This is a genomic window from Streptomyces sp. McG3, from assembly GCF_018619185.1.
Lineage (GTDB): Bacteria > Actinomycetota > Actinomycetes > Streptomycetales > Streptomycetaceae > Streptomyces.
In genome coordinates this window covers 1-115,343 of sequence record NZ_JAAXYC010000001.1, presented here as the reverse complement: position 1 = coordinate 115,343, position 115,343 = coordinate 1, and the positions used below count along the sequence as shown (strand labels likewise).

Sequence of the window (115,343 nt, the reverse complement as noted above, 5' to 3'; positions counted from 1 at the left end):
CCGGCCCCGGCAGTGCGGCGCCCGGGCCGACAGGTTGCCCGGCGGACACCGCGACCACCTCCGAAAAGACACTGGCCAAGCCTCCGCGTGGCGCGGACCCGGCGGTCCGGGCGGCAGGAATGGCGGAAGTCGGGTTACCGTTCGAGTGGCCGTTGCGGGCTTTTGCCGTTTGACACGGGGGCGGGTTGTACCGTCACACTCCGCAGCGACAGCACCGCGGGCAGCGTCATGACGCTGCCCGGATGCCCATCGAGTGTCGACCGGAGAGAAGAGCGAAGTTGTCCCCGACCAGCGAGACCGCACAGGGCGGCCGCCGACTCGTCATCGTCGAGTCGCCTGCCAAGGCGAAGACGATCAAGGGCTATCTCGGCCCCGGATACGTCGTCGAGGCGAGCGTCGGGCACATCCGCGACCTCCCGAACGGCGCGGCCGAGGTCCCGGACGAGTACACCGGCGAGGTACGCCGCCTCGGGGTGGACGTCGAACACGACTTCCAGCCCATCTATGTCGTCAACGCCGACAAGAAGGCCCAGGTCAGGAAGCTCAAGCAGCTGCTGGCCGAGTCCGACGAACTCTTCCTCGCCACCGATGAGGACCGCGAGGGCGAAGCCATCGCGTGGCACCTCCAGGAAGTGCTCAGGCCCAAGGTCCCGGTCCACCGGATGGTCTTCCACGAGATCACCAAGGACGCGATCCGGGCCGCCGTCGCCAACCCGCGCGAGCTCAACCAGCGCATGGTCGACGCCCAGGAGACCCGCCGCATCCTCGACCGCCTCTACGGCTACGAGGTCTCGCCGGTCCTGTGGAAGAAGGTCATGCCGAAGCTCTCGGCGGGCCGCGTCCAGTCCGTCGCCACCCGGCTCGTCGTCGAGCGGGAGCGCGAGCGCATCGCCTTCCGCTCCGCCGAGTACTGGGACCTGACCGGGAAGTTCGCCACCGGCCGCACCGGTGACGCCTCCGACCCCTCGACCCTCACCGCCCGCCTCAGCGCGGTCGACGGCCGCCGGATCGCCCAGGGCCGCGACTTCGGCCCCGACGGGCAGCTGAAGGCCGGCTCCGCCCAGACCCTGCACCTGGACGAGACGAACGCCCGCGCCCTGGCCGCCGCGCTCGCCGACTCCTCCTTCGCGGTCCGGTCCGTCGAGTCGAAGCCGTACCGCCGCTCCCCGTACGCCCCCTTCCGGACCACGACCCTCCAGCAGGAGGCGAGCCGCAAGCTGGGCTTCGGGGCCAAGGCGACCATGCAGGTGGCGCAGAAGCTGTACGAGAACGGCTTCATCACCTATATGCGTACGGACTCCACGACCCTCTCGGACACCGCGATCTCCGCGGCCCGGGCCCAGGTCACGCAGTTGTACGGGGCGAACTACCTCCCCGAGAAGCCGCGTACGTACGCCGGGAAGGTCAAGAACGCGCAGGAGGCGCACGAGGCGATCCGCCCTTCCGGCGACCGCTTCCGCACCCCCGCCGAGACCGGCCTCACCGGCGACCAGTTCCGGCTCTACGAGCTGATCTGGAAGCGGACCGTCGCCTCCCAGATGAAGGACGCGGTCGGCAACTCCGTCACCGTCAAGATCGGCGGCCGGGCGAGCGACGGCCGGGACGCCGAGTTCTCCGCCTCCGGCAAGACGATCACCTTCCACGGCTTCATGAAGGCCTACGTCGAGGGCGCCGACGACCCGAACGCCGAGCTGGACGACCGTGAGCGCCGGCTGCCGCAGGTGGCCGAGGGCGACGCGCTGTCCGCCGAGGAGGTCACGGTCGACGGGCACGCCACCAAGCCCCCGGCCCGCTACACCGAGGCCTCGCTGGTCAAGGAGCTGGAAGAGCGCGAGATCGGCCGCCCGTCGACGTACGCCTCGATCATCGGGACCATCCTCGACCGCGGCTACGTCTTCAAGAAGGGCACGGCACTCGTCCCGTCCTTCCTGTCCTTCGCCGTGGTCAACCTGCTGGAGAAGCACTTCGGCCGGCTCGTCGACTACGACTTCACCGCCCGCATGGAGGACGACCTCGACCGCATCTCGCGGGGCGAGGCCCAGTCCGTGCCGTGGCTCAAGCGCTTCTACTTCGGCGCCCAGCCCGGTGACGACACCGCCCAGGTCGGCGCGGCCTCCGACGCGGGCAACGGCGACGGCGACCACCTCGGCGGCCTGAAGGCACTGGTCACCGACCTCGGTGCGATCGACGCCCGGGAGATCTCCTCCTTCCCGGTCGGCAACGACATCAAGCTCCGCGTCGGCCGCTACGGCCCGTACATCGAGCGGGGCGAGAAGGACGCCGAGGGCCACCAGCGGGCCGACGTGCCCGAGGACCTGGCACCCGACGAGCTGACCGTCGAGCTCGCCGAGGAGCTGCTGGCGAAGCCCAGCGGCGACTTCGAGCTGGGCGCCGACCCGGTCAGCGGCAACCAGATCATCGCCAAGGACGGCCGCTACGGCCCGTACGTCACCGAGGTGCTGCCCGAGGGGACGCCGAAGACCGGCAAGAACGCGGTGAAGCCGCGGACCGCCTCCCTCTTCAAGTCCATGTCCCTGGACACGGTCACCCTCGCCGACGCCCTCAAGCTGATGTCGCTGCCGCGCGTCGTCGGTGAGGACGCCGAGGGCGTCGAGATCACCGCGCAGAACGGCCGCTACGGCCCGTATCTGAAGAAGGGCACCGACTCCCGGTCGTTGACCTCCGAGGACCAGCTCTTCGACATCACCCTCGAAGAGGCCCTCGCGATCTACGCCCAGCCCAAGCAGCGCGGCAGGGCCGCGGCCAAGCCGCCGCTCAAGGAGCTGGGCACCGACCCGGTCAGCGGTGCGCCGGTCGTGGTGAAGGACGGCCGCTTCGGCGCGTACGTCACCGACGGCGAGACCAACGCGACGCTGCGGACCGACGACAGCGTCGAGGACATCACGCCGGAGCGCGGCTACGAGCTGCTCGCCGAGAAGCGCGCCAAGGGGCCGGCGAAGAAGAAGACGGCCAAGAAGGCCCCGGCGAAGAAGGCGACGGCCAAGAAGACGGCCGCGAAGAAGACGACGGCCACCAAGACCACGGCCGCCAAGAAGACCGCGGCGAAGAAGACGACGACGGCCAAGAAGGCGACGACCGCCAAGACGGCAGCCAAGAAGACGACGGCGACAGCGAAGAAGACGGCTTCGGCCTCCTCCTCCGCCGCCCCGTCGGACGACTGACCCCGCCGTCGCGCGGATCGCACCCAGCCGCCCGGTATCTCGATCCCTGTGATCGAGGTGCCGGGCGGTGGCGCGTAGGCGTGCGGGGCTGCGGTGCGAAGGCGTGCGCGGCGGTGGTGCGCAAAGGGGGCCGGGCGGCGCTGCGCAAGGGGGCTCGCGCAGCATGGCCGGAAGCTGTCTGCGTCCATATGTTCGGACGGGCCGACGGTCACCGCACCGCTGCCGATAGGCTGGGCGGATGACGCGAGCCGAGCAGCCAACGGTCGTGAGCCCCACCTCCGACACACTTGCCGCAGACTCACGCGAGCGCGCCGTACGGGCCCTGTTGCGTATTCCCCCGCTGAAGCGGTTGTGGAGCGCCCAGCTCGTCGGCGGTATCGGCGATGCACTCGCCCTTCTCGTGCTGGTGCTGCTGTCGCTGCAAGCGGCGGTCCTTGAGGGCTCATTCGGCACCGGATACCGCGGGACGGCCTTCGCCGTCGCCGCCGTCTTCGGTGCCCGGATCCTTTCCACCCTGTTCTTCGGAGCCGTACTCCTGGGGCCCTTGACGTCCCTCACGGGGCCCGGCGGAAAGCTGGACCGGCGATGGCTGATGATCGGGGTGGACGGGCTGCGCCTGGCGCTCCTGGTCGTCGCCCCGCTGTGGATCGACTGGACGCCCGACAAGGCGCTCATGATGATCCTCATCACCGTCTTCGTGACCGGCGCCGGTGAGCGCCTGTGGGCCGTGGCCAAGGACAGTGCCGCCCCGGCGCTGCTGCCGGCCCCGCCCCTCGAAGGCGCTGCCGTACGCCCCCTGCCCGACCACCTCGACGCCCTGCGCCGCCTCTCGCTGCGTACGAACTTCCTCGCCGTGCCCGCCGCCGCGCTGGTCCTGCTGGCCGCCACGCTGGTCGGCAACCTCCTCGGCTCGGGCCTGGAGTGGTTCTCCTTCCACCAGGCGGCCCTGGGGTCCTACGTCGCGGCCGGGCTCTTCTCGGCCTCCATCTCCACCCTGTACTTCCTTCAGTTCCCGGCCACGCAGACGCCCCGGCCGCGCTCCCCGCTGGAGGGCCTGCGCCGCCCCGCCACCGGCAACGGCCCCGACAAGGGCCGCACCGGCGCGGTCCCCCTGCTGGTCGCGGTCTGCGCGGCCCTCGCCGGAGCCGTCGCCGCGGCCGCCGCCGTCTCCGTACTGCACGCCTACGACCTGGGCGGCGGGCCCGCGACGTTCGCGCTGCTGGTCCTCGGACTGACCGGTGGCACCGCCCTCGGCATCCGCACCGCGCGCCATGTGCTGCCCACCCTGTCGCGCCGCCGTCTGCTGGCGCTGGCCGTCATGGTCACCGGCCTCGCGCTCCTCGCGCTCGGCCTGGTGCCGGACACCGCGACCGGGATCGCCATCGCCCTGCTCGCCGGTTACGCCGCCGGGGTCGCCGCGAACACCGGGCACACCCTGATCGACCAGGAGACCGAGGCGTTCCGGCAGGCCCGGACCACCGAGCACCTCCAGGCCGTCGTCCGGGTGCTCGTCGCGCTCGGCGCGGTCGCGGGCCCCCTGCTGGCCGCCGCGATCGGGCAGCACCGCCTGGTCGCCGGTGACTTCGTCTTCGCCCACGGCGGGGCCGCGTTCACCCTGATGCTCCTCGGCGCGCTGCTGCTGCCCGTCGCCGCGCTCGTCCTCGCCAGGACGGACGACCGGGCGGGTGTGCCGCTGCGCCGGGACCTGCGCGAGGCGCTGCGTGGCGGCGACCCGGCGGTCGCGCCGGCCGCCACCGGCTTCTTCCTCGTCCTGGAGGGCGGCGACGGAGCGGGCAAGTCCACTCAGGTCGAGGCGCTCGCCGACTGGATCCGGTCCAAGGGCCACGAGGTCGTCGTGACCCGCGAGCCAGGTGCGACCCCGGTCGGCAAGCGGCTGCGGTCGATCCTGCTCGACGTGTCCTCCGCCGGCCTGTCCAACCGGGCCGAGGCCCTGCTGTACGCCGCCGACCGCGCCGAGCACGTCGACTCCGTCGTCCGCCCGGCGCTGGAGCGCGGCGCGATCGTCATCTCCGACCGTTACATCGACTCGTCCGTCGCCTACCAGGGTGCGGGCCGGGATCTGGCCCCGACCGAGATCGCCCGGATCTCGCGGTGGGCGACGAGCGGCCTCGTACCGCATCTGACGGTGCTGCTGGACGTCGACCCGGCGACCGCGCGGGAGCGGTTCACCGAGGCGCCGGACCGGCTGGAGTCGGAGCCGGCCGAATTCCACGAGCGGGTGCGGTCCGGGTTCCTGACCCTGGCCGCCGCCGACCCGACGCGCTATCTGGTGGTGGACGCCGGCCAGGAGCCGGAGTCGATCACCACGGTCGTACGTCACCGGCTCGACCAGCTCCTGCCGCTCTCCGAGGCCGAGATCGAGGCCATCGAGGAGGCCCGCCGCCAGGCCATCGAGGAGGCCCGGCGCAAGGCGGAGGAAGAGGCCGCCCGCAAGGCCGAGGAGGAGCGCCTGGAGAAGGAGCGCCAGGAGCAGCTCGCCCGGCTGCGCGCCGAGGAGGAGGAGCGCAAGCAGCGCGAGCTGGAGGAGGCCCGCCGCCGCGAGGCCGAGCGCCAGGCGGAGGAGGCCCGGCAACGTGCCGAGGAGGCCCGCCGCCGCGCCGAGGAGGACCGGCTCCGGCTGGAGGCCGAGGAGCGGGTCCGCGAGGCCGAGCAGGAGCGTCTGCGCAAGCAGGCCGAGGAGGAGGCCCGGCTCCGCAAGGAGGCCGAGGCGCAGCGGCTGGAGAAGCAGCGCAAGGCCGAAGAGGCCCTGATGCGGGCCGAGGAGGCCCGCCGCCGGGCCGAGACCGAGGCCGCCGCCCGTACGGAGGCGGCGCGCGCCGAGGCCGAGCGGGCGGAGGCCCGGCGGGCGGAGGAGGCGCGGGCGTCCCGTGACTCCGGTGACTCCCATGACTCCCGTACGGAGACCTCCTCGCGGTCGGAGGGCCCGTCCGTTCCGGAGAACGAGCTCACGGTGCCCACACCGATCGTGAACCCGAACGAGATCACGCAGCCGGTCCCGGCGGTCCGGACGGAGGACGACCGTCCTTCCGGATCCGGTACGGGCACGGGTGCGCGTTCGGGCTCCGCCCGCGGGGAGGACGAGACGGCGATGCTGCCGCGCGTCACGGACCAGCGGCCGGCCGACCGGCGGCAGACCCGGGACGCGGACGAGACGGCCGTGCTGCCGCCGGTCTCCGCCGACCGGCCCTCCGACCGGGTGCCCCAGGGCTTCTTCCGGGACGAGAGTCAGGCGGCCCCGCCCGCGGAGAGCGAGAACGAGCGCACCCGGGAGCTGCCGCAGGTCGAGGACCCGAACGCCGGAGAGACGCCCGACCGGCAGCGGGGCCGCCGCAAGCGCCCCCGCCCGGACTGGGCGGAGGAGACTCCGCTGGACGATCTGCCGACCCTGGCGGACGAGCTGCTCGGGGGCCAGGAGGACGACGGCCCTGCGGGCCGGGGACGCCGCCCGCGCGGCTGACGCCCCCGCCGCACCTCCGACGGTGAAGTCCCGGCCCGTCCGCCCCTTCGGGGGCGGGCGGGCCGGACTGTCGGTGGCGTCCCCCACAATGGAGAGCGACGAGACGGACAGCGCACACCAGGCACCCTCCCGCGGAACGACGCTGAACCCTCGACGCCACCGCCGCACCACAGCACGGCACGACACCACCGGAAGGGCGGTGACCCATGAGCGTATGGGACGACCTGGTCGGACAGATCCGCGTGCGGGAACAGCTCGCCGCCGCAGCCAAGGACGCCGACGCTCTGGTCACCGCCGTGTCCGACGGCAAGCCGCTGGACCAGGGCTCGAAGATGACGCACGCCTGGCTGTTCACCGGACCGCCCGGCTCCGGCCGGTCCACGGCTGCACGGGCCTTCGCCGCCGCGCTCCAGTGCACGAGCCCGGACCGGGCGCTGGGCGGCGCCCCCGGCTGCGGTTTCTGCGACGGCTGCCACACCAGCCTGATCGGTACGCACGCCGACGTCCAGGTCATCCGTACGGATCTCCTCTCCATCGGGGTGAAGGAGACCCGCGACCTGGTCCGGCGCGCTCAGCTCTCCCCGGCGGTCGGCCGGTGGCAGGTCATCGTGATGGAGGACGCCGACCGCCTCACCGAGGGCGCGGGAAACGTCCTGCTGAAGGCCGTCGAGGAGCCCGCGCCGCGCACGGTCTGGATGCTGTGCGCGCCCTCGCTCGAAGACGTCCTGCCCACGATCCGTTCCCGCTGCCGGCACCTCACCCTGAGCACCCCGCCGGTGGAGGCGGTGGCCGACGTCCTGATCCGCCGCGACGGCGTCGACCCCGAGCGGGCGCACTCCGCGGCGCGCGCCACCCAGGGGCACATCGGCCGGGCCCGCCGTCTCGCGACGGACGAGCGGGCGCGGGCGCGGCGGGCGGCGGTGCTGAAGGTCCCGCTGCGGGTCGCCGACGTCGGGGGGTGCCTCAAGGCGGCCCAGGAGCTGATCGACACGGCCACCGACGACGCCAAGCAGATGGCGGAGGAGGTCGACGTCAAGGAGACCGAGGACCTCAAGGCGGCGCTCGGCGGGGTGCCCGGGGGCCGGATGCCGCGCGGTACGGCGGGGGCGATGAAGGAGCTGGAGGACAAGCAGAAGCGCCGCAAGACGCGTACGCAGCGGGACAGCCTCGATCTGGCGCTGACCGAGCTCACCGGGTTCTACCGCGATGTGCTGGCGCTCCAGCTCGGTTCGAAGCTGGCGATCGCCAATGTCGATGTGCAGGACTCCCTCGACCGGATCGTGGAGTCCTCGACGCCCGCGCAGACCCTGCGCCGGATCGAGTCGGTGATCGCCTGCCGCGAGGCGATGGACCGCAACGTGGCGCCGCTGCTCGCGGTGGAGGCGATGACGATGGCGCTGCGGGCGGGCTGAAGGCCTCCACTACTTCCACGACGCGTTCCTGTTCACCCGAATGAGCAGGGAATCGGACGACTCGTCACCCGGCGGATACGCTCCCTGAATGGATACCAGGCGGCTGCTCCGCACCTTCGCCATCGGGATCGGCACTGCCGGCCTCCTCATCTCCGGCTGCAGCGGCAGCGGCTCGTCGCCGAGCGCTTCGGCCACCGGCACCGCGGCCCCCGAGGGGCTGTCGTCGTACTACGCGCAGAAGCTGAGCTGGCGCGACTGCGGGGTGGAGGGGTTCGAGTGCGCGACGATGAAGGCGCCGAAGGACTACGACAAGCCGGATGACGGCGACATCGACCTCGCCGTCTCGCGCAAGAAGGCCACCGGACCGGGCAAGCGGATCGGCTCCCTCCTGGTGAATCCGGGTGGCCCCGGCGGCTCCGCGATCGGCTATCTCCAGGGGTACGCGGCACTCGGCTATCCGGCCCAGGTGAGGGCCCGCTACGACATGGTGGCGATCGACCCGCGCGGCGTGGCCCGCAGCGAACCCGTCGAGTGCCTCACGGGACCGGAGATGGACGCCTACACCCAGGTCGACCAGACGCCCGACGACGAGGCGGAGGTCAAGAAGCTGAGCGCGTCCTTCGAGAAGTTCGCGGCGGGCTGCGAGAAGCGGAGCGGCGAGATCCTCCCGTACGTCTCCACCGTCGACACGGCCCGCGACATGGACGTCCTGCGGGCCCTGCTCGGCGACGAGAAGCTGAATTACGTCGGAGCGTCGTACGGGACCTTCCTCGGCGCCACCTACGCGGACCTCTTCCCCGAGCGGGCCGGCCGCCTCGTCCTGGACGGGGCGATGGACCCCTCCCTGAAGGCGATCGACATGAACCGCGACCAGACGGCGGGCTTCGAGGGGGCCTTCCAGTCCTTCGCCGCCGACTGCGTCGAGCAGCCTGACTGCCCGCTCGGCACCACGTCCACCGCCGACGCGGCGACCGCGCTGAAGCAGCTCTTCAAGGACCTGGACGCCAAGCCGGTCCCGACCGGCGACGACCGCAAGCTGGGTGAGTCCCTGGCCACCACCGGGGTGATCGCCGCCATGTACGACGAGGCGGCCTGGCCGCAGCTCCGCGAGGCGCTGGCGGGCGCGCAGCGTAGCGACGGTTCCGGCCTGCTGTCCTTGGCCGACAGCTACTACGAGCGCGAGCCGAACGGGAAGTACGCGAACCTGATGTTCGCCAACGCCGCCGTGAACTGCCTCGACCTGCCGCCCGCCTTCGACGGCCCCGACGCGGTCGAGAAGGCGGTCCCGGACTTCGAGAAGGCCTCCCCGGTCTTCGGGCGCGGCTTCGCCTGGGCCTCCCTGAACTGCGCCTACTGGCCCACCGATGCCACGGGCACCCCGCACCGCACCGAGGCGAAGGGCGCCGACCCGATCGTCGTCGTCGGCACCACCCGCGACCCGGCCACCCCGTACAAGTGGTCCGAGGCCCTCGCCGAGCAGCTCTCCTCCGGCACCCTGCTCACCTACGAGGGCGACGGCCACACCGCGTACGGCCGGGGCAGCGACTGCATCGACACGGCGATCAACACGTACCTCCTGGAGGGCACCCCGCCCGCCGACGGCAGGAAGTGCACCTGACCCCCTGCCCCTCCGACCTGCCCTGACCAGCGCAAACACCGCCGGGGGTGCCGTGTGCGGAGCACCCCCGGAAACTGTGTAGACTTGGCCCCGCTGCTGATCGCACCATAGTGCGACAGGGCACGCCGCCTTAGCTCAGTTGGCCAGAGCAACGCACTCGTAATGCGTAGGTCTCGGGTTCGAATCCCGAAGGCGGCTCAGTCAAACCCCAGGTCACATAGCCCGTGACCTGGGGTTTTCTGTTGCTCGGGGCATGGTGGGTCACACGGCCGGGTTGCCGTGACGTTGCCTGCGTGAGCGGTGCGTGAGCGGTCGGCCCAGCAGGGGCCGGCAACAGCACGCCGACGGTAGGCAAACAGCGCAACCCGCTGAGCAGCGCTGCATCACGCTTTCGATTCGCCTGCCGCACCGCTGAGAGTCTTCGGCCGCACGCTTCACGTTCGAGGTGGCTGCCTGTGGTGAGAAATCCTAGGGCGACGAGTCCCGCCGAGCGTTAAGGGGCAACGAGCTCACGCAAGGCCGCAGCAGCCTAGAGTGGCGAAGCTGGACAGACGAAACGTCGAGGGGTGAAGGCGCATTGGCGCGTTGCGTTTGCGGGCAGCAGGTTGGTGCGAATGACACTTTTTGTCGGGCCTGCGGTGTGCGCACATCTATGGTCGGCTCGCTGTGCGGAACGCTTGCTCGGCGGGCCGAGCTGACCTTCGAAGCTCTGGCTGCCGAACACCGTAGGGGCTGGCCGTCGAGCGAAGTGACGCACACCGAGGAAAACCTGCGGGCCATCGATCGGGCCCATGGTGACCGGGTGGCGATCCGTCCGTTCACGAGCGACGAGGAGCGCTCGAATGGGGCGGACTGGGAGTGGTGGTTTCATTCTGGGGCAGTGGGGTTCGGCATGCGAGTCCAAGCGAAGCGTGCTAATCGGAATGGCGGATACGACCTGCGGTATCGACCCGACGGCGACAGGTATCAGAATGATCTTCTGATCGAAGACGCCATGAAGGCGGGCTGCATCCCCGCCTACGTCTTCTACAACCACCTCAACTGGCCACAGATACGACCAGGCAAGCCGTGGTTGGGCTGCGATCACGGCCCCTTCACCGAGGGGCAGCTGGGATGCACCATAGCGTCGGCCTTGGTTGTCAAGCAGACCCTTCGCGGAGCGCGCGTTAGCTCGCGATATGTGAAGCATCGCAGTCGTCCTTGGAACCGCATCCTTTGTGATGGGAGCGAATCCAGTGCGCCAAGCTTGGAAATTGCTTACGGGAGGGTGCTGAGTCTGCACCAGGCAGCTCTTGTGGAGCTTGAGGGGCAGGTGGAACTTTCTGAAGCTCCTTCAGCAGTAGCTAGGCTTCCGATCCGGTCTGCCATCTCAAAGGAGTCGGGCCGGGTTGATCGTCGTCAGCGAGACGGCGAAGATGACCGGAGGCGGGCCGATCATGAGACGACTCGTGGGGCAGCGCCGCTTAGTTCAACTGAACGTGGCCTTCGCCGACAACTCCGGGAAATGTCGGACCGTCCAGTGGGACGGCTTCCGCAGCGCGTGCGAGCCATGATCCGTGGTGCTGAGGGGGAACCGGCCGATAGGCGAGTTGCAGGTGCGGTGCTAGTGAACCTTGGCTCCGCTGAGCCCTGATGAGGTCTGTCCGGGGGCATGGCCCGCAGGCCATGCTGGAGTCGGCTCTCGCTACAGAGAACCTTCTTTCTTGGACTTCTTCACCTTGCCCTTTTTCTTTCGCCTGGCCTGATCCTTCGTCTTGGCCTTCGTGGCCGCCTTCTCGGCCTTGCGCGCGGCCTTCTCGGCCTCGGCCTTGCGCTGGAGGGGGACGAGCTTCGCGGTGGCCTCGGCGGCACTCTTGCCGACGTGGGGGAGGACGCTCTGGTAGATGTCCCGCGTGATGCGGGTGTCGTTGTGGGCGGCTCGCAGGACTACGACCATGCGACTGTCCGCGACTGCACTATCGGCCGGTGTGGCTGAGCCCGCACGGTCGGCGGTTCTGGCGGAACAGAAGCACCGTCCACGTCTGTGAGGGAGGGGGCGTTCCTTGGCCCGGAGGTCCTGCAACCAGGCCAGATCCAGTAGGTTGTGGAGCCTTGGTGCTCTCCCGCAGTTCCCCGCCGGAACTCGGAGCGGTCTACGCGGACAAGATCCCATCGAGGTAGTCCTGTACCGGCTCGAACAGCCCGTACGGCACGTACTCCGGGATCTCGCCATGGGATACCCAGGCAAGCTCGGCAAGCTCCTCGGTATCGGCGACGTGAGCTCTGCCGCCCAGGATCTGGCAGGCGGTGTAGGACATGAGGCGGCCTGTCTTGGGGTGAACGCGCTCGCCGAGCAGCTTGACCGCCTCGACGGTCAGCCCTGCCTCCTCCTTGGTTTCCCGTACGGCGGCGGCCTCACGTTCCTCGCCGGGCTCGACCTCCCCGGCGGGGAACTGCCAGGAGAGCTGCCCCTCGCTCACCCGGCGGCGGACCATGAGCACGCGGCCCTCGTGAACGACGATGGCGGCGGCGATGCCCGGCCGCTCGTCCGTGGCCTGCTGCGTCACGACTGCTCCTCCAAGAGGCCCAGGATGGGTGGGAAGACCGTATCGGTGGACTTGAAACGGTCCTGCGTTGTCAGACCGTTCGTCTCGGGGCTTCCGCCGAAGGCGCGCACGCCAAGGACCCGCCCCGGCCACGGGCTCTCGCTGCGGGGGACAGCGGGCGCCAGCGTGACCGGGGCGGGGGCTCAACTACGGCGGAAGAGCCTGCTCTCGCCCCGATGCTTGCCCGTTCTCCTGCCGGAGGTCGACTGCCCCACCTCGGCGGATTCGCTCGGCCGGGTGGAGCCGGCCGAGCGGCTCTCGTTGAAGAAGGATTGCCAGACCCGTTCCTGCAGCTCGCCGATGCAGGCGCCGCACGCGTACATCGGGGCCTGGGCCCCGGCGACTCTGGCGGGGCCGATCCACAGGACGCGCGTCCACCGCTGTCCGCAGTAGAGCCAGCAGGATCCGTCGACCCACTCGTTGCCGTCGTCGGTGGCCGCCGGTGAGGGCAGTCCTCCTCGGGCGAACTCGGCGATCCCGGGGATCACCCTGTGCTGTAGGGCGACTTCCGTCAGCATCGCTCGTCTCCCTCCGCGATCAACGGTCCTGGGCCGTGGGAGAAGCGTCCTTCTGCTTCTCGGCTTCGGAGAACAGGAGCGTGGGCTCGGCGAGGATGTCGCGGCCGGCCTCGCTCTTGTAGATCTCGTCGACGCTGCCGAACCGGGCCTCGGAGTAGTCGAGGTCCAGCAGCGCGGCGGCCTGGCGTACCGATGCCTCGTCGGGTCCTTCGATCTCCAGGAAGGTGGGGAGGTCGGGCCAGGTGTCGAAGTCGAAGGCGACCTCGCCCAGGCGCCATTCCTCGCGGTAGTTCTCCTGGTACCGGACCTCGGTGAGGCCGACCCGGCGCAGGATGTCGGCCATGGCGTGCAGGTCGGTGACCTCGGTCTCGATCTCCTTGGTGCCGTCGATCGTCGTTGCGTCGGTGACCTGCTTGAGCGTGAGCGTCGAGCGGGTGCCCTCGTCCCGCAGACGGATCCAGGCTCCACCGTCGAGGGAGTCGTTCTCGAAGATCTTGCGGGTGAGGAGCGTGCGGGGGAATGCCTGGACGGCATTGAGGGCGCTCAGTTTGTTCTGGAGGTCGGCGACGTCGACGGCCAGGAACTTCGCCTCGTATTCGTGTTTCATGGGGCCTTCTCTCAGAATTGGTCGGTGAGGGTGAATGTCCGGGCCGCGAGCAGGAGGCCCATGCGGTGGGTGTGGTCGTGCAACTGGCCGACGTGGGCGCGTTCCGTGAACTCGGTGGTCCGCAGGGTGAGCAGGACCTCCCAGTCGCCGATGAAGTGGGGGTGAAGGCGTTCCGGGGAGGTGTAGTGCTCGATCATGTGGTGGCGTCTTTCGACGGGCATCATGAACTCCGCGCCGAACACGCCGCCTGGGCGGACCAGGCGCTGCATGCGGTCGACGAACTCGCCGAGCGGGCGGTGGTGGTTGGCACTGTAATGCCACGAGCAACTCGTCCAGACCGCGTCGCACTGCAGGCCCAGGGGCTCGCCGTCCAGGAAGTCGTCCTCAACGACCTCTACGCGTTCGTGGAGTTCTTCGAGCTTCAGTCGATCGATCAGTCCCAACGCGTGGGCCTGGCTGTCACCCGGGAGGTGGACGTCGCCCCCGTGGAGGGCGACCGCGTCGCGTTCGATGGCGACGACGCGGTAGCCGGCGGCGGCGAGGGGCAGGACGAACTTGCCGTCGCTCGCGCCGACCACGGCGACGGTGGCGTCAGGGGCGACACGTTCCCGCAGCGTGGCGAGGAACTGCGGGAAGAACGTGAGGGTGTGCTCCCACAGTGGATGCATCTCATAATTCGGTGATGACGCGCGAGTATACCTTTACGCGGAATGACGGCAGTCAGGTCATCATTCAGGACCATGGATACGGCCACTACTACGGCGAATGCGGGGTCGGAGACCAGGGGTCCCATTTCAACGTCCGCCCATCAGAGAACCCCCGAACTGGTAAGGTCCCCGGTACGGCGCAGCACTACGAATACTAGCCAGAAGGCAGGGAAGCGGGTCGGTATGCAGTGGACTGCACTTCTGAACAACCCGGAAGGCGTTAACGCCACCTATCAGAGGGATCCGCCGGATCTTCGGGGGGTTCGCATACATGAAGTGTCCCTCCAGGTCGAAGGGCCGACACTGAAACTTCGATTCGACCTTCCCGCATACCCTGATAACCCACCAAAAAAGTGGCTGGCACAGAAATACAACACCGTACAGGTCGAGCTCTCTTTCGGTGGCCTCAAGTCAATCTCGCTGAGCGGATTCGGGAGCGAGATTTCTGCTGACGTAGCCCTCACGGGAGAGGGTGGGGTTAACGTCACGGCCACCTCCCCAGCATTCCATCTTCAAGCTAACGCCACGACCGTGTTCGTGTCGAAATTGAGTGCTTACGCCAATGAACTGTAATTCTCGCCACAAGGTGATTGGGTGCTCAGTAGCCACCGGCCTGTTCATGCCATTCGAGGCTCCCACGTTCTTCGGCGACAGCTGCGGTGGAACCTGGGGTGATCTAGGGTGTGTCCCTCTCCCGTGAGTATCTGATGGCCTTGCCGCCCACGGTGTACCTGCAGACGGCGAACAAGGTCCTCTCAATGGGGAGGAGCACCGGCTACGGTCTGGCGAAGCGGGGTGAGTATCCGTGCAAGGTGTTGAAGCTCGGCAACGCCTACCGGGTAGTGACCGCCGGCCCACAGCGTCTGGTGGCAATCGAAGACATACCTGGGGAGTCGGTGCCCACTGCACTACCGCTGGACCGAGGGAAGGGGGCTGGCGGCCTTGAAGGAACGACAAGACGTTGCTGTTGTCGTTGAGGGTGCTGTTCCCGCAGGATTCGTAGAAGCGCAGACACCTCGCTGACTTGTAGGTTTACGACAGCCAGTACGGCTGACGAAGCGAAGGCACCATCGCCTAGAGCCGCCGCACTCGTGGCAGCCGCCCGATGGCCTGGGGTCGGCCTCGCCGGTGGACGACCGATGGACAGACGCCTTCGGACGGTGCAACAGGGAGTGGTAGAAATGAATCTGTCGTACGTACCCTGAGCAGCTGAAAAGCAACTGCGCGGAACAGTTCAGCAGTGGGCAGCACAAACCTTCTCGGTCTCGTCATGCGTAGGTCTCGGGTTCGAATCCCGAAGGCGGCTCCGTCCGAAGCCCAGCTCAGACATCTCTGAGCTGGGCTTCCGTGTTTTCCGGGAGGGGATTCCCGTCGAGGCGGTCGGGTGGTGCGGGACGGCGGCGGGTCCCGGCGGTGCCCGGGGTGGCAGGTTGCTGCCAGCGGTGAGGTCAACATCTCAGGCGGTCGTCGCTCCGCGGGGGCTCCCTGTCCGATAGCGGACAGGGAGGGCGGGATCGCTGTCGACGGGAGGCGGCACGTTTCTAGGCTCCGGTGGGGAATGCCGACGGCCGAGAGAGCCGTGTACCGGAGGGAAGCTGATGACCGCGCTGGCGGCGAGGATGCGGGGGCGGTCGATCATCAGTCGGCTGGTCGTCGGTGAGAGCGCCTTGGAACGACGGGTGCTCCGGGGGCTGGAACAGGTGGAGAACCGTCTGCTGAGGTGCGCGGGGGAGGCGGAGGATCCGCGGCTGGCCGAAGTCGCCGGGCATCTGATCGCGGCGGGGGGCAAGCGGCTGAGGCCGCTGCTCACGCTGCTCGGCGCGGAGTTCGGCGACGTCAGGGGTGAGGGGGTCATCGAGGCGGCTGTGGTGGCCGAGTTGATCCATACGGCTTCGCTGCACCACGACGACGTGATGGACGAGGCGCTGCTTCGCCACGGTGTCAGCAGCGTCAACGCCCGCTGGGGCAACACCGTTGCCGTCAGGTCGGGCAACTGGCTCCTGGCCAAGGCCGCCCGGATGTCGTCCTCTCTGGCGTCCGAGGCGATCCCGCTCCAGGCCGAGGCGTCCGAGCGGCTGGTCCGGGGGCAGTTGCGGGAGCTGGTCGGGCCGGACGGTGCGGAGCAGCGGCTGTCCCACTACTTCGAGGTGATCTCCGACAAGTCGGCGTCGCTGATCTCCCTCTCGCTGCGGCTCGGCGCGGTCCAGGCGGGCGCGCCCGCAGCGGTGGGCGAGGCGCTCGCGGTGTACGGCGAGCATCTCGGTGTCGCCTTCCAGATATCGGACGACCTGCTCGACATCACCTCGTCCTCGGCGGACCTCGGCAAGGAGCAGGGCAAGGACCTCGCGGTCGGCGTGGCCGGCCTGCCCGTTCTGCTGGTGCTCGACGACGCGTGGCCCGGTGACGAGGAACTCCGCTCGCTGCTGACCGGGCCTCGGACGATGCGGGGGCAACAGCACGAGCGGGCACTCGTGTTGCTCCAGCGATCCGGCTGCATGGCCCGGGCCCGGGGAATCATGGACGAGCGGCTCGCCGCCGCGCGTGCGTCGCTGGGGCCGCTGCCGCCGGGTCCGGCGCGGAAGGCCCTGGAGTCCCTGTGCGACTTCGTGGCCACCAGGACGGCGTAGCGGCGCTCGCGGTCAGAGGCGCGCGCGGTCGCGAGCGCGCTCCACCGCCTGCTTGAGCGAGGTCTGGGCGGCGCCCCGGTAGGGGGCGAGCCGGGGGACGTGCCCGGACCTGGTCGTCTCCGCGCCCAGGAACAGGAGATCGTCGGCGAGCCCCACCGTGCGGAACGCGGCGCGCAGATAGGGCTCCTGGAAGTCGTCGGCACGGTCCGCCGCGCCGGGGCGGAGGCTTCCGCCGCGCGCTGTCGCCACCACGGTCCGCAGACCGGACAGCGGTCCCTTTCCGGTTCGCGGGCCGACGAGCAGCGGCGGGATGGCGATCCGGTCGAACCAGGCCTTGAAGGCGGAGGGAACGGAGAGGTTGTACATGGGCAGGCTGATCAACAGGGTGTCGCACACGATGAGTTCGTCGATCAGTTCCCAGCTGTGGCCCCAGCTGTCGAGCTCCTCGGGGGTGCGGGCCGCCCTGCGCGCCTCCTCCAGCTCCACCGTGCCCGCCGATTCGAGCCGGGAGACCACCTCGACCTGGGCCGCGTCGACATGGCGGACGGGCCTGGCCGCCAGGTCCCGGTGCAGGACCCGGCCTCCCGGGTGGGCCCGGTGCCAGGCCGCGGCGAATTCGGCCGAGATCTGCCGGGAGACCGACTCGGGGCGGGGGCTACAGTCGACGCGGAGCAATGTGGACACGCCGGGCTACCTCTCATCGAAGGGTCGGGAGTGCGGGAATAGCTCCATTCAACCGGTCAACTCGGTCTCAGGCCGCGCCACCTGGAGTAACCATTGGTGACGTTCGGCATTAGGGGAATCGACGGTACGCATCGTGCTTGACGTACGGAAGCTGGTTCTGCTGCGCGAGGTGCAGGCGCGCGGATCCATCGCGGCGGCGGCCGAGTCCCTCAACTACACGCGGTCGGCGGTGTCCCAGCAGCTGTCCGCGCTGGAGGCGGAGACCGGGACCGAACTGCTCGACCGGCGCAGCAACCGGGCCGGTCTGACCTCGGCCGGGCGGCTGCTGGTGGACCACACGGAGCACATACTCGCCGGCCTGGAGACGGCGGAGTCCGACCTGCTCGCCGCGACCGGCCGGGTCCGCGGAGAGCTACGGGTCGGCGTGCCGTTCCACGAGGGCCCCGCCCTGCTGATACCCGCGCTGACCCGGGTGCGTGATCTTCACCCCGCTCTCAGGATCACCTTGCAGGGGCTTCCGGTGGGCGGCTGCCGGGAGGCGGTCCGGCTCGGGCAGGTTGATCTGGCGCTCGCGATGGGCTACGACGAGGTGCCCGAGCCGCCGATGCCGGGGCTGTACGAGGAGCCGGTGGCCGCCGACCGGGTCCGGCTGGCCGTCGGGCCGGGGGGAGCCGCCGACGAGTCGGCGAGCCGCCCGCCGGACCGGCTCGCCGCGTACGCCGACCGGGCCTGGGCCCTCGACCCGGACTCGGGGCTCGGCCGGCTCACCGTGCATGCCTGTGCCTCGGCGGGCTTCGTCCCCGACATCGTGGCCCGGACCTCCGATCTCCAGGCCACCCTCGGCCTCGTCTCCCTGGGCTGGGGAGTCTCCCTCGTACCGGATCTGGTGCCCGACCGGCCCGGCTACCCGGTCCGCCGGATCATCCTCGACGGTCCCGGGCTGATGCGCCGTGTCTCCCTCGTCGTCCGCGGCGGGGCCGTGTCCAACCCCGCGGTCTCGGCCGTCCTCGGGGAGGTGCGCCGGCAGTCGGACGCGTCGCTCCGGCTGCCGTGACGCGGTGGCGGGGACGGGGCGGGCGGTCAGGTCTCGATGAGCCGATGGAACAGGACGGTGTCGAAGATGTCCTCCATGACCGTGGCCTTCCCGTCGCGCAGCGTCCAGGAGTGGACGAACTCCAGCTCCTCCGTGTGACCCCGCAAGGACGTCACCTGACGTACGCCGAACACCACGATCCGGTCGCCCGCCACTACGAACTCCCTTGGTTCCAGGCGCATTCCCCCAAGAACGGCGGGCACTCGGGCGAGGAAGCTGCGGACGCCGGCATGCCCGTGCCGGGCACCGCCCAGCTGGTACTCGGACATGCCGGCCGGATGGATCCACTGGACGTCCGGCGCCAGGATCGCCAGGAGGACGTCGGCGTCCTGTCGGCGGAAGGCGCGGTAGGCCTCCTGGACCAGCTCCAGGTTGGGCGGCGTTCCGGTGGGCGCCGGGGACTCCTGGACGACCCGGGCGGGCGGCGGGGTCACGGACTCGTCGGTCATGGGCATGGGACTCTCCTCAACGGTGGACTGGGCTCGGGGGCGTCGTGCCGATCACGGCCGGGTCCGCCTCGGGGACGTACATGGGGAAGTGGGCGGCGAGGGTGCGGCTGATGCCGTCCTGCCAGGAGACCGTGCACGGGCCGGTCAGCGCGCGGCGGCGCGTGGGGTCGAAGCGGTAGGTCTCACGCGTCACCTCGGACGGCGCCAACGTGACCGGTACGCCGGTCAGTTCGCTCATGTGGCGCACGCAGTCGGTGATGCCCACCGACTCGTCGCCGCCCCAGTTGACCAGCGTCACCGGGGAGGACGCGGCGTCCCACAGGGCCGGGACCTGGGCCACGAGGTCGTCGGTGTACAGCGGTGAGAACCAGTTCTGTCCCTCCATCGGGACGGGGATGGGCTCTCCGGCGAGCATCCGCTGGAAGTACAGCATCGGTACGCCGCCGTATCCGCCGGGTCCGTAGGCGATGTTGAGGCGGGCGATCGTGGTGGGCAGGCCGAGCACCTGGCTGAAGGCGCGCACCGCGCCCTCGGTCGCGATCTTCCCCACGGGGTAGGCGGGCAGCCAGCCGGCGACCCCGTCGACCGGGTCGTCCTCGCCGTAGAGGTGGTCGAGCGACTGCCGCGCGTACAGGGCGCCGGTGGAGACGTACAGGAACGAGTCGGCGGCGGCGCAGTGCGTCATGAGCCGGCCGGTCGCGACGGCATTGGCCTCGATGGTGGCGTTGAAGTCGCCGTCGTCCCCGCGGCGTACGGCGGAGTGGAAGACGTGGGTGAAGTCGTCGGGAACGGCGGCGAGCGCGTCCGGCGCGGGGTCCTCCAGGTCCCAGTGCCGGGTGGTGATCGACTTCCGGTTGAGCTCCCGCTCGATCCCCGGAGTGCCGAACCTGCCGAGGCACCACACGTCGTTGTGTTCGGCGAGTGCCTCCGCCACGGGCCGGGCGACCTGTCCGGTGCCGCCCGTGACCAGGATCTTCTTGCCCTTCAGCATCAGCTCTCCGTCTCGGTGGTGGTGGAAGTGGTGGAAGTGGACGCCGCGGTGGACGTGGTGGCTGCGCCGGCCCGGCGCGTGCCGTGGGCCCGCTGCCGTGCCGTTGCGTCGGCGTCCTCCAGGGCGCGGTCGAGCTCCCGGCGCAGAATGGCCTGGAAGGACGCCACGTGCTGGGGGCTCATCAGCGTGTAGTGCTCGCCGGGAACCTCGATGTAGCGGTTGGGCCCGGTGGTGTGCTCGTCCCAGCGGCGCAGCTCGTTGTTGAGCCAGTCCTCCTTGGTGCCGCGCAGGGGGATGGCGTGGAAGACGCTCATCGAGGGCACCGTGCCGGTCGGCCGGTAGGAGCGGCCGAGGTCGGTCAGCGAGTTGGCGACGTGGGCCCAGCCCGCGAACTTGTCAGCGGTCAGGTCCAGTTCGGCGAGTCGTCCGGGCCGGGAGAGGTCCAGCAGCCGGGCGACCTGGTCCTCGAAGGGCAGCCCGCGAAGCAGTCCGGGCAGCTCCCGGGACTGCTTGCGGTCGATCAGGGCGAGGAAGAACGCCAGGTTGACGGCCGTCTCGGTGAAGTCCAGTTCCTTCATGCGGTACTCGATGTTCGGCGGCAGGTTGAAACTGCCGACGAAGTCCACGCGTTCGCCCCGGGAGCGCAGCACCTTGGCGATCTCGAAGGCCACCGCGCCGCCGTAGGAGTATCCGGCGACGGCGTAGGGGCCGTGGGGCTGCTTGGCCCGGATGGCGTCGACGTAGCAGTCGACCATCTGCTCGAAGGTGGCGAAGGGCTTGTCCCCGTCGTCGAACCCTCGGGCGCGCAGCGCGTGGAAGGGCCGGTCGCCCACGAAGTACTTGGCCAGGTTGACGAAGACGAGGACCTCGCCGACCCCGGGGTGCACGCAGAACAGCGGGGTCTTGGCGCCGCTGGTCTGCATCGGCACGATCGGGTCGTACGGGGGCGCTTCGGCGGCGGTCCGTTCGGTGAGCCGTGCGGCGAGGGCCCGGGCGGTGGGGGCCCTCAGCACCGTGATGATCTCCAGGCCGGAGACGCCGAGGTGCCGGCCGACCTTGCTGCGCAGGCGGAGAATGTCCAGGGAGGTGCCGCCGAGGTCGAAGAAGTTGGCGGTCGCGCTGACCGATCCTGGCGCCACGCCGAGTATCTCCGCGTAGATGTCGCAGAGGATCCGCTCGGTGTCGTTCGCGGGCGCCGTGTAGCCGCCGAGCATGCGCAGGGTGAGGTCGGCGACGGCGCGGGCCGGTCCGGCGTACGCGCCCGCCTCCAGGCGTTCGCGCATCAGGGACCGCTGGATCTTGCCGAGGCTGGTCTTGGGGAAGGCTTCCTTGGGCAGGGGCAGGACGAGGAAGGGGCGGAATCCCCAGTGCATCACGGCGCTGCTGCGTACGGCGGTGAGCACCTGGTGGAGGGCCGTGTCGTCGCCTTCGGGGACCTCCGGGTGCAGGGCGATCACCAGCTGTTCGGTGTCGGCGCCCGCGGGACGGGTCGGGAAGGCCGCCACGTAGGAGCCCGCCACGCCGGTCAGCTGCTCGACGGACGTCTCGATCTCGTGGCTGTAGTAGTTGACCCCGTTGACGATGATGCTGTCCTTGCTGCGGCCCACCAGGGAGAGCCGCCCCTCGACGATCCGGCCGAGGTCGCCGCTGCGGAACCAGCCGTCGGCGGTGAACGCCTCAGCGGTGGCACGGGGGTTGTTGTGGTAACCGCGGGTGATCATGGGGCCGCTGAGCTGCAGTTCGCCCGTCTCGCCGTCCCGCAGCTCGTGATCCTGGTCGTCGGCCACGCGCATGGCCAGACCGGGCACCGGGGTGCCGAGGGAGGCGAACTCGCTGTCCTGGTCCACGCCGGGGAAGGCCCGGTGGGAGTAGACGCTGCCGGCGCAGGTCTCGGTCATGCCGAAGGCCGGCCACAGGGCGTCGGGGGCGAGCCCGTACGGGGCGAACGCGTCGAGGAAGGCCTCGCCGGTGGCGCGGACGACGGCCTCGCCGCCGCTGACGATGTGCCGCAGCCGGGTCAGGTCGAGTTGTTCGCCGCTGGAGCGCAGCTCCTCGACCGCCGAATTGAGCATACCCAGGAGGAAGTTGGGCGTGAAGGTCATCGTCACGCCGTGTTCGGAGGCGATGCGCAGGAACTGCATCGGGTCCTCCAGGACGGCCTGGGGCTCCACGTGCAACTGGCTGCTTCCCTGGGACAGGGGGAGAAGGTGGCACTCCAGGAGCGCGGCCACATGGTCGAACGAGATCCAGTTCAGGGTGGTGTCCGCCGGGGTGAGCCGGTGGTAGTGGTTCTTCCCCGCCATGGAGGCCAGCAGGTTGGCGTGGCTGAGCGCGACCGCCTTGGGGTTCCCTGTCGAGCCCGAGGTCAGGACGAGCAGTGCGGTGTCCTCGGGCGACGCGGTGTACGCGGTGGCGGGCTCCGCGGCGTGCAGCTCGTCCGTCAGGGCGACCATGAGGCCGTCGACCGGCGGGAGTTCGGCGGCCAGGGGTCCGTCGGTGACGACCAGGGGCCGGTCGAGCAGGGCGTCGACCTGGCTCAGCCGGGCCGCCCAGCGTTCCGGGTCGCCGCGCAGGGGAGCCATGGGGCACGGCACGAATCCGCCGAGCACCGCCGCCCAGAACACGGTCAGGAACTCCTTGGGCTGTTCCAGGATCAGGAGGACCTTGTCCTGGGGGCGCAGTCCTCGGGCGCGCAGTCCGGAGAGCATCCGCAGGGCGTCGTCGAGGAGTTCCGGGTGGCTCTGCTCCCGTACTCCGGCGGACGTGCCGGGGAGGTGATAGCGGAGGCCGGAGGTGGAGTGGTGCCGTGCGGCATGCACGAGAAGGCCGGCGATGCTCTGGTGCGGTGAGGTGTTCACGCTTGTCTCCCTTGCCTGATGGCGTGACGGGCCTGATGGCACTGCGCAGGGCGGAGCTGAGGACGGGTGTGCCGCGACAGGGGAGTGCGCACGGCTGCTGATCACGTGCGGTGCGACGGCGGATGCGAGCCCTGGAAGCCGAGAAATACCGCAGGTATTCATCGGTTATTTATGGAGGGGAATCGCCGTGAGTCGAATAGGGTGCTGCTGGCCCGTTTCGGGCGGTATCGGGGCCGGCGTTCGCGTCGAGCGGAGGGGATAGTTCTCGCCGACGGCTGGTGCGTGACGGCAGGGGAGGCGACGGGGGTGCCTGGGAGTGGCTGATTCTGCGTGGTCGCCCCGGCCGTTCGGGGTGGAGCGTACTGGCTTGAAATGTGTGGCTCTGTCAGTACCTCGGATGGCTGAGGTCGGCTTTCGATGTGCCTGCTGGTGCCGGTGTGAAGGGTGTTGTCGATCTGCGATGTGTGCACGGCGTGGGCATGCCGAAGAATCTAGGCGGATACCCGTCCGGAGTGCGGGACGTATGGCCGCTAGCGGACAGGGATACTACGTAACGTGAATGTTACTTCACAGTAATGCAGCCAAAAAGGAATATGAGCCGCCGCTTCCGGTGATTCGGTGCAGTTTGCTGACAAGAGTCCAGAGGCTGTTTCTGCAAGCCTGTTCCTGTGTTGTGGATGACTGTTCCATATTCAATAATGCCTTAAAGGGTGTAGGGGGCTGTTGACTGGATGTGATTGCTCGAACTACTGTCTGGAGCAATCTGGTCGGGCTTCCTGTCGACACATAGTTGATAGGCCGACAAATGGCTTAGTCACCAAAGTTCCCGCGGGGGCGTACCTGTGAAGCCCGTGGCCGGCGGAAGTCTCGCCGGAGAGCGGGAGCCTGGTGCGCTACAGGGGGGCTTTCAGATGTCGGACGCGTTGCTTGAACACAGAAGTGGCGAGAGAGCGGCGACAGCCGATCACTCCGCCAGTCTGGAACAGACGCTGTTGCAGGTCAGCGCCTTGATCGATTCAACGGTCCTGCTGCACAGGCAGCGTTCGATGTCCCCCCAGCCGGTGGCCCGCACGGGCGGTGTCCCCATCGGCGACGCGCTGGAGGCGCTCATCGGCCGGACCCGCCACACGGTGTGCGTCGCCCTGACGGAGACCGGCGAGTTCGCCGACGCCGTGGTGAGTTCGCTGAGCAGGATCCCGGCCCGGACGGCCGTGCGGATCCTGTGCACCGCGGAGGCGACGGACTCCTCCCTGGCGCGGCTCAACCAGTTGGCCGACCGTCGGGTCGAGGTCCAGGTCTCGGAGAGCGAACTGCGCGAGACCCTGTTGGTCGACGGGGTGGCCGCGCTGGTGCGCGGCGTCGAGGGGACCAGGGGGCAGACCGCCATCGTCAACGACCCCGCCGCGGTGCGTGCTCTCGAACTGCTCTTCGCGGGCGCGTGGTCCCGGGGCCGCAGGCTCGCCGATCACCTCCAGCTGAGCCCCCGCCTCCGCACCGACCTGGCCCATCGCATCCTGGAGCGGCTGCGCGCGGGCAACACGGACGAGACCGCGGCCCGTGAACTCCAGGTGTCGTTGCGCACCTACCGGCGCTACGTGGCCGAGATCATGCGCGAACTCGACGCGCACTCACGCTTCCAGGCCGGAGTGCGGGCCGTGGAGGTCGGACTCCTCACGGAGTAGCGCATGCCGCCGCGTCGCGGAACCGTGCGAGGGGAAAACGGTCCCGGGCGGACATCGCGCCCAGGGATCTTGATGGCTGAATCAAGGTAGGTGGATACGACGTGCCCATCGGGGGAGACGATGAGCTGGAGAGCGCTCTACTCCAGGTACGGGCGCTGATCGAGTCGACGGTCGCGCTGCACCGGGACCGCAATCTCCAGGAGAGCCTGATCACCGGTCTCGACAACGACTACGACGTCGTGCTCGACCAGGCGCAGCAGCTCATCGGGAGCGCGTCCCGGAGCATCGACATCGTGCACGCGCGCAAGCTCGGCTCCGACGAGCGGTCCGAGCGCACGGAGCGGGAGCTCATCTACGAGGCCCGGGAGGGGGTGCAGGTGCGGCTCCTGTCCAGCCCGGCCATGCTCGACGAGGGCTATGTGCGGGAGCAGTTGACCAGGGAGAACCCGGTGGCCATCCGGGTCGCCCGGGTTCCTCCGCTCCAGGCGCTGATCGTGGACGAGTGCGCCGCCCTGGTGGTGGCCGACTCGGCGGTCGGCCGGCGGGCGTCGGTGATCCGGGTCCCGGAGGTGCTCAACACACTGCAGAGCCTCTTCGAGAACGTGTGGATGCGGGCCGTTCCCGCCGGGGAGCGCACCGTGTTCGGGGACCGGTACCGGGCCTCGCTCGCCCGGCAGATACTCGGCGCGCTCCAGGCCGGCGTCACGGACGAGGTGGCGGCCCGCGAGCTGACCATCTCCGTGCGCACCTACCGCCGGCATGTCGCGGAGATCATGGCCCTGCTCGGGGCGCAGTCCCGGTTCCAGGCGGGGGTGCGCGCCGCCGAGCTGGGATTGCTGCCACCGGCTGCCGGATCGGGCCCGGAGCGTGGCGGCCCGTTGGCACCTTCCTGAAAGGTCCGTTGCCGCCCGCGCCGTACCGCCGTTTCATGAGGTGTCAGGAACGGGACTCCCCGAGGGGGCCCGTTCCCCGGCGGCTGGTACCCCCCCCGTTGGCCGTCGGCGCACGAGGCCGGTCATCCCCCTGTGGGATGGCCGGCCCTGCGTGCCCTTCGAAGAGCGTCGTGCGGAAGGCGGGTTCATGAATCAGGTACCGGTCGGGCTGGTGTTTCCCGGTCAGGGGACACAGAAGCAGGCAATGGGAGCGCCCTGGCGGGACACTCCGTCGTGGGCGATCGCTGAGGAGGTCTCCGCCGTCACGGGGGAGGATCTTCCCGAACTGCTGCTGCACACCTCCGACGAGCATCTCCGGCGTACGGATCTCGCTCAGCTGACCGTCTTCACCGTCGCGTTGATGGCCCATGCCGAAGCGGTCCGCGACGGCGTACTCGACGGTCCGGTCGCCGGCTGCGCCGGACACAGCCTCGGTGAGTACGCGGCCCTCGTCGCGTCCGGGGTCCTGACCGTCGGCCGGGCCGCTGCCCTGGTCGCGGTCAGGGGGCGGGCCATGCGGGAGGCCGCCGGGGCCCGCGAGGGCACCATGGGCGTCGTGGTGGCGGCCCCGCTGGGCGAGGTGGAGGCCCTGGCGGGCGAGATGCGCGCCTCGGGCGCCGACGTGTGGGTGGCCAACGTCAACGCCCCCGGTCAGACGGTGGTCTCGGGTTCGCCCGACGCGATCGGGGAGGTCGCGGACCGGGCGCCGTCGATCGGGGGCAAGATGCTCCGCCTCGCGGTCGGCGGGGCCTTCCACAGCCCGTACATGGCCCCCGCCGCGGAGGCGCTCGGCCGGTCCCTGCGGGACACCGTCCTCGCCCCGGCCGCGGTGCCGGTGGTGACCAACGTCGACGCCGAGGCGCACACGGGCGAAGCCGACTGGTCGGCCCTCTGCATCCGGCAGCTCACCTCCCCGGTGCTGTGGGAGCGGAGCGTACGGACCCTCACCGGTCCGCTCGGCTGCCGCCGGCTCGTCGAGCTGGGGCCGGGACGGACGCTCGCCGGGCTGATCCGCCGGATCGACCCGGGCGTGGAGACCGTCTCGGTGAACAAACCCCTGGTCGCCCCCGCACGGTCGGCGGGCGAACGATGAGCGTGGCGACCCGGCAGCCGAAGCGGGTCAGCGGCATCGGGGTGCTCGACAAGGCCTCGGCACTCCTCGACGTGGTGGAGAAGGGCCCGGTGTCGCTGGCGGAGCTGGTGTCGGGCAGCGGCTTCGCCCGTCCGACCGTCCACCGCATCGCCCTGGGGCTGGAGAGCCTCGGACTGCTGGCCCGCGACTTCAGGGGGCGGTTCGTCCTCGGTCCGAGGCTCGGCAACATGGTGGTGGAGGTGCAGCGCGACCGGCTGGTCAAGGCGGCGTCCCCGGTGCTCTCGGAGCTGCGGGACCTGACGGGGCTGGACGCGCGGCTGTTCCGGCGCAGCGGGGCCATGCAGGTCTGCGTCGGCGCCCGGACCGAGACGGGCGGGGACGCGGAGGATCTGCCGGTCGGTACCGCGCGGTCGCTCCGGGCGGGCCCGGTCGCCCAGGTCCTGCTGGCCTGGGAGGAGCCCGGGGAGCTGTACGAAGGGCTGCGCAGCGCCCGGTTCACCGCCGCGCAGCTCTCGCTCGTACGCCGTCGCGGGTGGGTGCACGGCCCCGACGCGACGGTGCCGGGGGCCGTTTCGATCGCGGTGCCGGTGCGGGCCATGGGCAAGCGGGTGGTGGCCGCACTCGCCCTGACCGGAACGCATCCCCGGATGCCCGCCACCCCCAGCCGGCTGCTGCTCGGTGCCGTCATCGACGCGGCGGGCGAACTCGGCGACGTACTCGTGGATTCCCGGCCCGTCCGGACGCGCGCGGCGGCCTCTCACCGTGGTTGAGCGCTGTCCCGCGGTTCCCGGCGGGCGCGCGACGACAGCTGCGGCACCTCGCCGCGTTGTCGGAACATCCCCGTACATCCGGTACGCGGACGCCCGCCGCCTTGCGATGCAACGCATCCGACGCCGCGCGCTGATCCACCGGGAATCGCGGGACAGCTCTTAGCCCTTTACCGGCCGGGCGCGTCCGCAGCGGGTTCCGGTCACTCGCAGCCGCGCTGCCAATTCCACCCGATAAAGGTGTTCTTCAGCTTCACGTCGAAGGTGCAGTCGGCGGTCGCGTCGGCCTGGAGTTTCACGGATGAGCTATGGGTGTTCGCGTAGGTGTTGCCGGACGGGTCGAAGATTCCCTTGTAGGTGAAGTCGGCGGTGGACTCGTGGTTGACGACGGAACAGTCGGTCGCGCAGTCCTGGTTCCCGGATGCGGATTTCAGCGACCAGCCGGCGTTCCACGGCTCGCGGTTCCACTCCTGGGTCGTGCCGGTGGCGGCCGTGGTGATCCGGCCGGCCGCGGTGTTCCAGTCGGCGGTCGTGTACAGGCCGGTCATACGGATGTTGCAGCAGTCGAACATCTCGTTCCAGCTGCGGATCTGCCGGGTGGCCAGGGGCGCCGCGGCGCTCCGTGCCGACGGCTGCGCGGTGCTCGGCGCCGGGACGTACCGGACCGGACCCAGCTCGGGCTCGCACTCCGCGCCGATGGTCACCGTCTGCCGCACGGACATCCCGGCCGGGGGCACCGGGAGCGAACCCGACAGGTCGAGGGGACCGCACGACCGCTCGGCGCCCTGCCCGACGGCGGGCGCGGCGGGCGCCGCGACAGCCGCCGTGGCGAGGGCCGGGACGAGACCGACGGCGGCGATCGTGACGAAAGCGAGGTGCTTGTATCGCATTTTTCCGGGTCTCATTCCTTCTCGACAAGTTCTTTGATTCAGGAGAGTAACTTCCTTTCTTTGGTGCAGGGCCGGCCGCGCAGATGTTGGCAGGAAGGTGAACAGCACTGGAATTCGGCGGTCTCTTCTGCATATCGGCACTTTCCTGTCACGTCTATTGGGCGAAGCCGGTCGCGCTGCGAGAGTCGACAGCGACCGTCGCGGTCCCGGGCCACAGGAGGAATCGGGTATGACGATGCATGACCGGGTGGGCGAACTGGCCCAGATCCGTCACGAGGTACTCGCAGGCGTCGACACGGCCACGCGGGCCCAGCACGCCAAGGGGAAGCTGACGGTGCGCGAGCGCCTCGCGCTCCTCTTCGACGAGGGCTCCTTCACGGAGACCGAGCAGTTGCGCAGGCACCGGGCCACCGGCTTCGGCCTGGAGGCGAAGAGGCCGCACACCGACGGCGTGGTGACCGGCTGGGGCACGGTCGAGGGGCGCACGGTCTTCGCCTTCGCCCATGACTTCCGGATCTTCGGAGGGGCGCTCGGCGAGGCCCACGCCGCCAAGATCCACAAGCTGATGGACCTGGCGATCGCCGCCGGAGCCCCGCTGGTCTCCCTCAACGACGGGGCCGGGGCCCGCATTCAGGAGGGCGTCTCCGCCCTGGCCGGCTACGGCGGGATCTTCCAGCGCAACACCCGTGCCTCGGGTGTGATCCCGCAGATCAGCGTGATGCTCGGACCCTGCGCCGGCGGCGCCGCCTACAGCCCGGCGCTCACCGACTTCGTCTTCATGGTCCGGGACACCTCGCAGATGTTCATCACCGGACCCGACGTGGTGCGGGCCGTCACCGGTGAGGAGATCACCCAGAACGGGCTCGGCGGGGCCGACGTCCACGCGGAGACCTCGGGTGTGGCGCACTTCGCCTACGACGACGAGGAGACCTGCCTCGCCGAGGTCCGCTACCTGCTGTCCCTGCTGCCCTCCAACAACCGGGCGTTGCCGCCCGCCGTGCGCCCGGAGGACCCGGCCGGCCGGCGGTGCGAACGACTGCTGGAACTGGTGCCGCTGGACGGCAGCCGTCCGTACGACATGCGGGAGGTGATCTCCGAACTCGTCGACGAGGGCGAGTACATGGAGGTGCACGAGCGCTGGGCCACCAACGTCATCACGGCCCTGACCCGGCTGGACGGCCACGTGGTCGGGATCGTCGCCAACCAGCCGCAGTCCTTCGCGGGTGTGCTGGACATCCACGCCTCGGAGAAGGCCGCACGGTTCGTCCAGCTGTGCGACGCCTTCAACATCCCGCTGGTCACCCTGGTCGACGTGCCCGGTTTCCTGCCCGGCGTCGACCAGGAGCACCGGGGCATCATCCGGCACGGGGCCAAGCTGCTGTACGCGTACTGCAACGCCACCGTTCCCCGGGTGCAGGTGATCCTGCGCAAGGCGTACGGCGGCGCGTACATCGTGATGGACTCCCTCTCCATCGGAGCGGACCTCTCGCTGGCCTGGCCGGCCAACGAGATCGCCGTGATGGGTGCGGAAGGCGCGGCCAACGTGGTCTTCCGGCGGCGGATCCAGGCGGCGGACGACCCCGAGGCGACGCGCCTGCAACTGGTCAAGGAGTACAAGTCCGAACTGATGCATCCGTATTACGCGGCGGAGCGCGGGCTCGTCGACGATGTGATCGACCCCGCCGACACCCGGTCCGCCCTGGTCCGCGCCCTGGCCATGCTGCGCTCGAAACACGCCGCGCTTCCCTCGCGCAAGCACGGAAACCCCCCGGTGTAGAGGAGTAAGCCATGCCGATCTCCCCGTTCGACGGGCCACTTGGTGACGGACTGCTCAAGGTCATCAGCGGCTCCCCCTCCCCGGAGGAGCTCGCCGCCGTCGTCGCGCTGCTCACCGTTCTGGCCGGCGAGGGCGGGGCCGCGGCCCCGCCGGACGACGGTCGCGGCGCGGTGCCCGTCCGGGCCGGCTGGGCACGCCGGGAAGACGGCCCGCCCTGCTCCTGGGCTGCGGCGGAGCCCGCGGCTGGCAGCTAGCTGCCAGCCGCGTTGCGGGCCCTTCGGCGCCCTGTTAACCAGTACAAAAGCGGAGTGAACGGGTCATGCAGAGGCCGTCCGCGATATCGGGAGGCAGCTCGTGCTTCAGGTGGTGTTCCGGATCCTGGGGCCATTGGACGTCAGCGCCGGAGGGCGGACGATCGTCCTCACCGGCGCCCGTCAGCGCACGATCATGTCCATGTTGCTTCTCGCGCCCGACCGGGTGGTCTCGGTGGACAAGCTCGCCGACGCCGTCTGGCACGGGGCCCCGCCGCCGACCGCGCGCAACCAGATCGCGATCTGCGTCTCGGCCCTGCGCAAGACGCTCAAGGCGGCGGCCGGGGTGGACGACATGCTGGTCACCAGCCACCCCGGCTACATGGTGGTCACCGGCGAACACCGCATCGACGCGGTGGAGTTCGAGGAACGGGCGGCGCTGGGCAGGGAGGCCGCCCGCAGCGGCCGGACCGAGGAGGCCTGCGCCCACTTCGACGAGGCCTTCGCCATGTGGCGCGGCCCGGCCCTGGAGGGGATCCCGGCCGAGCGGGTCGAGGCCGAGGCGTCCCGGCTGACCGAGATGCGGCTCGACGCGTACGAGGAGTACATGGGGCTGCGCCTGGAACTGGGCCAGCACCGGGAGGTGCTCGGCGAGCTGGCGCCCTTCGTGCGCGAGCACCCGCTGCGGGAGCAGGCCACGGCGCACCTGATGCTGGCCCAGTACCGCTCGGGGCGCCGGGCCGAGGCGATGGAGACCTATCGCGAGGGCCGCCAGATCCTGGCCGACGAGCTGGGCATCGACCCCGGGCCCGCACTCCGGCAACTGCACGACCAGATCCTGGCCGACTCCCCGCTCCTCAGCCTGCCCGTCGAGCCGGTGCTGCCGGTCCCCCCGGTGGCGGTGCCGGCCCATCTGCCCCTCAACGTGCTCTCGTTCACCGGGCGGAGCAGTGAACTGGCCTCCCTGGACCGCCTGCTGGATCATGTGGGCGGATCGGCGCTGTCCGTCGGATCGATCACCGGCATCGGGGGCGTGGGCAAGACGGCGCTCGCCATCCGCTGGGCGCACCAGGCCGTCGGCCGCTTCCCGGACGGCCAGCTCTTCGCCGACATGCGCGGATACGACGAGGAGGCACCCCGGCGCGCCGGGGCGGTGCTCGACCGGTTCCTGCGCGCGCTCGGAGTGCCCGGATCCGACATCCCCGGGGACCCGAACGAGCGGACCACGCTCTTCCGTAGCGTCCTGGACGGCCGCCGCGTCCTGATCGTGCTCGACAACGCGCGCTCCTTCCGGCAGATACAGCCCCTGCTGCCCGGTTCCGGTCTCTCCTGCGTGCTGGTCACCAGCCGCGACCCCATGGGCGGAGCCCTGGCCGGCGACTACGCCTTCGTCCCCCTGCACCTCGGCGCACTGGGACACGAGGAGTCGATCGCGCTGCTCTCCAAGGTCGCCGCGGACGGCCGGCTCGCCGCCGACCCGGTGGCCGCGGCCCGCCTCGCGGCCCTGTGCGACCGGCTGCCGCTCGCCCTGCGCATCGCGGCCGCCCGGCTCGCCGCCAAACCCCACTGGTCGGTCCGCACCCTGGTCGAGCGGCTGGAGGACCAGCACCGCAGGCTCGACGAACTCAGTCCGGACGAACGGGGTGTGCGGGCGGGCCTGCGGCTGAGCTACCGCGATCTGCCGGCCGCCACCGCGCGGATGTTCCGGCTGCTCGGCTCCCTGAACGTGCCCGACTTCGCCTCCTGGGCCGGGGCCGCCCTCCTCGACATCGACCCGATCGACGCGGAGGACCTCATCGAGGAGCTCGTCGACGCCCAGATGCTGGTGCCGCTCCCCTTCACGACCGGCAGGGTGCGCTACCGCTTCCAGGATCTCCCGAGGCTGTTCGCCCGGGAACTGGCCCTCGCCGAGGACACGGAGGAGGAGCGGCGCGCGGCCCTGCGCCGCGCGGCGGGCGCGTGGCTCGGTCTCGCGTCGGAGGCCCATCGCCGGGTGTACGGGGGCGACTACACGATCATCCACGGGACGGCCCGCCCGTGGCCGTTGTCGGCGCGGCTGACGGAGAGCCTGCTGGAGGACCCGATGGAGTGGTTCGAGAGCGAGCGTGCCTCCGTCATCGCCCTGGTCGACCAGACCGCCCGGGAGGGCGAGGCCGGCTACGCCTGGGACCTGGCGATCACCAGTGTCACTCTCCTGCAGAACCGCAACTACCTGGAGGACTGGCGCTTCTGCGGCGAGCGCGCGCTGGACGCCGTACGGGAGTCGGGCGACCGGCTCGGCGAGGCCGTGATGCTGCAGTCCCTCGGCACGCTCGGGATCATCCGGTGGGAGTTCGACGAGGCCGCCGCCTTCCTCGACCAGGCGTGGAAGCTGTTCGAGGAGTTGGATGAGGCGCAGCGGGAGAACGGCGAGAAGGGGCGGGCCCTGGTGCTCCGCAACCAGGCGCTGTGCGCCCGCCACCGCGGGGACCTGGACGTCGCACGGGACCTGGGCCGGCGCTCGCTGGTGATCTTCCGCAGGGTCGGCGACCGGTACGCGGAGACCCATGTCCTCGGCCTGCTGGCCCAGATCGAGCTGGAGCGGGGGCGGCCGAGGGCGGGCCTGCTGCTGTCGGCCGAGGCGGTCGCCCGCAGCCGGGGGCTGGGGAGCGTACGCGGAGAGGCGCAGAGCACCGTCCGCTTCGCCGAGGCGCTGATCCACCAGGGTGAGGGCGTCCGGGCGGAGGAGGCGTGCCGGCGTGCGCTGGAACTCGTCCGCGGCAGCGGCGACCGGCGCGGTGAGGCCCACGCGCTGCGGACCCTGGGCGAGGCGCTGTGGTGCCAGGACAGGTACGAGGAGGCCGAGGCGGTGCTCGCGCTGGCCCTGTCGGCCGCGGTCAAGGTCCCGGACCGGTATCTGGAGGCGAGGGCCGGGATGGCCCTGGGCTGTGTGCGCGCCCTGCTCGGCGACCGGGACGGGGCCGCTGTCTGCTTCCGGGCGGCGGGCGACCATTTCGCCGGGGTCGGCGCACCGTACTGGCGGGAACGGACGACCCTGCTGCTGGCCGCGCTCGGCCGGCGCGAGCAGATCGCCTCGCCGGGGCTCATCGAACTCGTACGGCCGTGAGGGGCCCCGCCCGCCGGGGCGTCACGTCCAGGGGTCGTCGCCCTGCACGGAGGTCCACGGGTCGTCCGCGGCCGCCCCGGTGACCACCCGGTCCGCCGGCGGGGCCGTGAACGCTGCGGATCCGATGGCAGCCACGAGCAGTACCGCGCCCGTGGCGACGACTGTCCTGGCCGAGGTGAAGACGAAGTGCTGCACGGCACTCTCCTGAAGTGGGTCTGGCGTGGTCCGGCCCGTGAGGCTTGCCACGCGGTATGCCGAGAAAGCTACGACGGCCGCTTTTTCCGGCGGTTTCGTCTCGCTTTCGCGGCCGCGAAATCCTTCCGACATCGCTGGAGAAGTCCCGTTCCGTAGCGTTTCGCGGCGGGTGGCCCAGCGTCCGGAGCGGGTCCGCGCAGCGAGGAGAGACCATGCACTTCACCCTGCTCGGCTCCGTGTCGGCCGAGACCGGGGCGCGCGTGGTGGCCCTCGACGGCAACAAGCAGCGCACCGTGTTCGCCGCCCTGCTGCTGGCCCACGGCAAGGTCGTGACCGACGAACGGCTCATCAGGTTCGTGTGGGGCTGGGACCCGCCCGCGAGCAGCGTCAACCAGCTCTACACCTACGTCTCGCGGCTGCGCACCCGGATGGGGGCCGGGGTCCGGCTGGAGCGCAGCGGCCCCGGATACCGCCTGGACATCGGCGACTCCACGGTCGACTGGGGGACCTTCCGGAGTCTGGCCGGCGCGGGCGACGCGGACCTGCGGGCCGGCCGGTACGCGGAGGCCGAACGCGGACTGGCGGCGGCCCTCGCCCTCTGGCGGGGGCCCGCCCTCACGGGAGTCACCGAGCAGTTGGCCGGGGCGGAGGCGCCCCGGATGGAAGAGGCCCGGCTCTGCGCCGTGGAGCACCAGACGGAGGCGGCGCTCGCCCTGGGCCGGCACACCGAGACCGTGCCCGGCCTCACCCGACAGGTGGCGCGCCATCCTCTGCGGGAGGGCATGCGCGGCCAGTTGATGACCGCGCTGTACCGGTGCGGCCGGCAGGCGGAGGCGCTCGCGCTGTACGAGGCGGGACGCCGCGTCCTCGCCGAGGAGCTGGGCATCGACCCGGGCCCGGCCCTGCGCGGACTGTACGAGGAGATCCTCCGGGGCGCCCTGCCCACGCCGCCGGCCCCCGAGCGGGTGCGGAGCGCGCCGGCCGGTCCCGTGCGGGACGCCGGTCCGGCGCCGGACGGCGGCCGGGCCGCCGGCCTCGTGCCGTCGCTCCTGCCTGCCGCCCCCGGCGACTTCACCGGCCGGGCCGCGGAGCTGGAGGCCGTGCTCGCCGCACTGCGCGAACAGCGGGACGTCGTGGTCACCGGCGCGCCGGGCACGGGCAAGTCGGCCCTGGCGCTGTACGCCGCCGAGCACTGCCGCGACGCCTTCCCGGACGGTCGGCTCTACGCCGACCTGCGCTCCGGGAGCGGTGCGCGCCGGCCCCGGGAGGTCCTCGGCTGGTTCCTGCGCGCGCTGGGCGCGGATCCGGACCGGCTGCCCGGGACGCTCGACGAGCGGGTCCAGCTCTACCGCACGCTCCTGACCGGACGGCGGGCGCTGGTGGTCCTCGACAACGTGACCGACGACGCCCAGGTCCGGCCGCTGCTCCCGGGCGGGGGGCCGAGCCGCACCGTGGTCACCGGCGTCCGCGCCCCGCTGGCCTCGCTGGAGGGGACCCGGGTGGTGCAGCTCGGTCCGCTCGGCCCGGCCGACGCCGTGCGTCTGCTCACCGCGATCGTGGGCCCCGCCCGGATCGCGGAGGACCCCGAAGCCGTCGTCCGCATCGCCGAGTTCTGCGACCGTCTCCCGCTGGCCCTGCGGATCGCCGCCGCCAGACTCGTCGCCCGGCCGCAGTGGTCCACCACCCGGCTCGCCGGGCGCCTGGCGTACGGGCACCGGCGCCTCGGCGAGCTGCGGCTCGGCAGCCTGGACGTCACGGCGGGGCTGCGCCATGTCGTGGACGGCCTGCCGGTCCGGCTGGCCGAGGCGTTCGTCCGCCTGGCCGCGGGCGGACCGCCGCAGCTCACCGCACCCGACGCGGCGGCCCTCCTCGGCACGGGGTGCGAGGAGGCGGAGGAAGTCCTGGAGCAGCTGACCGACGCCCGGCTGGTGGAGGGCTGGAGCGCCGGGGGCGACCGCTGGCCGTGCTACCGCTTCCCGAGCCTGGTCCGGCTCTTCGCCCAGGAGCTGCGCGGGGCGGGACTCGCCGTCGCCTGACGCCGGTTCGCCCGCCCCTTCGGGGCCCGTCCCCAGGAGGGGGACGGGCCCCGAAGGCGTTGTCCGGCCCCGGTCAGCCACAGCCGCCGGCGTGCCCCTCGTCGAGGGTGTGTATCTCGGCGGGTCTGTTGAACTCGTGCCCCTGGGCGACGAGTTCGTTGAGGGAGTCCACATACTGGGCGAGCAGCTGGGCCCACGGAGCGGGAGCGGCGTACAGCAGTCCCTCGGTGTTCCTCGACGCCTCTTCCTCGATGTCCTCCAGCACTTCCAGCGGGTGCTGCACCTGGACAGGGGAGTTGGGACCTTCACGCATGGTGCCTCCTCTGTTCGCGGAACGGGCCTCTCCGAGGCCCCGCGGTCACAGAGTCGGGCGGTCTTCCGGAGGAATCTGTGCGTGTTTCTCTCACCTCCCGAAGAGGGTTCCTCATGGCGCGGTACAGAAATCCGCAAGGCCGCCCGGGTGGAGCGGCGACCGCCGCCCTTGCATGAAGCTGCCACATCCCCGAGTCCTCGCAGCAGTTGCGCCTAGGGTGGCCCGCGACCTACCGAGGGAGCGGTTTCATGGCAGTACTGGCCGACGGCGTCTTCAACGACCTGCCCCTCGTCCTCCTCCTCGCCCTGACCGCCGTGGTCCTGCTCGGCCTGCTCGCCTTCGGCGTCTCCACGGCCTCGCGGCGGCTCCTGGGCATCAGGGTCGGCCCCTTGCGCGCGTTCGGCGCGGGCCTGGTGGGGGTCGGGGCCCTCGCGGTGTACGGCCGGCTGATGCGGAACAGCGAGAAGGACCTGGGCGCGCTCTCCACCATGCAGATCCCGCTGGCGCTGTTCGCCGCGATGGCCGCTCTGGTGGTTCTGGAGGTGTTCCTGCCGCACGGCAGCTGGGCCCGGCCACTGCACCTGGTGCGCGGCCTCGGGGACCGGATGCGGCGGGCCCGCCGCTACTCCCGGATCAGCCGGATCTTCGTGAAGCACGGTCTGGGCCGGGTGCTGCGCGGTCGGAGCGCCTGGCACCGGGCGATGCAGCCCGGACCGTACGGAGAGCAGTGCGCGGCCTCGGCGCGGATGGCGCTGGAGGAGTGCGGGGGCGCGTTCGTCAAGCTCGGCCAGGTGCTCTCCACCCGGCGGGATCTGCTGCCCGCGCACTTCATCGACGAGCTGAGCCGGCTGCAGAGCGATGTGCCCCCGGCGCCCTGGCCCGAGGTCGAGGCGGTGCTGCGCAAGCAGTTGGGGAAGCCGGTCTCCGAGGTCTTCGACTGGATCGAGCACAAGCCCCTGGCGGCCGCCTCCATCGCCCAGGTCCACCGGGCCCGGCTGAGCGGCGGCCCCACGGTCGTCGTCAAGATCCAGCGGCCCGGCATCCGGGAGGCCGTCGAGCGGGACCTGGACATCGTGCTCTCCATCAGCCGCGGTCTGCAGAGCCGGCTGCGCTCGGCGCAGGTGCTCGGCCTGCGCGAACTGGGCGACGGGTTCGCCGAGTCCGTACGGGAGGAGCTCGACTTCCGGATCGAGGCGCGCAACTCGTCCACCGTGGCCAAGGTGACCGGCGGCTACGAGGCGGACGCGCCGGTGCGCATCCCCCGGGTGCACTACGCGTTCACCACGGACCGGGTCCTGGTGCAGGAGTGGATGGAGGGCGTCACCTTCGACCGGGCGGGGGCGGCCGCCGACAGGGCCGGTCTCGACCGGGAGACGCTGGCCCGCACGGCGATCGGCTCGATGCTCCACCAGATCCTCCGGGTGGGCGTCTTCCACGCCGACCCGCACCCCGGGAACATACTGCTGCTGGACGACGGGCGCATCGGGCTCATCGACTTCGGTTCGGTCGGACGCATCGACCCGTCGGTGCAGATCTCCATCCAGGAACTGCTGGTGGCGGTGGGCCGAGGTGACCCCGCCGGGCTCCACGACGCGGTGATCAGTCTGCTCGGCACCCGTGCCACGACGCACGAGGAGCTGATACCGGACCAGTTGCTGCTGGAGCGCGAGCTGGGGCGCTTCATGGCACGTCACCTGGGGGCCGCGGCCCAGCCCGACACGGAGATGTTCACCGCGCTGTTCCGCATGTTCGCGCGGTTCGGCCTCGCGGTGCCGCCCGAGGTGGCGGCGGTGTTCCGGGCGCTCGCCACGATCGAGGGGACCCTCACCCGCCTCGCCCCGGGGTTCAACATCCTCGACGAGGCACGGGGGTTCGCCCTCGGGCTGCTGGCCGACCGGATCGGTTACGGGAAGCCGAAGGGGGAGGGCGGGAAGAGCGCCCCGGGCGGGGTCTTCGCCACCGTGGCGCAGGCGGCCACCCAGGAGCTGCTGTCGGTGCTCCCGATGTTGCGGCGGCTGCCGCGGCGGGCCGAGCGCATCAGCGCCTCACTGGAGGAGGGGCGGCTCGGGATCCGGGTCCGGGTGCTCGCGGACGAACGGGAGCGCCGGTTCGTCTCCGGGCTGATCCACCAGGTGATGGTGACCCTGATGGCGGCCTGCACCGGTCTGATGGGGGTGCTGCTGATGGTGTTCGGCACCGGCAGGGGACCGAGGGTGTCGAGCCAGTTGGAGCTGTACCCGCTCATCGGCTACCACGTGCTCGCGGTCAGCGCGATCCTCACGCTCAGGGCGCTCTACACGGCGATGCGCCGGACACCGTGACCCGGCGCCCGGCACTCCCGCCGGGTCAGGGGCGCAGCAGGACCGGCAGCGCCTCCAACGGGCGCACCACCACGTTCTGCTGGTAGCGCAGCAGGGACGGGTCGACCGCGAGCCGGGCCGCCGGGAAGCGCTCGAAGAGCCGGCGGGCGGAGACCTCCGTGATGACCTTCGCCAGGTGGGCGCCGGAGCAGTAGTGGATGCCGAAGCCGAAGCTGAGGTGGGCGGGCTTGACCCGGTCGAGGTCGAGCCGGTCGGGGTGGCCGGGGAACTGGCCGGTGTCCCGGTTGGTCGACATGACGCAGACGACGACGACCTCGCCGGCCGGGATGGTCACGCCGCCCACGTCGACCGGCTCGGTGGTGACGCGTTGCAGGGCGTTGCTGATGGGGCTCACGTAGCGGATCAGCTCGTCCATCGACTTGCCCCAGCGGCCGGAGTCGGCCAGCAGCCGGGTCCGCTCCCGGGGGTGCGTGAGCAGGGCGGCGATCACCCCGCCGACCAGGCTCGCGGTGGTGTCGTTGCCGCCGGTCATCAGGGCGAAGCCGGTGGAGAGGATCTCGGTGCTGGTGAGGCGGTTCTCCGGGGCGGCGTGGATCAGCGCGGAGAGCAGGTCCTCGCCCGGCTCGCGTTCCTTGCGGGCGATCAGGTCGGCCATGTAGGCCGACAGCTCCTGGACGTTGCGGTCCAGGACCCCGGAGCTGTCCGTGGGGGAGTGCGTGCGCAACGCGGTCGACCAGCGCAGGAAGTCCGGCCAGGCGTCGGCGGGTACGCCCATCAGCTCGGCGATGGTGATGACGGGCAGCGGGTCGGCGTACCCGGCGATCAGCTCCGCCTCGGGGTCTGAGCCGAGCCGGTCCAGGAGGTCGTCGGCGATCCGCTCCACCTTCGGCCGCAGGGCCTCGGCCCGGCGCGGGGTGAACGCGAAACTGATCGCCCGGCGCAGCGGGGTGTGCCGGGGCGGCTCCAGGTTGGCGAGGTGGTTCGCCTCCTCGGGCGGGGGCGTCAGCGCGCGCCCCGTGCGCTCGGACATCAGGCGGTAGTGCACATGGATGTCACGGCTGAGGCGGGGGTCGGCGAGGGCCGCCTTCGCCTCCTCATACCGGGTCACCACCCAGGCCCGTCCGCCGTCCGGGAACGACAGCTCGCGCACCGGGCCCTCGCTCCGCACGTGTTCGAGCACGGGATAGGGGTTCTGGGTGAACTCGTTGGTGAGCATCCAGTACTTGGAAAGGGTCTGTGTGCCGGTCATGCCCGTCCTCCGTGCCGTGACGCCGGGAGCGCTTCATCCGGTCGGCACGTTAGGCGGGCTCTGCCGTTCGGCACATGCCTGGTTTCAAGAGTTCGATCTGTGCTCGGATCGCCGCATCGCGGCAAGGATCATCTATGCCGTTCGGGAGATGTGGCCGTATCCAGGCGACTCCTAGGCTCCTTGGCAACCGCCGGACACGGTGCACAGTGCTCCGGTCATGGACTGTCCGAATCAACCCGTGTGGGGAGTGTGAGTCATGACCGTGACCATTCCGACGATGACCAAGCGTCAGACCGTGGCGCGAGCTGTCGGTGTGACGAAGCTGTACGGCAAGGGAGAGGCACAGGTCGCCGCACTGCGCGGAGTGGACGTCGACTTCGCCGCCGGTGAGTTCACCGCCATCATGGGGCCCTCCGGTTCCGGCAAGTCCACGCTCATGCACACGCTGGCGGGTCTGGACACGCTGACGGAGGGCGAGGTCTTCATCGGCGACGCCCGGGTCAGCGACATGTCCGACAAGGAGCTGACGCTGCTGCGCCGCACCCGGATCGGCTTCATCTTCCAGCAGTTCAACCTGCTCCCGACGCTGACGGCCGAGGAGAACATCCTGCTGCCGCTGTCGATCGCGGGGCGCAAGCCGTCCAAGGACTGGTTCGACCGGGTGGTCGACACGGTGGGCCTCGCCGACCGGCTGGGGCACCGCCCCACCGAGCTCTCCGGCGGGCAGCAGCAGCGCGTCGCCTGCGCCCGGGCCCTGGTCTCCCAGCCCGAGGTCATCTTCGCCGACGAGCCGACCGGCAACCTGGACTCCGTGTCCGGCACCGAGGTGCTCGAATTCCTCCGGGACTCGGTGCGGTCGCTCGGCCAGACGGTGGTCATGGTGACGCACGACCCGCGCGCCGCGTCGTACTCGGACCGGGTCATCTTCCTGGCCGACGGCCGCGTCGTGACCGAGCTGAGCGAGCCGACCGCGGACGCGGTCATCGACACGATGCGCTCGCTCGACGGCAGGACCGGGGCCGCGTGATGCTGACCTTCACTCTCAAGAGCCTGCTGTCCCGGAAGCTGCGGCTGGTCCTGTCGGGCCTCGCGGTCGTCCTGGCGGTCATGTTCGTATCCGGTTCCATGGTCATCAAGGACACCCTGAACCGCTCCATCGACGCCCAGTTCACCGGCGCCTACGCCGACATCGACCTGCACGCGGCGCTGAAGCCCGCGGTGGAGGCCGAGGGCGAGACCGCGGTGGTTCCCCCGGTGGACGCCGCGGCGGTCCAGCGGGCCTCCCAGGTCGACGGCGTCGCCGAGGCGCGCGGGCTGGTGCTCGCCGAGGGCGCGCGGGCCATCGGCAAGGACGGCAAGGTGGTGCCCGGTACGGGCGGCCCCCGCTACGGCGAGAGCTGGCGCGGTGAGAGCGGGCTGATCAAGCTCCGCTCGGGCCAGGGACCGCGCGCGGCCGACGAGGTGGCCGTCAACGCCGGCCTCGCCGAGAAGGCCGGGCTCAAGGTCGGCGACCGGGTCGGCGTGCTGACGAACGAGCCCCGCCGGACGTTCGTGGTGGCCGGAGTCTTCGGCTACTCCGGCGACCGGGACTCCATCGGTGGCGAGCAGACGGTGGCCTTCACCGATCCGGTCGCGCAGCGGCTCATGCTGGGCCGGGCCGACAGCTTCTCCGGCATCAAGGTCACGCTCGCGGACGGCGCCGCCGCCGGCACCGTACAGGCGGCGCTCGGCAAGCAGCTCGGCGGCGGCTACGACGTGCTGACCGGCAAGGAGCTGGCCAAGAAGGCCTCCGACAAGTCCCGCGGCATGCTGGACATGATGGGCATGCTGCTCCTCGGCTTCGCCGGTGTCGCGGTGTTCGTCGGCATCTTCCTGATCGTCAACACCTTCTCGATCATCATCGCCCAGCGGATGCGCGAACTGGCCCTGCTGCGGGCCCTGGGCGCCAGCCGCAAGCAGATGATCAACTCCGTGCTCGTGGAGTCGTTCGTGGTCGGCCTCGTCTCGTCGGTCCTGGGACTGGCCGCCGGGGTCGGCATCGGGGCCCTGGGGGCCGACATGATGGCCTCGTCCACCGACGGGCTTCAGGTCGCCGGGCTGGGCGTGCCCACCGGAGCGGTGGTCACCTCGTTCGCCGTGGGCATCCTCGTGACGATGCTGTCCGCGCTCTTCCCCGCCGTACGGGCCTCCAAGGTCGCCCCCATCGCGGTGATCCGCGCCGCCGCCGCACCGCAGGGCAGGCACCGGGGACAGACCTGGACCGGTGGGATCATGCTCGGCCTCGGCGCCCTTCTCCTGGCCCTCGGGCTCTTCGGGTCCGGCGGAGCCTCGTTGATCATCCCGGGCGTGCTGCTGGCCTTCGTCGGCGTCTCCCTGCTCACCCCGCTGTTCAGCAAGCCGTCGGTCCAGGTGCTCGGCGCGGTGTTCGCCCGCTCTACGCCGGGATCGCTCGGCCGCAGCAACTCGGCCCGCAACCCGCGCCGTACGGCCATCACCGCTTCGGCGATGATGATCGGCGTGGCGCTGGTCACGGCCATCAGCACCGTGGCCGTCTCGGCCGAGAACAGCGTCGCCGGCGACATCAAGCGGGACCTCAAGGCCGAACTGGTGGCCATGGGCGAAGCGGGTTCGGCGTCCTCCGCCTCGATCGCTCCGGAGGCCCTGGCCGGGATCGCCCAGGTGCCCGGGGTGCGGAACGTCGCCGCCGCCACCATGGACACGGCGAAGATCGGCAAGGAGAACCAGGCGGTCGCCTCCTGGCAGGACTGGGCGAAGGCCCGCGAGGTGCTCGGCCTGAAGCGGGTGGACGGGAGCATCGAGACCCTGCCCGCCGGGGCCGTGATCGTGAACGAGAGCACGGCGAAGAGCCGGGGGGCGAAGGTCGGCGACCGGATCGAGGTCCAGCTCCAGCGCGGTGACTCCCACACCTACCGGGTGGCCGGGGTCTTCGCGGACTCGACCCTGTCGAACGGGATGGTCGTGCCCTGGGCGGACGCCGAGGCGGGCTTCCGTTCCAAGCAGCCCTCGCAGGCGTACTTCCAGCTGGCCGGCGGGGCGGACGAGAGCCAGGTCCGGTCGCAGATCGAGAACCGGCTCAAGGGCAGCCCCGAAGTCACCGTGCAGACCCGCGCCGATGTGATCGAGATGTTCAGCGGCGGGTTCGCCATGATGCTCACCATCGTGCAGGCGCTGCTCGGGGTGGCCATGCTCATCGCGGTCCTCGGCATCGTGAACACGCTGGCCCTGTCGGTCCTGGAGCGGACCCGGGAGATGGGGACGCTGCGGGCGATCGGCCTCAGCCGCGGCCAGACCATGCGCATGATCATGACCGAGTCGGTGGTGATCTCGCTCTTCGGCGCGGTGCTCGGTGTTGTCGTGGGCGGGGCGCTCGGCCTCGCGGTGGCTCGCGGCATGGAAGACCAGGGCGTCAACCAACTGTCGCTGCCCTGGGGGCAGATGCTCGCCTACGTGGTGGGCGCGGCCGTGGTCGGGGTCATCGCCTCGATCGCCCCGGCCCGGCGCGGCGCTCGACTGAACGTCCTCGCGGCCATCAGCCACGGCTGACGGACGCACCCCTGCTCCGAAGGCGTCCTCCGATCCCCCGGGAGGGCGCCTTCGGTCTGCGCCGGGGTCCGGCCCGGACTTTGCCCGTGCAGCTTCCTGCACCCTCCATTGCCCTCGTCCCCCGGTGGGCTGAAAGTGGACAGCAATTCCAGTGGATTCGGCGGTCGAACACCGGACTCGCTGGCAATCGCTTGTGCTCCATCGAGAGACAGGGGGAACTGATGCATGAGCGTGAGTTCCGGGCGTTTGTGTTCGTGGCCGAGATCGGGCGTATGGATCAGGCGGCGAAGGCACTCGGATATTCGCAGCCGGCTATCAGCTATCAGATCAAGTGTCTGGAACAGATGATGGGCGCCAAACTCTTCACCCGCGACTCCACCGGGGCGCGGCTCACCCGGGAGGGACGCATGATCCTGCCGTCCGCCCGCGCCGTGCTCGCTCTGATCGACAGCATGAAAGGGGTCTGCGCGCCGGTGTGACCCGAGCGGCTCCGGACCCGGCTCCAGACGGTCCGGAGCCGGGCCGCCCCGCCGGCGGGCTCAGGCCCACCGGGCCCGGGTCCCCGTCCGGATCACGCCGGGATAGCGGGCCCGGTGCGCGCACCTGCGGCGGCGTCGTCGGTCGCCGGACGAAAGGCCCTATTCCTCCAGGCCGTTGCCCCAGATCCAGGCGGCGATGCCGACCCGATTGCGGACGTCCAGCTTGCGCTGGACGTTGGCGACATGCGTCTTGGCCGTACCGGCCGAGATGAAGAGCTCGGCCCCGATCTCCGCGTTGGTCATCCCCTTGGCGACCAGCCGGGCGATCTCCGTCTCCCGGCCCGTCAGCGCGTCCAGCGGCTCGGCCGACTTGGGCCGGCCGGCGTCCCGGTGGTGCTGCAGCAGGCTGACGGTGAGCGAGGGGCTGATCAGCGTGTCGCCCGCCATCGCGGCGCGCACCGCCTCCACCAGCAGCGTCGGCCCCGAGCGCTTCAGCAGGAAGCCGCAGGCGCCGTTGCGCAGCGCGGTGTGGACGTACTCGTCGAGTCCGAAGGTCGTCACCACCACCACCCGCATCGGGTTCTCGGCCTCGGGCCCGGCGAGCCGCCGGGTGACCTCCAGACCGTCCAGGCGCGGCATGCGGATGTCGGCGAGCACGACGTCCGGGTTGAGTTTCGCGGCGAGTTCGACGGCCTGGAGACCGTCGGACGCCTCGCCGACCACCTCCATGTCGGGCTGGGAATCCAGGATGAGGCGGAATCCGACGCGTACGGATTCCTGGTCGTCGGCGAGGAGTATGCGAATGGTCACGATCGGTACCGTAGTTCGAGTTCGCCCCGTTCAGCCACCGGAACCGTATGCAAATTGTTTCTGCGGACTACGGCCGGGATCGAGCCGCTGGAAGCATCGGGCCGGTAGGAACTTCAGCGCCGCTGGGCGGTGCTTTCCCCCCTTTCCTTTGGAGCGGTGACTGGGCATGGCTCACACCAGGAGAATCAGAGCGCTGGCGGCGGCCGGGGCGACGGCACTGTCGTTCACGCTGCTCGGCGCGGGGTTCCCGGCCTCGGCCGGGACCGCGGCGAGGGGTGACGCGACCCGCGTGCCGCTGCTGCCCGCCCCGGCCGGCGCCGGTGACCGGCCGGCCTGGCCCGCCGGGACGTTCGGCACGACGGCCCCGGTCAAGGGCGCCGCGCGGGCGGCGGCGACCGGACCGGCCGACGGGGCGGTGCTGAGCGGCGTCCGGCCGGAGCTGGTCGCCGACCGCCGTGCGGGCAGGGCCCGTTACGAGTTCGTGGTGGCGACCGGCGACACCCCCCGCACCGGTCAGGTCACCTCCTCGGGCTGGGTCTCCTCGCCCCGCTGGCAGGTTCCTGCAGGAGTCCTGAAGGACGGCGGCCGGTACACCTGGACCGTGCGGACCAAGGACTCCTCCGGCCGGGTCGGTGAGGACGCCGCCGCCCGGGGCTTCACGGTGAACCAACGGCTCGGGGCGCAGCCGGAGGGCGGCCCGGCCCCCACGGACGCACTCGGTCCGGTCACGGTGAACCTGGCCACCGGCAACGCGACCGCCTCCGTCGACACGGCCCAGGCGTCCACCGGCGCCGGCCCCCTGGGCGCGACCTTCACGTACAACTCCCAGGCCGTGGCCGCGTCGTCGGGCCTCACCGGCTCGTACTACGCGGGCGACTCGGCTGCCGGGATCGGCGCGGACGAGAAGCCCGGAGCCGTACGCGCCGACGCCCGCGTCGACTTCCGCTGGGGCGGCGGGAGCGCCCTGCCCGACACGGAGCCGGACGCCGCGTTCCGGGTCGCGTGGACCGGCCGGCTCACCGTGCCCGCCGACGGGACGTACCGGCTCGGCGGCGCCTACGACGGGGGTCTCAGGATCCTGGTCGACGGCAAGCCGCTCCTCGACGACTGGAAGGGCGCCGACGCCTCGGGCGACCGCCCGGCCTACGGCCGTCCGGTGAGGCTGGAGTCCGGCCGCTCGTACGCCGTCCAGGTCGAGCATCGACGCCCGGCGAACGGCCGGCAGGTCGGGCTGTGGGCCTCCCGGGCCGGGCGCAGCGCGCCCGTACCCGCGTCCTGGCTGCGGACGGACGCCGAGGTGCTTCCGCCGGGCTGGACCGTCACCCCCGCGGCCGCCGGACAGGGCGGCGACGCCCCGGCGGGCGCTCCGGGCGCTTCGCGTGCTCCGGGCACCCCGGGCTCTTCGGGTGCTCCGGGCGCTCAGGTTTCGCCTCGGGCCGTCACGGCCCCCGGGGCCGCCGGCGCGACCGCGCCGGACGCGCCGCGGCAGGGCCCGGCCGCCGGGGCCGGACGCGGGAACGCCGAAGCGTCCGCGGGACCGGCCGCGGGCATCGAGGCCGCCGAGGACGCCGGGATCACGTTCCGCTACGCGGGCAGCGACGACTGCGCGGACGCCGCCGCACCGGCCGGCTTTGTGTGCGCGGTCCATGTGCCCGGCGCCGGCACCACCCAACTGCACTATCGCAACGGTAAGTTGAGCCGCTTCGTCAACCCCGGCACCGAGACCACCGACTTCGGTTACACATCCGGCGATCTGCTCGCGGCCGTACGGCCGCCGCTGGTCATGGACTGGATCGCGGCGGGCGCGGGACGCGACACCGAGGCCGCCCGGTACCGGATCGACTACCGGCCGGGATCGGCCGCGGCGAGCCGGGTGACCGGGCCGGCCCCGGACGGGACGGCGGCCACGGGCGACGCGCGGCCACGACGCGACTACACCTACACCCGGGGCGCCACGGAGGTCGGCGTCGCGGGGGTGCGGACCCCGCAGGGCTGGGCCCGCAGGGTCACCCACGACACCGCGGGCCGCACGACGACGGACACCGACGGCACCCGGCGCACCACCCGGTCCACCTGGACCGCCGCCGACCAGCCGGAGTCGACGACGGATCCGGCGGGCCGGCTGACCACGACCGTCCACGACGCCTCCGGCATGCCCGTCGGCGAGTACGGCCCGGGACCGCGCGCGTGCTTCGGCCCGGACCTGCGGCCCGTCTCGCCCGCCCCGAAGGGCTGCGAGGCCGTCCCCGCCACCACGACGACCCTCGGCCCCGAGGGCCTGACGACCGTACGGGCGGACTCCCGCGGAGTGCCGCCCCTGGTCGCACTGACCCGGCTCAACGAGATGGGCCTCCCCACCGCGCTGGTCACCGACCCCGACGGCCTCGCCCTGACCACGGGATACGAGTTCGACGAAGCCTTCCGTCCGGTCGCGGAGATCCTCGCCAACGGCACCCGCAAGACCTACGGCTACTACGGGCCGGCGGAGAGCGCGGACAACCCCTGCACCGCCGGGAACGACCCGGTCGCCCAGCGCGGTCTGCCCCGCTCCATCACCCTGCCCACCGCGGCCGACGGGACCGCGCGGGTCGAGAAGTTCGTCTACAGCGCACGCGGCCTGCCGGTCGCGGTGAACTTCGGCGGGCCCGACTGGACCTGCGTCACGTACGACGACCGGGGCCGGATCAGCCGGATGTCCATGCCGGGCAACGCCGCCCTGCCCGCTTGGAGCGTCGACTACGACAGCGCCCACGGCGGCGACCCGCTGACGCTGAAGGCGACCCAGCACGACCACTCCGTCACCAGCACCGTCGACCTGCTCGGTCGCACCGTGAGCTACACCGACGGCCGGGGCACCCGCACCCGTACCGCGTACGACCGGGCCGGGCGGGCCGAACTCCAGCAGGTGACGCCGCCGTCCGGCGCCACCCAGACCCAGCGGACGCGGTACGACGACGCCGGCCGGGTCCTGGCGGTCGTGCTGGACGGCAGGCAGCTCGCCTCGACCGCGCACGACGACGCGGGCTCGCTGCGGAGCGTGCGCTACGCCAACGGCATGCGGCTCTCCGTGGCCCGCGACGAGGCCGGGCGGATCACCGCCAAGAACTGGGTCCTCGCGGACGGGACGGAGCGGACCAGCGCGGTCACCCGCTCGCGGTCGGGCGCCGTGGTGGACGAGTTCCTCACGGGCGAGGAGGGCGGGCCCGACGGACCCGACTTCCGCTACGACGCGGCGGGCCGGCTCGTCGAGGCCCGGCTCACGGGACACACGTACACCCGTGACTTCACCGCACCCGCGCCCGCGGAGTGCCCGGCCGGCGCCCGCGCCAACGCCGGGGCCAACGGCAACGTCGTCCGGCTCACCGACCGCACCGCCGACGGGAGCACGGTCACCGGCTACTGCTACGACGACGCCGACCGGCTGCTCGCGACCACCGGCGACGCCCCCGTCACCGACACGGCGTACGGCCTCAACGGGCACCTCACCGGCTACCGGTCCGGCGGCGCGAAGCACACGCAGCGCCAGGACGCGGTCGAGCGGCACATCGGCGTCGCCGTGACGGGACCCGGCGCGGCCGACGTCGGCTACGTCAAGGACATCGCCGACCGCTTCCTGACCCGTACCGCCACGACCGACGAGGGCTCCGAGACCGTCGGCTACGGCCACACCGACATCAACGACCCCTCTCCCGACCTGGTGTTCGGCGAGGACGGGCGGCTGCTGACCCGGGTGATCGGGCTGCCGGGCGGCGTCGTCCTCTCCCACGCCACCGGGGCTCCGGCGGACGGCCGGACGACGACGTGGAGCGCACCGACGGTCCGCGGCGACCTGTTCCTCGTCGCCGGGGACACCGGCCGGCAGCAGGGCGACCTGTACCGGTACGGCCTGTACGGCGAGGCGCTCCGGGCGGACGGAACGGCCGACCGCGAGCACCTGCCGGACAACCTGCCGGGCGACTTCGACTACGGATGGCTCGGCCAGTACCAGGTGGGCACCGAGCACGAGGGCGCGCTGTACAACGTGGTGCTCGACACCCGTGTGCTGAACACCGCGTTCGGCCGGTTCTCCGCCCCGGTGTCCGGCGGCCCCTTCCTCAACCCCTACGAGTACGCGGCCGGTGATCCGGTCAACCGCACGAGCATCAATGGCTACGACCTGGACGTGGAGACGGAATGACGAAGACGCCCTTTACCGACGCCGACACCGAGATCCTGGAGCACCACGGCAGCCGCATGGTGCGGGTGCGGCCCACCGCGGGCGGTGACCACCGCGACTGGTTCACGGCCAACGCGCAGGCCCTGCGGTCGGCGATGTACGAGCACGCGGCCGTCATGGTCAAGAGCAGCGGGCTGGTCGAGCAGGCCGAACTCGCCGAGATAGCCGAGGAGGTCGGCGGCCGCACCCTGGAGTACAACGAGCGCTCCACGCCGCGCAGCAGGGTCACCGGCAAGGTCTACACCTCGACCGAGTACCCGAAGGACCAGAGCATCCCGCAGCACAACGAGAGCGCGTACTCGGAGAACTGGCCGCACAACGTCTTCTTCTTCTGCGCGCTCGCCGCGGAGACCGGCGGGGAGACCCCGGTCGCCGACAGCACCGCCGTACTCGACCGTCTCCCGGCCGCCCTGGTAAGGCGGTTCGAGGAGAAGGGGGTGCTCTACACCCGCACCTACCGCACCGGAATGGGCCTGTCCTGGCAGGAGGGGTTCCAGAGCGACGACAAGGGCTACGTCGAGAGCTACTGCTCGGACCACGGCATCGAGACGCGGTGGGACGGCGACGTGCTGCGCACCCGGCAGCGGCGCCCCGCGGTGCTGGCGCACCCCGTCACCGGGCAGAAGGTCTGGTTCAACCAGGCGCACCTCTTCCACGTCAACGCGCTGCCCGACGCGGTGCGCGAGGGGCTGCTGGAGATCTGCGGCGAGGACGGGCTGCCGCGCAACGCCTACTACGGCGACGGCACGCCCATCACCGCCGACGAGATCGCCACGATCCTCGGCGTGTACGACGAGATCACCCTCGCCGAGACCTGGAACACCGGCGACCTCCTGATGATCGACAACCTCCTCACCTCGCACGGCCGCCGGCCCTTCACCGGCGACCGCAAGGTCCTGGTGGCCATGACCCAGCGCGAGACGGCCGGGGCATGACGACGGCCACGACCACGCTGAACGGCGTCGACCTCACGGACCCGCAGACCTTCCTCGACCGCAAGGACGACCTGGTCGGCCTGTGGCAGGAGTTCAGGTCCCACAGCCCGGTCCACTGGCATCCCGTCGAGGGCCGTCAGGTGCCCGGCTTCTGGGTCCTGTCCCGCTACCGGGACGTCATGGAGGTCTACCGGGACAACAAGCGGTTCACCTCCGAGCGGGGCAACGTCCTCGCCACCCTCCTGGAGGGCGGCGACTCGGCCGCGGGGCAGATGCTGGCGGTCACCGACGGCCGCCGCCACCGGGAGCTGCGCAACCTGCTGCTCAAGGCCTTCTCGCCGCGGCTCCTCGCCTCCGTCGTCGACGGCGTGCGCCGCAGGGCCGACCGGCTCGTGCGGGAGGCCGTGGGCCGCGGGCAGTGCGACTTCGCGCAGGACGTCGCGGAGCACATTCCCATGGCCACCATCGCCGACCTGCTGGGCGCGCCCGCCGCCGACCGCGACTATCTGCTCTCCCTGACCAAGCAGGCCCTCAGTGCCGAGGAGGCCGGGCAGTCGGCCGAGGAGTCGGTGGTCGCCCGCAACGAACTCCTCTACTACTTCTCGGAGCTGGCGGAGATCCGGCGGGAGGATCCGCGCGACGACGTGGTGAGCGTGCTGGCCACGTCGACCATCGACGGGAAGCCGCTCACCGAGCAGGAGATCGTCTTCAACTGCTACAGCGTCATCATCGGCGGCGACGAGACCAGCCGGCTGTCGATGATCTGCGCGGTGCACGAGCTGATGGAGCACCCCGACCAGTGGCGGCGCCTCGTCTCGGGGGAGGTCTCCGTCGAGAGCGCCGTCGAGGAGGTGCTGCGCTGGGTCACCCCGGCCATGCACTTCGGCCGCCGCGCGCTGACGGATGTGGAGATCGGCGGCCGGACGATCCGCGCCGGGGACGTCGTCACGCTCTGGAACAGTTCGGCCAACTACGACGAGACGGTGTTCGACCGTCCTGAGGAGTTCGACCTGGGGAGGACGCCCAACAAGCATGTGTCGTTCGGGTACGGGCCGCATTTCTGCCTCGGCGCCTATCTGGGCCGGGGCGAGATCCACGCCCTGCTGACCGCCCTGCGTACCCATGTCGCCGAGATGGAGCCCACCGCCCCGGCCCGGCCGATCCACTCCAACTTCCTGCACGGGTACAGCAGTCTGCCCGTCTCCCTGCGGCCGGTTCCGTAGGGTCCCCACCCTGCGAGTCCTGCTGGAAGCGTGCCCCGTTCCTCCCCAGGAGCGGGGCACGCGCCATGTCCGGAGCCCCGCCGTGCGGAGGCCCGGTGTAAAGCGCGATGAGCATTCTTCGATACGTGGATCCCGGTGGATCGAAGTTTTTCATGAGTTGGTGGAGCGCCTCCCATTGATTCGTAGTGTGGTCCGGGTCGCGACTGCCGTGCCTATCGGTGAGCGATCTTCTGCCGGTTTCGACGCGTCTACTCAATCGGAGTGAATGGAAATGGCTGATCGGAATGGATTCCATTTGCCGCTGACGGCCGCTCAGCACGGAATGTGGCTCGCGCAGCAGGTGAATCCGGACAATCCGATGTACAGCATCGCCGAATGCGTCGAGATACGGGGCGAGATCGATGTTTCCCTCTTCGAGGCCGCGCTGCGCCGCGTCGTCGACGAGGCCGAGACCCTGCGGGTCGGCTTCCGGGCCGGAGCCGACGGGCCCGTGCAGTCGGTGGCGGAGAGCCTGGACCGGCCGCTGCACCACGTCGACGTCAGCGCCGACGCCGACCCCGCCGCCCGCGCCGAGGAGTGGATGCTGGCCCGGGTGCGGGAGCCGGTGCGTCTCGCCGACGGGCCGCTGTTCACCTTCGGCCTCCTCAAGCTGGGCGCCGACCGCTACACCTGGTTCAGCCGGGTCCACCACACCGTCGTCGACGGCTACAGCTGGTCCCTGATCGTGTCCCGGGTCGCGGCCCTCTACTCGGCCCTGGCGGCCGGCGAGGAGCCGCGGCCGAGCACCTTCGGCACGCTGGCGGAGCTCGTCGGCCTCGACACCGACTACCGGCGTTCCGAGCAGTTCACCGCCGACCGCGGGTACTGGTCGGAGCGCCTGGCCGGTGCCGCCGAACCGGTCACCCTCGCCGGCCGCCCCTCCCGCGTGCCCACCGACCACATCCGCCGGACCGGACCGGTCGCACCCGAGCACGCCGAGGCGCTGCGCGACCTCGCCCGGGAGACCCGGGTCGGCTGGCCCTCCGTGGTCGTCGCCGGCATCGCCGCGCACCTCGGGCAGCTGACCGGCACCGACGACCTCGTGCTCGGGCTGGCCGTCAGCGCCAGGTCCGCCGCGAGCAGGCGCACCCCGGGCATGGTGTCCAACGCCCTGCCGCTGCGGCTGAACCCCGTGCCGTCCGGCACCGTGGGAGCCTTCCTCCGGTCGGTGAGCGAGGAGATCCACGGGGCGCTGCGGCACCAGCGCTACCGCTACGAGGACATCCACCGCGACCTCGGCCGCGTCGGCGACCGGAAGCGGCTGTGGGGCCCCGAGATCAACCTCATCATGTACGGCGAGCAGCTCTCCTTCGCCGGGCGCCCCGCGACCGTGCGCGGCTTCTCCGTCGGGCCCGAGGAAGACCTCTCCCTGATCGTCGACAACCGGACGCCCGACGCGGGCTTCCTCCTCGACCTCCACGCCAACGCCGATCTCTACAGCGAGGAGTCGGTGACCGGCCACAGCGACGCGCTCACCGGCTTCCTCACCGCCCTGGCCGCCGCCGGACCGGACGACCGGCTGGACTCCGTCGTCACCGGCGCGCCCGTCGGCTGGGTTCCCCCGAAGGACACCGGGGACGCCGTCGCCGCGCAGGCCCCGGCGCCCTACCGCGCCCCGCGGACCGCGCGCGAGGAGAGGCTCTGCGCGCTGGTCGCCGAGGTGCTCACGGTCGGACGGGTGGGCGTCGACGACGACTTCTTCGCCCTCGGCGGGCACTCCCTCACCGCGATCCGGCTGCTCGGCCGGATCCGCGAGACCTTCGGGGCGGAACTCTCCATCCGTACCGTCTTCGAGACCCCCACCGTCGCCGCCCTCGCCGGCCGCCTCGGCCGGACCGCCACCCGCCGGCGCGCCCTGGAGCCCCTCGCCCGCCCCGCCGTGCTCCCGCTCTCCCTCACCCAGCAGCGCCTGTGGCTGGTGAACCGGCTCCAGGGACCCAGCGGCGCCTACAACATGGGGCTCGCGCTCCGGCTGACCGGCCGGCTGGACCGGGCCGCGCTCGCCGCGGCGTTCCAGGACGTCCTCGCCCGCCACGAGAGCCTGCGGACGACGTTCCCCGAGACGGACGGGACGCCGCGCCAGCACGTCCTCCCGCCCGCCGAGGCCGCGGCGGAGGTGGTGCTCACGGAGTCGCCCGCCGACGCCGCCACCGTGGACGCGGCCGTCGCCGAGGTGGTGGCCGAGGGCTTCGACCTGACCGAAGGGCTCGCCGTACGGCCCCGGTTGCTGGTCCTCGGACCCGAGGACCACGTCCTGCTGATCGTCCTGCACCACATCGTCGCCGACGGCCTGTCCCTGGCCCCGCTCGCCCGTGACCTCGGCCTCGCCTACACGGCCCGCACCTCCGGTGAGCCGCCGGCCTTCGAGCCGATGCCGGTCCAGTACGCCGACTACACCCTGTGGCAGCAGTCGGAGCTGGGCGACGAGAGCGACCCGGACAGCACCCTGGCCCGCCAGCTCGACCACTGGAAGCAGGCGCTGGCCGGGCTGCCCGAGGAGCTGGAACTGCCCCTCGACCGGCGACGGCCCAGCGAGCTGAGCCAGCGCGGCGACATCGTCCGCTTCGACATCGACGCCACGCTGCACCGCCGGCTCACCGACCTCGGGCACGCGCACCGCGCCAGCCTCTTCATGGTGCTGCAGAGCGCGGTCGCCGTGCTCCTGGGCAAGCTCGGGGCCGGGGAGGACATCCCGCTGGGCAGCGCCGTCGCCGGTCGCGGCGACGCGAGCCTCGACGGCCTCGTCGGCTGCTTCGTGAACACCGTGGTGTTCCGCAACGACCTCTCCGGCAACCCGAGCGTCGGCGAACTCATCGACCGCGCCCGGGAGATGTCGCTGTCCGCGCACGCCAACCAGGACGTGCCCTTCGAGCGTCTCGTCGAGGCGCTCAACCCGGAGCGTTCGCTCGCCAGGAACCCGCTGTTCCAGGTGATGATGGACGTACAGACCCCCGCCGAGTCCAGCCTGGAGCTGCCGGGCCTGGTCACCACCCCGCAGCAGGTCGACCCCGGTGTCACCAAGATCGACCTGCTCTTCGGCCTGGACGAGCGCTCGGCGGGCCACGAGGCCGCCGCCGGGATCAGCGGCCGGCTGGAGTTCAGCACCGACCTGTTCGACCGCGCCACCGTCGAGGCCATGAGCGCCCGCCTGCTGCGGGTCCTGGAGGCCTTCACCGCCGCCCCGGACCGGCGCATCGCCGACCTCGACATCCTCATCGACGACGAACGACGTCTGGTCCTCGACGAGTTCGGCACCTCGGCGGAGGCCGGGGCGGAGCTCCTCCTCCCCGCCCTCTTCGAGCGGCAGGCTGCCAGGACTCCCGGAGCGCCGGCCCTGATCGAGGGCGACCGCACCCTCTCGTACGCCGAACTCGACGCGCTGGCGGACCGGCTGGCGCGGCGGCTGACCGACGCGGGGGCCGGCCCCGAGCAGCGCATCGCCGTGCTGCTGCCCCGCTCGGCGGAGCTGGTGGTCGCCCTCCTCGCCGTCCTCAAGTCCGGTGCGGCCTATGTGCCGATCGACCCGGACTACCCCGGCGAGCGGATCGCCTACATGCTGGCCGACGCCTCCCCGGCCCTGGTCCTGGCCGGACCGGGGTCTCCCCGGACGGCGGCGCCCGCCGGGACGCCGGTGCTCGACGTCACCGAGGAGCTCCGCGCCCCGGCGCCGGACCGGGGCGCCCCGGCGGACGCCGACCGGTCGCGGCCACTGGACCCGGACCACCCCGCCTACGTGATCTACACCTCCGGCTCCACCGGCCGCCCCAAGGGCGTCGTCGTGACCCACCGGTCGGTCGCCGTCTACCTGGAGTGCGCACGCGACAGTTATCCCTCGGTCGCGGGCGGCACCCTGCTCCACTCGCCCGTCTCCTTCGACCTGACCGTCACCTCGCTGTACGCCCCGCTGATCTCGGGCGGCGCCGTGCGGGTGACCGCCCTCGAAGGACCCGGGAGCGGCGCACCGCGCCCGTCCTTCCTCAAGGCGACCCCGGCGCACCTGGCCCTGCTCGGCGTGCTGCCGGAGGAGTTCTCGCCCAGCGGCGAACTGGTCGTGGGCGGCGAGATGCTGCTCGGCGAGGCGGTCGAGGAGCTGCGCAGGCACCGGCCGGGGATCACGGTCGTCAACGAGTACGGGCCGACCGAGGCCACCGTCGGCTGTGTGGAGTTCAGGATCGGCCCGGACGACACCGTCCCCGGCGGGCCCGTGCCGATCGGCCGGCCGATGCGCAACTCGGCCATCCGGGTCCTGGACCCCGCGCTCGGTCCCGTACCGCCCGGCAGCCCGGGCGAGATCTACATCGGCGGCGGGCAGTTGGCCCGCGGCTACCTGGACCGGCCGGGGCTCACCGCCGAACGCTTCGTCGCCGACCCGTACGGCCCGGCGGGCGCCCGCATGTACCGCACCGGCGACGTGGGCCGCTGGCGCGCCGACGGCCTGCTGGACTACCTCGGGCGCGTCGACGACCAGATCAAGCTCAACGGCTTCCGCATCGAACTGGGCGAGATCGAGGCGGTGCTGGCCCGCCACCCCGGGGTCGCCCGGTCCGCCGCCACGGTGCGCGAGGACGTGCCGGGCCACCGCCGGCTCGTCGGATACGTCGTCCCCGGCGACGGCGGGGCCCCCGACGAGGCCGAGGTCCTGACCTGGGCGGCCCGGGCGCTGCCCGCGTACATGACCCCCGCCGTCGTCGTCGTGCTCGACGCCCTGCCGCTGACCCCGAACGGCAAGCTCGACCGGAAGGCACTGCCCGCACCGGATCAGGAGGCCGCCCGAGCCGATGACGCGGGCGGGCCGCGCACGCCCGCGGAAGAGGTGATCGCCGGGCTCTTCGCCGAGGTGCTCGGCCGCGAGGGCGTCGGCCTGCACGACAGCTTCTTCGAGCTGGGCGGCGACAGCATCGTGTCGATCCAGCTGGTGTCCCGCGCCCGTCGCAAGGGGCTCGTCTTCTCCCCCAAGGAGGTGTTCGAGCTCAAGACGGTGGCCGCGCTGGCCGCCGAGGCGACCGACGCGGCTCCCGCGCGGACCGACGAGAACGCCGGTATCGGCGCGTTCCCCGCGACCCCGATCATGCGCTGGCTGGAGGAGCGCGGCGGCCCCGTCGACGCGTTCCACCAGAGCGCCCTCGTCCGGACCCCGGCCGGGCTCGGCCGGGACGATCTCGCCCGGGCCCTCCAGGCGGTGCTCGACCGGCACGACGCCCTGCGCACCCGGCTGGACCGGGCGGGCGACGGCGGCTGGACGTACACGATCCCCGGCCGCGGCACGGTCGAGGCGGCCGGTCTCGTGCACCGGACCGACATCGCCGGCCTCGACGGCGAGGAGCTGCGCACCGTGATCGGGCAGGAGGCCCGGGCGGCCTGGAACCGGCTGGACCCCGGGGCCGGCACGATGGTCCGGGCCGTCTGGTTCGACGCCGGCCCCGGCACACCGGGGCGGCTGCTCATCGCCGCCCACCACCTGGTCGTGGACGGCGTGTCCTGGTCCGTGATCCTGCCGGACCTGCGGGCCGCCTGGGAGGCGGTCGCGGCCGGCAAGGACCCCGAACTCGCCCCGGTGGGAACGCCGTGGCGACACTGGGCCGAACTCCTCGCCGGGCAGACGGCCGCCCGGTCCGGCGAACGGGCCCACTGGGAGCGGGCGCTCGCGCTGCCCGCCCCCGTGCTGGCCGACCGGCCGCTCGACCCGGCCAGGGACACGGCGGGAGCCGCCCGCCGGCTCACCCGCACCCTGTCCGCCGACATCACCGGGCCCCTCCTCGACCGGGCCCCCGGGGCGCTGAACGCGAGCGTGCACGAGGTGCTGGTCACCGCGCTCGCCATCGCCCTGGAGCACCGCGCGCACCGCCGGGGCGGGGACGAGGACGCCGGAGTCCTCATCGACGTGGAGGGCCACGGCCGGCAGGAGATCGCCGAGGGCCTGGACCTGTCCCGCACGGTCGGCTGGTTCACCACCATCCGGCCGGCCCGCCTGCGCCCGGGCGTCGACGACTGGGGCGCGCTGTGGGAGGGCGGCCCCGAGGCCGGGCGCGTACTGCGCACGGTCAAGGAACAGCTCAGGGACGTACCCGACGAAGGCATCGGCTACGGACTCCTGCGCCATCTCGACCCGGACGCCGGGCCCCGGCTCGCGGGCCTCGCCCAGGCGCCCCTGCTCTTCAACTACCTCGGGAGAGCCGAAGCCTTCGGCGGCGACTGGTCGCCCGCGCCGGAGACCGACACGGTCCTGGCCGAGGGCGCGGACCTGCCGCTGTCCCACCTGCTGGAGATCAACGCGGTCGTCCGCCAGGAAGCGGACGGGCCCCGCCTGACGACGGTCTGGACCTGGCCGGGCCGGCTGCTGTCGGAAGCCGACGTCCGCTCCTTGGCGGACACCTGGTTCCGCGCGGTGCGCGCACTGACCGAACACGCCGAGCGTCCGGACGCCGGCGGCCACACCCCATCGGACCTGGCGCTGGTGGACCTGTCCCAAGACGAGATCGACGGGCTCGAAGACGAGTGGAGGACGCTGTAATGAAGAAGTCGGGTCCTGAGGACATCCTTCCGCTGTCACCGCTGCAGGAGGGGCTGCTCTTCCACGCGCTGTACGACGAGTCGGGCGACGACGTCTACACCGTGCAGGTGGTGCTGGACCTGGGCGGCGGCCTCGACGCCGCGGTGCTCCGGGCCACCGCCCAGGCACTGCTGGACCGGCACGCCAACCTGCGCGCCGGATTCCTCCACCCCAAGCAGAGCCGTCCGGTCCAGGTGATCTCGCGCAGCGTCGAAGTACCGTGGCAGGAAAGCGATCTGAGGCCGCTCGGGGACGACGGGCGGACCGCGGAGCTGGAGCGGATACAGGCGGAGGAGAAGGCGCACGCCTTCGACCTCGCCCGGCCTCCGCTGATGCGCTACCGGCTCGTGCGCCTCGCCGACGACGCGTACCGCCTGCTCTGCACCTTCCACCACATCCTGCTCGACGGCTGGTCGACGTCGGTGCTCCTGGGCGAGCTGCTGGAGGTGTACGGGAACGGCGGCGACGCCTCCGTGCTGCCGACGGTCACCCCGTTCCGCGACCACCTCGCGTTCCTGGCCCGGCAGGACCGGCCGGCCTCCGAGGAGGCCTGGCGCCGGGCGCTCTCCGGCATCGACGCGCCGACCCGCCTGGTCCCCTCGGACCCGGCCCGCGAGGTCGTCCATCCCGAGCAGCTCGTCCTCGAACTCTCCACGGAGGCGACCGAGGCGCTCTCGGCCCGGCTGCGCGCGGCCGGTCTCACCTTCTCCAGTGCCGTGCACGGTTCCTGGGCGCTCCTGCTGTCGGTGCTCACCGGCCGTCAGGACGTGGTGTTCGGCACCGTCGTCTCCGGCCGCCCGCCGGAGGTGCCGGGCGTCGAGCGGATGGTCGGCATGCTCATCAACTCCCTGCCGGTCCGGGTGCGGCTGAACGGCGGCGACTCCCTCGGCGACGTACTGGCCGGGCTCCAGGGCGAGCACCTGGAGATGATGAACCACCAGTACACCGGGATGCGCGACATCCACCGGCTCTCCGGGCACCCCGAGCTCTTCGACACCTACGTGGCGTTCGAGAACTTCCCGTTCGACCTCCAGGACCTCCGCGACCTCGCCGGAGACCTGACCATCGACGGGTTCGACGTCCTGGACGCCAACCACTACCCGCTCTGCCTCGTCTCCCACGTGTACGAGGGCAGGCTGCGGCTGCTCCTCAACTACCGCCCCGACCTCTTCCGCCCGGAGCAGGTCGGGATCATCGGCGGCCGGCTGGTGCGGATCCTGGAGTCCCTCACCCAGGACCTCACGCGGACCGTGGCCGGGCTCGACGTCCTGGCCGACGGCGAGCGCGAGCGGCTGGTCGTCGCCGGCGGCGCGGCCGGGCACACGGTCGAGCAGTCCGCCTTCCCCGAGCTGTTCGCGGCCCAGGCCGCGCGCACGCCGGACGCGGTGGCCGTGGAGTCCGCGGACCTCTCCCTGACCTACGCCGAACTCGACGCGCGTACCGATGAACTCGCCGCCCGCCTGACGGCCGAGGGAGTCGGCCCCGAGGCGATCGTGGCGCTCGTCCTCGGCCGCTCGGTGGAGTCCGTCGTCGGCTCGCTCGCCGTGATGAAGGCGGGCGCGGCGTTCCTGCCGGTGGACCCCGACTACCCGGCCGAGCGCGTGGCCTTCCTGTTCGACGACGCCCGGCCGGCGGCGGTGCTCACCACCGGGGCGTACGAGAAGGCGGTACCCCGCTCCGAGGGCACCGCGGTGCTCGTCCTTGACCCGGCGGACGGGGCCTCCCCCCGGTCCGCGCCTCGGTCCGGGCCCCGGTCCGCGCCCCGGGCGCCGCTTCCGGTCGCCTCACCCGCGTACGTGATCTACACCTCGGGCTCGACGGGCGTGCCCAAGGGCGTCGTCGTCAGCCACGCGGGACTCGCCGCCTTCGCGGCGACCGAGCGGGAACGCTTCGCCGTGACGGGCGACAGCCGCGTCCTGCAGTTCTCCTCGCCCAGCTTCGACGCCTCCGTGCTGGAGCTGTGCATGGCGCTGACCTCCGGCGCCGCGCTCGTGGTGCCCCGGCCGGGCCCGCTCGCGGGCGAGCCGCTCGCCGAGGTGATCGCCGACCGCCGGGTCACGCACGCGCTGATCCCGCCGGCCGCGCTGGCCAGCGTTCCGGCCGTGGAACTCCCGGGCTTCACCTGCCTGATCGTCGGCGGTGACGCCTGCTCGCCCGAGCTGGTGGCCCGCTGGGCCCCCGGCCGGCGCATGGTGAACGCCTACGGGCCCACCGAGTCGACCGTCGCGGTCTCCATGAGCACCCCGCTGGACGCCACCGGCGGTGTACCGCCGATCGGCGCCCCCGTGCACGACACGCGCGCCTATGTCCTGGACGGTTCCCTGCGGCCGGCGCCCCTGGGCGCCGAGGGAGAGCTGTACGTCGCGGGCGCGGGCCTGGCCCGCGGCTATCTGCGCCGTCCCGGGCTCACCGCCGAACGGTTCGTCGCCGATCCCTTCAGCGCCCCGGGGGAGCGGATGTACCGCACCGGCGACCTCGTACGGCTGCGCGAGGACGGGCAGCTGGAGTTCGCGGGCCGGGTCGACGACCAGGTCAAGGTGCGGGGCTTCCGCATCGAGCTGGGCGAGGTCGAGAGCGTCCTGGCCCGCCACGACAGCGTGGACCGTGCCGCCGTGGTGGCGCACGGGACCGGGGCGGGCGGCAAGCAGCTCGTCGCCTACGTGGTCCCGGCCGGGCCGGGACCGGTCGACGCCGAGACCCTGCGCGCGCATGTCGCGGAGCTGCTGCCCGAGTACATGACGCCCTCGCTGGTCATCGCCCTCGACGCCCTCCCGCTGATGATCAACGGCAAGCTGGACCGCAAGGCACTGCCCGCCCCGGAGGTCACGGTCACCGAGGGGCGCGCACCGGCCGACGCACGCGAGGAACTGCTCTGCACGCTGTACGCCGAGGTGCTCGGCGTGGAGCGCGTGGGCGTGGAGCAGAGCTTCTTCGAGCTGGGCGGCGACAGCATCGGCTCCATCCAGCTGATCAGCCGGGCCCGCAAGGCCGGGCTCCGCTTCACCCCGCGCGACGTGTTCACCCACAAGACCGTCGAGGCGCTCGCCGCGGTCGCCACGGAGGCCGCCGCCCCCACCCGCCGGCCCGCCGCGTCGGACGGCGTGGGCGGTGTGCCGCTGACGCCGATCATCCACTGGTTCAGCGAACACAGCGGCCCCGTCGCCCCGTTCAACCAGGCGATGGCGCTCCCGGTGCCCGCGGGTCTGGACAGCGCCCGCATCGCCGGGGTGCTCCAGACCTTCCTGGACCACCACGACGCCCTGCGCCTGAGGCTCACCCGCATCGAGGACATCGGCGAGTGGACGCTGGAGATCACCCCGTCCGGCACCGTCGCGGCCGCCGAGTCGCTGTACCGGGTCGACGTCGCGGGGCTCGACGCGGACGCGCTGCGCACCGTGACCGAGCGGGAGTTCACCGCCGCCCAGAACCGGCTGGCCCCCGAGCGCGGACGCATGGTCGAGGCCGTCTGGTTCGAGGCGGGAGGGGACCTGCCCGGACGCCTGCTGCTCGTCATCCACCACCTCTCGGTGGACGGGGTCTCCTGGCGCATCCTGCTGCCGGAGTTCACCGCCGCCCTCGAAGCCGCCGCCGGGGGAAGCGCCTTCACCCCCGAGCCCGTCGGCACCTCATTCCGCAGCTGGGCCCGGCAGCTGACCGCCGCCGCCGGAGAGCCGGACCGGATCCGCGAACTCCCGCTGTGGCGCTCGATCCTCTCCGAGCCCGACCCCCTGCTCACCGACCGCCTCCCCGACCCGGCGACGGACACCCTCGCCACCGCGGGCCACCTCACCCTGCGGCTGCCCGCCGACCTCACCGAGCCGCTGCTCGGCCGGGTGCCGACGGCCTTCAGCACCGGGATCAACGAGGTCCTGCTCACCGCGCTCGCCGTCGCGGTCGCCGACTGGCGACGCCTCCGGGGGCGCGGGGACAGCTCCTCCGTCCTGGTGGGCCTGGAGGGCCACGGCCGCGAGGAGATCGTCGAGGGGGCCGACCTCTCGCGCACCGTGGGCTGGTTCACCAGCCTCTACCCCGTGCGGCTCGACCCGGGCGAGGCGGGCGGCGCCGACCTCGTCACCGCGCTCAAGGCGGTCAAGGAACAGCTGCGGGCCATCCCCGACAACGGGATCGGCTTCGGTCTGCTGCGCTATCTGAACCCGCGGACCGCGGCGGCCCTCGCCCGGTTCGCCGAACCGCAGATCGGCTTCAACTACCTGGGCCGCATCGGTGGTGCGGACGAGGGCGCCGGTGCGGACGGTCTCGGCGGCGGCGCGGATTCCGCCACCCCCCTCCCGTACACCCTCACCGCCAACGCGGTCACCGAGACCCACAGCGACGGGCCGCGCCTCACCGTCACCTGGACCTGGCCGGGCGAGCTGCTCACCGAGGACGACGTACGCCCGCTCGCCGAGGCGTGGTTCGAGGCCCTGCGCTCGCTGGTGGACCAGGCCGGCCGGCCCGGCGCCGGTGCCGGGCTCGTCCCGTCCGACCTGCCGCTGGTCGACCTCACCCAGCACGAGATCGCCCAGCTGGAACAGGCCGAGCCCCGGCTCACCGACGTCCTCCCGCTCTCGCCGCTCCAGGAAGGGCTGCTCTTCCACACCGCGTACGACCAGGAGGCCGAGGACGTCTACATCACCCGGCTCGCCCTGGACGTACGGGGAGACCTCGACACCGGGGCGCTGCGCGCCGCCGTCACGGGGCTGCTCACCCGGCACGCCAGTCTGCGCGCCTCCTTCCACCGCACCGGCGCGGGCGTTCCCGTCCAGCTGATCGCGGACGAGGCCGAACTCCCCTGGACCGAGACCGACCTGAGCGCCCTCGACGAACCGGCCCAGCGCGCCGAGCTGGACCGGCTCCTGCTCCGGGAGCGGTCCCTGCGCTTCGACCCGGAGCGCCCGCCGCTGCTCCGCTTCACCCTGATCAGGCTCGGGGACGGGCATCACCGGCTGCTGTTCGCCGCGCACCACCTGCTGCTCGACGGCTGGTCGGCGCCGGTCCTCGCCGGTGAGCTCTTCGAGCTGTACGCGCGGCGGGGGGACGCCTCCGCCCTGCCGCCGGTCGTCCCGTACAAGGAGTACCTCACCTGGTTGTCCCAGCAGGACCGCACCGCCTCCGAGGACGCCTGGCGGACCGCGCTGGCCGGGATCGACGAGCCGACGCTCATCGCCCCCGCCGCGGCCGGCCACGCCGCCGCCCTTCCCGGGCGGATCGTGGACGAGCTGCCGTCGGGCCTGACCGCCGCGCTCACCGAGGCGGCCCGCGCCCGCGGCCTGACCATGAACGCGGTGGTCCAGGGGGCCTGGGGCCTCGTCCTCGCGGGTCTCACCGGACGTGACGACGTGCTGTTCGGCGAGACGGTGTCCGGCCGGCCGCCGGAGCTGCCGGGCATCGAATCGATGGTCGGCCTGTTCAGCAACACCGTTCCGGTACGGGTCCGGATCGACCCCGCCGTCTCGCTGGCCGACACCCTCACCCGGGTGCAGGCCCAGCGCGTCGAGCTGCTGGCCCACCACTACCTGGGGCTCGCGGACCTCCAGCGGCTGGCCGGGCTGCGCACGCTGTTCGACACCGCCGTGGTCTTCGAGAACTTCCCCGCCGACCCCGGATCCCAGGAGACCGTGCACGGACTGGCGTTGAGCGAGGTCGACACCAAGGGCGACAACCACTACCCGCTCGGCATGGTCGTGATGCAGGACGAACGCCGGATGGTCCTCAACTGGTACTACCGCGCCGACCTTCTCGACGAGGAGCTGGTCACGTCGGCGACCCGGCAGCTCCGCAGGGTCCTCGACGCCTTCACCACCGAGCCGGACACCCCGGTGGGCCGGCTCGGTCTCCTCGGCGGCGAGGAGACCGCGGAACTGACGACGGGCTCGGCCGGAGTCCCCGCACCGCTGTCGGACGCCGTGGTCGGTGAGCTGATCGAGGCGCAGGCGGCCCGCACCCCGAAGGCCGTCGCGCTGATCGACGGCGTCACCGAACTCCGGTACGTCGAGCTCAACGAGCGGGCCAACCGCCTGGCGCACGAGCTGATCCACCGGGGCGCGGGACCCGAGCAGCTCGTCGCGGTCGCCATGGAGCGCTCGGCGGAACTCGTCGTGGCGCTGCTCGCGGTCCTCAAGTCCGGCGCCGCCTACCTCCCGGTCGACCCGTCCCATCCGGCCGCGCGCATCAGCGGGCTGCTCGACGACGCCCGGCCGGGGATCGTCCTCACGACCCGGTCCACCGGGGCCACGCTGCCCCGCCACGACGCCGACACCGTGGCCGTCGACGACGCGGCGACGGCGGCCGGGATCGCCGGACGCCCCTGCGCCGACCCGACGGACGCCGACCGGAGGGCCCCGCTGACCGCCGACAACCCGGCGTACGTCATCTACACCTCCGGCTCCACCGGGGTTCCCAAGGGGGTGGTGGTCGAGCACCGCTCGGTCGTCGACTACCTCGGCTGGACCTCCCTCTCCTACCCCGGGGCCGCCGGGCGGGCACTGCTGCACTCGCCGGTCTCCTTCGACCTGACGGTCACGGCGCTGTTCACCCCGCTCACCGTGGGTGGCGCCGTGCTGATCGCCGCCCTGGAGGAGGACCCGGCGCTCTCGGCCCGGCTGGCCGGCGCCCCGGTCACCTTCATGAAGGCGACGCCCAGTCACCTTCCGCTGCTCGGCGCGCTGCCCGCGGCGTACTCGCCTGCCTCCGAACTCCTGCTGGGCGGCGAGGCGTTGCACGGCGAGGCGCTGGCCGCCTGGCGCGAGCGCCACCCGGACGCCACCGTCCGGAACGTCTACGGGCCCACGGAAGCGACCGTGAACGTCACGGAGTTCACCATCGATCCCGGTGACCCGATCGCCCCCGGCCCGGTCCCGATGGGCCGCCCGCAGGCCAACGTCCGGGCCTATGTCCTGGACTCGGCGCTGCGTCCGGTCGCGTCCGGCGTGGCCGGCGAGCTGTATCTCGCGGGTCCCTGCCTCGCCCGCGGCTACCTGGGCCGGGCCGGGCTGACCTCCGAGCGGTTCACCGCCGACCCCTACGGTCCGGCAGGCTCCCGGATGTACCGCACCGGGGACGTCGCCCGCCGGCTCGCCGACGGGAACCTGGTGTTCGTCGGCCGCGCCGACGACCAGGTGAAACTCCGCGGCCACCGCGTCGAGCTGGGCGAGGTCTCCGCTGCCGTCGCCGCCCTGCCGGGCGTCGCCGCCCAGGCCGTCGTGGTCAGGGACGGCGCCGACGGCGGCCGGCTGGTGGCCTACGCCGTGCCCGTCGAGGGCACCGCCCCCGACGGCCAGGACCTTCGCCGGCTGCTTGCGGACACGCTGCCCGACTACATGGTTCCCGACTCCGTCGTCGTCCTCGACGCGCTGCCGGTGACCTCCCACGGCAAGCTGGACCGCAAGGCGCTGCCGGAGCCCGAGTTCACGGCGAGCGCGGCCGTCCGCTCCCCGCGCACCCCGCAGGAGGAGATCCTGTGCGGTCTCTTCGGCCAGGTCCTGGACCTGCCCGAGGCCGGGGTGGACGACGACTTCTTCGAGCTGGGCGGCAACTCGCTGAGCGCGGTCCGGCTGCTCAGCCGGGTCCGTTCCGCCTTCGGCTCCGAGGTCGACGTCCGCGCGGTCTTCGAGGCGCGGACCCCCGCGCGCCTCGCCGAGCTGGTCGGGCCCGGCGGCGACGCCACCCGGCCCGCGCCGACGGCGGGCGAACGGCCGGACGAGATCCCGCTGTCGTTCTCCCAGCGCCGGCTGTGGTTCCTCGACCGGCTGGACGGCGCGTCCGGCGCGTACAACATCCCGATCGGGATCCGGCTCCGGGGCACGCTCGACCTGGACGCGCTGCGCGCCGCCGTGGCCGACGTGGTGGAGCGGCACGAGAGCCTGCGGACCGTGTTCCCCGCCGTCGGCGGCAAGCCGCGGCAGTCCGTCCAGGACCCCGGGACCCTGCGGGTGCCGGTGGAGATCGTCGAGGTCGCCCCCGAGCAGTCCGGAGAGGCACTGCGCCGGGCAGCGGCTCGCGGCTTCGACCTCGCGACCGAACTGCCCTTGCGCGTCACGTTGTTCGTGCTCGGCACGACGGACCACGTGCTCCTGCTGAACGTCCATCACATCGCGTCCGACGGCTGGTCCAACGCCCCGCTGGCCCGCGACCTGTCCGCCGCCTACACCGCCCGGCACAGCGGCCGGGCCCCCCGCTTCACGCGGCTTCCCGTGCAGTACGCCGACTACACGCTCTGGCAGCGGGAACTGCTCGGCGACGAGAAGGACCCGGAGTCCCTGGCCGCGCGGCAGCTGGCCTTCTGGAAGGAGTCCCTGGCCGGCGCCCCCGCGGAGCTGGCTCTGCCCACCGACCGGCCCCGCCCGGCGGAGATGACCACCGAGGGCGCCACCGTCGAGTTCACCCTCGACGCCGGCCTGCACGCCCGGCTCGCCACGCTCGCCCGCACCCACCAGGTCAGCCTCTTCATGGTGGCCCAGGCCGGGCTCGCGGCGCTGCTCACCCGGCTCGGCTCCGGTACCGACATTCCCCTCGGCACGGCGGTGGCGGGCCGTCCCGACGAGAGCCTGGAGGACCTCGTCGGGTTCTTCGTCAACACCCTGGTGCTGCGCACCGACACCTCGGGGGATCCGACGTTCGGCGAGCTCCTGCACCGGGTACGGGCCGCCGACCTGGCGGCCTACGCCCACCAGGACCTGCCCTTCGAGCGGCTGGTCGACCGGCTCGGCCCGGAGGCGCGGTCGCTCGCGCACACCCCGCTGTTCCAGGTGTTCCTCGCCTTCCAGAACAACACGGCGGCCCGGCTGGAACTGCCCGGACTCGACGTCGAGCCGGCCGGCATCGAGCTGACCTCGGCCAAGACCGACCTCGGCGTGGAGCTCCAGGAGAACGTCGCCGACGACGGCAGCCCCGCCGGCCTGCGGGGCCTGATCAGCTACCGGACCGACCTGTTCGACCGGGCCACCGTCGAGTCGGTCGCGGCCCGCTTCACCGCCCTGCTCGACGCGGTGGCCGACGACCCGGAGCTGCCGGTCAGCGGGATCGGCCTGCTCTCCGCCGCCGAGCGCGAGCAGGTGCTCGCCGGCTGGAACGACACCTCCCGCGCCATCACGGCGGAGACCTTCCCCGCGCTGTTCGAGAGGAGGGCGGCGGCCGCCCCCGGCAGCCCCGCGCTGATCGCCGGGGCACAGGAGCTGACCTACGGCGAACTCAACGCCCGGGCCAACCAGTGGGCGCACTACCTCATCGGCAAGGGCGCCGGACCCGAGCGGTACGTGGCGGTCGCCGTGCCGCGCTCGGCGGACTGGGCGGCGATCACCCTCGGCGTCCTCAAGACCGGCGCCGCCCACCTGCCGGTCGACCCCGGCTACCCGGCCGACCGCATCGCCTACATCGTCCAGGACGCGCGCCCCGCGCTGGTGGTCGCCACCGGGGAGACGGCCACGAGCCCGGCCCTGGCCGGCACGGTCGTGCACGCCGTCGACGACGCGGACGTGACGGCCCGGGTCGACGCCGCCCCGGTCACCGACCCCACCGACCGGGACCGCGACCGCCCGCTCCGCGTGGACCACCCCGCGTACGTCATCTACACCTCCGGATCGACCGGCCGGCCCAAGGGCGTCCTGGTCACGCACCGGGGCATCGCGGGCATGGCCGGAGCGCACGCGGACAACTTCGCCATCGACACGGACAGCCGGGTTCTCCAGGCCGTCTCGCCCAGCTTCGACGTCTCGATGGCCGACCTGGCGATGACCCTGCTCAACGGGGCCACGCTGGTGCTGCCGGACACCCACCACGCACCGGCGGGCGAGGAACTGGCCTCCCTCGTCGACGGCCACGGCGTCACCCACCTGCAGATCACCGCGGGCGTCCTCGCCACGGTGCCGCGCACCGGACTGGACTCCCTGCGCACCCTCGCGGTCGGCGGGGAGGCCTGCCCGCCCGACCAGGTGGACCACTGGTCCCGGGGGCGCAGGCTGCTGAACGTGTACGGCCCCAGCGAGGCGACCGTCTGCTCCACCATGAGCCGTCCGCTCTCGGGGGCGGTGCACCCGCCGATCGGCGCCCCGCTGTGGAACACCCGGGTCTACGTCCTGGACTCCGTCCTGATGCCGGTTCCGGTCGGCGTCGCCGGAGAGCTCCACATCGCCGGTGACGGCCTGGCCCGCGGCTATCTGGGCCGGCCCGCGCTGACCGCCGAGCGCTTCGTCGCCCATCCCTTCGGGGCGCCGGGCGAGCGGCTCTACCGCACGGGCGACCTGGTGCGGTGGAACACCGACGGGCAACTGGAGTTCGTGGGCCGGGCCGACGACCAGGTGAAGATCCGGGGATTCCGGGTCGAGCTCGGCGAGATCGAGGCCGCGCTCGTCACCCACCCCGGTGTCGCGGCCGCCGCGGCGGCCCTGCACCGGGGAGAGGACGGGCGCGACCGGCTGGTGGCCTGCACGGTCCTGTCCGGCGCGGCCCCGGCGGACGCCGGGGAACTGAGCGACCACCTCGGCCGGCTGCTGCCGGAGTACATGGTCCCGGCCGCGTTCACCGTGGTGGACGCCCTGCCGCTCAACGCCAACGGCAAGGTCGACCGCAAGGCCCTGCCGGAGCCCGACTTCGGTTCCCGGGGGGAGGGCAGGGAGCCCGGCGACGCCAAGGAGACGCTCCTCTGCGAGCTGATCCGCGACCTGCTCGACATCGACCGGGTCAGCGTCGACGACAACTTCTTCGCCCTCGGCGGAGACAGCATCGTGTCGATCCAACTGGTCAGCCGGGCCCTCGAAGCGGGCCTGGAGTTCACCGCCACGGACGTGCTGCGCCACCGCACGGTCGGGGAGCTCGCCGCCGCCGCCACCGGACACGAGGAGGCGGACGGCGCGACCGCCGCGACCGCCGCCGACGACGACCGGGGCCTGGGCGAGGTCGGGCTGACCCCGTACGTCCACGCGCTGCGCAGGCGCGGGGGGCCGGTCGCCAGGTCGGCGGCCACCGCCGTCCTGGCCCTGCCGCACGACACCGACGAGGCCCGGCTGCACACCGTGCTCCGGACCCTGGTGGAGCGGCACGACACCCTGCGGCTGCGGCTGACCCGCAGGGCCGGGAACCTGGTGTGGGGCCTGGAGGTCCGGCCGCGCGGGGAGACCGACGCGCGCGACCTGCTCACCCGGGTCGACGTCACGGGCGTCGCCCCGGGGGCGCTGGCCGACGAGACGGCGCGGGCGACCGAGGCCGCGCTCGCCGCGCTGGCGCCGGAGGACGGCGTCGTGTTCCGGGCCGTCTGGCTCGACGGCGGACCGGGCGGCGAACACCGCCTGCTGCTCGCCGTGCACCGGCTCGCCGCCGACCCGGACGCCTGGCGCGTCCTCGTCGCCGACCTGCGCACCGCCTGGGATGCGGCGGCCGGGACCGGGGGACACCTGCCCCCCGTGGGCGCCACCTACCGGTCCTGGACCGAGAGGAGTGCCGAGGCGGCCGCCGCCCCGGAACTCCTCGACGAACTCCAGACGTGGACCGACCTGCTCGGCGCCGACCCCGCGCTGTCGATCACGGGTCCGCTGGACCCCGCCCGGGACACCCGGGGCACCGTCCGGAACGTGGAGGTCACCCTCTCCGCCGCCGAGTCGGCCGCCCTGCTGAACGAGGTGCCGGAGAGGTTCGCCACCGGCGCCGAGGAGGTGCTGCTCGGCACCGTCGGCGCGGCCCTGGAGGAGTGGCAGGTCCGACGCGGCCTGCGCACGGCCGCCGGGACCCTGGTCGACGTGGAACGGGACGGCCGCCGCGGCGACGTCGAACTCGTCCGCACACTCGGCCAGTTCGCTCTCGTCCACCCGGTGCGGCTCGGTGCGGGCGAGGCGGCCGGCGGCAGCGCCGCCGACCAGGTGAAGCGGGTCAAGGAGCTGCTGGCGGCGGTTCCCGGCGACGGCAGCGGCTACGGGATGCTGCGCTACCTCAACCCGCAGACCGTTCCCCTGCTCGCCCCGTCGCCTGTCCCGCAGCTGCGGTTCGCCCACCGAGGCACGTTCCGCTCCCCGCTCGGCGACGGCTCGGTGCCGCTCGACGCGGCGGGCGGGGTACGGCCGGCCGGGGCGGAGGCCCCGGACATGCCGGCGGAGTATCCGCTGGAGGTGGAGACCTGGGCGTACGAGGGCCCCGACGGCGTGCGGCTGACGGCCCGCTGGTCCTGGCCCGACGCGCTGCTGAGCGAGGCAGACGTGACCGAGCTCGCCGACTCCTGGCGGGACGCGGCACGGCGACTGCTCGCGGATGCCTCCCGCTCCGGCGGACGCACCCCGTCGGACTTCTCCCTGGTCGGCCTGGAGCAGCGGGAGATCGACCTGCTGGAGAAGGGAGGGCGGCGGCTGGACGACGTGCTGCCGTTGGCTCCCCTCCAGGAGGGCCTGCTCTTCCACTCGCTCTACGACCGGAGCGAGATCGACGTGTACACCGTCCAGTTCGGCCTCGACCTGGAGGGCGACCCGCGCACCGAGGTGCTGCGCGCCTCGGTGCGGGCGCTGCTGGACCGGCACGAGAACCTGCGCGCGGGCTTCGCCCACGAACACCTCTCCAGGCCGGTGCAGTTCATCCCGGCGGACATCGAACTGCCGTGGAACGAGACGGACCTGGCGGACCTCGACGCCACCGCACGGGGCGCCGAGGTCGACCGGGTGATGCGGGAGGCGAGGGCCGAGCGCTTCGACCTCGACCGGCCCCCGCTGCTGCGCTGCACGCTGCTCCGGCTGGGCGGTGGCCGGGCCCGGCTGGTGCTGACCTTCCACCACCTCCTGCTGGACGGTTGGTCCACGCCGATCCTCCTCGACGAGCTGATGCGCCTGTACGCGGCGGGCGGCGACCCCTCCGGGCTGCCCCCGGCCCATCCGTACCGGAGCTATCTGTCCTGGCTGGACGGCCAGGACCGGACGGTCTCGGAGAAGGCCTGGCGCCAGGTGCTCGACGCGTCGGTGGAGCCCACCCTGCTGGCTCCGGCCGACCCGGAGCGTCACGCCGTCGCCACCGAGAAGGTCTCCGTCACCTTCGGGGCGGACGTGGTCGCCGGACTGACCGCGCTGGCGGGCCGGCACGGGACCACGGCGAACACCGTCGTCCAGGCCGCCTGGGGCCTGCTGCTCGCCCGGCTCGGCGGCCGTGAGGACGTCGTGTTCGGGGCGACCGTCTCCGGGCGTCCCCCGAAGGTCCAGGGCGTCGAGCGGATGGTCGGCCTGTTCATCAACACCGTCCCCGTACGGGTGGCCTTCCGTCCCGGCGAGCCGATCGGCGACGCGCTGGCCCGGCTCTGGCAGCAGCAGGTGGAGCTGACGGCGCACCAGCACATGCGCCTGGTGGACCTGCAACGGGACGTCGGCAAGGGCGAGTTGTTCGACACGCTCCTGGTCTTCCAGAACATCCCCGCCGACGGGGCGGGCTTTGGCGGCGACGCCGACCGGGTCCGCGCGGTCGACCTGGAGATGAACGACGCCACCCACTACCCGCTCACCCTGGACGCCGGGCTCTCCGGCGACCTGCTGCACTGCCGGCTCGGCTACCGGCCCGACCTGTTCACCGAGGCGGAGGCCGGGGCCGTCGCCGACGGACTGCGCGAGGTGCTGGAGGCCTTCGCCCGGGACCCGGAGCAGGCGTTCGCTCCGTCGGGCGACGATCCGCTGACCCGACGCTGGACCGGGGTGCGTTCCCGGCTGAGCGGGCGGGCGGCCGCTCCGGCCGACGGGGTGCGGGAGGAGGACCCGGCCGGCTCGTCGGCCGACCCGTCCCGGGAGGCGGTGCTCGCCGGACTGTTCGCCGAACTGCTCGACGCGCCCGACGTCGGTCTCGACGACGACTTCTTCGAACTCGGCGGCGACAGCATCGTCTCCATCCAGCTGGCCGGCCGGGCCCGTAAGGCCGGCCTCCAGATCAGCCTGCGGGACGTCTTCAAGTACCGGACGGTCCGCGGTCTGGCCAGGATCGCCACCCAGGACGAGGGCCCGGCCGAGGGCCAGTCCGCCGCCGAGGCCATCGGGGAGATGCCGCTGACGCCGGTCATGCTCGACCTGTACGAGCGGGGCGGGCCGACGGACAGCGTCCACCAGGCGGCGCTGCTCCAGGTCCCGGCGGACGCGGACGAGAAGAAGCTCGCGGCGACCTTGCAGGCCGTCCTCGACCACCACGACATCCTGCGTTCGAGGATCGTGACGGGCACGGACGGACTGCGGCTGGAGGTCACCCCGACCGGTTCCGTCGACGCCTCCGCGCTGCTCCGCCGGAAGGACATCACCTCCGTTCCGCAGGACGGACTGATCGGTCTGGTCACCGAGGCGCAGACCCGGGCACAGTCCGAACTCGCCTGCGAGGACGGCGAGATGGTCCGGGCCGTCTGGTTCGACGCCGGACCCGCCAGGCCGGGGCGGCTGCTGATCCTGGTCCACCACCTCGCCGTGGACGGCGTCTCCTGGCGCGTCCTTCAGGAAGACCTCCGGCAGGCCTGGGAGGCGGTCTCCCAGGACCGCGAACCCGGCCTCGAACCCGTCGGCACGTCGTTCCGCCACTGGGCCTCGGTCCTGGCGGAGCAGGCGGCCGGGCCGGAGCGGACCAAGGAGCTGGACCTGTGGCGTTCGGTCCTGGAGACAGCGGATCCGCTGCTCTCGGAGCGGCCCCTCGACCCCGCCGTCGACGTGGTCCGCACCGCGCGACGGCTGACGGTGACCCTCCCGCCGGAGATCAGCGAACCCCTGCTGGGCACGGTGCCGGCGGCGTTCAACGCCGCCGTCGACGAAGTGCTCCTCACCGCCCTCGCGCTGGCGGTCGCCCGCTGGCGGAGCGGGCGCGGCCGGGGAGACGGGAGCGAGCTCCTGGTGGGTCTGGAGGGCCACGGCCGTGAGGAGATCGTTCCGGGGGCGGACCTGTCCCGGACGGTGGGCTGGTTCACCAGCGTCTACCCGGTCGCCATCGACCCCGGAGCGGTGGACCGGCCCCCGTCCGACGCGGACGCCGAGGTGCTCGGCACCGCGCTGAAGCGGGTCAAGGAGCAGTTGCGGGCCATCCCCGACAAGGGCATGGGCTACGGACTGCTGCGCCACCTCAACCCGGACACGGGCCCCGAGCTGGCCGGATACACCGAGCCGCAGATCGGCTTCAACTACCTGGGCCGCTTCAAGGCGGTCGACGCGCGGGCACAACGTGCCGACGACTGGGCGGCCCCGCCCGAGGCGACCGAGACGCTGGGCGGAGGCGGGGCCGACAGCGCCCCGCTGGCCCACTCCATCGGGCTCAGCGCGGTGGCACAGGACCGGCCCGACGGAGTGCGGCTGGTGGCCATCTGGTCGTGGCCCGGCGCGCTCTTCGGCCAGGACGAAGTACGGGACCTGGCGGACCTCTGGTTCGGGGCGCTCGAAGCCCTGGCCGGATGCGCCGGCCGGCCCGGGTCCGGCGGGCTCACCCCGTCCGACATGTCGCTGCTGGAGCTCTCGCAGGACGAGATCGAAGAATTCGAGAGGGATCTGAGCTGATGGAGAAGAACCGGAACATGTCGAAGCCTGGATTCGTCGACATCTGGCCGTTGTCCCCGCTCCAGAAGGGCATGCTCTTTCACGCCTTGTACGAGGAGCAGGGCGCGGACGTCTACGTGATCCAGCTGGCGATCGATCTCAGGCGCGCGGTGGACGCGGGCGTCCTGCGCGGCGCCGTGGCCACGGTCCTGGACCGCCACGAGAACCTGCGTGCCTCGTTCCGCAACCGCAAGAGCGGCGAGCCGGTGCAGGCGATCCTGCGCGAGGCCGAGCCGGACTGGTCCGAGACCGACCTCAGCGATGTGCCGGAGCCGGAACGCGCGGCCCGGCTGCGGGACCTGCTCGACGAGGACCGGACCCGCCGGTTCGACCTGAAACGGCCGCCGCTGCGGTTCTCGCTGGTCAAGCTGGCGGACGAGGAGTACCGGTTCGTCTTCACCGCCCACCACATCCTGCTCGACGGCTGGTCCATGCCGCTGGTGCTCGGCGAACTGATGGCCCTCTACGCGGCCGGCGGCGACGCCGCGGAACTGCCGCCGGTCATCCCGTACAAGGAGTACCTGGCCTGGCTCTCCCGGCAGGACCGGCCCGCGGCCGAATCCGCCTGGAAGGCCGCGCTCGACGGGGCCGCGCCCACGCTGGTGGCGGGCTCCGGGACGGGCGCGTCGCTGCCCGACAGCCTGATCGAGGAGGTCGACCCGAAGGTGTCGGCCGCGCTGATCGAGCGGGCGCGTTCGCTCGGCGTGACCCTCAACAGCGTCGTCCAGACCGCCTGGGGCCTGGTCCTCGGCTCGCTGACCGGGCGGGACGACGTCGTCTTCGGTGAGACGGTCTCGGGCCGTCCGCCCGAGCTGCCCGGGGTCGAGCGGATGGTCGGCCTGTTCATCAACACCCTGCCGGTGCGGCTGCGCCTGGACTCCGCGCTCTCCCTCAAGGACCACGTCCGGAACCTTCAGGACGCCCAGGCCGACCTGCTGGCCCACAAGCACCTCGGGCTCGCCGAGATCCAGCAGCTCCACGGCGCCGGACCGCTCTTCGACGCCATCACGATCTTCGCCAACTACCCGATCGACACCGACACCCTGCGGGACTCCGCCGAGGACATCGGCGCGGTCGGCGCGGCCACGGTGGACGCCACGCACTACGCCCTCAACCTGGAGGGCACCGTACGGGGCGAGCGGATGACGGTCCGCCTCGACCACCGGCCCGACCTGTTCGCCGAGGGCGCCGGACGCGAGGTGCTGGACCGGCTGCTCGCGGTCCTGGCGGAGTTCGCCGACCGGCCCGACCGGCGGGCCGGGGAGCTGGAGCTGTTCGACGCCGCCGACCGCGCGCGTCTGGTGCTCTCCCCGTCCGGCACGGCGGACCGCGCCGCACAGCCCGAAGGGGCGGATCGTCCGGACGCGTCGGACGCGTCGGACGCGGCGGACGGGGAGCCGAGGAACGAGCGCGAGGCACTGCTGTGCCGGCTCGTCGCCGAGGTGCTCGGGGTCGAGTCGGTCTCCGTCCACGACAACTTCTTCGAGCGCGGCGGCGACTCGATCAGCTCGATCCAACTGGCCCACCGCGCCCGCAAGGAGAACATCGCGCTGAGCCTGCGGGAGATCTTCGAGCACCGGACGGTGTCCCGGCTGGCGGCGCTCGCCGGCGCCGCACCGCAGCCTGCGGCGGCCGTCGCCGACGACGGTGTCGGCCCGGTGCCGCTGACCCCGGTCATGCACTGGCAGCAGAGCCAGGGCGGCCGGATCGACGCCTTCAACCAGACGCTGACCGTGCCCGTCCCGGCCGGTCTGACCCAGGACCGGCTGCACACCGCGCTCCAGGCGCTGCTCGACCACCACGACGCGCTGCGGATGCGGCTCGGCCGCACCCCGCGGGAGGCGTGGACGCTGGAGGTCATGGCCCGCGGCGCCGTGCGCGCCGAGGACTGCGTGCGCCGCTACGTGACCGCGGCCGGCGACCCGGCGGCGGAGCGGACCCACGAGGAGCAGGTGCTCGCGGCCGTGGAGCGGCTCGCCCCCGCCGACGGCCGGATGGTCCAGGCCGTCTGGCACGACGCGGGGCCGGACGCCGAAGGCCTGCTGGCCCTGGTGATCCACCACCTCGCCGTCGACGGCGTCTCCTGGCGGATCCTGCTGCCCGACCTGGAAGCCGCCTTCGCCGCGCTCCGGTCCGGCGACGCGATCGTCCTCGACCCGGTCGGCACCTCGCTGCGCCGCTGGTCGCGGGAGCTGGCGAAGGAGGCCCTGACCGAACGCCGCGTCGCCGAGCTGGACCGCTGGCGCACGGTGCTGGCCACCCCCGATCCGCACCTGGCGGACCGCCGCACGGACCCCGCGCGCGACGTGGTCGGCGCGGCACGCCAGCTGACCGTGACCCTGCCCGCCGCCACCACGGCGGCGGTCCTGGGAGCCGTGCCCGCCCTCTTCCACGCCGGATCCGACGAGGCGATGCTCACCGCGCTCGCCCTGGCGGTGGCCCGCTGGCGGCGCGAGCGCGGCCGCGGGGAGGGCAGCGCGGTCCTGGTCGGGCTGGAGGGCCACGGACGCGAGGAGATCCTCGACGGGGTCGACCTCTCGCGCACCGTGGGCTGGTTCACCAGCCTCTACCCGGTCGCCGTCGACCCGGGCGCCGGGGCCGACGCGGACGAGGAGACCTGGTCCGGCGGCCCCGCCCTGGGCGCCGCGTTCAAGGCGGTCAAGGAGCAGTTGCGGGCCATCCCCGACAAGGGCATGGGCTATGGACTGCTGCGCCACCTCAACCCGGACACGGGCCCCGAGCTGGCCGGATTCGCCGAGCCGCAGATCGGCTTCAACTACCTGGGCCGGCTCGGCACCGCCGACGCGGACGCCGATCCCGACGCCGTACGGGTACGCGACCTCACCGGAGCCGGCGACGCGACGATGCCGCTCCCGTACACCCTGGAACTCAACGCCGCCGCCGTGGACCACCCGGACGGGCAGCGTCTGACGGCCTCCTGGACCTGGTCGGGCGAACTGCTCGGCGAGGCGGAGGTCACCCGGGTCGCCCGGCTGTGGTTCGACGCGCTGACCGCCCTGGCCGCGCACGCCGAGCGCCCGGACGCCGGCGGGCTCACCCCCTCCGACCTGCCGCTGGTGACCGTCGACCAGGCCGAGATCGACCGGCTGGAGACGACCCCCGGCGGGATCGTCGACGTGCTGCCGCTCTCGCCGCTCCAGCAGGGCCTGCACTTCCACGGCCTGTACGACGCGTCCGAGGCCGACGTCTACACCATCCAGTCGGTCCTCGAACTCCGCGGCCCCGTCGAGCCCGACGCCCTGCGCGAGGCGGCCCGCGCGCTGCTGCGCCGCCACGACAACCTGCGGGCCTTCTTCGTCACCGGCGCGGCGGGCAAGCCGCTCCAGGTCATCCCCGCGGACGCCGAGCTGCCGTGGCGGAGCCATGACGTGAGCGGCCTCGCCGAGGAGGACCGGGCGGCGGAGCTGGAGCGGCTGCTCGCGGCCGACCGGGGGGTGCGGTTCGACCTGGAGAAGCCGCCCCTGCTGCGCTGCACCCTGGTCCGGCTCGGCGAGCGGGACCACCGCTTCGTCCTCACCGTCCACCACATCGCGGTGGACGGCTGGTCGATGCCCCTGCTCGTGCGGGACCTCTTCGACCTGTACGGGCGGTACCAGCGCGGCGAGGAACCGGCACCGTCGCCCGCCGCCCCGTACAAGCGCTACCTCAGCTGGCTGGCCGCGCAGGACCGCGGCGTCTCCGAGGACGCCTGGCGCACCGCGCTGGCCGGCCTGGACGAGGTGACCCACCTGGTCACGGACGCCGGTGCCCACGCCTCCGCCGCCCCCGAGCGGATGGGCACCGACATCCCCGAGGAGCTGTCGGCGGGGCTGACGGCCGTGGCCCGGGAGCACGGGCTGACGGTCAACACCCTGGTGCAGGGGGCCTGGGGGCTCGTGCTCTCCGCGCTCACGGGCCGTGACGACGTCGTCTTCGGGGCGACCGTCTCGGGCCGCCCGCCGGAGCTGCCCGGCGTCGAGGACATGATCGGCCTGTTCATCAACACGCTCCCGGTCCGGATGGACATCGGCCACGGCTTCTCCCTCGCCGGGCTGTTCCAGCGGCTCCAGGAACGGCAGTCGGGGCTGATGGCGCACCAGTACCTCGGTCTGGCCGACGTCCAGCGGCTGGCCGGCAGCGGTGAACTCTTCGACACCCTGGTGGTGTTCGAGAACTACCCCGTGGAGTCCGAGCCGCTGCGCGAGTCCGCCCAGGAGCTCGGGGTGGTGGACGCCGACGTCCACGACTCCGTGCACTACCCGCTCGCCCTGCTGGCCGCCCAGCGCGGCGACCGGCTCACCGTGGAGTGGTCCTACCGTCCGGATCTGCTCGACCGGGCGCGGGTCGAAGCCGTCGCCGAGCGGTTCCTCGCCGTGCTGCGTGCCTTCGCGGACGGGCCGGACCGGCCGGCCGCCGAGCTCGGCCTGCTGGCCCCCGCCGAGCGGCGGCTGGTGCTCGGCGCATGGAGCGAGGGCGAGCCCGGGTCCACCGACGGCTCGGTCACCGAACGCTTCGAGGCGTGGGCGGCCGCCCAGCCCGGGGCCACCGCGCTGATGGCGGAGGATCAGGAGCTGACGTACGCCGAACTGGCCGCCCGCGCCGACCGCCTGGCCCACTGGCTGCGCGAACAGGGGGCAGGCCCCGAGCAGTTCGTCGCGATCCGGCTGCCGCGCACCGCCGACCTGGTCGTGGCACTGCTCGCGGTCCTCAAGTCGGGTGCGGCCTACCTGCCGATCGACCCGGCGCTCCCGGCCGACCGGATCGACTATGTCCTCCAGGACGCGGCCCCCCTCCTGGTTCTCACCGAGGAGGAGATGGCCCGCGCGGACCGTGCCGGTGCTCCGGCCGCCGCCTCCGCCGTGGTCCGGCACCCCGACCACCCCGCGTACGTCATCTACACCTCGGGCTCCACCGGACGTCCGAAGGGCGTCGTCGTGCCCGGCGGCGGGGTGGTCAACATGCTGGACACGCTCGTGCGGCGACTGGGGCTCACCCCGGACGACCGCCTGGCCGCCGTGTCCACCGTCGGGTTCGACATCGCGGTGATGGAGATCTTCCTGCCGCTGACCAGCGGCGGCACCCTGGTGCTCGCGGGGTCGGACGCGGTCAAGGACCCCGAGGAGCTGGGGGCGCTGCTCACCCGGACCGGGACGACCGTGCTGGGGGCGGCGCCGAGCCTCTGGCACGTCCTGGAGGAGACGGTCCCGCAGGCACTCCGCGGGCTGAGCAAGATGACCGGCGGCGAGGCGCTCGCCCCGGACCTGGCCCGCCGGCTCGTCGCCCTCGGCGGCCCGGTGTTCAACCTCTACGGACCCACCGAGATCACCGTGTACGCCACCGGCGCCGAGATGGACGGCGTCGCCCCGGTCACCATCGGCGGGCCCGTCGCCGGCACCCGGGTGTACGTGCTCGACGCGGCCCTGCGCCCGGTGCCGCCCGGTGTGCCCGGGGAGCTGTACATCGCCGGAGCGGGTGTCACGCGTGGCTACAACGGCCGGCCGGGGCTGACCGCCGAGCGGTTCGTCCCCGACCCGTACGGGCCGGCCGGTGTCCGGATGTACCGCAGCGGCGACCTGGTCCGCTGGACCGACGAGGGGCAGCTCGACTACCTGGGCCGCACCGACTTCCAGGTGAAGCTGCGCGGCTTCCGTATCGAACTCGGCGAGATCGAGGAGGTGCTGAACGGTCACGGGGACGTCGGCCGGGCGGTCGTGGGCGTGCATGAGTTCCGTCCGGGCGACCGGCGCCTGGTCGCCCATGTGATGCCGGCCGAGGGGCGGACCGTCGACGCGGCGGTGCTGCGCGAGCACGCCGCGGCGGCGCTGCCCGGCTACATGGTGCCCTCCGCGTTCGTGGTCCTGGACGAACTGCCGCTGAACGCGAACGCCAAGGTGGACCGCAAGGCGCTGCCCGCCCCGGAGGCCGACGGCGGCGAGCTGTCCAGGGAGCCGCGCAACGCCACCGAGTCGACGCTGTGCACGCTCTACGCCGAGGTGCTCGGCCTGGAGCGGGTCGACGTGGCGGATAGTTTCTTCACCGTCGGCGGGGACAGCATCAGCTCGATCCAGCTGGTCAGCCGGGCCCGGCAGGCCGGGCTGCGGTTCAGCCCGCGCGACGTGTTCGCACACCGCACCCCGGAGGCACTGGCGGCGGCCGTCCTGACGGAGGCCGCCGGACCCGCGGAGCCGGACGTGTCGCGGAGCGACGCGGTCGGCGATGTGCCGCTGACCCCGATCGTCCACTGGGTGCGCGAACGGGGCGGCGCGATCGACCAGTTCAACCAGACCATGTCACTGCCGGTGCCCGCGGGCACGGAGCCCGCCGTGGTGACGTCGGCGCTCCAGGCGGTGCTCGACCACCACGACGCGCTGCGGATGCGTCTGGACCGGCTCGGGGAGGACTTCGGCTGGTCGCTGGAGATCGACCCGCCCGGCACGGTACGGGCCGAGGACTGCGTCCACCGCGTCGACGCCGCGGCGCTGATCGCCGCCGGCCTCACCGAGGCGGAACTCGACCTGCGCGCAGCCGAGGAGACCGCCGCCGCCCAGTCGCGCCTGGACCCCGGGACCGGGGCGATGGTGCGCTGCGTCTGGTTCGACCTCGGCCCGGAGACTCCCGGGCGGCTCACCGTGATCGCCCACCACCTGGTCGTCGACGGCGTCTCCTGGCGCATCCTGCTGCCCGATCTGCAGGCCGCCCTCGAAGCGCTCGCCGCCGGCCGGACCGTCGCCCTGGAACCCGTGGGCACCTCGTTCCGCGGCTGGGCCCGGCGGCTGACCGACCTGGCCGCCGCCCCGGACCGCATGCGGGAACTCCCGCTCTGGCGCGACATCCTCGACGGCTCCGACACCCCCCTGACCGACCGTCCGCTGGACGCGAGGCGGGACACCTTCGGCACGGCCGCCCAGCTGAGCGTCCAGCTTCCGGCGAAGCTCACCGCACCCCTGCTCGGCCGGATCCCCGCGCTGTTCAACACCGGGATCAACGACGTACTGCTGACGGCCCTGGCGCTCGCCGTCATCGACTGGCGGGCGCGCACCGGGCGCGGGGACGACCCCGAGGTCCTCATCGACCTGGAGGGGCACGGCCGCGAGGAGATCACCGACGGCGTCGACCTCTCCCGTACCGTCGGCTGGTTCACCAGCCTGTACCCGCTGCGCCTCGTCCCGGGCGAGACGCCCGGCGACGAGGTGTGGTCGGGCGGACCGGCGGTGGGCCGCGCGGTCAAGCGGATCAAGGAGCAGCGGCGGGTCCTGCCCGACAACGGGATCGGCTTCGGTCTGCTGCGCCACCTCAACCCACAGACCGCCCAGGTCCTCGGCCGGTTCGCGCAGCCGCAGATCGGCTTCAACTACCTGGGCCGGCTCGGCGAGTCCGACGACGGCGCCGACACCGGGCGGGAGCCGGAGGTCAACCGGGGCCTGTCGAACGTGGCCGAGGCCGCCATGGCCCTGCCGCACGCCCTGGACCTCACCGCCACGGCCGTCACCTACCCCGACGGCCCGCGACTGGTCGCCCACTGGATCTGGGCCGGCGAGCTGTTCTCGGACGACGACATGCGCGACCTCGCCCGGAGCTGGTTCCGGGCGCTGGAGGCCCTGGTCCGGCACGCCGAACGGCCCGAGGGCGCCGGCGGTCTGAGCCCGTCCGACCTCACCCTGGTCGACCTCGGGCAGGAGGAGATCGACCGCCTCGAATCCGCGGGGGAGGACGTCGTCGACGTACTGCCCCTCTCACCGCTCCAGGAAGGGCTGCTCTTCCACGCCCTGTACGACGAGCGGGGCGCGGACATCTACACCACCCTCCTCGCCTTCGAACTGCGAGGAGAGCTGGACGCCTCCGCGCTGAGGGACGCGGCCGGGGCCCTGCTGCGCCGGCACGACAACCTGCGCGCGGCCTTCCGGCCCGGAGCGGCGGGCCAGTCGCTCCAGGTCATCCCGCGCACGGTCGAACTGCCCTGGCGGGAGGTGGACCTCAGCGGGTACGACGAGGAGCGGCGTACGCGGGAACTCGACCGCCTGACGTCGGAGGCACTGGCCGAGCGGTTCGATCCGCGACAGGCCCCGCTGCTGCGGTTCACCCTGGTCAGGACCGGGGCGGAGGCGCACCGGCTGCTGCTGGCGAACCACCACATCCTGTTCGACGGCTGGTCGGGCCCGGTGCTCTCCGCCGAGCTGTTCGAGCTCTACCGGACCGGCGGCGACGACGCGGCGCTGCCCAGGGTGACGCCGTACAAGGACTACCTGAGCTGGCTCGCCGGCCAGGACCGCGCCGCCGCCGAGAGCGCGTGGCGCGAGGCGCTGGACGGCGTGGACGAGCCGACGCTCGTCGCCCCCGCCGACCCGGCGCGGGCCCCGCTGCGGCCCCGGGCCCACCGGCTGGAGCTGTCCGCCGCGGACACGGCCGCCCTGACCGGGCAGGCACGCCGGGCCGGCGTCACGAAGAACACCGTGGTCCAGGCCGCCTGGGGGCTCCTCCTGTGCGGGCTCACCGGGCGCGAGGACGTGACGTTCGGCGAGACGGTCAACGGCCGCCCCGCCGAACTCCCCGGCGTCGAGACCATGGTGGGGCTGTTCATCAACACGCTGCCCGTGCGGGTGCGCGCCGGGCGCGGGGACACCCTGCTCGACGTGGTGCACCGCTTGCGCGACCAGCAGCTGGAGCTGCTGCCGCACAAGTACCTCGGACTCACCGACATCCAGCGCATCACCGGGACCGGGGCGCTCTTCGACACCTCCACCGAGTTCAGCAGCTACCCGGTCGACTCCGAGACGCTGGAGCGGACGGCCGAGGGGATCGGGATCGTCGACGCCCAGATCCAGGACGGCACCCACTACCCGCTGGCCCTCGGAGCCTCGGACGACGGGCGGAGCCTCACGCTCACGATCGACTACCGCCCCGACCTGTACGACGACGAGACGGCCGAGGCCCTCGGGACACGGCTCCGGACGATCCTGGACACGTTCGCCACCGACCCCGGCCGCCGGGCCGACTCCCTGGACCTGCTGACGGAGGCCGGTCGCCGGACCCTGCTCGTCGAGCGGAACGACACGGCCACCGAGGTCCCGTCGGTCGCCGTGCCCGAGCTGTTCCGGGCGCAGGCGCTGCGGACCCCCGACGCACCCGCCGTGGTCTTCGGCGACACCTGCCTGGACTACCGGGACCTCGACGAGAGGTCGGACCGGCTCGCCGGACTCCTGGCCGGACTCGGCGTCGGCCCGGAGACCCCGGTGGGCGTCCTGATGGAACGCTCCGCCGAACTCCCCGTCGTCCTCCTCGCCGTCCTCAAGGCGGGCGGCGCGTACGTGCCGCTGCGGGACACCGACCCCGCCCCGAGGCTGCGGCAGCTCCTGGCCGACACCGGAGCCCAGGTCGTCGTCACCGACCCGGCTTCGGCCTCCCTCGCCGGCGAGCTGGGCGTCACGGTGCTCGACGCGCGCGACGAATCCCCGGCGGCGGCGCCGGAGGTCACGGTCCTGCCGGACCAGCTCGCCTACGTGATGTACACCTCCGGCTCCACCGGGCTGCCCAAGGGGGTGGAGATCACCCAGCGGGACATCGTCGAGCTGGCCTTCGACCGGCGCTGGGAGAGCGGGGCGCACCGGCGGGTGCTGATGCACTCCCCGACCGCCTTCGACGCCTCCACCTACGAGAGCTGGGTGCCGCTGCTCCACGGCGGCGCCGTCGTGGTCGCCCCGCCGGGGGCCCTGTCCGTGGCCGCTCTGGAACGGCTCCTCGCCACCCACGAGGTCACCGGCCTCTGGCTCACGGCGGGACTCTTCCGGCTGGTCGCCGAGGAGTCGCCGGGCGCGCTGTCGGGCCTGCGCGAGGTGTGGACGGGCGGCGACGTGGTCCCCGCCGAGGCGGTGCGACGGATCCTGGAGGCCTGCCCCGGCATCGTCGTCACGGACGGCTACGGGCCCACCGAGACGACCACGTTCGCCCTCAGCCACCCCCTGACGGCCGGCGAACCGGTACCGGTGCGGGTGCCGATCGGGCGACCGCTCGACAACATGCGCGTGTACGTGCTGGACGGCAGCCTGCGCCCGGTGCCGGCCGGAGTGGCGGGCGAGCTGTACATCGCCGGCGCCGGCCTCGCCCGGGGCTACACCCGGCAGCCGGCGGCGACCGCCGGGCGCTTCGTGGCGAACCCCTTCGGCCCGCCCGGCGCCCGGATGTACCGCACCGGCGACCTCGTCAGGTGGACGGCGGACGGCGTGGTGGAGTTCGCGGGCCGCGCCGACGACCAGGTCAAGCTCCGGGGCTTCCGGATCGAGCCCGGTGAGATCGAGGACCGGCTGGCCCGCCACCCCGCCGTGGCCCAGGCGGCGGTGATCGTGCGCGAGGACCGGCCCGGCGACAAACGGCTGGTCGGCTATGCCGTCCTGGCCGATCCGGACGGACCGGCCACGACGGCGGACCTCACGGCGTACCTGAGCGGCGAACTGCCGGACTACATGGTGCCGTCCGCGCTGGTGGCCGTCGCCGCGCTGCCGCTGACCGCGAACGGCAAGATCGACCGCAGGGCCCTGCCCGCGCCCGAGTACGGCGGGGCGGAGGAACGCCGCGCGCCGCGCGACGAGCGGGAGAAGACCCTGTGCGCCCTGTACGCCGAGATCCTCGGGGTGCCGGAGGTCGGCATCGACGACAGCTTCTTCGATCTCGGCGGTCACTCGCTGCTCGCGACCCGGCTGGTCAACCGGATCCGGTCCGCGTTCGGTGCGGAGGTGCCGGTGCGTCTGGTCTTCGAGGCGCCCACGGTCGCGGCCCTGGCCGGCCGGCTGACCGGTGCGGAGGCGGCGAAGCAGCGCCTGGTCCCGGTCGAACGGCCGGCGGCGATTGCGCTCTCGCACGCCCAGCGGCGGCTCTGGTTCATCGACTCGGTGGAGGAGGACACCACCGGCTCGTACACCATCCAGCTGGCCGTGCGGCTGCTCGGCGAGGTGGACCCCGGGGCGATGGAGGCGGCCGTCGGCGACGTGGTGGACCGCCACGAGAGCCTGCGCACCGTCTTCCCCGTCGAGGGCGGCGCCCCGCGCCAGCGGATCCTCGCCCCGGAGGAGTACAGCGTCCCGCTCCCCGTCGAAGCGGTGACCGAGGACGGCCTGGAGGGGTCCCTCAAGGAGTCGGCGGCGTCGGTGTTCGACCTGGCGGCCGACATCCCGCTGCGGGCGCGGCTGCTGCGCCTCGCGCCGCGCGAGCACGTCCTGGACCTCGTCCTGCACCACATCGCGGGAGACGGATCCTCGCTGGCGCCGCTCGCCCGGGACCTCGGCCACGCCTACGCGGCCCGACTGGCAGGAGTGGAGCCGGAGTTCGTCCCCCTGCCCGTGCAGTACGCGGACTACGCCCTGTGGCAGCGGCGCACCCTCGGGGACGAGAACGACCCGGAGAGCCCCTACGGGCGGCAGCTGGCCCACTGGCGGACGGCCCTGGCCGGGCTGCCGGAGGAGCTGGACCTGCCGGTCGACCGCCCGCGTTCGGCCGAGGCCGGCAACCCGGGCGGGCAGGTGGAGCTGCGCTTCCCCGACGATGTCGTCGAGGGCGTCCACCGGCTGGCGGACGAGGGCGGCGCGAGCCTGTTCATGGTGCTGCACGCCGCCGTGGCCGCGACGCTGCACCGGGTGGGCGGCGGCACGGACATCCCGGTGGGCACCGTGGTGGCCGGCCGGGGTGACGAGGCGCTCGACGAGCTCGTCGGCTTCTTCGTCAACACCCTGGTGCTACGCACGGACCTCTCCGGCACCCCGGACTTCCGGGAGCTGCTGAGGCGGGTGCGGAACACCGATCTGACGGCCTTCAGCCACCAGGACGTGCCGTTCGAGCGGCTGGTCGAGGAGCTGAACCCGGCACGGTCCCTCGGCCGGAACCCCCTCTTCCAGGTGGCGGTCAGCCTGGAGAACAACGAGGAGGCGGACCTGGAACTGCCGGGCCTCACCCTGGCCCCGCAGCCGACCACGGCGGACCTCGCCAAGTTCGACCTGTCGTTCGCCTTCGGCGAGATCCGTCCGGACGGAGGACCGGCCGGGCTGGGCGGCCAACTGGATTACAACGCGGCTCTGTTCGACCACGCCACGGCCGAGGCCCTCGCCGACCGGCTGGTGCGGCTGCTCGCCGCGGTCGTCGCGGACCCCGGCCTCCCGGTCGCGGACGCCGACCTGCTCTCGCCGCGCGAGCGCGCCGTGCTCCAGGAGCGCAACGACACCGCGCGGGCACGGCCGGCCGGGACGATCGTCTCGCGGTTCGCGGAGCGGGTGGCCGCCGAGCCGGACGCACCGGCGGTCTCCGACCGGGGTGTGACGATCGGCTACGCGGAACTGGACGCCCGCGCCAACCGGCTGGCCCACCGCCTGATCGCCGCGGGCGTCGTCCCCGGTGACCGGGTGGCGGTCCTCCAGGAGCGCTCCGCCGACCTCGTCGTCTCCACGCTCGCCGTGCTGAAGGCCGGCGCGGCGTACGTCCCGCTCGACGCCCGCTACCCGCTGCCCCGCCTCGGACTCATCGTCGAGGAGACCGGCAGCCGCGTCCTGCTGACCGACCGGGCCCTGTCCGGGGTGGCGGTCGACGGTCCCGTCGAGGTCATCGTGGTCGACGGCGAGCGGGAAGCGGCGGAGTCGGCCGGCTACGCAGCGAGCAGCCCGGATCTCGTCGGCCACCACGACGAGTTGGCGTACGTCATGTACACCTCGGGCTCCACGGGCAAGCCGAAGGGCATCGGCGTCACCCACGCGTGCGTCGTCGCCTTCGCCGCGGACGAGCGGTGGCGGTCCGGGCACGAGCGGGTGCTGTTCCACTCGCCGCACGCCTTCGACGCGTCGACGTACGAGATCTGGGCGACCCTGCTGGGCGGCGCCCACCTCGTGGTCGCGCCCCCCGGCCAGCTGGACGCCGCCGGTCTGCGGCGGCTCACCGAGGAGGAGGGCCTCACCGCGGTCTTCATGACCACGGCTCTGTTCAACCTCGTCGCCGAGGAGGATCCCGGGGCCTTCGCCGGGCTCCGCGAGATCTGGACCGGTGGCGAGCAGGTCTCCCCGGCCGCCTTCCAGCGGGTGCTCGCCGCCTGCCCGGACACCGCGGTGGTCCATGTCTACGGGCCGACGGAGACCACGGTGTACGCCCTCTGCGTCCCGCTGCACGCCCCGGTCGCCGCCCTGCGCAACGTGCCGGTCGGACGCCCGATGGACAACACCCGGGCGTACGTCCTGGACGACCGTCTCCGGCCCGTCCCGTTCGGGGTGGCCGGGGAGCTGTACCTGGCGGGGGCCGGCACGGCGCGCGGTTACCTCGGGCTGCCGGGCATGACCGCCGAGCGCTTCGTGGCCGACCCGTTCGGCGCGGTGGGCGAGCGGATGTACCGCACGGGCGATGTGGTGCGGCAGGACGCCGAGGGGCTCATCGAGTTCGTCGGGCGTGCGGACCACCAGGTGAAGATCCGGGGTCTGCGGATCGAGCTGGGGGAGATCGAGTCGGTCCTCCAGGACCAGCCGCAGATCTCCCGGACCCTGGTGACCGTCCGGGAGGACGAGCCGGGCGACAAGAAGCTGGTGGCCTATCTCGTGCCCGTGCCCGGCGCGGACACCGCGGGCCTCCGGGAGCAGGTCGCACGACGGCTGCCGGACTACATGGTCCCGTCCGCCTTCGTGTACCTGCCGGACCTGCCCGTCAACGCGAACGGCAAGGTGGACCGGAAGGCCCTGCCCGCACCCGATTTCGGCCCCGTGGCCGGGGGGCGCGGACCGCGCGACCCCCGGGAGGAACTCCTGTGCCGGCTCTGGGCCGAGGCCCTGAAGCTGGACCGGGTGGGGATCGACGACAACTTCTTCGAACTCGGCGGCGACAGCATCGTCTCCCTCCAGCTCACCAGCAGGGTCCGTTCCGTCTTCGGGGTCGAACTGTCCAACCGGGCGGTGTTCCAGGCGCCCACGGTGGCCTCGCTGATGGAGGTGATGGGCGCGGGCGGCCAGCGGGACGACTCCTTCGAGGTGGTCCTGGAACTGCGGGCCGGAGGGGCGGCGGCCCCGCTGTTCTGCCTGCACCCGGTCGGCGGCGTCAGCTGGATGTACTCCGGCCTGATGCGGCACATCGCCGGCGACCGCCCGTTGTACGGGATCCAGGCGCGGGGCCTGGCTAGGCAGGAGCAACTCCCCGTCTCCATAGCGGAGATGGCGGAGGACTACACCGAGCGGATCCGTGAGGTCCAGCCCTCGGGCCCGTACCACCTGCTCGGCTGGTCCATGGGTTCGCTGCTCGCCCACGCCGTGGCGGTCCGGCTGCAACAGCAGGGACAGGAGGTCGCGTTGCTCGCCAACCTCGACCAGCCGCCCGTCAGCGCGGAGGAGCTGGACGGCGAGTACGTCGCCGCCGACGACCAGAAGGTCTACGCGGCCCTCCTCGACTTCGTGGGGCGCGACCCCGGGATGTTCGGGGACGGTCCGCTCGAACGCGACCGGGTCATCGAGGTCCTGCGCGAGGAGGGCAGCGCGCTCGCCACCTTCGACGACGACCACATCCTGCGGATCGGCGAGGTCAACAACAACAACTGGTCCCTGACCATCGGCTACGAACCGGAGGTGTTCGACGGGGACGTCCTGCTGTTCGTCGCCACCCGCGACGAGGACGGCCCGGAGGGGAAGACCGACCGGTCCGTCGCGAAGCTCCAGCGCTTCGTCACCGGGAAGGTCGAGGTCGAGGAGATCGACTGCGAGCACCGCCAGCTCCTGCAGGCCGGGCCGGTCGCCGAGGTCGGCCGCGCCCTTCAGCAGCGGCTCGACGGCCTCCAGGACTGACCCGGACGCCCCCGAGGGCCCGAGGGGCCCGTACGACGGCCCGGTGCCGCCCGCCGCTCGCGCGGACGGCGCCGGGCCGTCCCGCTGCCCGGTCCGGCCGTGCGGGATCTGCCGTTCGGCAGATGTGCCGGGCGGCCCGGCCAGGAATGCTGATCAGAGAGAAGATCCAAGGAGGAAGCATCATGACCCAGGTGACCGAGCACATGTCATCGCGGACGGCGGCCGGTGCACCAGGTCCGGTGCGCGGGCGATTCAACTGGACGGCCCTGATCGGCTACGTGGCCTTTCTCGCGCTCCTTCTCTACGGGCTCGCCCACACCTACTGGGCCTTCGGCGGGGACGGCTTCCCGTTCGGCGCCGACGACGCCAACCCGGAGTACTCGGCCTTCGAGCACGTCGGCCGCGACCGGCTGGCGCCGTGGATCGCGGGCGGGTTCCTGGGCAGCTCGGTGGTCGCACTCCTTCTGGCGCTGCCGGGCCGGCGGCGGATCCCCACCCGGGTCCTGGTGGGCGCCTCCGTGTTCTCCGCGGCCGCGGTGTTCAGCACGCTCGCCGACTTCCGCATCCTCGGCAATCTCGCCTATGTCTTCATGCTGAAGTTCAGCGCGATCAACTGGACCGTGATCAACCAGCTCTTCGCGGTGGTCTCGGTGGGCCTCATGCTCGCCTCCGCGATCATCTACCAGCGCCGCACGTCCGGCGCGTGCACCGGCTGCGGGCGCAGCGACTCGGGCGCCGGCTGGACCTCGCCGGAGGCCGCGGCCCGCTGGGGCAGGCGGGCGGCGTACACGGCGGTCATCGTCCCCCTGCTGTACGCCAGCACCCGGTGGGCCTGGGCCCTGGGCATCCCGCTCGGCATCTCCGAGAAGCTGTGGGAGGAGGGCAAGGAGGACAACCTCTGGATCGCCGGCGCCGCGCTGGCCACCATGGGGGCGCTGGGCTCGCTGCTCACCCTGGGCCTGGTGCAGCGCTGGGGCGAGGTCTTCCCCCGGTGGATGCTGGGCCTCCGGGGCCGGCGGGTTCCGCTGACCCTGGCGGTCGTCCCGGCCACGCTGGTCTCCATCATGGTGACGATCGCCGGGATCATGTACATCCGGCTGCACCTGCAGGGATCCTTCGACAACCAGAGGGACGACTGGGGAGCCACGGTTCCGGAGATGATCTGGCCGGTGTGGGGCATCGCCCTGGCGGCCGCCACGCTCGCCTACTACTTCCGGCGGCGCGGGGTGTGCAAGCGTTGCACCCGCGGCTGAGGAAATCGGCCGAGAAATGCGGGGGCCCGGAACCGGATGGCCGGTTCCGGGCCCTCTGCTTTTCCTGTTCTCAAGTGCTTGATACGGCATTGAGTGCGCGCGGCGTTCTCGTATTCACTGAAGTCTCCATCTATCGGAGGTGTGCAGTGAAGAAGCTGGCTTATGCATTGGCTTCCGGCGTGGCGGCTCTCGGGCTGCTGGCCGGTGCGCAGGGCGTCGCCCAGGCGGAGGAGTCCGCTGCCGTGCCGAGCTGTGTGAAGGGCGAGGGGGCGTACCTGATCGCCCTCTACGTCACCATCACCAACAACTGCGACACCACCCAGCGGGTGACCGCCTGGTACGAGCGTGACGGTGTGCCGGTCTACCCCGAGAACCGGTGCTACACCCTCGCCCCGGGCGAGCAGGTCAAGTACCGGGAACCCTTCTGGTTCGGCGAGCGCTACGCGGGTCTGATTCACTGCTGAGCCGATAGGGGGCCCGGAACCGGAATGCCGGTTCCGGGCCCTCTGCTTTTCCTGGTCTCAAGTGCTTGATACGGCATTGAGTGCCCGCGGCGTTCTCGTATTCACTGAAGTCTCCATCTATCGGAGGTAAGCAATGAAGAAGCTGGCTTATGCAATGGCTTCCGGCGTGGCGGCTCTCGGGCTGCTGGCCGGCGCGCAGGGCGTCGCCCAGGCCCAGGGTGCGACCGCTGTGCCGAGCTGCGTGAAGGGGGAGTGGACCCTGCTGGGCGGCGTCATCGTCACCATCACCAACAACTGCGCCACCACGCAGCAGGTGAACGTCAAGTACTCCTTCGGCGGGGAGCCGTTCGTGCCCGACAAGTGTCACACCATCGCCCCGGGCAAGTCGGTCACGACGAGCGAGGCGGTGTGGTCGGCCAACCGCTACGAGGGCCTCATTCCCTGCTGACCCGCGGTTCGGCGCGTTCCACGACGCAGGGCGGGCCCGGAACCAGGTGACTGGTTCCGGGCCCGCCCTGTTGGCCGGGAGGGTCAGGTCGCCCGGCGGAAACTGCGGATCGCCAGCGGCGCGGTGACGAGGACGAGCACCAGGCAGCAGCCCAGTGTCGCCAGGATGGTGCCGAGGTCGGGGCTGCCGAGCGCCAGGTCGCGGGCCGCCGTGATCGCGTGGGACATCGGGTTGACCTCGGCGACGGCCTTCAGCCAGCCGGGGAGGCCGTCGGCCGGGACGAACGCGTTCGAGGCGAAGAGCAGGACCATGTTCACCATGCCTCCGATGGGCTGCAAGGACTCAGGACGGCGCAACCAGGCGGAGAGCGCCATGAACAGCCAGCCCAGGGACCAGCCGAGCACCACCGCGATCAGCGCCGCGCCGAGCGAGCCCAGCACACCGCCCTCCGGGCCGTACCCGAAGACCAGGGCGGCCGCCGCCAGCATGACGATCAGGTTGACGACGTTGAGCATCGTGTCCGCGATGCTCCGGCCCACCAGGACCGAGCCGGTGTGGATCGGCATGGCCTTGAACCGGGAGATGATGCCGTTGTTCATCTCCGTCGTCAGCGCCACCCCCGACTTGAGCCCGGCGCTGATCGAGCTGGTGACGAGGAACGCGGGCAGCAGGTAGTCGATGTAGGTGACGCCCGGGGGGAACGACGACGTCTGCGAGACGCTCTTGAACACCTGGCTGAACACGGTCAGCATCAGGATGGGTTCGAGAGCCCCGGGCAGGACCATGGCGGGTTCGCGGAGCACCCGCAGCGATCTGCCGGACAGCACGGAGATCTGCCGGAGCACACCGCTCCCGCTGAACCGCGGTGACGGGGGGTGGACGGGGGCCTTCGTGAGGGCCGGCGGGCTGGTGGTGGTGGTCATCGGGGCATCCCTGCCTGGAGTCTGTCCGGCGGTTCGGGCTGCCGGAGGGAGAGGGCGGTGGCTGTACGGCCCGACGTCGGGCGTCAGTTGGCGCCGGAGTGGTTCAGGGCCATGTACACGTCGTCCAGCGAGGGCTCGGAGAACGCGAGCCCCGCGAGTTCCACACCGGCCTCGTCGGACGCCCGGACGACGCCCGCCAGGCCGGTGGAGTCCTTGACGGGCATGGTGAGCACGAGGCCGTCCTGCTCGTGGGCGGGGGCGAGGCCGGCCGCCTCCAGCGCCCGTACGGCCCGCGGACGGTCCTCCGCGACGCGCAGGGTGACCGAGACGGAGCGGTGCCCGACCCGGTCCTTGAGTTCGTCCGCGGTGCCCGAGGCGATGACGCGGCCGGAGGACAGCACGGTGATCGAGTCCGCCAGGAAGTCGGCCTCGTCCAGGTACTGCGTGGTCAGCAGCACCGTGGTGCCCTCCTGGACCAGTCGCTTGACCACGGCCCACAGGCCCCGGCGGGCCGAGGGGTCCAGCCCGGTGGTCGGCTCGTCCAGGAAGATCACCTCCGGCTGCCCGACCAGGCTGGCCGCCAGGTCCAGGCGCCGGCGCATGCCGCCCGAGTAGCCCTTCACCTTGCGCAGGGCGGCGTCGGTGAGGGAGAAGAGATCGAGCAACTCCTCCGCGCGAGCGGCGGCCTGGGCGCGTGAGGCGCCCAGGAGCCGGGCGATGAGCACCAGGTTGGCGTGACCGGAGAGCGTCTCGTCCACGGCCGCGTACTGGCCGGTGAGGCCGATGCGGCGGCGGACCTCCTCGGCGTTCCTGGTGACGTCGAGCCCCGCCACCCGGGCCCGGCCCGACGTGGGCAGCGAGAGGGTGCTCAGGATGCCGACGACGGTGGTCTTTCCCGCACCGTTGTGCCCGAGCAGCCCCAGCACCGATCCCCGGGGCACCGCGAGGCTCACGCCGTCGAGCGCGCGTGTGGCTCCGAACGATTTCGTCACGTCGGAGACTTCGATCATCATCGTGTCCATGAAATGCCCTTCCCTCGTCACCGGAAGCCCGCCACCGGCCGCCGGGCGCATTCAGGGAAGACCGAAAGGGACTGCGTGGGGCGTCGCCCGCAGACGTAACGTAGCGGTGGGAGCGGGAATTCAGGAGGGTCGATCAGAACTCTGAAAGTGGCATTGTGGAAACCCGTGAAAAGGGGAGTGCTCTCAGCCCAGCGGCAAAGCTGCGGTGACCCGCCAGCCGTGCTCCCCGTGCACGCCGAACTCCAGGGTCCCGCCGAGCGCCCGGACGCGTTCGGCGAGGCCTTCCAGGCCACTGGCCCCGTGTCGTCCCCGGTCGCCGAAGTACCCGCCGCCCGCCTCGCTGATGGAGGGGGAGCCGTTGGTCACGGACACGGTGAGCGACGGCTCCCGGTGTTCGGGGCCGGGCGTCACGGACACGGTCACCCACGGCGTGGTGCCCGCGTGCCGCCGTACGTTGGTCAGCGCCTCCACCACCACCCGGTGGGCGGTGCTCGCCACTTCGCGGGGGACCCGGCCGACGTGCTCGGGCGACCGGTCGATGTCCAGGCGCACTTCGGCCCGGCCGGACGCGCGGAACCGGTCCACGACGTCCACGATGTCCTCCAGCCCGTAGGCCACCGGCTGGGACTCCTCCGTCGCGCCCCGGCCGGCCGGGGTCGTCCCGTCGGAGGACCTGAGCATGTGGACGGTGCGGTCCATGGAGCCGAGGGCCTGGCGGCCGGAGGCCTCGATCTGCTGGAGGAGCGGCAGAACCTTCTCCGGCCGGTCCGCGCCGATCACCTGCGCCGCCTGCGCCAGCACGACGATGCCCGACACGTCGTGGGCCACGAAGTCATGCAGATCGGCCGCCAGTTGGAGGCGCTGGCTGCGGCGGGCCTCGTGCACCGCCCGGATCCGGCGTGTCTCCAGGGTGCGCAGACCGCCGCCCGTGGCGGCCGCGGCGATCGCGCCCAGCGCGAAGAACGCGCTCTGGGCGGCGGCTTCCAGCGCGGTCGGGGGGATCTGGAGGCGCAGGAGCGCGGTCGAGGCCAGGAGCCCGAGCACGGTGCAGAGCACGAAGGCCTGCCGGGTCCCGGCGTACCGGGCGACCAGGCAGACGAGCAGCAGAAGTCCGGCGATCTCCACCAGGGTGGCCACGCCGGTCGCCTCCTCCAGGGCCGGAGGGTCCCCGAACAGGGTGCCGAGGGCGGAGCTCACGGCCACCACGACGGCGGCCGCCGGGACGACCCGGTCCCGGGTGTGCAGTGAGGCCACGGCGAGCGCGCCCAGCACCGCGACCATCATGGGCAGGACCGCGCGCCAGCCGGCGGAAGGGCCCGCCAGCAGAGCGGCCGGCACCACGCAGAGCGTCAGGACCGCGCAGACCGGGCCGACGGCACGCTCCCGGAGGCGGCTCTGGATGCGGTTCCCCGTGTTCGTCCCCATTCCCGCGATTCTACGCACCCGTCGGATTCTCCCTTTTCTGTCAGCTTGGTGAAGTCGGAAGCGGGAGCGGGGCGGAGAAGCGCGCGATCGGATCTCCCTGTTGACAGCTAGTTGCCACCGGGAAGTCGGGGGCGATTCCGCGGCGGAATCATCCCTGGGGCACGCCGTGGGAACAACGTCGATGACGGTCCGTTCGGGAGGGTGATATGTCTGGTGAGGGCGAGTCCGAACTGGAACGGCTGCTGCCGGAATGGCATTTCAGGGAAATCCATCGTGTTCCGGTCCCCGGCGCCACCGCCGAGGTCATGACGGCCGCGCACGCGACGACCTGGTCCGAGGCCCCGATCGCCCGGGCCCTGGTCGCGATCACCGGTGCGGACGTCTCGGGCCGGGGGCTCATCGTCTCCGAGTTCCTGAGCGGCATGGGCGAGGTGCTGCCCACCGGGGACGAGGAGTTCCTGCTCGCCGCGGTCCAGGGTCTGGGCGACACCCCCCGGCCGGACGGCAGCGTCGTCGACATCGTGACCGGCTGCGATCAGCCGGGCATCCTCAAGGTCGGGATGAACGTCCGCCACGCGGCGGGCGTGCTCACCACGGAGACCCGGATCCTCGCCACGGACGAACGCACCCGGCGCCGGTTCCTGCCCTACTGGCTGTTCATCAGGTTCGGCAGCGGGCTGACCCGTACGTCCATGCTCAGGGCGATCCGGGCCCGGGTGCTGCGTGAGGCGGCCTCCGGCTGACCTCCGGATCAGGCGTCAGGACGGTCTTCCCGCTGCTCCGCCCGGCCCCACCGGGTGGAGCACACTCATGTGCGCGGGCAGCCGGCTCCACACCTCGGGCGTGTAGAAGTGCCCGCCCGGCAGGAGGGCCGCCTCGAACGGGCCCGTGGTCAGGCGCCGCCAGCGCTCCAGGTCCTCCTCGTCCACGTCGTCGTCCGCGCCGCGGAGCAGCTGGAGCGGCGCGCCGACCAGCTCCCCGGGCCGGTACCGGTAGCCCTCGACCGTCCGTAGGTCCGCCCGGAGCACCTCCACCGCCATCCGCAGCAGCTCCGGCTCGTCCCGGACCGCGTCGGCGACCTGACCGACCGTGAACATCCAGTCGAGCAGCTCCTCGTCGGTGTTCCCCGTGTGGGGCGGCGCGTCCCGGTCGGCCGGGCGGTCGGGGGCGCCCGCGGCCGAGACGACCAGCCCCCGCGGCGGGGCGATCCCGGCACGCTCGGCGCGCACCGCCAGGTCGAAGGCGACCCACGCACCCATGCTGTGGCCCGCCAGTACGTAGGGGCGGGCGGCGATGCCGGCGAGTGCGGCCAGCGCCCCGCCGAGCAGGTGCTCCCAGGTCCGTGCGAACGGGACGCCATAGCGTCCCTCGCGCCCGGGATAGCAGTACAGGACCAGTTCGGTGTCCTCGGGCAGGGCGTCGGCCCACGCGCGGAAGGGTGCCGTACCGCCCCCGCAGAAGCTGAGACAGAACAGGGTGCGCTCCGCCTGTGGCCGGGGCAGCGGCCGGAACAGTGGCCCGGGCACGGTGAGTCCTCTCGACGGCCGTCGGTGTCACCGGGAATGTACCGGCGCCGGCCGGGCCGCCGTCCCGGGGCCAACAAATCTTCGATCCTCCGGGGTGACGCTCGGCTACGGGACGTGGCGGGAGAGTGACCGGGGCGGCGGAGGGCCGGCTACCGAAGGCCGCGACCGTTCGTTTTCCCGGCACTTCCGGCCCGGCGGAGGAGTGGCCGAAAGCTGCGCAACGCAATATTCAATTCTTCTCAATGCAAAGTCTCGAACGCGGGGCCGAAGTGGTCGCCGGAAGCTCTTGTTAGGTCGATTCTCCGACGCCTAGGGTCGACTCGAATTCGGTGACAGCGCCAGGAAGAGGAGAGCTCCATGGCCAATCCATTCGAGGATGACAATGCCGAGTACTACGTGCTCGTGAACGACGAGGGGCAGTATTCGATCTGGCCCGTATTCGCCCGGATCCCGGAGGGCTGGAAGACGGTGCACGGTGCGGCCGCCCGTCAGGAGTGCCTCGACCACGTGAATGAGAACTGGACCGATATGCGTCCGCGCAGTCTCGCCGAAGCCATGACGTCCCAGCCCGCCTGACGTCACAGCCGTACCGAACGAGCCTCACTTCCTGCTCAGCAGTTCCGCGGTCCACATTCCTGTGCCGGCCTTGCGGCGACCGAACCATCCTGGAGGAAAGAAATCATGCCGACCATCACCAGCGACCGTCGTTCCGCGATCAAGGAAATCGTCTGCGACATCCTCGAACTCGAAGAGGGCGACGTGAGCGAGACCAGCCTCTTCATCGACGATCACGGCGCCGACTCCCTGCGGGCCATCGAGATCCTGGCCTCCTTGGAGAAGGAGTTCGGCATCACCATCGACCAGTCCGAGCTCGCCCAGATGATCAACCTGGAGGCGGTCTACAAGGTGGTCGCCGAGGCGCCCGCCCGCTGACCGCTCCCACCCTCTCGATCTCACGTCTGAAGGACTGAAGGGGAATCAGCATGTCCTCAGCAAGCCCCGGCGCCGCAACCGGGAAACGCCGGGTGGTTCTCACCGGCTTCGGAGTGATCTCCAGTATTGGCATCGGGGCCGAGGAATTCACCGAAAGTCTGCGGGCGGGCCGTAGCGGTGTCAGTCCGATCTCGGTGTTCGACGTCGAGGGCTTCGCCCATGTCAACGGCTGCGAGGTCACCGGATTCGATCCCGAGCAGTGGATTTCCCGTACTCCGGTACGGGAGTTGGGGCGCGCCAGCCGCTTCGCCGTCGCGGCGGCGCGGATGGCGGTGCAGGACGCTGATCTGGACCTCGCGGAACTCGCCGGCCGACGGGGGCTCATCTCCGTCGGCACCACGGACGGCGAGTCCTACGAGCTGGATCAGCTGGTGGCCGCCGAACTCGCCGGAGGACCTCACGGCATGGACGCAGAGGTCGTCCGGCGGGTCTCGGCGGCCCGGCTCTCCACAGCCATCGCGCAGGAACTGGAGCTCACCGACGTCGAGGCGCCCACCATCGCCACGGCCTGTTCCGCGGGCAACTACGCCATCGGGTACGGCTTCGACGCGGTCAGCTCGGGCGAGGTGGAATTCGCCCTGTGCGGAGGCGCCGACGCGATGTGCCGCAAGACGTTCACCGGCTTCTACCGGCTCGGGACCATCGCGCCCGACTACTGCCAGCCCTTCGACGCCGACCGCAAGGGCATCCTCACCGGCGAGGGAGCCGGGATCCTGGTCCTGGAGAGCCTGGATTCCGCCCTGGCCCGCGGCGCCACGATCTACGCCGAAGTGCTCGGCTACGGGCTCAACTGCGACGCGTACCACCAGGTCGCGCCCAACGGGGAGAGCGTCGCGCAGTGCATGAGCATCGCCCTGGCGAACGCCGGGGTGAAGCCCGACGAGGTCGACCTGATCTCGGCCCACGGCACCGGCACCAAGGCGAACGACATCACCGAGGCCGGCGCCATCCGCAGCGTCTTCGGCGACGCGACCCCCCGCACCATCTCCCTGAAGTCGATGCTCGGCCACACCATGGGCGCGGCCAGCGCGCTCGGCGCGATCGCCTGCGGCCTCGCCATCACGCACGGCTTCATCCCGCCGACGATCAACCACCACCGGACCGACCCGGAGTGCGACATCGACTGCGTGCCCAACCACGCCGTCGACGCCGACCTGCGGATCGTCCAGAACAACGGGCTCGCGTTCGGCGGCAACAACGCCATCGTGATCCTGGGCAAGTACGACGCGGACGGCGGCCGTCCATGACCTACCCGATCATCGGCGCCGGCGCGGTCAGCAGCATCGGCGGCGACCCGGACGCGATCTTCGCGAGCCTCTGCGAGGGCCGCAGCGGACTCGCCCCCCTCCGCGCCTTCGACCGGTCCCGATTCAACGCCCAGCAGCTCTTCGAGATCGACGACCGGGAGACCGACGGCGTCGACGAACCGGGCCGGGCCACCCGCTTCCTCGTCGAGGCGGTCCGCCAGGCCGTCGAGGACGCGGGGCTGCCCGAAGACCTCGCGGGCATCCCCGTACTCGTCGGCACGGGCCTGCGCGAACTGCGCTCCCTGGAGCTGTGGTGGCGCGACGGCGTCCCGTTCGAGGCCGACGGGCTGCACTTCGAGGACGCGCTGCGCAGCCGCTTCGGCGCCGTCGACACCCACACGTTCGCGGGCGCCTGCTCCGCCTCCCTCTACGCCCTGGCGCTCGCCTGGGACCTGCTGGAGGCGGGGGAGGCGGAGGCGGTCGTGGTGGCCGGCTGCGACGTGGTCACCGAGAGCATGTTCGGCCAGGCCGACCGGGTCCAGTTCGATCCGCCGCCCTCGGTACGCCCCTTCGACAAGGACCGCCAGGGCACCATCCTCGGCGAGGGCGCGGCGGCCGTCGTCCTGAGCCGCTCCGCCGGGAGCCGCCCGGCGCGCGGCCTGCTGCGCTCGGTCGCCGTCAACTGCGACGCCCACCACCAGACCGCGCCGGACGCGGCGGGCGTCGAGGCCGCCGTACGGCAGGCCCACGACAGGGCCGGTGTGACCCCGCCCGAGATCGACCTGGTGGTGATGCACGGCACCGGCACCCCGCTCAACGACCGTACGGAGGCCACCGTGACCGCGGAGGTCTTCGACGCACCCGGACCGGCCCTCACCGGCATCAAGTCCCTGACCGGGCACACCTCGGGGTCGGCCGGGCTGCTCAGCCTGGTCGTGGCGCTGAGCTGCCTGGACAGCGGGACCGTGCCGCACGTCGCCGGCCTGGCCGACCCGCTGCCCGAGGGCGCGGGGCTGCGGCTGGTGGCCGGCGAACCCCTGGTCTCGCCGGTGCGGCTGGCCCAGGTCAACAGCTTCGGCTTCGGCGGGGTCAACGCCGTCGCCGTCGTGGGAGGCGTCGCATGAAGATCGCCGTCACCGGGGTCGCCGTCGCCCTGCCCGGCGCGTCCGGCCCGGACGCCCTGCTGCTCCCCGCCCGCCCCGGCGCCGAACCGGTCGACCCCGCCGCCGTGATCGGCCGGAAGGGGCTGCGGTTCAAGGACCGGGCCACCCAACTGGGCCTGCACCTGGCCCATGCGGCGCTCACCGACGCCGGACTGCTCGTGGCCGGCGGACCGGCCGCCGCCGGGGACCGGCTGGCCACCGTGGTCAGCTCCAACCTCGGCAACACCGACACCGTGTGCCGGGCGGTGGAGACCATAGCCAAGGAGTCCACCGGCGGCCTCAGCCCGATGGACACCCCGAACGCCTCCAGCAACATCATCGCCTCGGAGACCGCGATCCGGTTCGGCCTCCGCGGCCCCAACCTGACCGTGTGCAACGGGCGGGGCTCGGGGCTGGACGCGATGCGCTGGGCCGCCCTGATGCTGCGCGCCGGACGCGCCGACCACGTCCTGGTGACCGGAGTCGAACCGGACAACGAGGTGACCCGCAGGCTCGTCGACGGGCCGGTCGCCGACGGCGGCGCCGCCGTGGTCCTCAGCCGCGACACGACGCGGGCCAAGGCGCTGCTGGGCCCGGTGTTGCGTACGGCGCAACCGGCGGAGACCGCCGCCCTGCTGGCCCGCCGGGCGCCCGGCGGCGACCTCTGGCTCTGCGCCGACGACGACCTGGCGCCCTCCTCCGCACGACGGATCGGGCTCACCGGCTGGGGAGAGCTCTCGGGCGCCCTCGGCGTGGTGCAGTGCGCCGCCGCCGCGGGCTGGTTCGCCGAGGGGCACGACGGTCCGGCGTACGCCGTGGCCGGCGCGGCCGGGGCCGTCCTGCTGCCCCCGGAGCGCACCCCATGAAGAACGTCGTACTGCTCCACGGGCTCGCCAACAACGAGGCCATCTGGTCGGGCCTGAAGGGGCACTGGCCGGCGGACCTGGCGGTCCACGCCCCCCGGCTGCCCTGGCACAGCGGCGGCATCGCCGACTGGCGGCACGAGACCGACTCGGCGGCCCGGCTCGGGGACGTCCTGGACGCCGTGCCCGGCGGCCCGGACGTGGTGGTGGCGCACTCGTTCAGCTCGGTGGTCCTGCTCGACCTGCTCGGCCGCCGGGCGGCGGCCGGCGACCCGCTGAACCCGCCGGCCGTGGTCCTCGTCAACCCGTTCTACCGGAGCGACGCGGACGACTTCCACTGGGACATGATCGCCCCGACCCTGGCCGACTTCCCGCGCACCATGGCCGAGTCGATCAGGCTGCGGACGCCCGACCGCACCGTCGACGCGGACCTGCTCGCGGACATGGCCCGGCGGATGACCGAGTGGATCGGCCCCTACGGCTGGCTCCGGTTCTTCGACGCCTATCTGCGCACACCGCTGTTCCGCGTGGACCTGATCGAGACCCCGGCCCTGGTCATCGGCGGCGGGGACGACCGGTCCGCGCCCCCCGAGCAGGCGCGGACGCTGGCCGCCCGGCTGCCGGCCGGCCGCTCGCTGACCGTCCCCGGCTGCGGTCACTTCCCGATGCTCGAACGGCCCGCCTGGTTCACGAGCACCGTGCACGCCTTCCTCGACCGGACCCCGGAACACCCGTTGGCCGTCACCTGATCCCGGCCCGCGTTCATCCCACCCCGATCCGCCCCGACCCGAAGGAGTCCGTGATGGGCCCGACGCCCCATCCCGCTGTCACGGCGCTGCTGGAGACCCCGACGACGGGGCGCCTGCGCCCCCTCTTCGAGGGAAACAACATCAGCTTCGCCATCGGCTTCAAGCACATCAACTACGTTGCCGAGGCAGCGGTTCTCCACCACTTCAGAGAGGCGGGGCTGCCCGTAGGGGAGCTGTACCGGCGGTTCGGCCTCGGGTTCGACGTGGTCGACATCCACTCCCGCCTCGGCGCCCTGCTCGCCGTCGACGACGAGGTCGAGGCCGTGGTCACCCCGGTGACCAAGGACGGTGCCGACCGGCTCCGCTTCAAGGTCGAGCAGTTCGTCGAGCGCGACGGCAAGCGGGTCAAGTGCGCGGGCTCGACGATCCTGGTCGCCCTGCGGATCGACGACCACATCACCGCCGAGGAGCCCTGGCCGGCCGGCCTGGAGCGGTTCACCACCGCCCGCCTGGGCGACGGCGAGCGCCTGGAGATCGCGGCGGCCCCGCGACCGTACGGCGAGTTCACCGCGGGCCGCGGCACCAGCACCGACCCGGTGCTGAGCGAAGTCATCGGGGAGACCAACGCGTTCGGCTGGCGCTGGCGCATGGGCTACTTCTACTGCCACTTCAACGAGCGCGTCCAGATGTCCGGATTCCTGCGGGTGATGGAGGAGGTCGAGGACCTCTTCCTCGCCGACCGCGGCCTGGCCATCAAGGAGGTCCTCGACACCCGGGGCTGGATCCCCGTCGTGACCCAGTCGCGCATCGAGCTGCTCGACGAGACGGTGATGGAGGAGGAGCTCTACACCGTCTACACGGTCGAGAACGTCTTCAAGACCCTGCTCTACACCTGCCGCATGGACTGCTACGTGCTGCGCGACGGCCACCTGGTGAAGACCGCCACCGGCTCCATCACCCACGGCTACCTCCACGAGACGGCCCCCAACCAGTGGGAGATGGCCGAGTTCGACCAGTCCACGGTCGAGGCCCTCACCACCCCCCGCAAGGCGGCGTCATGAGCACCCCGGTGACCGACCGTCCGGTGATCACCGGCTGGTCCGCGGTCTCCCCGTTCGGCCTCGGGGCCGAGGCCTTCGCCGAGGGACTGCGCGAACAGCGCTCCACGGTGGCCCCGGTGGACACCGCCCGCTGGAAGGTGCCCACCTCCCGGGCCCACCTGGTACCCGGCTTCGAGACCCGGGAGGTGCTGGGCAAGAAGGGCACCCGCTCCATGGACCGGGTCACCGGACTGGCCGTCGCCGCCGTCGGCTCCCTCCTGGACCAGCCCGGTTCGGTGAAGGAGTCGGAGACCGGGGAACGCGCCGCCCTCGTACTGGCCACCACCACCGGCAGCGCGGCCAGCATGATGGACTTCACCCGCAGCTCGCTCGTGGGCGACCGGCCCTACGACGTGGACCCGGCGGTCATGCCCAACGCCGTGATGAACTGCGCGGCCGGGCAGTGCGCCATCTGGTACGGCATCAAGGGCCCCAACACCACGCTCGCGGGCGGCCGTGCGGCCGGACTGCTGGCGCTCAACTACGCCACCCGGCTGCTGGCCTCGGGCCGCGCGGACGCGGTGCTCTGCGCCGCCGCCGAGGAGTACTCGGCCGCCCGGTACTGGCTGGAGAGGCACAGCCGGGGACCCGAGGCGCCCAACGTCGCGCTCGGCGAGGGCGCGGCCGTCCTCCTGGTCCAGCCGGCCTCCACCGTCACCCCCGACCGCCCCGCCCTCGCCGAGGTGCTCGCCGTGCGCACCCGGGTGGCCATCGGCCATCAGGTGCGCCCGGCCCTGGAGGCCTGCGTGCGCTCCGCCCTGGAGGCCGCCGGGGTGGCGGCCTCCGAGGTGTGGGCCGCGAGCCCGTCGGACGCGCCGGGGCTCCTCGGCCACGTGGAGCGTGAGGTCCTCGGCGAGATCTGCGGGGACGCGGCGGTGCGGCGGATTCCGGCTGTCGGCCGGCTCGGCGACGTCTCCGCCGCCTCCGGCTCGTTCCAGATCGCCACCGTCCTCGCCGCCGCGCCCCGTACGGGCGGCAGCATCGCCCTGGTGACGTCCGCCGACCGCGACGGCTCCCTCGCCTGCGCCGTGCTGAAGCTCCGGGACGCACGATGACCGCCGCCCCGCGGACCCGGGTGAGCCCGGTCGCCGCCGAGGTGCGGGTGGAGTCCCGGACCGAGGACGGTCTGACCGCCGTCGCGCGGGCCGAGGTTGCAGAGAGCGAACCGGTCTTCGCCGGCCACTACCCCGACTTCCCGATCTTCCCCGGAGTCTGCGTGCTGGAGTGCGTGCAGCGGGCGGCGACCGACGGGGAAGCCGCCCCGGCCCCCTCCGACCTCGCCGCCGTCGAGTCGGCACGGTTCGCCGGGGCCGTCTACCCGGGAGACACCCTCCACCTGACCCTCACGTGGCGCCCCACGGAGGCCGGCCTGCGCTGCGACGCCGTGGCCGTCACCCAGCGGGGCAAGGCCGCCACCGTACGGCTGCGCTACACGACCGCCCGAGGTGAGCGATGACCGCGCCCGCACCCGCCCTGCCCCGGGTCACCGACCTGCTGCCGCACCGCTACCCGATGCTGCTCGTGGACCGGGTGACCGAACTCGTGCCCGGCGAGCGGATCCGTACCGTCAAGGCGATCACGCTCAACGAGCCCTGTTACGCCGGGATACCGGCCGACGCCCCGTTCGACTACCCGCCGTCCCTGCTCATCGAGTCCTGGGGCCAGTCGGCCGGACTCCTCGCCTCGGCGGTCGCCGAAGCGCCGCAGGGCCAGGTGATGCTGTTCGGCTCCGTCGCGGACGCCGCGTTCCACCTGCCCGTCCTCCCGGGCGACGTGATCGAGCACCGGGTGAGCATCACCCGGTCCCTCACCGACTCGGTGATCTTCGAGGGCAGCAGCCACCGGGGGGACGACACCGTGATGACCGTGACGCGGATGGTGATGGCCTTCCGCGCCGCGGAACTGCTTCGCCCCGCCGACCCCGCCGCAACGCGGCCCACCACCCCGTCGTCCCCAGGAAAGGCCGTCCGATGACCGACACCAGGCCCGTGGCCCTGATCAGCGGGGGTTCCCGCGGAATCGGCCGTGCCGCCGTGCTGAAGCTCGCGGAGGACGGCTACGACATCAGTTTCTGCTACCGCTCGCAGTCGGAGACGGCGGAGATCCTGGCGAAGGAGGCCGAGGCGCTGGGCGCCCGGGTGCTCCACCGCAGGGTCGACGTCAGCGACGCCGCCGCCGTACGCGACTGGGTCGCCGCGACCGAGAAGGACCTCGGCCCCATCGAGGCCGCCGTCCCCTCGGCCGGCATCACCCGCGACAAGGCGCTGGTGATGATGTCCGACGACGAGTGGACCTCCGTCCTCTCCACCAACCTCGACGGCGTCTTCCACGTCTGCCGTGCGGTCGCCTTCGGGATGATGAAGCGCCGGCGCGGGAGCATCGTCACCATCTCGTCGGTGGCGGGCGTCTACGGCAACGCCAACCAGACGAACTACGCCGCGTCCAAGGCCGGGATCATCGGCCTGTCGAGGTCCCTGGCCAAGGAGGCCGGCCGCTACGGCATCCGCGTCAACGCGGTGGCGCCCGGCTTCGTCGACACCGACATGGTCGCCGCCGTCTCCGAGAAGTTCCGCGACGAGGCCCTCGCGGGCGTCGCGCTCGGCCGGATGGGCACCGCCGGTGAAGTCGCCGAACTGGTCGCCTTCCTGGCCTCCGACCGCGCCAGCTACATCACGGGATCCGTGTTCCAGATAGACGGGGGGATCGCCCTGTGAGCAGCGCCGCCCGCCGGAAGAAGAACCCCCGATGGTACTTCTCGCTGCGCAGCCCGTACTCGTGGTTCGCCTACCGCGACCTCAGCGAGAAGCACCCGGACGTGCTCGACCGGATCGAGTGGATTCCCTACTGGGAACCGGACGAGGAGTCCACCCACCTGCTCTCCGAGGCCGGGGTCACCCTGCCGGTGATGCCCATGCACCGCTCCAAGAACTTCTACATCCTGCGTGACGCGCGCCGCTGGGCGCACGCCCGTGGCTGGCAGGTGACCTGGCCGGTGGACCGCGCCCCGCACTGGGAGGTGTCGCACCTCGCCTACCTCGCGGCCGAGGAGCGCGGCCTGGGCCGTCAGTTCGTCGACCTCGCCTACCGGGCGCGCTGGAACCAGGGCCTGGACCTCGCCGAGCGCTCGACCATCGCCGGCATCGCGGGCGAGCTGGGCCTCGACCCGTCGGTCGCCGACGCGGTCGACGACCCCGACCTGCGGATCAGGGGCGTGGAGTGCCTGATCGCCGCCTACCACGACGACGCCTTCGGGGTGCCGTTCTTCATGCACGGCCGTGAGGCGTTCTGGGGCGCCGAGCGGGTCGGGGCGTTCGTGTCCGCCGTGCGCGGCGAGGAGTGGGACGGCCGCAGCGACGCGCCGTTCGACGCGCCCCCGTTCACCGCGGTGGTCCCGGACCAGGGCGGCCCGTCCGACAGGAGAGAGCCATGACCGTGACCGGAACACCCCAGCGGACCGTCCCGCGCTGGGTGCCACCTCCGCCGCCCGGTCAGCCGGCGCGGACCGCGCACGAGGATCTGATCCGCCCGGTCCCGCTCCGGCTCGCCGCCCGGGTCCGGCTGCTCGCCCGCCGCTCGGGCGTCGGCTGGGAGGCCCTCCTGCTCGCCGCCCACACCGCCGTCCTCACCGCTCTCGGCGGCGAGTCCTCGGTGGTGAGCGGCTACCGTGCGCCCGGACGGGCCGACGCGCTCCGCCCGGTGGGCCTCTCGCTCCGGGGCGAGACCTGGCGCGAGCTGTTCGCCGCCGCCGGACAGGCCGCCGCCACCCCCGTCGAGGCGGCGTTCGAGGCCGTACTGGACCTGGGGCGGACGGAGGGGGAGCAGGCGGAGCCGCTCACGGACACCGTGCTCACGGCCGCGCTGCGCCGTGGCCCCGAGGGTCTCGCGCTGCTGATCCGCCACCGTACCGACGTGCTGGACGCCGAAGCGGCCGGCCGGATCGCCGGGTACTACCTCGCGGCCGTCGGCCGGCTCGTGGCGGAGCCGGACGCGCGGGCCCGTGGCAAGAGCCTGCTGTCCGCTGCCGAACTCCACCATCAGATAGTCGAACTCGCGGGTCCGGCGAGGGAGTTGCCCGACAAGCGGTTCCATGAACTGTTCGAGGACCAGGTCGCGCTGCGGCCCCTGGACCTCGCGGCCGTGCACGGCGAGGACACCTGGACGTACGAGGAGCTCAACACCCGGGCCAACCGGATCGCCCACGCGCTCCTGGCCCGGGACCTGGGGGACGAGGCCGTCGTGGCCGTCGTCACCGAGCGCAACCTGGACTGGCTCGCCTCGGTCATCGGCGTCTTCAAGGCCGGCGCCGCCTATCTGCCGATCGAGCCGCACGCCCCCGTCGACCGGATGTCCCGCACCCTGGTCCGCAGCGGCTGCCGGCTGGTCCTGACCGAGGACGGCGGCCCGGACCACGCGCGGCGGGCCGCGCCGTCCGGCGTCGAACTCCTCGACGTCGGCGCCGCCCTCGCCGAGGACCGCCCCATCCACGACCCGGGCGTGCGCGTCGGTCCCGGCCGGCTCGCCTACCTGTACTTCACCTCGGGCTCCACCGGCGAGCCCAAGGGAGCGATGTGCGAGCACGCCGGGTTCCTCAACCATCTGTACGCCAAGATCGACGACCAGGGGATCGGCGCGGGCCACGTGGTCGCCCAGACCGCACCGCAGTCCTTCGACATCTCCCTGTGGCAGCTGGTCGCCGCCCTGGTCGTGGGCGGACGCACCCTGATCGTCGAACAGGAGGCCGTCCTCGACGTCGACCGCTACCTCGACACGATCGAGCGGGGCGGGGTCTCCGTGCTCCAGGCCGTCCCCTCCTATCTGGAGGTGGTGCTCAGCCGGCTGGAGGAACGCCCCCGGGCGCTGCCTTCCCTGCGCTGCGTCTCGGTCACCGGTGAGGCGCTGAAGAAGGAACTCGCCGTCCGGTGGTTCGCGCGCTTCCCGCACATCTCCCTGATGAACGCCTACGGACTCACGGAGACGTCGGACGACACCAACCACGAGGTCATGACCTCCGTGCCGGTATGGGACTCGGTCCCGCTCGGGCACGCGGTCGGCAACGTTTCCGTGTACGTCGTCGACGAGGACCTGCGGCCGGTACCGCTCGGCGCGCCGGGCGAGATCGTCTTCTCCGGCGTCTGCGTGGGACGGGGGTACGTCAACGACCCCGAGCGCAGCGCGGAGGCCTTCGGCGAGGATCCGCACCGGCCCGGTCAGCGGCTCTACCGATCGGGCGACTTCGGCCGCCGGCTGCCGGGCGGCTCCGTGGAGTTCCTCGGCCGGCGCGACGCGCAGATCAAGATCCGTGGCTTCCGCATCGAGATCGGGGAGATCGAGAACCAGCTGCTGCGGCTGCCCGGAGTCCGCGACGGTGCGGTCGTCGTCGTCGACTCGCCCGACCGGGGCCGCCATCTGGTCGGCTTCCAGGTCGGCTCGGCCGAGCCGTCCGACGCCCTGCGCGAGCGGCTGGAACAGGCGCTGCCCGCGTACATGGTGCCGGACCGGTTCGAGCCCCTCGACGCGCTGCCGCTCACCCCGAACGGCAAGACGGACAAGCGCGCCCTGCGCACCCTCGCCGCCGAACTCGCCCTGGTCGCCGAGCAGGAGCACGCCGACGCGTACGAGGCGCCCCGCCCCGGCACCGAACTGCGGCTCGCCGAGGCATGGGCCGCCGTGCTGAAACTGCCCGTGGAACGGATCGGCCGCACCGCCGACTTCTTCCTGCTGGGCGGCACGTCCCTCTCCGCCGTACGGCTCGTCGTCCGGATGGAGCGGGCCTTCACCCTGCGCGACGTGGTGCGGCGCCCGAGGCTCGACGCCCTCGCCGCGTTCCTCGACGATCCGGAGGCCCGCACCGAGGACGCGCCCGCGGACGGCGGCCGGGAGACTCCCGCCACGAACGGCGCGTCCGCCGGATCCGCCGCCCTGCCCCGTACCTCCCTGGAAGCGGCACCGTTCGACGTGGTCAGGACCGAGGGCCGGCCCGCCGTGCTCACCCTGGACGGCCCGGCCCCCGAGGACCCGGCGGCCTGGGCGGCGGAGAACGCCGGCCGGGTACGGGCCACGGTGGCGGAGCACGGTGCGCTGCTGGTGCGGGGCCTCGGCCTGCGGGACGCGGACACCGTCGGCCGGGTCGGCCGCGGACTCCTGCACCAGGTGATGACCGAACGCGAGGGCTTCGCGCCGAGGCAACGGCTCGCGGACGGCGTGTACACCTCCTCCGAGTGGCCCGTCGACCAGCCCATGTGCATGCACCACGAGCTGAGTTACGCCCGTGAGGTGCCCGGCACCCTGCTCTTCGCCTGCCTCACCGCACCCGAATCGGGCGGCGCCACCGGTGTCTCCGACTCCGCCGACGTCCTGGAGGCGCTCCCCGCCGAGCTGGTGGCGCGCTTCGAGGCCGAGGGCTGGCTCGTCGACCGCAACTACACCGACACGGTGGGCGTCGGCCTGGAGGACGCCTTCGGCACGACCGACCGCGCGGCCATCGAGGCCTACTGCGCGGAGCGGGGCATCGAGTGCCGCCCGCAGTCCAACGGGGACCTGCTCACCCGGCAGTACGCCGCCGCCGTGCTCACCCACCCGGTGACCGGCCGGCGCGGCTGGTTCAACCAGATCGCCTTCCTCAACGAGTGGACCCTCGACCCGATCGTCCGCGAGTACCTCATGTTCGAGTTCGGCGACGCCGGACTGCCCTTCAACAGCCGTTACGGCAAAGGCGCGGGCCTCGACGAGGAGACCGTGCTCACGATCAACGCGGTGTACGAGAAGCACACGCTCCGCGAGCCGTGGCGGGCGGGCGACCTCCTCGTCGTGGACAACCTGCGGATGGCGCACAGCAGGGAGCCCTACGAGGGGGACCGGCGGATCGCGGTCGTCATCGGCGACCCGGCCACCGTGCCGGCCCACCACTGACCAGCCTCTTCCCACCGCACCCACCGCCCATGGATGGAGTCCCATGTCCCAGCAGCCGCTCGTGCCGCCCTTCGCCGTCATCACCGGCGCGCAGGTGGCACAGGTTCTCACCGGCAGCGAGAAGCAGGTCGTGAACCTGGTCGAGGACGTCTACCGGCTGCACGGCCGGGGCGACTCGGTCAACCCGCCCTCGTACTTCCTGCGGTTCCCGGACCGCCCCAGCTCCCGGATCATCGCCCTGCCCGCCTCGGTGGGCGGAGACCGTCCCACCGACGGCCTGAAGTGGATCTCCAGCTTCCCGGAGAACGTGGCCGCGGGCATCCCGCGGGCCTCCGCCGTCCTCATCCTCAACGACCACACGACGGGCTACCCGTTCGCCTGCCTGGAGAGCTCCATCATCAGCGCCTCCAGGACCGCCGCCTCGGCGGCCCTCGCCGCCGACCGGCTCAGCGGGGCCGAACGCCCGCGCCGGATCGGCTTCATCGGCACCGGCCTCATCGCCCGCTACGTCCACCACTACCTGGAGGCCACCGGCTGGACCTTCGACGAGCTCGGCGTCCACGACCTGTCCGCTGCGCACGGCGAGGCGTTCGCGGACTACCTCGGCGGGCGCGGGGACGCCCCCGTCGTGGTGCACGGGACGGCCGAGGAACTGATCCGGGAGAGCGACCTGGTGGTCTTCGCCACCGTCGCCGGCAGCCCGCACGTGCACGACCCCTCCTGGTTCGCCCACAACCCGCTGGTCCTCAACGTGTCGCTGCGGGACCTGGCGCCGGAGATCCTGCTCGCGTCCGCCAACATCGTCGACGACGTCGAGCACTGCCTGAAGGCGGACACCTCCCCCCACCTGACCGAACAGCTCACCGGGAACCGCGACTTCATCGACGGCACCCTGTGCGACGTGATCGAGGGCCGGGTCGAGCTGCCCGGCGACCGCCCCGTCGTGTTCTCGCCGTTCGGTCTCGGCGTGCTCGACATCGCCCTCGGCCGTTACGTCCACGACCAGTTGCGCGACGCGGGCGGACTCGCCGTCGTCGACGGCTTCTTCCACGAGCTCGACCGCTACGGCCGCTCCCGCGCCTAGGCGGCGCCCGACTGACTGAAAAACGGTGATGAAGTGACGGTCATATCCGCTCCCTACGAGATCAACGTCGACGACGTCTTCGTGGATCTGCTGCCCGTCTTCGACGTCCCCCTCTTCCTCAAGTACGAGGGGATCAATCTCGCGGGCTCGGTCAAGCTGAAGGCCGCCCTGGAAATGGTGCTGGCCGCCGAACGCGACGGCACGCTCACCCCGGGCGACGTGCTCGTGGAGTCCTCGTCCGGCAATCTCGGTGTGGCGCTCAGCATGATCGCGGCCCACCGGGGATACGGCTTCGTCTGCGTCACCGACAGCCGCTGCAATCCGGCCAGCCGCCGCCTGATGGAGTCGTTCGGCGCCCGGGTGCTGGTCATCTCGCGCCCCGACAAGCACCGGGGCCTGCTGGGCGCCCGCATCGACTACGTACAGCGGCTCGTCGACTACGACCCCAACTACGTGTGGCTCAACCAGTACGTGAACCCGCACAACTGGCTGGCGCACTACCGGTCGACCGGCCCCGCCGTCGCCGCCCAGTTCCCGGAGGTGGACGTGCTCTTCGTCGGCGCCGGAACCACCGGGACCCTCATGGGCTGCGCCCGCTACTTCCGGGAGACGCGGCCGCAGACGAGGATCGTGGCCGTCGACAGCGTCGGCTCCGTGACCTTCGGCGGCCCCGCCCTGACCCGGCACATACCCGGCCTCGGGGCGGGCGTACGGCCCCAGTTGCTCGACGACGGGCTCGTCGACGACGTCGTGATGGTGCCCGAGCGGGACAGCCTGGAGAGCTGCCAGACCCTCGCCCAGCGGGGCTTCCTGTTCGGCGGCTCCACCGGGACGGTCGTGAGCGGCGCGCTGCGCTGGCTGGCCGGCCGGCCCGAGGGGGAGCGGCTCACCGCGGTGGCCCTCTCCCCGGACCAGGGCGACCGCTATCTCGACTCGGTGTACGACCCCGCGTGGGTGGAGGAGCGCTTCGGCGCACCGCACACCTGGGACGCCGTTCCGGCGGCCCCGGCCGACCTGCCTCCTCTGGTGACGAGCGCCGGCTGAGCCCGCACAGGTCTGTCCGGGACACCTCATCGCTCTCTTCGAGACAAGGAATAGCGTCGTGCACAAGCCAATCGTTCTGATCGCCGAGGAGCTCTCTCCCGCCACCGTCGACACCCTGGGGTCCGATTTCGAGATCCTGAGCTGTTCCGGCGCCGACCGGGGCGCCCTCCTCGACGCACTCCCGGGGGCCGACGCCGTACTCATCCGCAGCGCCACCCGCATGGACGCGGAGGCCATCGCGGCCGGCCGGAGGCTCAAGGTGATCGGCCGGGCCGGGGTCGGCCTGGACAACGTCGACGTGGCCGCCGCGTCCCGGGCGGGCGTCATGGTGGTCAACGCGCCCACCTCCAACATCGTCAGCGCGGCCGAGCACACGGTGGGCCTGCTGCTGGCGGTGGCCAGGAACATCCCGCAGGCCCACGGGGCGCTCAAGGAAGGCCGCTGGGAGCGAGGCCGGTTCACCGGTGTCGAGCTGGCCGACAAGACGCTCGGGATCATCGGGCTCGGCAGGATCGGCTCGCTGGTCGCCCGCCGCATGGCGGCGTTCGGGATGCGGGTGCTCGCGTACGACCCGTATGTGCAGGCCGGGTACGCCGAGCGCGCGGGGGTGTCCGGCGTCGGGCTCGACACCCTCCTCGACGAGGCGGACTTCCTCACCGTCCACCTTCCGAGGACCCCGGAGACGGTGGGCCTGATCGGCTTCGACGCGCTGCACCGGGTCAAGCCGGACGTACGGATCGTCAACGCCTCCCGGGGCGGGATCGTCGACGAGGCGGAGCTGTACGCGGCGCTGAAGGAGGGGCGCGTCGCGGGCGCGGCCGTCGACGTGTTCGCGACCGAACCCTGCACCACCTCCCCGTTGTACGAGCTGGACAACGTGGTCGTCACCCCGCATCTGGGCGCGAGCACCCTGGAGGCGCAGGAGCGGGCGGGCGTCGCGGTCGCCCGGTCGGTGCGGGAGGCGCTGGCCGGCCGGTTCGTGCCGGAGGCGGTCAATGTGCGGATGGGCGAGGTCGACGCCGAACTCGCCCCGTGGCTGGCCGTGGTGGAGCGGCTCGGCCGGCTGTTCACGGCGACGGCCGGCGGACTGCCGTCGCAGTTGCGGGTGACGGTGTCCGGCGAGATCGCGTGCCACGACGCGGGGTCCCTGGAACTGGCGGTGCTCAAGGGGGCGTTGAGCCCGGTCGTCGACGGTGGTGTCAGCTATGTCAACGCCCCGCTGATCGCCCAGGAGCGCGGTCTGGGCACCGCGGTGCACTCCGACCCCGACAGCCCCGTCTACCGCAGTCTCGTGCGGGTCGACGGCACCCTGGCGTCCGGTGAGCCGGTGTCGGTGACCGGCGCCCTGAGCGGGCTCCGCTCCGGCGCGCGCCTCGTGGAGATCTGCGGCTACGCGACCGATGTGGCGCTCGACGGCGACCTGGCCTTCTTCCTCGCCCCCGACCGGCCCGGCGCGATCGGCGCGGTCAGCGAGGTCTTCACCCGGGCCGGGGTCCCCGTCGAATCCCTGTGGATCGGCCGGGGCGGCGGATCGGGAGAGGCGGCCCTGGTCGCCCTGGGGCTGGGCGGACCCGCGGATCAGGCGCTGCTCGACGACGGGGCCGCCGCGATCGACGCGGCCCGCGCCTGGGGCCTGGAGCGGACCGGATGAATGGCTACGACTGGCTGCTGGACCAGCTGGAACGCAGGCAGGCGCGGTTCCGGCTGATGGACCACGTCCCGGAGGGCCGCACGGATCTCGCCAGCGTCCTGCGCCGGCACTCCCTCGCCCAGGCGGCCAAATGCCTGGTCGTCCGGGTCGCCACGGGCCGCCGGTCCCGGCGGTACGTCCTGGCGGTCGTGCCGGGCGACCGCAAGGTCGACCTGGGCGTGCTCCGGGACATGTACGCGGGCAGGGAGGCGTCGTTCGCGACGCGCGACGTGGCCGAGCGGCTGGCGGGCAGCGTCAGCGGATCGGTGATGCCCTTCGCACGTCACCCCGAACTCGAACTGGTGGCAGACCCCGGACTATTGGTCCACGACGAGATCTTCTTCAACGCGGCACGCCTCGACCGGTCGGTGGCCCTGGCCACGGAGGACTACGTGGCGATGGCCCTGCCGCGGATACACCCCATCACCCAGCTCTCCGTCGACCGACTGCCCATCGCCCCGAGCCTCACAGCCCCAAGGATGACCGGATGAACGTCGGAGTCCACCGCACCGCACCGTCGGCGAACGTCGTCGCGGACGGATGGCTGCGTCGCTACCCCGCGACGGCGGGCGTCCGCCGCAGGCTGCTGGTCCTGCCGCACGCGGGCGGCTCGGCCGGTTTCTTCCACTCCTGGGGCACCGCGTTCGACAGCGGTACGGAACTGCTGGTCGCGCGCTACCCCGGACGCCACGACCGGCTGGGCGACCCCTGCGTCACGTCGATGGACGAGCTGGCCGACCGGGTGACCCAAGCGGTCCTCCCCTTCCACGACGTACCGCTGTCGCTCTTCGGTCACAGCATGGGAGCCTCGCTCGCCTACGAGGTGGCGCTGCGCCTGGGACGGCGGCACGGAAGGGTTCCGGCGGCTCTGCACGTGTCGAGCCGCAGGCCGCCGCACCGTCTGACCCCGCGGGCCCTGCACGAAGAGGGCGACGACGCGCTGATCGAGGAGGTGCGCCGGCTCGGCGGCACCGACGAGTCGGTCCTCGGCGACCCGGACCTCCGGGAGATCGTCCTGCCCGCCATCCGCGCCGACTTCACGATCGTCGGGACCTATGGACCGCGCCCCGCCGATCCGGTCGGCTGTCCCGTGTACGCGTACATCGGGGACGAGGACCCGGGCACCTCGGTGGAGGACATGTCGGCGTGGTCCGACGTCGCGTCCGGCGGCTTCCGTCTGGACGTCCTGCCCGGAGGCCATTTCTACCTGGTCGAGCAGCACGAGCCGCTGCTCCGGTCGGTCCTCGCCCGGCTGGTTCCGCCGACGGCGGCCCCCGCCCTTCCCTGACCGTGCTCCGGCCGGGATCCGCGGGAAGCGCCAGCCCCCGGTGCTCCTGTCCTTGGCGGGCGCGCACGGCTCCGGCCGGGCGTGAACGACCGCAGGGGACAAGGCCATCGGGGGATCGGGTCAGCATGGGCCAGGACCGCGCCTGACCGGCGCCGGTCATCCCGGGGCGGTCAGTCCGGCGCCTCGCCCGGGTACGCGCTCTCGAACGCCGCGTGGAACAGGGCCGTGACGTCCTGCCCGGTGAGGCCCTCGGCGCGGGCCCGGTCCAGCCATTCGGCCAGCGCGGAGCGCAGGGGTGAGCCGGGGCCGGACTGGGGCTGGGCGAGAGAGCGGGTGATGAACGTGCCCGCTCCCTGGCGCACCTCGGCGAGGCCCATGCGTTCCAGTTCGCGGTAGGCCTTCAGGGTCGTGTTCGGGTTGACCTTGGTGGTCGCGGCGACCTGGGCGGCGGTGGGCAGCCGGTCACCCTCCTCCAGCGCGCCCATGCGCAGCGCCTGCTCGACCTGCCGGACGATCTGGAGATAGGTCGCCACTCCACTGCGCCGGTCGATGCGGAACACGACCACGGTCTTCACCTTCCGCTCGACTGCGACATTTTACGTAAGGGGAGAGGGGGGTGTTCACAGCGGGCGGCGGGTGACCCGCCACAGGGTGAACGCCGTGAGCAGGGCCGTTCCGGCGAGCAGGATGCCCGCGGCGGTCCACTGCATCGACGCCATCTGGCTGTAGTCGAGGTATTCGATCACGTCGTTGACGATGCCGTGCTCCTTGATGCACGCGTTCTGCGCCTTCTCGGTCGCCTCGGCGCAGGTGCCCCAGCCGTACAGGGTCCCGTCGGCGCTGCCGACCCAGCGGTCCACCTCGTATGCCTCGGCATAGCGGGCCGGGAGTTCGGTGTCCATCGGGTACGTGAAGATCTGCGTGTCGCCGAGGCGTACGCGCACCTCGTCCCAGACGAACATGGTGGTGATCGCCGTGAAGAGGAACGTGACCACCATGGCCGGCAGAACCCGGCGGATCAGGGTGCCGATGGTGATGCCCGCGGCGGTGAAGAAGAGGAGGAACGCGGGCAGGACGGGGCCGGTGTTGTCGAAGATGACGCCGTCGATCCAGTCGCTGAGGAAGACCGAGCGGTACGGCTTCCACCACCAGGTGAACAGCGCCGAGAGCACCACGCCGGAGACCAGCGCGAGGGCGTAGGCCAGGCCCAGCTTGGCGATCAGCCACTGACGGCGGGTCGCCGACTGGGTGGTGACGACTTGCGCGGTGCCGTTCTCCTGGTCGCCCGCGATCAGCGGGGCGCCGATGAAGACGGCGAGGATCAGGGGGAGGCCGCCGAGGACGGAACTGACGTACCCGTAAACGCGGTTGCTCTCCATCGGCTGACCGGCGTCCTTCTCCGGCCACCCCTTCGCGTCGAGCAGCTGGACCAGCTCGTTGCGCCCGTACGCGATCAGGAGCGCGGCCACCAGCGTGAGACCGAGGACGCAGAGCAGTGCGACCCGGTGCTGGCGTACGACGAGCCACGGCATCCCGCGCAGCAGGCGGCGTCCGGAGCCGGGTTCGGCGGGCTTCTCGGTGAGGGTGGTACTCATGCGGCCTGGGTCCCTTCGGCCTCGACGCGGGCGCCCTGGGTGTAGAGCGAGGGCGCGTCCGGGGAGCGGAGATGGGCGAGGAGGACTTCCTCCAGGGAGGGCTCGGCGCTCTCCCAGTCGGCCGGGAGCGGAGCCTTCGGCCGGATCATCGCCTGGAACTGCCGCCCCTGGAGGCGGGTTTCGACGACGGTGTGGTCGGCCAGCTCGGGCGGCAGCGAGCCGTCCCGGGCCACCCCGGTGACCAGCGCGTGGGCCGGGACCAGCGCGTCGGCGTCACCGGCCATCCGGATCCGGCCCTCGGAGACGACCAGCAGGTAGTCGCACATGTCCTCCAGCTCGGTCAGCATGTGCGAGGACATCACCACCGTGGTGCCGCGCTCGACGGCCTCCGCCATGAGCAGGGTGCTCATCTCGTCGCGGGCCAGCGGGTCGAGGTCCGACATCGGCTCGTCCAGGAGCAGCAGGTCCGGCCGCTTGCCGAAGGCGAGCGCGAAGGCCACGCGGGTGCGCTGGCCGCCGGAGAGCGTGCCGACCCTCGCGTGCAGCGGGACGTTGCCCGAGCGGACGATCCGCGTCGCCGCGGCCGCGTCCCAGCCGGGGTTCAGCTCGGCGCCCATGCGCAGGGTGTCGGCCACGGTGAACCGCTTGAACACCGGCTTCTCCTGGCCGAGGAACGCGAACGTGGGCAGCACGGCGGGGTCGTCGACCGGTACGCCGAAGATCCGCAGTTCGCCGGTGGTCGGCTGTACCTGCCGGGTCGCCAGTCCGAGCAGGGTGCTCTTGCCCGCCCCGTTCGGGCCGACCAGACCGCAGATACGGCCGGCCGGGATCCGGAAGGAGCAGTCGCGCAGCGCCCAGCCGCGCCGGTAGCGCTTGCCCAGGCCGCGGGCTTCCAGCGCCCAGCTGCCGGATGTCGCGTTCGGAGTGCCCGTGTCCGCCACGCGCCTCACCTCAATTCCATTAGTCAATTAATGGAATCATGGAGTCGTGGGGGAATGACTGTCAAGCCGGTGAGGTCACCGGGGGAGGAGGGGGGAGGGGTGGTG

The 115,343-nt window shown here is 72.2% G+C and carries 71 protein-coding genes and 1 tRNA gene; 51 read left to right on the top strand and 21 right to left on the bottom strand.

Going from position 1 to position 115,343, the window contains the following annotated elements:
• Positions 1 to 278: 278 nt before the first annotated feature.
• The 6 genes from topA to HET64_RS39965 all read left to right on the top strand — a co-directional run bounded on the left by topA (position 279) and on the right by HET64_RS39965 (position 11,323).
• Entirely contained in the window at positions 279 to 3,182 is a 2,904-nt protein-coding gene (topA, locus tag HET64_RS00350) for a type I DNA topoisomerase (protein ID WP_215100943.1), read from the top strand.
• Between the two features lie 238 nt (positions 3,183 to 3,420).
• Positions 3,421 to 6,660 carry a dTMP kinase gene (tmk, locus tag HET64_RS00345; protein WP_215100941.1) on the top strand — a complete coding sequence of 1,080 codons (3,240 nt, stop codon included), beginning with the start codon at positions 3,421 to 3,423 and terminating at the stop codon, positions 6,658 to 6,660.
• Between the two features lie 206 nt (positions 6,661 to 6,866).
• A complete protein-coding gene (locus tag HET64_RS00340; protein WP_215100939.1) occupies positions 6,867 to 8,072 on the top strand; it encodes a DNA polymerase III subunit delta' in 1,206 nt (401 codons plus the stop codon).
• Positions 8,073 to 8,160: 88 nt separating this feature from the next.
• A complete protein-coding gene (locus HET64_RS00335; protein WP_215100938.1) occupies positions 8,161 to 9,690 on the top strand; it encodes an alpha/beta hydrolase in 1,530 nt (509 codons plus the stop codon).
• A gap of 124 nt (positions 9,691 to 9,814) precedes the next feature.
• Positions 9,815 to 9,888 (top strand) — tRNA-Thr (locus HET64_RS00330).
• 454 nt (positions 9,889 to 10,342) lie between these two features.
• Entirely contained in the window at positions 10,343 to 11,323 is a 981-nt protein-coding gene (locus HET64_RS39965; RefSeq protein WP_374105519.1) for a DUF6615 family protein, read from the top strand.
• A gap of 51 nt (positions 11,324 to 11,374) precedes the next feature.
• On the opposite strand, the gene HET64_RS00325 is transcribed toward HET64_RS39965, so the two are convergent.
• The 5 genes from HET64_RS00325 to HET64_RS00305 all read right to left on the bottom strand — a co-directional run bounded on the left by HET64_RS00325 (position 11,375) and on the right by HET64_RS00305 (position 14,068).
• Complete coding sequence (locus tag HET64_RS00325) at positions 11,375 to 11,626, bottom strand: hypothetical protein (protein ID WP_251144555.1); 252 nt, start codon at positions 11,624 to 11,626, stop codon at positions 11,375 to 11,377.
• A 196-nt stretch (positions 11,627 to 11,822) separates the two neighbouring features.
• Entirely contained in the window at positions 11,823 to 12,236 is a 414-nt protein-coding gene (locus tag HET64_RS00320) for an NUDIX hydrolase (protein WP_215100936.1), read from the bottom strand.
• 182 nt (positions 12,237 to 12,418) lie between these two features.
• Positions 12,419 to 12,793: a hypothetical protein gene (locus HET64_RS00315; RefSeq protein WP_215100934.1), complete on the bottom strand. Its 375-nt coding sequence runs from the start codon at positions 12,791 to 12,793 to the stop codon at positions 12,419 to 12,421.
• A gap of 19 nt (positions 12,794 to 12,812) precedes the next feature.
• A complete protein-coding gene (locus HET64_RS00310; RefSeq protein WP_215100932.1) occupies positions 12,813 to 13,400 on the bottom strand; it encodes a class IV adenylate cyclase in 588 nt (195 codons plus the stop codon).
• An 11-nt stretch (positions 13,401 to 13,411) separates the two neighbouring features.
• Complete coding sequence (locus HET64_RS00305; RefSeq protein ID WP_215100930.1) at positions 13,412 to 14,068, bottom strand: bifunctional 2-polyprenyl-6-hydroxyphenol methylase/3-demethylubiquinol 3-O-methyltransferase UbiG; 657 nt, start codon at positions 14,066 to 14,068, stop codon at positions 13,412 to 13,414.
• A 14-nt stretch (positions 14,069 to 14,082) separates the two neighbouring features.
• On the opposite strand from HET64_RS00305, the gene HET64_RS39960 reads away from it, so the two are divergent.
• From HET64_RS39960 to HET64_RS00290, 4 genes are all read left to right on the top strand, one after another.
• A complete protein-coding gene (locus tag HET64_RS39960; protein ID WP_215100928.1) occupies positions 14,083 to 14,265 on the top strand; it encodes an HNH/endonuclease VII fold putative polymorphic toxin in 183 nt (60 codons plus the stop codon).
• A gap of 25 nt (positions 14,266 to 14,290) precedes the next feature.
• The gene (locus tag HET64_RS00295) at positions 14,291 to 14,680 is read left to right on the top strand and encodes an Imm50 family immunity protein (protein WP_215100926.1); all 390 of its coding nucleotides are present in this window, start codon (positions 14,291 to 14,293) and stop codon (positions 14,678 to 14,680) included.
• A gap of 134 nt (positions 14,681 to 14,814) precedes the next feature.
• Positions 14,815 to 15,084 carry a hypothetical protein gene (locus HET64_RS38605; RefSeq protein ID WP_251144566.1) on the top strand — a complete coding sequence of 90 codons (270 nt, stop codon included), beginning with the start codon at positions 14,815 to 14,817 and terminating at the stop codon, positions 15,082 to 15,084.
• A 621-nt stretch (positions 15,085 to 15,705) separates the two neighbouring features.
• Positions 15,706 to 16,734: a polyprenyl synthetase family protein gene (locus HET64_RS00290; RefSeq protein WP_215100925.1), complete on the top strand. Its 1,029-nt coding sequence runs from the start codon at positions 15,706 to 15,708 to the stop codon at positions 16,732 to 16,734.
• Between the two features lie 12 nt (positions 16,735 to 16,746).
• Here the strand turns inward: HET64_RS00290 and HET64_RS00285 are convergent, their stop codons facing one another.
• Positions 16,747 to 17,418 carry an FMN-dependent NADH-azoreductase gene (locus HET64_RS00285; protein WP_215100923.1) on the bottom strand — a complete coding sequence of 224 codons (672 nt, stop codon included), beginning with the start codon at positions 17,416 to 17,418 and terminating at the stop codon, positions 16,747 to 16,749.
• Between the two features lie 133 nt (positions 17,419 to 17,551).
• Between HET64_RS00285 and HET64_RS00280 the strand changes: the two genes are divergently transcribed.
• Complete coding sequence (locus HET64_RS00280; RefSeq protein WP_215100921.1) at positions 17,552 to 18,472, top strand: LysR family transcriptional regulator; 921 nt, start codon at positions 17,552 to 17,554, stop codon at positions 18,470 to 18,472.
• Between the two features lie 26 nt (positions 18,473 to 18,498).
• Here the strand turns inward: HET64_RS00280 and HET64_RS00275 are convergent, their stop codons facing one another.
• Genes HET64_RS00275 through HET64_RS00265 form a run of 3 tightly spaced genes read right to left on the bottom strand, consistent with a single transcriptional unit; the run spans position 18,499 to position 22,809 of the window.
• On the bottom strand, positions 18,499 to 18,960 hold the full coding sequence (locus tag HET64_RS00275; RefSeq protein WP_374105520.1) for a nuclear transport factor 2 family protein: 462 nt from the start codon (positions 18,958 to 18,960) through the stop codon (positions 18,499 to 18,501).
• A 16-nt stretch (positions 18,961 to 18,976) separates the two neighbouring features.
• Positions 18,977 to 19,951 carry an NAD(P)-dependent oxidoreductase gene (locus HET64_RS00270; RefSeq protein ID WP_215100917.1) on the bottom strand — a complete coding sequence of 325 codons (975 nt, stop codon included), beginning with the start codon at positions 19,949 to 19,951 and terminating at the stop codon, positions 18,977 to 18,979.
• The gene (locus HET64_RS00265) at positions 19,951 to 22,809 is read right to left on the bottom strand and encodes a non-ribosomal peptide synthetase (RefSeq protein ID WP_215100915.1); all 2,859 of its coding nucleotides are present in this window, start codon (positions 22,807 to 22,809) and stop codon (positions 19,951 to 19,953) included. The genes HET64_RS00270 and HET64_RS00265 overlap by 1 nt, the downstream gene beginning before the upstream one ends.
• Positions 22,810 to 23,816: 1,007 nt before the next feature.
• Here HET64_RS00265 and HET64_RS00260 point away from each other — a divergent pair.
• The 4 genes from HET64_RS00260 to HET64_RS00245 all read left to right on the top strand — a co-directional run bounded on the left by HET64_RS00260 (position 23,817) and on the right by HET64_RS00245 (position 27,286).
• Complete coding sequence (locus HET64_RS00260) at positions 23,817 to 24,491, top strand: LuxR C-terminal-related transcriptional regulator (RefSeq protein ID WP_251144554.1); 675 nt, start codon at positions 23,817 to 23,819, stop codon at positions 24,489 to 24,491.
• Positions 24,492 to 24,592: 101 nt separating this feature from the next.
• Entirely contained in the window at positions 24,593 to 25,384 is a 792-nt protein-coding gene (locus HET64_RS00255) for a LuxR family transcriptional regulator (protein WP_215100911.1), read from the top strand.
• 187 nt (positions 25,385 to 25,571) lie between these two features.
• Positions 25,572 to 26,516, top strand: coding sequence for an ACP S-malonyltransferase (locus tag HET64_RS00250; protein WP_215100909.1), 945 nt, complete (start codon positions 25,572 to 25,574; stop codon positions 26,514 to 26,516).
• On the top strand, positions 26,513 to 27,286 hold the full coding sequence (locus HET64_RS00245; protein WP_215100907.1) for an IclR family transcriptional regulator: 774 nt from the start codon (positions 26,513 to 26,515) through the stop codon (positions 27,284 to 27,286). Before HET64_RS00250 ends, HET64_RS00245 begins: the two co-directional genes overlap by 4 nt.
• Before the next feature lie 200 nt (positions 27,287 to 27,486).
• Here the strand turns inward: HET64_RS00245 and HET64_RS00240 are convergent, their stop codons facing one another.
• Entirely contained in the window at positions 27,487 to 28,173 is a 687-nt protein-coding gene (locus HET64_RS00240) for a hypothetical protein (RefSeq protein WP_215100905.1), read from the bottom strand.
• A 235-nt stretch (positions 28,174 to 28,408) separates the two neighbouring features.
• Between HET64_RS00240 and HET64_RS00235 the strand changes: the two genes are divergently transcribed.
• The 3 genes from HET64_RS00235 (at position 28,409) to HET64_RS00225 (ending at position 33,307) form a co-directional block, all read left to right on the top strand.
• Positions 28,409 to 29,950 carry an acyl-CoA carboxylase subunit beta gene (locus HET64_RS00235; RefSeq protein WP_215100954.1) on the top strand — a complete coding sequence of 514 codons (1,542 nt, stop codon included), beginning with the start codon at positions 28,409 to 28,411 and terminating at the stop codon, positions 29,948 to 29,950.
• 11 nt (positions 29,951 to 29,961) lie between these two features.
• Positions 29,962 to 30,204 (top strand): acyl-CoA carboxylase subunit epsilon, encoded by a 243-nt coding sequence (locus HET64_RS00230; RefSeq protein ID WP_215100903.1) that lies wholly within the window; start codon positions 29,962 to 29,964, stop codon positions 30,202 to 30,204.
• Between the two features lie 100 nt (positions 30,205 to 30,304).
• On the top strand, positions 30,305 to 33,307 hold the full coding sequence (locus HET64_RS00225) for an AfsR/SARP family transcriptional regulator (RefSeq protein ID WP_215100901.1): 3,003 nt from the start codon (positions 30,305 to 30,307) through the stop codon (positions 33,305 to 33,307).
• Positions 33,308 to 33,328: 21 nt separating this feature from the next.
• Here HET64_RS00225 and HET64_RS00220 read toward each other — a convergent pair whose 3' ends face one another.
• Positions 33,329 to 33,502: a hypothetical protein gene (locus tag HET64_RS00220; protein WP_215100899.1), complete on the bottom strand. Its 174-nt coding sequence runs from the start codon at positions 33,500 to 33,502 to the stop codon at positions 33,329 to 33,331.
• A gap of 212 nt (positions 33,503 to 33,714) precedes the next feature.
• On the opposite strand from HET64_RS00220, the gene HET64_RS00215 reads away from it, so the two are divergent.
• Positions 33,715 to 35,538, top strand: a complete 1,824-nt coding sequence (locus HET64_RS00215) for a transcriptional regulator (RefSeq protein ID WP_215100897.1) — start codon at positions 33,715 to 33,717, stop codon at positions 35,536 to 35,538.
• Between the two features lie 73 nt (positions 35,539 to 35,611).
• On the opposite strand, the gene HET64_RS00210 is transcribed toward HET64_RS00215, so the two are convergent.
• A complete protein-coding gene (locus HET64_RS00210) occupies positions 35,612 to 35,851 on the bottom strand; it encodes a DUF6269 family protein (protein ID WP_215100895.1) in 240 nt (79 codons plus the stop codon).
• A gap of 248 nt (positions 35,852 to 36,099) precedes the next feature.
• Between HET64_RS00210 and HET64_RS00205 the strand changes: the two genes are divergently transcribed.
• Positions 36,100 to 38,172, top strand: coding sequence for an AarF/ABC1/UbiB kinase family protein (locus tag HET64_RS00205; protein ID WP_215100893.1), 2,073 nt, complete (start codon positions 36,100 to 36,102; stop codon positions 38,170 to 38,172).
• 25 nt (positions 38,173 to 38,197) lie between these two features.
• Here HET64_RS00205 and HET64_RS00200 read toward each other — a convergent pair whose 3' ends face one another.
• The gene (locus HET64_RS00200; protein ID WP_215100891.1) at positions 38,198 to 39,421 is read right to left on the bottom strand and encodes a cytochrome P450; all 1,224 of its coding nucleotides are present in this window, start codon (positions 39,419 to 39,421) and stop codon (positions 38,198 to 38,200) included.
• A gap of 256 nt (positions 39,422 to 39,677) precedes the next feature.
• Here HET64_RS00200 and HET64_RS00195 point away from each other — a divergent pair, with 256 nt between their 5' ends.
• The 3 genes from HET64_RS00195 to HET64_RS00185 all read left to right on the top strand — a co-directional run bounded on the left by HET64_RS00195 (position 39,678) and on the right by HET64_RS00185 (position 43,464).
• The gene (locus HET64_RS00195; RefSeq protein ID WP_215100889.1) at positions 39,678 to 40,448 is read left to right on the top strand and encodes an ABC transporter ATP-binding protein; all 771 of its coding nucleotides are present in this window, start codon (positions 39,678 to 39,680) and stop codon (positions 40,446 to 40,448) included.
• On the top strand, positions 40,448 to 42,985 hold the full coding sequence (locus HET64_RS00190; RefSeq protein ID WP_215100887.1) for an ABC transporter permease: 2,538 nt from the start codon (positions 40,448 to 40,450) through the stop codon (positions 42,983 to 42,985). Before HET64_RS00195 ends, HET64_RS00190 begins: the two co-directional genes overlap by 1 nt.
• A gap of 221 nt (positions 42,986 to 43,206) precedes the next feature.
• Positions 43,207 to 43,464, top strand: a complete 258-nt coding sequence (locus HET64_RS00185; protein WP_003967392.1) for a LysR family transcriptional regulator — start codon at positions 43,207 to 43,209, stop codon at positions 43,462 to 43,464.
• 159 nt (positions 43,465 to 43,623) lie between these two features.
• Here HET64_RS00185 and HET64_RS00180 read toward each other — a convergent pair whose 3' ends face one another.
• Complete coding sequence (locus HET64_RS00180) at positions 43,624 to 44,274, bottom strand: response regulator transcription factor (RefSeq protein ID WP_215100885.1); 651 nt, start codon at positions 44,272 to 44,274, stop codon at positions 43,624 to 43,626.
• Positions 44,275 to 44,440: 166 nt separating this feature from the next.
• Between HET64_RS00180 and HET64_RS00175 the strand changes: the two genes are divergently transcribed.
• From HET64_RS00175 to HET64_RS00135, 9 genes are all read left to right on the top strand, one after another.
• Positions 44,441 to 48,451, top strand: coding sequence for a PA14 domain-containing protein (locus HET64_RS00175; protein ID WP_215100883.1), 4,011 nt, complete (start codon positions 44,441 to 44,443; stop codon positions 48,449 to 48,451).
• A complete protein-coding gene (locus tag HET64_RS00170) occupies positions 48,448 to 49,425 on the top strand; it encodes a TauD/TfdA family dioxygenase (protein ID WP_215100881.1) in 978 nt (325 codons plus the stop codon). Before HET64_RS00175 ends, HET64_RS00170 begins: the two co-directional genes overlap by 4 nt.
• Positions 49,422 to 50,648, top strand: a complete 1,227-nt coding sequence (locus HET64_RS00165) for a cytochrome P450 (RefSeq protein ID WP_215100879.1) — start codon at positions 49,422 to 49,424, stop codon at positions 50,646 to 50,648. Before HET64_RS00170 ends, HET64_RS00165 begins: the two co-directional genes overlap by 4 nt.
• A 265-nt stretch (positions 50,649 to 50,913) precedes the next feature.
• Positions 50,914 to 57,198 carry a non-ribosomal peptide synthetase gene (locus HET64_RS00160; RefSeq protein WP_308369670.1) on the top strand — a complete coding sequence of 2,095 codons (6,285 nt, stop codon included), beginning with the start codon at positions 50,914 to 50,916 and terminating at the stop codon, positions 57,196 to 57,198.
• Entirely contained in the window at positions 57,198 to 72,707 is a 15,510-nt protein-coding gene (locus tag HET64_RS00155) for a non-ribosomal peptide synthetase (protein ID WP_215100861.1), read from the top strand. Before HET64_RS00160 ends, HET64_RS00155 begins: the two co-directional genes overlap by 1 nt.
• Positions 72,708 to 72,724: 17 nt before the next feature.
• Positions 72,725 to 87,532 carry a non-ribosomal peptide synthetase gene (locus tag HET64_RS00150; protein ID WP_251144552.1) on the top strand — a complete coding sequence of 4,936 codons (14,808 nt, stop codon included), beginning with the start codon at positions 72,725 to 72,727 and terminating at the stop codon, positions 87,530 to 87,532.
• 182 nt (positions 87,533 to 87,714) lie between these two features.
• Positions 87,715 to 88,785: a hypothetical protein gene (locus HET64_RS00145; RefSeq protein ID WP_215100857.1), complete on the top strand. Its 1,071-nt coding sequence runs from the start codon at positions 87,715 to 87,717 to the stop codon at positions 88,783 to 88,785.
• A 146-nt stretch (positions 88,786 to 88,931) separates the two neighbouring features.
• Positions 88,932 to 89,249, top strand: a complete 318-nt coding sequence (locus HET64_RS00140) for a hypothetical protein (RefSeq protein WP_215100855.1) — start codon at positions 88,932 to 88,934, stop codon at positions 89,247 to 89,249.
• Between the two features lie 154 nt (positions 89,250 to 89,403).
• The gene (locus tag HET64_RS00135) at positions 89,404 to 89,697 is read left to right on the top strand and encodes a hypothetical protein (protein ID WP_251144551.1); all 294 of its coding nucleotides are present in this window, start codon (positions 89,404 to 89,406) and stop codon (positions 89,695 to 89,697) included.
• Between the two features lie 83 nt (positions 89,698 to 89,780).
• Here HET64_RS00135 and HET64_RS00130 read toward each other — a convergent pair whose 3' ends face one another.
• The 3 genes from HET64_RS00130 to HET64_RS00120 form a co-directional block, all read right to left on the bottom strand.
• Complete coding sequence (locus HET64_RS00130; RefSeq protein WP_215100851.1) at positions 89,781 to 90,620, bottom strand: ABC transporter permease; 840 nt, start codon at positions 90,618 to 90,620, stop codon at positions 89,781 to 89,783.
• Between the two features lie 83 nt (positions 90,621 to 90,703).
• Positions 90,704 to 91,642, bottom strand: coding sequence for an ATP-binding cassette domain-containing protein (locus HET64_RS00125; protein WP_215100850.1), 939 nt, complete (start codon positions 91,640 to 91,642; stop codon positions 90,704 to 90,706).
• A 183-nt stretch (positions 91,643 to 91,825) separates the two neighbouring features.
• On the bottom strand, positions 91,826 to 93,067 hold the full coding sequence (locus HET64_RS00120) for a sensor histidine kinase (RefSeq protein WP_215100847.1): 1,242 nt from the start codon (positions 93,065 to 93,067) through the stop codon (positions 91,826 to 91,828).
• Positions 93,068 to 93,273: 206 nt separating this feature from the next.
• On the opposite strand from HET64_RS00120, the gene HET64_RS00115 reads away from it, so the two are divergent.
• Positions 93,274 to 93,810, top strand: coding sequence for a hypothetical protein (locus HET64_RS00115; protein ID WP_215100845.1), 537 nt, complete (start codon positions 93,274 to 93,276; stop codon positions 93,808 to 93,810).
• 15 nt (positions 93,811 to 93,825) lie between these two features.
• Here HET64_RS00115 and HET64_RS00110 read toward each other — a convergent pair whose 3' ends face one another.
• Entirely contained in the window at positions 93,826 to 94,593 is a 768-nt protein-coding gene (locus HET64_RS00110; RefSeq protein ID WP_215100843.1) for a thioesterase II family protein, read from the bottom strand.
• A 357-nt stretch (positions 94,594 to 94,950) separates the two neighbouring features.
• On the opposite strand from HET64_RS00110, the gene HET64_RS00105 reads away from it, so the two are divergent.
• The 18 genes from HET64_RS00105 to HET64_RS00020 all read left to right on the top strand — a co-directional run bounded on the left by HET64_RS00105 (position 94,951) and on the right by HET64_RS00020 (position 112,702).
• Positions 94,951 to 95,169: an MbtH family protein gene (locus HET64_RS00105; protein ID WP_215100841.1), complete on the top strand. Its 219-nt coding sequence runs from the start codon at positions 94,951 to 94,953 to the stop codon at positions 95,167 to 95,169.
• Between the two features lie 105 nt (positions 95,170 to 95,274).
• Positions 95,275 to 95,526 (top strand): acyl carrier protein, encoded by a 252-nt coding sequence (locus HET64_RS00100; RefSeq protein WP_215100840.1) that lies wholly within the window; start codon positions 95,275 to 95,277, stop codon positions 95,524 to 95,526.
• 50 nt (positions 95,527 to 95,576) lie between these two features.
• On the top strand, positions 95,577 to 96,833 hold the full coding sequence (locus tag HET64_RS00095; RefSeq protein ID WP_215100838.1) for a beta-ketoacyl synthase: 1,257 nt from the start codon (positions 95,577 to 95,579) through the stop codon (positions 96,831 to 96,833).
• Positions 96,830 to 97,957, top strand: a complete 1,128-nt coding sequence (locus tag HET64_RS00090) for a beta-ketoacyl synthase (protein ID WP_215100836.1) — start codon at positions 96,830 to 96,832, stop codon at positions 97,955 to 97,957. The genes HET64_RS00095 and HET64_RS00090 overlap by 4 nt, the downstream gene beginning before the upstream one ends.
• On the top strand, positions 97,954 to 98,841 hold the full coding sequence (locus HET64_RS00085) for a beta-ketoacyl synthase N-terminal-like domain-containing protein (RefSeq protein WP_215100833.1): 888 nt from the start codon (positions 97,954 to 97,956) through the stop codon (positions 98,839 to 98,841). The genes HET64_RS00090 and HET64_RS00085 overlap by 4 nt, the downstream gene beginning before the upstream one ends.
• Entirely contained in the window at positions 98,838 to 99,587 is a 750-nt protein-coding gene (locus tag HET64_RS00080; protein WP_215100831.1) for an alpha/beta fold hydrolase, read from the top strand. The genes HET64_RS00085 and HET64_RS00080 overlap by 4 nt, the downstream gene beginning before the upstream one ends.
• 53 nt (positions 99,588 to 99,640) lie before the next feature.
• Positions 99,641 to 100,648, top strand: coding sequence for a hypothetical protein (locus HET64_RS00075; RefSeq protein WP_215100829.1), 1,008 nt, complete (start codon positions 99,641 to 99,643; stop codon positions 100,646 to 100,648).
• On the top strand, positions 100,645 to 101,742 hold the full coding sequence (locus HET64_RS00070; RefSeq protein ID WP_215100827.1) for a beta-ketoacyl synthase N-terminal-like domain-containing protein: 1,098 nt from the start codon (positions 100,645 to 100,647) through the stop codon (positions 101,740 to 101,742). The genes HET64_RS00075 and HET64_RS00070 overlap by 4 nt, the downstream gene beginning before the upstream one ends.
• Entirely contained in the window at positions 101,739 to 102,143 is a 405-nt protein-coding gene (locus tag HET64_RS00065; protein ID WP_215100825.1) for a 3-hydroxyacyl-ACP dehydratase FabZ family protein, read from the top strand. The genes HET64_RS00070 and HET64_RS00065 overlap by 4 nt, the downstream gene beginning before the upstream one ends.
• On the top strand, positions 102,140 to 102,661 hold the full coding sequence (locus HET64_RS00060) for a 3-hydroxyacyl-ACP dehydratase FabZ family protein (protein ID WP_215100823.1): 522 nt from the start codon (positions 102,140 to 102,142) through the stop codon (positions 102,659 to 102,661). Before HET64_RS00065 ends, HET64_RS00060 begins: the two co-directional genes overlap by 4 nt.
• Entirely contained in the window at positions 102,658 to 103,401 is a 744-nt protein-coding gene (fabG, locus tag HET64_RS00055) for a 3-oxoacyl-[acyl-carrier-protein] reductase (protein WP_215100821.1), read from the top strand. Before HET64_RS00060 ends, fabG begins: the two co-directional genes overlap by 4 nt.
• Complete coding sequence (locus HET64_RS00050; RefSeq protein ID WP_215100819.1) at positions 103,398 to 104,117, top strand: 2-hydroxychromene-2-carboxylate isomerase; 720 nt, start codon at positions 103,398 to 103,400, stop codon at positions 104,115 to 104,117. The genes fabG and HET64_RS00050 overlap by 4 nt, the downstream gene beginning before the upstream one ends.
• Positions 104,114 to 107,596 (top strand): amino acid adenylation domain-containing protein, encoded by a 3,483-nt coding sequence (locus tag HET64_RS00045; RefSeq protein ID WP_215100817.1) that lies wholly within the window; start codon positions 104,114 to 104,116, stop codon positions 107,594 to 107,596. Before HET64_RS00050 ends, HET64_RS00045 begins: the two co-directional genes overlap by 4 nt.
• Before the next feature lie 43 nt (positions 107,597 to 107,639).
• Positions 107,640 to 108,680 carry a 2,3-diaminopropionate biosynthesis protein SbnB gene (gene sbnB, locus HET64_RS00040; protein ID WP_215100815.1) on the top strand — a complete coding sequence of 347 codons (1,041 nt, stop codon included), beginning with the start codon at positions 107,640 to 107,642 and terminating at the stop codon, positions 108,678 to 108,680.
• 33 nt (positions 108,681 to 108,713) lie between these two features.
• Positions 108,714 to 109,724, top strand: coding sequence for a 2,3-diaminopropionate biosynthesis protein SbnA (gene sbnA / locus HET64_RS00035; protein ID WP_215100813.1), 1,011 nt, complete (start codon positions 108,714 to 108,716; stop codon positions 109,722 to 109,724).
• A 58-nt stretch (positions 109,725 to 109,782) separates the two neighbouring features.
• Complete coding sequence (gene serA, locus HET64_RS00030) at positions 109,783 to 111,375, top strand: phosphoglycerate dehydrogenase (protein WP_215100811.1); 1,593 nt, start codon at positions 109,783 to 109,785, stop codon at positions 111,373 to 111,375.
• Entirely contained in the window at positions 111,372 to 111,905 is a 534-nt protein-coding gene (locus HET64_RS00025) for a YbaK/EbsC family protein (RefSeq protein WP_215100809.1), read from the top strand. The genes serA and HET64_RS00025 overlap by 4 nt, the downstream gene beginning before the upstream one ends.
• Positions 111,902 to 112,702, top strand: coding sequence for a thioesterase II family protein (locus HET64_RS00020; RefSeq protein WP_215100807.1), 801 nt, complete (start codon positions 111,902 to 111,904; stop codon positions 112,700 to 112,702). Before HET64_RS00025 ends, HET64_RS00020 begins: the two co-directional genes overlap by 4 nt.
• Positions 112,703 to 112,872: 170 nt before the next feature.
• On the opposite strand, the gene HET64_RS00015 is transcribed toward HET64_RS00020, so the two are convergent.
• Genes HET64_RS00015 through HET64_RS00005 form a run of 3 tightly spaced genes read right to left on the bottom strand, consistent with a single transcriptional unit; the run spans position 112,873 to position 115,238 of the window.
• Positions 112,873 to 113,277 carry a GntR family transcriptional regulator gene (locus tag HET64_RS00015; protein WP_018958817.1) on the bottom strand — a complete coding sequence of 135 codons (405 nt, stop codon included), beginning with the start codon at positions 113,275 to 113,277 and terminating at the stop codon, positions 112,873 to 112,875.
• A 45-nt stretch (positions 113,278 to 113,322) separates the two neighbouring features.
• Positions 113,323 to 114,297 (bottom strand): ABC transporter permease, encoded by a 975-nt coding sequence (locus HET64_RS00010; RefSeq protein ID WP_215100804.1) that lies wholly within the window; start codon positions 114,295 to 114,297, stop codon positions 113,323 to 113,325.
• Positions 114,294 to 115,238: an ABC transporter ATP-binding protein gene (locus tag HET64_RS00005; RefSeq protein ID WP_215100802.1), complete on the bottom strand. Its 945-nt coding sequence runs from the start codon at positions 115,236 to 115,238 to the stop codon at positions 114,294 to 114,296. Before HET64_RS00005 ends, HET64_RS00010 begins: the two co-directional genes overlap by 4 nt.
• Positions 115,239 to 115,343 lie beyond the last annotated feature (105 nt).

Bases quoted from the DNA above. Each gene is read 5' to 3' on its own strand.
- HET64_RS00275 (WP_374105520.1), bottom strand. From the start codon at position 18,960: ATGACCGACGAGTCCGTGACCCCGCCGCCCGCCCGGGTCGTCCAGGAG.
- HET64_RS00045 (WP_215100817.1), top strand. From the start codon at position 104,114: ATGACCGTGACCGGAACACCCCAGCGGACCGTCCCGCGCTGGGTGCCA.
- HET64_RS00025 (WP_215100809.1), top strand. From the start codon at position 111,372: ATGAATGGCTACGACTGGCTGCTGGACCAGCTGGAACGCAGGCAGGCG.
- tmk (WP_215100941.1), top strand. From the start codon at position 3,421: ATGACGCGAGCCGAGCAGCCAACGGTCGTGAGCCCCACCTCCGACACA.
- HET64_RS00095 (WP_215100838.1), top strand. From the start codon at position 95,577: ATGTCCTCAGCAAGCCCCGGCGCCGCAACCGGGAAACGCCGGGTGGTT.
- HET64_RS00175 (WP_215100883.1), top strand. From the start codon at position 44,441: ATGGCTCACACCAGGAGAATCAGAGCGCTGGCGGCGGCCGGGGCGACG.
- HET64_RS00130 (WP_215100851.1), bottom strand. From the start codon at position 90,620: ATGACCACCACCACCAGCCCGCCGGCCCTCACGAAGGCCCCCGTCCAC.
- sbnB (WP_215100815.1), top strand. From the start codon at position 107,640: ATGTCCCAGCAGCCGCTCGTGCCGCCCTTCGCCGTCATCACCGGCGCG.
- HET64_RS00200 (WP_215100891.1), bottom strand. From the start codon at position 39,421: ATGACCGGCACACAGACCCTTTCCAAGTACTGGATGCTCACCAACGAG.
- HET64_RS00250 (WP_215100909.1), top strand. From the start codon at position 25,572: ATGAATCAGGTACCGGTCGGGCTGGTGTTTCCCGGTCAGGGGACACAG.
- HET64_RS00340 (WP_215100939.1), top strand. From the start codon at position 6,867: ATGAGCGTATGGGACGACCTGGTCGGACAGATCCGCGTGCGGGAACAG.
- HET64_RS00170 (WP_215100881.1), top strand. From the start codon at position 48,448: ATGACGAAGACGCCCTTTACCGACGCCGACACCGAGATCCTGGAGCAC.
- HET64_RS00305 (WP_215100930.1), bottom strand. From the start codon at position 14,068: ATGCATCCACTGTGGGAGCACACCCTCACGTTCTTCCCGCAGTTCCTC.
- HET64_RS00105 (WP_215100841.1), top strand. From the start codon at position 94,951: ATGGCCAATCCATTCGAGGATGACAATGCCGAGTACTACGTGCTCGTG.
- HET64_RS00270 (WP_215100917.1), bottom strand. From the start codon at position 19,951: ATGCTGAAGGGCAAGAAGATCCTGGTCACGGGCGGCACCGGACAGGTC.
- HET64_RS00010 (WP_215100804.1), bottom strand. From the start codon at position 114,297: ATGAGTACCACCCTCACCGAGAAGCCCGCCGAACCCGGCTCCGGACGC.
- HET64_RS00195 (WP_215100889.1), top strand. From the start codon at position 39,678: ATGACCGTGACCATTCCGACGATGACCAAGCGTCAGACCGTGGCGCGA.
- HET64_RS00160 (WP_308369670.1), top strand. From the start codon at position 50,914: ATGGAAATGGCTGATCGGAATGGATTCCATTTGCCGCTGACGGCCGCT.
- HET64_RS00135 (WP_251144551.1), top strand. From the start codon at position 89,404: ATGGCTTCCGGCGTGGCGGCTCTCGGGCTGCTGGCCGGCGCGCAGGGC.
- HET64_RS00145 (WP_215100857.1), top strand. From the start codon at position 87,715: ATGACCCAGGTGACCGAGCACATGTCATCGCGGACGGCGGCCGGTGCA.
- HET64_RS00080 (WP_215100831.1), top strand. From the start codon at position 98,838: ATGAAGAACGTCGTACTGCTCCACGGGCTCGCCAACAACGAGGCCATC.
- HET64_RS00290 (WP_215100925.1), top strand. From the start codon at position 15,706: ATGACCGCGCTGGCGGCGAGGATGCGGGGGCGGTCGATCATCAGTCGG.
- HET64_RS39965 (WP_374105519.1), top strand. From the start codon at position 10,343: ATGGTCGGCTCGCTGTGCGGAACGCTTGCTCGGCGGGCCGAGCTGACC.
- HET64_RS00165 (WP_215100879.1), top strand. From the start codon at position 49,422: ATGACGACGGCCACGACCACGCTGAACGGCGTCGACCTCACGGACCCG.
- HET64_RS00325 (WP_251144555.1), bottom strand. From the start codon at position 11,626: ATGGTCGTAGTCCTGCGAGCCGCCCACAACGACACCCGCATCACGCGG.
- HET64_RS39960 (WP_215100928.1), top strand. From the start codon at position 14,083: ATGACGCGCGAGTATACCTTTACGCGGAATGACGGCAGTCAGGTCATC.
- HET64_RS00235 (WP_215100954.1), top strand. From the start codon at position 28,409: ATGCATGACCGGGTGGGCGAACTGGCCCAGATCCGTCACGAGGTACTC.
- HET64_RS00060 (WP_215100823.1), top strand. From the start codon at position 102,140: ATGACCGCGCCCGCACCCGCCCTGCCCCGGGTCACCGACCTGCTGCCG.
- HET64_RS00065 (WP_215100825.1), top strand. From the start codon at position 101,739: ATGACCGCCGCCCCGCGGACCCGGGTGAGCCCGGTCGCCGCCGAGGTG.
- HET64_RS00210 (WP_215100895.1), bottom strand. From the start codon at position 35,851: ATGCGTGAAGGTCCCAACTCCCCTGTCCAGGTGCAGCACCCGCTGGAA.
- HET64_RS00230 (WP_215100903.1), top strand. From the start codon at position 29,962: ATGCCGATCTCCCCGTTCGACGGGCCACTTGGTGACGGACTGCTCAAG.
- HET64_RS00240 (WP_215100905.1), bottom strand. From the start codon at position 28,173: ATGCGATACAAGCACCTCGCTTTCGTCACGATCGCCGCCGTCGGTCTC.
- HET64_RS00310 (WP_215100932.1), bottom strand. From the start codon at position 13,400: ATGAAACACGAATACGAGGCGAAGTTCCTGGCCGTCGACGTCGCCGAC.
- HET64_RS00185 (WP_003967392.1), top strand. From the start codon at position 43,207: ATGCATGAGCGTGAGTTCCGGGCGTTTGTGTTCGTGGCCGAGATCGGG.
- HET64_RS00090 (WP_215100836.1), top strand. From the start codon at position 96,830: ATGACCTACCCGATCATCGGCGCCGGCGCGGTCAGCAGCATCGGCGGC.
- HET64_RS00100 (WP_215100840.1), top strand. From the start codon at position 95,275: ATGCCGACCATCACCAGCGACCGTCGTTCCGCGATCAAGGAAATCGTC.
- fabG (WP_215100821.1), top strand. From the start codon at position 102,658: ATGACCGACACCAGGCCCGTGGCCCTGATCAGCGGGGGTTCCCGCGGA.
- HET64_RS00315 (WP_215100934.1), bottom strand. From the start codon at position 12,793: ATGCTGACGGAAGTCGCCCTACAGCACAGGGTGATCCCCGGGATCGCC.
- HET64_RS00085 (WP_215100833.1), top strand. From the start codon at position 97,954: ATGAAGATCGCCGTCACCGGGGTCGCCGTCGCCCTGCCCGGCGCGTCC.
- HET64_RS00295 (WP_215100926.1), top strand. From the start codon at position 14,291: ATGCAGTGGACTGCACTTCTGAACAACCCGGAAGGCGTTAACGCCACC.
- HET64_RS00245 (WP_215100907.1), top strand. From the start codon at position 26,513: ATGAGCGTGGCGACCCGGCAGCCGAAGCGGGTCAGCGGCATCGGGGTG.
- HET64_RS00335 (WP_215100938.1), top strand. From the start codon at position 8,161: ATGGATACCAGGCGGCTGCTCCGCACCTTCGCCATCGGGATCGGCACT.
- HET64_RS00070 (WP_215100827.1), top strand. From the start codon at position 100,645: ATGAGCACCCCGGTGACCGACCGTCCGGTGATCACCGGCTGGTCCGCG.
- HET64_RS00155 (WP_215100861.1), top strand. From the start codon at position 57,198: ATGAAGAAGTCGGGTCCTGAGGACATCCTTCCGCTGTCACCGCTGCAG.
- HET64_RS00075 (WP_215100829.1), top strand. From the start codon at position 99,641: ATGGGCCCGACGCCCCATCCCGCTGTCACGGCGCTGCTGGAGACCCCG.
- HET64_RS00215 (WP_215100897.1), top strand. From the start codon at position 33,715: ATGCACTTCACCCTGCTCGGCTCCGTGTCGGCCGAGACCGGGGCGCGC.
- HET64_RS00190 (WP_215100887.1), top strand. From the start codon at position 40,448: ATGCTGACCTTCACTCTCAAGAGCCTGCTGTCCCGGAAGCTGCGGCTG.
- HET64_RS00150 (WP_251144552.1), top strand. From the start codon at position 72,725: ATGTCGAAGCCTGGATTCGTCGACATCTGGCCGTTGTCCCCGCTCCAG.
- HET64_RS38605 (WP_251144566.1), top strand. From the start codon at position 14,815: ATGGCCTTGCCGCCCACGGTGTACCTGCAGACGGCGAACAAGGTCCTC.
- HET64_RS00115 (WP_215100845.1), top strand. From the start codon at position 93,274: ATGTCTGGTGAGGGCGAGTCCGAACTGGAACGGCTGCTGCCGGAATGG.
- HET64_RS00205 (WP_215100893.1), top strand. From the start codon at position 36,100: ATGGCAGTACTGGCCGACGGCGTCTTCAACGACCTGCCCCTCGTCCTC.
- HET64_RS00120 (WP_215100847.1), bottom strand. From the start codon at position 93,067: ATGGGGACGAACACGGGGAACCGCATCCAGAGCCGCCTCCGGGAGCGT.
- HET64_RS00125 (WP_215100850.1), bottom strand. From the start codon at position 91,642: ATGGACACGATGATGATCGAAGTCTCCGACGTGACGAAATCGTTCGGA.
- HET64_RS00020 (WP_215100807.1), top strand. From the start codon at position 111,902: ATGAACGTCGGAGTCCACCGCACCGCACCGTCGGCGAACGTCGTCGCG.